Below are 115,343 nucleotides of genomic sequence, written 5' to 3'. Positions count from 1 at the left end.
TCGGCCAGCACGTCGTCATCGGGCGACGGCAGCTCGCCGCGCCGGATCCGCCGCTCGATGGCCGTTCCCTCTTCGATGATCAACGCGTAGGCCGACACGTGATCGACACCGGCGTCGAGGACCGCGTCCAATGAGGCCTGCAGGTCGTCCGGCCGCTCCCCTGGCGTGCCGTAGATCAGGTCAAGGTTCAGATGCTCGAACCCGGCCGCCCGTGCTTCGGCCGCCGCGGCGGCTGGACGTCCAGGCGTGTGCTTGCGGTCCAGGATCTGCAACACGTGCGGCGCGACGGACTGCGCACCCAGCGACACCCGGTTGTATCCGGCCCGCAGAATCCCAGCGAAGAACTTCGGTGAAGTGGACTCCGGGTTCGCCTCGGTTGTGATCTCCGCCGCAGAAGTCACGCCGAACGAGCCGCGGACCGCGTCCAGCACCGACGCCAAACCGTCGGCTCCCAGCAACGACGGCGTGCCGCCGCCGACAAAGACCGTGCTCGCTGGCGGAGCGGATCCCAGCACTGCGGCGCCCATCTCCAGCTCGCGCCGCAGGCCTTCCAGCCAGGACTCCGGCGAAGCGGAAGTTCCCAGCTCACCGGCGGTATAGGTGTTGAAATCGCAGTACCCGCAGCGGGTCGCGCAGAAGGGCACGTGCACGTACACACCGAAGGGTTTGCCGCCCAGCCCGGCAAGCGCCTCGGGCGGCAGGGAGCCGTCAGCCGGGGCGGGTTCACCAGGGGGAAGCGTGGAAGCCACGCTCTCAATTCTCGCACCGCCGCCGCTCGTCAAGCGCGCGTGACCCTCATCCCAGCATGCGGATGGTGGTAGACCACCTGATGGACGCGTGGCACGCTGGGCTTATGTCTGCTGTCGTGCCGGTCATCCTCGTGGCTCGTCGTCACGTGGATTTCCTGCGCGTGAACAGCGACTTGTGCCGGCGTTGACCCGTTCGCCGGATATTTGTTTCTTCCGCCGGCGTCGGATACGCCGGATTCTTCTGCCTCGGTGAGGTCGGGTCGGCGTGTGCGAGCGCCCCGACATCCCGAAGGACGCCACATGGCTCCGCCAACCACCACCCCCAAGCGGGCCAAGCAACGCCGGGGCGAGGGACAATGGGCACTCGGCTACCGCGAACCGCTCAACCCGAACGAGCGCAGCAAGAAAGACGACAACCCGCTCAACGTCCGTGAGCGCATCGAGAACATCTACGCGCACGGCGGGTTCGACTCCATCGACCCGGCCGACCTGCGTGGCCGGTTCCGCTGGTACGGCCTGTACACCCAGCGCAAGCCCGGGATCGACGGCGGTCGCACCGCCACGCTCGAACCCGAGGAGCTTGACGACGAGTTCTTCATGCTCCGCATCCGGATCGACGGCGGAGCAGTCACCACACAGCAGCTCGCGGTGATCGGCGAGATCTCCCAGACCTACGCGCGCGACACCGCCGACATCACCGACCGGCAGAACATCCAGTACCACTGGATCCGCGTCGAGGACATGCCGGTCATCTGGGAGAAGCTCGAAGGCGCCGGGATGACCACGATGGAGGCCTGCGGCGACAGCCCGCGCGTCATCCTCGGCTCCCCGGTCGCCGGCATCGCGAAAGACGAGATCATCGACGGCACCCCGGCCATCGACGCGATCAAGAACACCTACGTCGGCGACAAGGCGTTCTCGAACCTGCCGCGCAAGTTCAAAACCGCGATCTCCGGCCTGCAGGACGTCGCACACGAGATCCACGACGTGGCGTTCGTCGGGGTGGTGCACCCGGAACACGGTCCTGGTTTCGACGTGTGGGTCGGCGGCGGCCTTTCCACGAACCCGATGCTGGGCAAGCGGCTCGGCGCGTGGGTGCCGCTCGACGAGGTCCCCAAGGTCTGGGAAGCCGTGATCAGCGTCTTCCGGGACTACGGTTACCGGCGGCTGCGCCACCGGGCCCGGATCAAGTTCCTGGTCGCCGACTGGGGCCCGGAGAAGTTCCGCGAGACCATGGAAGAGAAGTACCTCGGCTACAAGCTGATCGACGGCCCGGCACCGGAAACCCTCGACTACCAGCTCGACCACATCGGGGTACACGAGCAGAAGGACGGCAAGTTCTACGTCGGCGCCGCACCCATCGCGGGCCGTGTGTCCGGCTCGATCCTTGTCGAGGTCGCCAAGGCCGCCGAGCGCGCGGGATCCAACCGGGTCCGGTTCACCCCGCAGCAGAAACTCCTGGTCCTGGACGTTGCAGAGAGCGAAGTTCCAGCGCTGCGGGCGGAACTGACCAAGCTGGGCCTGCACACCGACCCGTCGCCGTGGCGGCGCGGCGTGATGGCGTGCACCGGGATCGAGTTCTGCAAACTGGCCATTGTCGAGACGAAAGCCCGTGCGGCTGAACTTGTTTCAGCGTTGGAGCAGCGGCTGGCCGACGTTCAGGCAGGCGTCGAGCACCCGGTGACCGTGCACATCAACGGCTGCCCGAACTCGTGCGCCCGGATCCAGACCGCGGACATCGGGCTCAAGGGCCAGATCGTCACCGACGCGGACGGCAAGCAGGTCGAGGGCTTCCAGGTGCACCTTGGTGGCGGGCTTGGCCTCGACGCCGGGTTCGGCCGGAAACTGCGTGGCCACAAGGTGACCGCGTCGGAGCTGTCCGACTACGTCGAGCGGGTCGTGCGCAACTACCTCAAGGAGCGCTCCGCGGGCGAGCGGTTCGCTCAGTGGGTCCAGCGTGCTGACGAGGCTGATCTCAAATGAGTGAGAGGGCTGCTCCGTTTTATTGCCCCTACTGCGGTGACGAAGACCTTCGCCCGCAGGAGGAGCCGCACGCGGCGTGGCTGTGCAACGGCTGCCGCCGCGTGTTCGTCGTGAAGTTCGTGGGGATCTCAGTGGGGCAGGTGTCCGAGTGACAACAGCGACCAACGAGCTGAAAGACCTCGCCGAGCGCGCGTCGGCCGAACTGGCCGACGCCAGCGCGGCCGAGGCACTGGCGTGGACCGCCGAGACGTTCGGCGACAACTGGATTCTGGCGTCCAACATGCAGGACGCGGTGCTGATCGACCTCGCGGTCAAGGCGAAGCCGAACTTCGACGTGCTGTTCCTGCAGACCGGCTACCACTTCCCGGAGACCATCGGTCTGCGGGACGCGGTCGGCGCCACCTACTCGGGGTTGAACATCATCAACGCCGAGCCGGACAAGACCGTCGCGCAGCAGGACGCCGAGGAGGGCCCGAACCTGTTCGAGCGGGAACCCAACCACTGCTGCGATTTGCGCAAGGTCGTTCCGCTGCGCCGGACGCTGGCCAACTACGACGCGTGGGTCACCGGTGTGCGTCGCGTCGACGCGCCGACGCGGGCGAACACCCCGATCGTCCAGTGGGACGAGCGCAACGGGCTGGTGAAGATCAACCCGATCGCGCCGTGGTCCGACGAGGAGTTCCGGGCGTACATCGACAAGAACGGGATTCTGGAGAACCTGTTGGTGGCCGAGGGATATCTGTCCATCGGCTGCGCACCCTGCACGGCGAAAGTCGCGCTCGGCGCCGATCCCCGCAGCGGCCGCTGGGCGGGTCAAAACAAGATCGAGTGCGGACTGCACGGTTAGAAGGGGGCATCTGTGACGCTCGCGCTGGATCGTAAAACAGCAAACCTGGACGCCTTGGAATCCGAGGCGATCCACATCTTCCGCGAAGTGGCAGGCGAGTTCGACCGGCCGGTGATCCTGTTCTCCGGCGGCAAGGACTCGACCCTGCTGCTGCACCTGGCGATCAAGGCCTTCTGGCCCGCGCCGGTGCCGTTCGCGTTGTTGCATGTGGACACCGGGCACAACTTCCCTGAGGTGATCGAGTTCCGCGACCGGGTCGTGGCCAAGTACGGGCTGCGTCTTGTGGTCGCGCACGTGCAGGACTGGATCGACGACGGCAGGCTGACCGAGCGCCCGGACGGCACCCGTAACCCGCTGCAGACGATGCCGTTGCTCGACACCATCACCGAGCACAAGTTCGACGCAGTCTTCGGTGGCGGACGCCGTGACGAGGAGCGGGCCAGGGCCAAGGAGCGGATCTTCAGTCTGCGCAACGCGTTCGGCCAGTGGGAGCCGAAGCGGCAGCGTCCCGAACTGTGGAACCTGTACAACGGCAGGCACCGGCCGGGCGAGCATGTCCGGGTGTTCCCGCTGTCGAACTGGACCGAGCTGGACGTCTGGAACTACATCGCTCGCGAGAAGATCGACCTGCCGGACATCTACTACGCCCACGAGCGTGAGGTCTACCTGCGCGACGGCATGTGGCTGGCCGAAGGCCCGTGGGGCGGTCCCCGCGAGGGAGAAACGTTGGAGCGTCGGACGATCCGCTACCGCACGGTCGGCGACGGCTCGTGCACCGGCGCCGTCGACTCAGACGCGTCCACCATCGAGGAAGTCATCGCCGAGGTTGCCGCCTCAAGGCTGACCGAGCGTGGCGCGACGCGCGCCGACGACCGGCTTTCCGAAGCAGCGATGGAAGATCGCAAGCGGGAGGGTTACTTCTAAATGAGCGATCTTCTCAGGCTCGCGACCGCTGGCAGCGTGGACGACGGTAAGTCCACTTTGGTCGGACGGTTGCTGTACGACACCAAGTCGGTGCTGGCCGACCAGCTCGATGCGGTGCATCGGGCCAGTGCGGACCGTGGACTCTCCACACCGGACCTGTCGTTGTTGGTTGACGGTTTGCGGTCCGAACGCGAACAAGGCATCACGATCGACGTGGCATACCGGTATTTCGCCACGCCCAAGCGGTCCTTCGTGCTCGCCGACACTCCGGGGCACGTGCAGTACACCCGCAACACCGTCACCGGCGCCTCGACCGCGCAGCTCGGGATTCTGCTTGTGGACGCTCGTAAAGGCGTCATCGAACAGACCCGCAGGCACGCGGCGGTCCTGGCGTTGCTGGGTGTGCCGAGGTTGGTACTGGCAGTCAACAAAATCGACCTCGTCGGCTACGACGAGTCGAACTTCAAGCTGACCGCCAAAGAGTTCACCACGCACGCCAATGCCTTGGGGTACGCGGATTCCGACGTGCTGACCATTCCGGTGTCGGCGCTTGTCGGTGACAACGTTGTGGATCGCTCGGCCAACACGCCCTGGTACACCGGGCCGACATTGTTGGAGCACTTGGAAAGCGTGCCGGTCGAGCCGGACCCGCACCACGTCCCGTTCCGTTTCCCTGTCCAGTATGTGATTCGCCCACGGACTCCGGAACATCCGGACTATCGCGGCTATGCCGGACAGATCGCCGCGGGCACGATCACGCCGGGCGAGGAGATCGTTGTCCTGCCATCAGGTTCCCGCGCACTGGTCGAGCGGATCGACACTCCGGACGGCGAACTGGCCGAGGCGACCGCCGGTCAGTCGGTCACTCTGGTGCTGTCTCATGATTTGGATGTTTCGCGCGGGGACTTGATTTCCGTCGCCAACAATGCCCCGAACGTCGTCGACGAGTTCGAAGCGACGCTGTGTTGGTTGGCGGACAAGGCTTTGCGGCCGAACGCCAGGGTTCTGGTCAAGCACGGCACCAAGACCACACAGGCGTTCGTCACCGAGCTTTCGTCACGGTTCGACGAGCAAAAGCTGTCCAGTGTGGAACTGCCGGAAACGTTGCAGTTGAATGAGATCGGTCAAGTACGGATCCGCACCGCGGAACCACTGCCGATCGACGACTACTCCGTCAATCGCCGGACCGGAGCCTTCCTGGTCATCGACGCGAGCGACGGAACGACGTTGGCCGCAGGCTTGGTCGGAGCACCCCTCCGAATGACACAGACCGTCCGAGGCAGTGTTCGTAACAGCGTGAACCCCGGACCCTGACTCCCATTTCTCGCGCCTGAGAGGAAACACCCGTGAGCACGACACGCACGCTTCGCTTACTGGCCGCCGCGACCGCGGCACTAGCCCTGGCAGCGGGGTGTTCACGGGCTGACAGCGGTAACACGTCGGCTGCGCAAGCGCAGCCTCAGGCGCAGGGACCAGCCGAGGTCCGGCTCGGCTACTTCCCCAACGTCACGCACGCGCCCGCGATCATCGGGCAGAAGAAGGACTTCTACGCCAAGGAGCTCGGCTCGACCAAGCTCGCGGTCACCACGTTCAACGCCGGTCCCGAGGAGATCAACGCGCTGCTGGGCAAGTCCCTGGACATCGGGTTCATCGGATCCGGTCCGGCGATCAACGGCTTCACCAAGTCCAACGGGACGATCCAGCTGATCTCCGGTGCGGTGTCCGGTGGCGCGCAACTGGTCACCAAGCCGGACATCACGTCCATCGATCAGCTCGCTGGCAAGAACATCGCCACGCCGTCACTGGGCAACACCCAGGACGTGGCGCTCAAGAAGCTGATCAAGGACAAGAACCTGGCGAACGTCAAGATCACCAACCTGGACAACCCGAAGACGTTCGACGCGTTCCGCACCGGCAGCGTCGACGGCGCGTGGCTGCCCGAGCCGTGGTCCTCGCGGCTGGTGCTCGACGCGGGCGCCAAGGTGCTGCTCGACGAGAAGACCTTGTGGCCCGGCGGCCGGTTCCCGACCACGGTGATCATCGTGCGCCAGGAGTTCCTGCAGCAGTACCCGCAGACCGTGCAGGCGATCCTGCGTGGCCACATCGCCGCGATCGACTGGGCGAAGGCCAACGACGCCGACGCGAAGAAGGTCGTCAACGACGCGCTGAAGGAGCTGACCGGCAACTCGCTGAGCCAGCCCGTGCTCGACAGCTCGTTCAAGGCGATCGAGCTGACCACCGACCCCATCTCGTCGACCTTCCCGCAGCTGGCGAAGGACTCGGTGACGGCGGGAATCGTGAAGTCCGCGGTCGAGCTGAAGGGCTTCGCGGATCTGACGGCGCTCAACGAGGCACTCAAGGCGACCGGCAAACCGGCGGTGGACGCCGCCGGACTGGACAAGAAGTAGGAGATGGCCATGACCGCCACACTCGAGCACGTGCAGTCCGGTACCGCGGTCTCCCTTTCCGGGGTCGGCAAGGTCTTCGGCCAGGGCAGCGGGGCGGTCGTCGCGCTGGACGGCGTGGATTTGAGGGTCGCGCCCGGCGAGTTCGTGTGCCTGCTCGGCGCGTCCGGCTGCGGTAAGTCCACGCTGCTCAACCTGGTCGCCGGGCTGGACGCGCCGAGCGCGGGCGAGATCGAGCTGAACACGTCCCGGCCGGCGGTGATGTTCCAGGAAGCCGCGCTGATGCCGTGGCTGACCGCGGCCCGCAACATCGATCTGCCGTTGCGGCTAGCCGGTTTCGGCAAAGCCGACCGGCAGGCCAAGGTCGCCGAACTGCTGGACCTGGTGCGCCTGAGCGGTGCCGGGCACAAGCGTCCGCACGAGCTGTCCGGCGGTATGCGTCAGCGTGTGGCGCTTGCGCGTTCACTGGCAGCGACGCAGCGGGTCCGTGGCGCGGATGAGCCTGCGTTGCTGCTGATGGACGAGCCGTTCGCCGCGCTCGACGCGATCACGCGGGATGTGTTGCAGGGCGAGCTTTTGCGGGTGTACGAGCGAACGTCGACCGCGGTGCTGTTCGTGACGCATGACGTGCGCGAGGCCGTGCGCCTCGGGCAGCGCGTGGTGCTGTTGTCGTCGCGGCCCGGTCGTGTCGTTCAGGAATGGTCCACTCAGGACAGTGGGTCCGAGGCGCTTGTCGAGGAGATCACCGGCCGCCTGCGAGAGGTGATCAGTACCCATGCCAAGTCCTGACCTCCAGGACCTCGCCAAGGTCGAGGCTGGCCTCGACGCACTGGACACGCCGACGACCAGCCGGGCTCAGCCTGGCTGGCGCCGATTCGTGCGCTCGGTCTGGCCACCGGTGGTGGCACTGGTTGTGCTGGTTGTGGTCTGGCAGATCCTGTGGGCCGCGGCGTTCTGGCCGGAGTTCAAGCTGCCCGCGCCCCTCGCGGTCTGGGACGAGTTCGTGGAAATGGTCGAAACCGGCCGGATCTTCGAGGTGCTGTGGACATCGATCCACCGTGCCGTGCTTGGTTTCCTTGCCGCGGTGGTGATCGCCACGCCACTGGGTCTGCTGGTGGCCAAGGTCAGCGTGGTCCGCCGGGCGATCGGCCCGCTGCTGAGCGGACTGCAGTCGCTGCCTTCGGTCGCGTGGGTGCCCGCGGCGATCCTGTGGTTCGGCCTGAACGACGGCACGATCTACTTCGTGGTGCTGCTCGGCTCGGTCCCGTCGATCGCCAACGGCCTTGTCTCCGGGATCGACCAGATCCCGCCGATCCTGCCGCGCGTCGGCAAAACCCTTGGCGCCGGTCGGCTGGCTTCGGCACGGCACATCCTGTTGCCTGCCGCGTTGCCCGGCTACATCGCAGGACTCAAGCAGGGCTGGGCGTTCTCGTGGCGGTCGCTGATGGCCGCCGAGTTGATCGCGCAGAGCCCGGACCTCGGCTTCGGCCTCGGCGCGTATTTGAACGAAGGCTCGAACTTCAACGACATGCCGACCGTGATGGCGGCGATCTTCCTGATCCTGTTGGTGGGCATCGGCATCGACTTGCTGGTGTTCCGCCCGATCGAACGGGCCGTGCTGCGGGCCCGTGGCTTGACCGGAGCTTTGACGTGATCCCTCTCATCGCAGTGGCCCATGGCAGCCGCGACCCTCGTTCCGCCGCGACGATCACTTCGCTGGTCTCGGTGGTGCGCTCGTTGCGTCCCGGCCTGGACGCCCGTGTGTCCTTCATGGACCTTTCGGCCCCGCGACTCGGCGATGTCCTCGCCGGGTTGCGTGGTCCAGTTGTCGTCGTGCCGTTGCTGCTTGGGCGTGCGTACCACGCTCGCATCGACGTCCCGGCTTTGGTTCACGAGGCGTGCCAACGCAATCCCCGCTTGTCGGTTTCGGTCACCGATGTCCTCGGCCCGTCGCCTCGGCTGGAGTCCGCCGCGCTGCGTCGATTGACTGCCGCCGGGGCCACGTTCGACGCCCCGTCGCTTGGCGTGATCCTGGCTGGGGCAGGTTCTTCGGACGCACGGGCCAATGCCCGGGTTGCCGCTATCGCGCACCGCTGGTCGCTGCAAGCCGGATGGGCCGGGGCCATCGAGGCGTTCGCCGCGGCGGCTTCTCCAACCGTGCCCGAAGCTGTTGCCGCGCTGCGGAAGCAAGGGGCTTCGCGGATCGCTGTGGCTTCGTGGTTCCTGGCTCCGGGTCTGCTGCCCGACCGGGTCTACGACTCCGTCCTTGAGCTGGATCCCGATGCGTTGATCGCCGACCCGTTGGGCGCGGACCCGGACGTCGCCGAGCTCATCCTGCACCGCTATGACGAGGCCCTGCAGGAGACTGACCTGGAGCGCACCGGCTGATCAAGGCGCGGACCTCGGCTGCGAGGGCGTCCGGGGCCTCGTAGACCGGCGTGTGGCCGGTTCGAACGAGCCTCAGGTGTGCGTCAGGGATGCCGTCGGCCAATTGTTTGGCGTGCTCGACGGGACGTGCGGTGTCGAGCACGCCGTGCACCACCGTGACCGGGCAGCGGATCTCGGCAAGCTCCGGCGTGAAATCCAACTCGCCCTGGCTGCGCAATGCCGCCAATACGGCCGCCATTGGCACCGCCGCCGCGTAGGTGAGCAGTTCGGATCGGTCGACCGGATCCACCGGACTGGCAAAGGAGCGGTCGATCAGCTCGGCGTGCAGATCCGGCCCCCAGTTGTCCCGCACGCGGGCCACGATGCGATCGATGTCGCCGTGGCCACGCGTGTGCGCGCCGGTGTTGACCAACATCAGGCCCCGCACCCGCGCTGGATGCTTGATCGCGAGATACAACGCGATGGCACCGCCGGTCGAATGGCCAAGGACCAGCCCCGGCTCCGGGTATCGCCGCACGATCCGCTCAGCGACAACCGGAATGTCCATCTGCCCAGGCTCAGTCAGCCAGGACACGCCCGTCACTGCGACCTCGAGCCGATCAGCCAGCCGGTCGAACACACGCGGCGCGCACAGGGTGCCGGGAATCGCAAGCACCTGCATGCGGTACCCAGCTCAGGCTTTGGGGACCCAGTTGGGTTTGCGCTTCTGCGCGAAGGCCGTGATGCCTTCCTGGCCTTCCTCGCTGGCGAAGAACTCGGCCGAGAGCTTCAGCATCGTGCCGAAGTCGCTGGGTTCGGAGCGCAGCAACGCCTTGGTCGCGGCCAGTGCGACCGGACCACCGAGGCACAGCATGTCCGTGTAGCGCTTGACCTCCGCGTCCAGGTCCTCGGCGGCAACCGCGGAGTTGATCAGGCCGATGGTCGCGGCACGGGTCGCGTCGAACGTCTCGCCGGTCAGGAACAGTTCGTGCGCGGCGCGAGGAAGCAGCCGGGGCAACACGGTCACGGAGATCACGGCAGGCACGACGCCGATACGGACCTCGGTGAACGCGAAAGTTGCTGTCTTCGCGGCAACCGCGATGTCCGCCGCCGCCACGATGCCGACGCCGCCTGCCCTTGCCGGTCCGGCCAGTTTGGCAACCACGGGCTTGGGGCTGCTGCGGATCTGTTCCAGGATCTCCGGGAATTCGTTGACGCCCTGGTCACCAGCGGAGGCGCCGCCTGCTTCCTTGAGGTCCATGCCCGCGCAGAACACCGATCCGGTGTGGTCGAGCACGATCACGCGGACGCTGTCGTCGTCGATCGCCGTCGACAGGTGCCCGCGCAACTCGGCCCGCAACTGACGGGACAGGGCGTTGCGGTTGTGCGGTGAGTCGAGCGTGATCGTCGCGACGCCACGGTCGACCGCGATGTGGACCAGTTCGTCAGCCATGCACGCAATCTTGCCGGTGAGGGCCACCCCGCGCCGGGTGGCCCTCACCACACAGGGAACTGATCAGCCGATGGTCGTGCTGGTCAGGACAGGGCTTGGGTTGGGGTAGGCAACCGTGGCCGCGTCGACCGGGAGGCCGAACGCCGTGATCACGGTGGTGAAGGTCAGCCCGGGTGCGTCGTAGCTGGTGCCGCCGAGCTTGCTCTCGATCGTGCCGGACGCGCCGGCGGTCAGGTTGATCGTCACGGTCGGCAGTTCGAACGCCGCGCCGCCCCTGAGCGGACCGGTGATCTTGAGCACGACGTCACTGCCTTCGAGAGCGACCGTCGGCGGGGTCGCGCCGAGGCCCGAGCCGCCGCTGACGCTGGCGGACGCGAAGGTGGAGTTGGCGGGAACCGGCATCTTCAGTGCGATGTTCTTGATTTCCCTGATCTGGTAGCCGCCGCCTTCCGCGGGCACCGTGTTGGGTGCGGGGTCGATGGTCACCGCGACAGCACTGCCGGCCGCGGCGCTCGCTGGTGCGCTGGAGTCGACGTCCTGGTTGAGGACGAGTTCCGCGGTCTGGCCGAAGGCCGAGGCGCGGACCTGGTAGTTGATCGTGGTCGCCGCTGACGCGGTCGTACCGATCGCGAGCAGTGGGGTGATGACGAACGCGGCCACCGTGGCCAGCCGCAGGGGAGCCAGCTTCATCGATGCCTCCTGTGTGGTGTAATCCCTCTAGGGCATTTCGTACCCGAGAGTAATTCACGTTTCAACGCTCAGCGTTTCCCAGAGTATTCACAGAGCTACCCAGGGTGGAAGGCTTCGCCCGGATGGTGGTCAAGATGCCACAACATGCGCGGCGGCTGTTGGTCCGAACCGACAACGCCCGAACGGGTGACGGTGAGCCCTCTTCTCCCCCATCGCCGACAGGCCCAGCCGCGCTACGATGAAGCGCTGTTCTCCTTGCCAGACAACGAAGATCGGCCAGGCGCGCAGGGGGGCGGGGGAATGGGCGATCCGCGACCGGAGGTCGGTGACCGGTGGCCGCTCGTCGGCAGAGACCGGCAGTTGTCGGCCCTGACAACGATGATTGCTGGTGGCGAGAAGGCGCCCACGGGTGCCTCCCCACTCACCTCGGCAGCCGGTGGCGGCGTTGTCCTCGTTGGCGCGGCCGGGGTCGGGAAGACCAGGCTGGCGCGGGAAGTGCTGGCGCGCCTGGCGTCCGAAGGGTGCCGGACCGAGTGGGTTTCAGCGACCCGATCCATGGCTGCCATCCCGTTCGGCGCGGTCTCCCCTCTGTTGCCTCCGTTGAACAACGACAGTCGGTTGAGCGTGTTGCACGCGGTGGCCGCGCATTTCACCGACTCCCCCGTCATCGCTGTGGACGACGCCCATTTGCTCGACGATGCCTCGGCCGCGGTCGTGCATCACTTGGCACTGTCCGGGCAGGGGAACCATGCCCTGACGCCGTGAACGCGCTCTGGAAAGACGGGCTGACCAGCCGTGTCGGCTTGGCCGAACTACCTGCGGACGCCGTCGACCAACTGCTTGACCACGCGTTCGGCGATCGGCTCGCCCCAGTCAGCCGTCGCCAGTTGCACCGGGTCAGCGCGGGAAACCCGTTGCTGCTCAGGGAAATCCTGCTTGCGGGGTTGGACACGGGCGAACTCCGACACCGGCATGGCGCCTGGCGGTGGACCGGCGAAGTCCGGGCGACCACACGATTAGCGGAGGTCGTGGCTGCCAGGTTGGGCTCGGTGCCGGACACCGTGTACGCGGCCCTGGAAGTGGTCGCGGGTGGTGAACCTGTCCCCCTTGCCTTGCTGGAACGGCTCGTCGGCGCCGAAGCAGTGGCCACGGCCGGACGAAAAGGCCTCGTCACAACGGAAAGCACCGGTCGCCGACTCGTCGCACAGTTGTCACATCCGTTGTATGGCGAGGTCATCCGGTCAACCATGGCTGCGTCGCGGGCGCGTTCTGTTGCGGGCCAGTTGGCCGATGCGATGACGTCCACTGCGATGCGGCGGCGGGACGACGCGTTGCGGGTCGGGACTTTCCAGTCGCAGTCCGGGCGGACCGGTGACCCGGCGATTCTCCTTGAAGCCGCCAAACAGGCCAAGGATCGCTTCGATCATGAACTTGCCGAACGCCTGGCCCGCTGGGCGCACGACTCCGGTGCGGGGTGGGCAGCCGAGCAGTTGCTCGCCGAAGTGTTGCTGGATCACGGTCGCTACGAGGAACTGACCGTGCCCGGATCGCCCGGCGCGGGCGCCGTGGCGAAAGCCCGCGGTGAACTGGACGTCGCCGCGGCTTCGTTCCGGGAAGTCCTCGCGTTGATGCCGAACTACGACACCTTCCGGCTCGCCGCGACCTGCCTGGCCGAACTGGCCGGTGCCCGCGCGCTGGCGGGAGATCACCGGCAGGCACGACGATTGCTGGATCGCGCCGACGCACACACCAGCAGGCTGTTCCAGCCGTGGATCGAGCTCAACCGCGCTTGGGCGTACGCCGCGAGCGGCGAGATCTCCAGGGCCGCCGCGCACGCGCGAGACACCGCGGAGGCGGCTCGCGGCAACGGCCTGCCCACGACCGAGGCGTTGGCGTTGTACGACGTCGCCAGGCTCGGCGAACCGCGTACCGTCTACATCAGACTGTCCGAACTGGCCACGGAACTCACCTGCGACGTCGGCACGGCCCTCGCGGACGCGGCGTGCGCGCTCGTGGACAACGACCATGTCAGGCTCACGCGTGCAGCGGACGGTTTCGAGCGCCTCGGGATGTTGTTGCACGCGGCGGAAGCCCTGGTTACGGCCGCGCGCATGGCGCACGAAGCCGGGGCGCACACGCGAGCAACGGCCGCCACGTCACGCGCGAACAACCTGATGCGCCTGTTACCCAAGGCCCGTACGCCCATGTTGGCGACCACGGGCCTGCCCGCGATGCTCACGCCGCGCGAACGTGAAGTCGCTTTACTGGCCGCGCAAGGACAGTCCAGCCGTTGGATCGCCGCCCGGTTGCACCTGTCGGTCCGGACCGTCGACAACTACTTGGGCCGTGCATACGCCAAGCTCGGGGTGACCAGCCGGACCGAACTGGGACCGTTACTCAGTCCGCAAGCACCAGAGTGAGCCGGTCGGCGTTGCCGAGGATGTCGACGAACTGCTCGTAGTTGTCCGGGTCGGCCTTGCGCAGCGTCTCCGGCGACTGCCAGACCAGGGTGTGCTCGCCCTTTGGCAGGTCGTAGAGGACGTCAGCGAGCGCGTCCAGGTTGTGTCCGAAGTAGTCAGGGAAGCTCATGGTCTTGGCCAGCGCGTCGAGCATCGCGGACTTGGTGCGGATCTTGCTGCCGTCCAGCACGTAACGCATCGTCACTTCCCCGGGTCCACCAGTACGAACGACTCGTAGTGGTTCTCGGTGTAGTAGAGCTCACGGTGCTGGCCGTTGACCAACCGGCGGGCACCGCGGTCCTTACTGCCAGGCGTCGGCACGGTGTATTCGCGGTAGTAGTCCTTGGCCTTGGCTGGCAGGCGTTTCTCCCGGTTCTCGAACACCACACCGTCCCGAGTGGACGGGAACGGGCCGCCCTTCTCGATCAGCCGCCAGGTCGTGCCCGCTTCGGGCGGCAGCGTGGACAGAGCCTTGACCTGCAGGCCTGAGTCCTGACCGGGAAGCGACGGCGCGGGCGCCGACTCCGTGCTGGCGTCGCGGATCAGCCACCCGGCCACCACCAGGATGACCAGTCCGATCAGGGCGAACGTGATGCGTTTGCGCGACCCCATGGCGCCCAACCCTAATCGCAGTCCACTTCTTCACCGCGAGACGGGCTGACTTTGCTCGCGCCGAAGTCGACGACGCGGTCGATCAGCCACGCGAGGCCAGCGCACACCGGCAGCAAGACCGCGATGACGATCGCGAACTGGAACGGGAACGCCAGTTGCGTGATCCACAACTCGACGCCGTTCCACCAATCGGACAACCACGACACAGCGTCGAGGCTACGCCGTGTCCGAGCCCACAGGCGCACGAATGGGGTAATGGGTATGTTGCTTGGCATGTTCGCCGTGTATGCAGCGTCGCCTCAGCCGGACAACCCACTCGCCGCGTTGACGATCGGTGACCGTCCTTCGCCGGACGTCCCGGACGGCTGGGTGCGCGTGTCGGTCAAGGCAGCGAGCCTGAACATGCACGATCTGTGGACGCTGCGCGGGGTGGGTATCAAGCCCGAGCAGTTCCCGATGATCCTCGGCTGCGACGGCGCTGGCGTGCTCGACGACGGCACCGAGGTGGTGATCCACTCGGTGATCACCTCGCCTGGCTGGACCGGTGACGAGACCCTCGACCCGAAGCGGACCCTGCTGACCGAGAAGCATCAGGGCACGTTCGCCGAGTCCGTGGTCGTCCCGGCGGGCAACGTCCTGCCGAAGCCCGCGGGGCTGTCGTTCTCCGAGGCCGCCTGCATGGGCACGGCGTGGCTGACGGCGTATCGGATGCTGTTCGTGAAGTCGGGGCTGCGGCCCGGGCAGACGATCCTGGTGCAGGGCGCGTCCGGTGGTGTGGCGACTGCGTTGATCCAGCTTGGCCGGGCGGCGGGCTTCCGCGTCTGGGCGACTGGTCGTTCGGAGGAGAAGCGTGCGCTTGCTGCCTCTTTGGGCGCTCATGACACGTTCGAGTCCGGCGCGCGGTTGCCGGAGCGGGTGGACGGCGTGTTCGAGACCGTGGGTAAGGCGACCTGGTCGCACTCGATGAAGTCGCTCAAGCCGGGCGGTGTCATCGTGGTTTCCGGCTCGACCAGCGGCCCGGACGCGAACGCGGAGCTGCAGCGGTTGTTCTTCCTGCAGCTTTCGGTGATCGGCTCGACCATGGGCACCCGGGACGAACTGGCTGACCTGCTGAAGTACTGCGACGTGACCGGCGTACGGCCGAAGATCGGCGCGGAGTTGCCGTTGGAGCGCGCCGAAGAGGGCTTCAAGGCGATGCTCGAAGGTGACACGGCCGGGAAGATCGTTTTCACGCGTTGACGGGTAGGTCGTGAGTGGTTACGCCGGTTCTAACCGGCAAAAACACTCACGACCCTCTAGCTGGGAATGTGTTCATCCGGCCGCCGGGCCTTCGCGGGTCTATGTTCGGTGAATGTCTGACCTACAGAGCAGTGGGTTGGGTGGTGGGTCGGGGATCTTCCGACGCAAGCCCATTGAGCAGATCGAGGACGTCAAGAGCCAGGACGGGCTGACCAAGACCCTTGGTCTGTGGCAGCTCACAGCGATCGGGGTCGGCGGCATCATCGGGGCTGGCATTTTCAGCCTCGCCGGCAGCGTCGCCCACGGTGATCCATCGAAAGGCGTCGCGGGCGTCGGGCCCGCGGTGCTCATCTCGTTCCTGATCGCCGGGATCGCGAGCGCGGCGGCGGCGTTCTCGTACGCGGAGTTCGCCGGGCTCATCCCGAAAGCCGGGTCGGCCTACACGTACGGCTACGCGGTGCTCGGCGAGATCGTCGGCTGGTTCATCGGCTGGGACCTGCTGCTCGAATACACCGCGATCGTCGCGGTGGTCGCGATCGGCATATCCGGATACTTCAACTTCCTCGTCGACCAGATCGGCATCAACCTGCCGCAGTGGATGCTCGGCGCGCCAGGCACCGAACCCGCCGACGTCGCGCCGGGCACGTACAAGATCAACCTGATCGCGGTGGTCCTGTGCCTGCTGATCGCGTTCCTGCTGACGCGGGGGATCAGGGCGGCGGCGAGGTTCGAGACGATCGTGGTCGCGATCAAGGTCGCGGTCGTGCTCGTGGTGATCGTGGTCGGGTTCTTCTACATCAGGACTGGCAACCTCACTCCGTTCGCGCCGGCAGGATTCACCGGCGCGATGAGCGGCGCGGCCTTGGTGTTCTTCGCGGTGTTCGGCTACGACGCGATGTCCACCGCGGCCGAGGAGTCCAAGGACGCGCAGCGGCACATGCCGAAGGCGATCATCTACTCGCTGGCCATCTCGATGCTCCTGTACGTCCTTGCCTGCCTTGTGCTGACCGGAATGCAGGACTACACCCTGATCGACCCGGAGAGCGGGTTCTCCACGGCGTTCGCCAGCGTCGGTCTCGGCGGGCTCGGCACTGTCATCGCGGCTGGCGCGATCATCGGCATCCTGACCGTCATGTTCACGTTCATGCTGGGCGTCACGCGTGTCTGGTTCGCGATGAGCCGCGACGGGCTGCTGCCCGCGTGGTTCGCCAAGACGCACCCGGTACGCAAGGTTCCGGTTCGGGTGGCGTGGCTGGCTGGCATCATCTCGGCGGTCCTCGCCGGGTTGCTGCCGATCATCGAGGTCGCCGAGCTGACCAATATCGGCATCCTGCTTGCTTTCGTCGTGGTGTGCGTGGCGGTGATCGTGCTGCGTTACCGCAGGCCAGACCTGCCGCGGACGTTCAAGACACCCGGTATGCCGGTGGTGCCAGCGATCGGCGTGGTCTTCTCGCTCTGGCTGATCACGTACCTGCAGTGGGAAACGTGGCTGCGGTTCGCCGGGTGGTTCGTCGCGGGCATGCTGATCTACTTCCTGTACAGCAAGCGCAAGTCGAATCTGAATAGGTCCGAATAGCGGAGTATCCACCTCTCCCGGACTGGGTATCCCCTTCGGGAGAGGTGGTGGCCTGTGAAAACTCGCTGGATACGGCCGGTGGCGCTGATGCTGGCAGGCATCCTCGTCGTCACGGCGGTGCTGCAGATCGCCGGTCTGTTGCCGAAGTTCGGTACGTCCACAATAGACAGATCACAGCCGGCGGTGCTGCAGGCTGTCCGGGACTTGAGCCAGTACCACGCCGCGGCAGGCGACTACCAGGTCGTTGTCGATATCGAGAAGGACGTGGCGTGGGTGCCGTCGTCCATCGCCGGTGAGCGGACGCTGTTCGTGGCGGCCGGGTCGATCGACGCGTTCATCGACTTCGGCAAACTCGCTGACGGCAACATCATCGTGTCCGAGGACCGGACCTCCGTCGAGTTGAGACTGCCGCAGCCGCAACTGGCCAAGCCGAACCTCGACAACACGCGCAGTTACGTGTTCAGCCAGGAACGCGGCCTGCTTGACACCCTCGGCGCGCTGGTCGAACCTCCGCAGCAGCAACAGTTCTACGTCGCCGCCGAACAGAAGATCACCGAAGCCGCCCAGCGCTCAGGCCTGACCGAACGCGCGCGCAACAACACCAGGGCGATGCTGACCGGGATGATGACAGCGCTCGGCTACCGCGTCACATTCCAGGAGACAGCCCCGCACGAGTGAGGACCCAGTCCGCGACGACCTCGTCCAGTACCGCCATCGGCAGCGGGCCACCGCCGAGCACGACATCGTGGAAACCCTTGATGTCAAAGGCGGATCCCATAGTCTCTACGGCTTTCGCCCGCACTCGCTGGATTTCCATGCGCCCGACCATGTACGACAACGCCTGCCCTGGGTACTCGATGTACCGGTCGACCTCGGCCTGAATCTCCACATCGGACATTACGGTGTTGTCGCGCAAGTAATCGACGGTCTGCTGCCGTGACCAGCCCATCGCGTGCAGGCCCGTGTCCACCACGAGCCGCGCGGCCCGCATGGAGTCTTCCGCAACCATGCCGAGCCGCGCCAAGTCGTCGGAGTACAGGCCCATTTCGTCGGCCAGTCGTTCCGCGTACAACGCCCAACCTTCGCTGTAGGCGGTAATGAACGCGAGCCGCCGCAGCAAGGGGAGATTGTCGATCTGCTGGGCAGACGCGGTCTGGAAATGGTGCCCTGGCACGGCTTCGTGGAACGCGATGGCTTCGGCGATAGTCCGGTCTCGGTCGGTCGCCTTGTATGTGTTAATCCAATAGGTGCCCTCACGAGATCCGTCGAGCGCGGGATCCGTGTAGTAGGCGGCAGCCACGTTGGGCGCCTCGGCGTCCGGGACAGGCTCCACCGCGCATCGCTTGTCCGGCAAGCGCGTGAACCATTGCGGCGCAACGTGTTCGGCACGCTCGATGGTTGTCCGCGCGTGCGTAAGGATCTCCTCGGCGCTTCCCCACTTCAGCGACGGGTCGGTGCGCAGGCGCTCCTGCACTTCCGCAGCTGTGGACAGCCCGAACACGCGGCTGCCAATCGTCGCGTACTCCTCGGCGAGGGCCTCGATCAACTGCAGGCCTGTGCGGTGCAGCTCCTCCGGCGTGCGCGCGGTGGTCGTGTGCACACGGACCATCGCGTCGTACGCCGCATCGCCGTCGGGCAACCAACACAAACCCGGCTTGTCGTCCGATCTGCCGTGCGGCGCGATCTCCTTGTCCAGCACCTCCCGGTACTGCACGAACGCCGGACGCGCTGCCTCAGCCAGCAGGCGGTCACGTTGTGCTGCCGCGCCCGATGTCAGCGACGGTTGCGTGAACGCATCAGGTGTGTGGCTGAGGTACCGGTCGATGTGCGTGATCGCGGTCCGCGCCATCCTCGCCACCGGGAACCGTTCAGCCGCCACCGCGGCCCGGTTGCGATCCGCGATCTGGGCGAGGTAGCGCGGAATCGCCGAAAGCCGCTCCAGATAAGCACTTTCGGCCTGTTCTGACGTGGGCACGACCCGGGGAGCGAACGTCACGAGCTGGATCGTCGGCGCGCTGATGAAGCTCGCCAGGACATGGTCCACCAGCCCCGCGTTGACCCTGTCGACCAGCGACGCGGCCAAGTGCAGCACCACACTGCGCGTCACGCCCGGTTCGGCCAGCTCAGCCTCGGCGGCGATCCGCACCGCACGATCCCGCAGGTCACTGTCCGCCTCCGGGCTGAAATCCCGCAGTTCGTGGTCGTGTCCGGGGATGCCGGTCATGCTTGCTCGCAACGGATCCTCTGTGCCGATCAGATCGAGCAGCCGATCGGCGAGGGCGTCGATCATGTCTCCGCCTTCGACCACTCGGTCACGATCTCGTCAAGCACGTCCATCGGGACCGGACCGGCGCCGAGCACGACATCGTGGAATCCCTTGATGTCGAAGGCGGATCCCATGGTCTCCTCGGCCTTGGCCCGCACTCGCTGGATTTCCAGGCGGCCGATCATGTACGACAGGGCCTGGCCGGGCATGCCGATGTAGCGATCCGTTTCACTCTGGATCTCCACCTCGGACATCACTGTGTTGTCCCGCAAGTAATCCACGGTCTTCTGACGTGACCAACCGAACGCGTGCAGGCCCGTGTCCACGACGAGCCGTGCGGCGCGGACCGAGTCCATCGCGAGCATGCCGAGTCGCGCGACATCGTCGGAGTACAGGCCCATCTCGTCGCCAAGGCGCTCGCAGTAAAGGCCCCAGCCCTCTGCGTACGCGTTGATCGCCGAGCACCGGCGCAGCATCGGCATGCTGCGCTCCTGCGCGATCGTGACCTGGAAGTGGTGCCCTGGCACGGCTTCGTGGAACGCGGTGGCTTCGGCGATGGTCCGGTCGCGCTCGGTCGCTTTGTACGTGTTCGCGTAGTAGATGCCTGGCCTGCTGCCATCCAGCGCGGGCGGCAGGTAGTACGCGGACGTCTCGTGTTGCTCGCTGGCGGCCGGAGTCTTCTCCAACAGGCAGGCTTGCGAGGGCAGTAACCCGAACCATTCCGGAGCCGCCGCTTCGGCACGGTCCATCGCCGCGCGCGCTCCAGCCAGCAACTCCTCCGCGCTGCCCCACTTCAGCGACGGATCGGTGCGCAGCCGTTCGTGCACCTCGGCGACCGTTTTCACGCCGAAGACGCGGCCGCCGATATCCGCGTACTCCTCGGCCAAGGCTTCGATCAACGCCAGGCCGGTCTGGTGCATCTCCTCAGGCGTGCGGTGGGTTGTGGTGTGCACGCGCGCCAACGACGCGTACGTCGCCTCGCCGCCGGGCAGCCAGCCCAACCCGGGTTTGTCGTCCGGGCGACCGTGCGGCGCGACGTCCTCGGCAAGCGCCGTCCGGTACTTGGCGAACGCGGGTCGTACGAAATCGTCGATCAGACGGTCGCGCTCAGCCGTGTTGGTGACGGGCACCTGCCGCAGCGGGTCCGTTGCCGGGTTGGCGAGGTAGTTCTCCAGGTGGTCCAGGGCGTACGCGGCACGCGACGCGACTGGCGTGCGGCCGTGCGCGATCCCGGTCCGGTGCCGGTCCGCGGCCTTGGCCAGGTAGTCCGGGATCATCTCCAGGCGGGTGAAGTAGCTCCGCTCGGCCTCGGCGCCCTGCGGCGCGACCATCGGCAGCATCCCGAGCAGCCGGGCGATCGGGCTGACCATCAGGTCGGCGACCTCGGTCTCGACCAGTTTGGCGTCGATCCGCGCGACGATCGCCTGCGCCTGGTCGATCACCACCGCCCTGGTGATCCAGTCGTCGGACTTGTCCTCACGGGCCCGGCGCGCGGCGTCGAGCGCACGCGTGCGCAGGATCGCCTGCCCGGCCTCGTCGAGGTCGCTCAGCTTGCTGTCGACGCCAGGCAGGCCCTGGATCATCTCGCCGAGCGGGTCCTCCTCGATCAGCAACTCGAGCACCTCGTCGGCGATCTTCTCGATCTGGGTCACAACTCCCCCATCACCACGTCTGCCAGCACGTTCATCGGAACCGGACCTGCACCCAGCACCACATCGTGGAACGCGCGCAGGTCGAAATCGGGACTGGTCTCTGCCAATGCCCGGATGCGGTCGAGTTCAAACCTGCCACACAGGTACGACAATCCCTGTCCGGGCAGCTCGATGTAGCGATCCGTCTCCTGCTGGATCTCGACCTCGTTCATCGCGGTGTGCTCACGCAAGTAGGCGACGACCTGGGCGCGAGTCCAGCCGAACGCGTGCAGCCCGGTGTCGACGACCAGGCGCGCGGCCCGGACCGACTCCAGCACCAGCATCCCGATCCTGGCCTCGTCGTCCGAGTAGAGACCGAGCTCGTCGGCCAGCCGTTCGCAGTACAGGCTCCAGCCTTCGAGGTAGGAGTTGATCCACGCCACCTTGCGCAGCCGGGGCACCCCGGTCATTTCCTTGGCCAGGGTGATTTGGAAGTGATGGCCGGGAACGCCCTCGTGGAAAGCGTTTGCCTCGGCGATGCACCGGTCCCGTTGCTGCCAGCGATACGTGTTGGCGTAGTACACGGCCTTTTCGGGTGAGTACGACGCGACGGACTGACCGGGCGCCCGTTCAGCTGGCGTGGGTTCGACAGTGCACGGCACGGCTGGCAGACGCCCGAAGTACCGCGGCGCTATCTCCATCGCACGCGCTATGGCCGCGCGCGGGATCGCCAGGACCTCGTCCTCGCTGCGGTAACGCATCGACGGGTCGTTGCGGATCTGGTCACGGATATGGGCCGCCGGTGCCTTACCGTTCTGCGCGAACTCCTCGTCCAGCCGTGCCATGGCGTCCAAACCCATCTGGTGCACCTGCTCGGGCGTGTACGCAGTGGTTGTGTGCATCTGCGCCAACCGCGCGTATGTGGCTTCGCCGTCAGGCAACCAGCACAAGCCCGGTTGTTCCTCGGGCCTACCGGGCAGGCTGTCCAGAACATCCCGGTATGCCACGAAAGCACGCAGGATCTCCGGATCGTCGGTGCGCAATTCGGCTGGGTTGGCCAGGAAAGCGTCAATCCGCCCGACCGCGGCCTTGGCCCGGTAGGCGACGGGAAGCCGTCCCGCGGCGACACCAGCCTGATGCCGTTTCGCCGATTCGGCCAGGAATCGCGGCAAGGCGGCGATCCTGGCCGGATCCTCGGCGACCCGGCCGGTGAAGATCTTGGCGATCGGCGAGATCAGGAAGTCCCACATGGTGTGCTCGACCAGTCTCGACTCGACTCTGGTGATCACCGCTTCGGCCTGCTGGAGCAGGACACCTCTGGTGACGCTTGGCTCCAGCGCGCTGGCCCGCTCAGCGATGTCGCGCGCCCGGTCGGCCAGCTGGAACTGGGCGTCCTCACTGGGATCCGGCAGTGGGAGGGTGATGTCGGCGTCGTCGAGGAACTCGTTGATCGGATCTTCGTCGGCGATGACGCTCAGCAGCTCGTCGGCAAGTCGGTCGATCACGAGACCCATTCTTGTCAATGCGGTAGACAGAACGCATGCGGATTAGAGCCGGTGGTGCGGCCGACATCGACGCGATCATGGCCATGGGTGACGAGGCCGTGCGGTGGATGGTGTCGCGAGGCAACACCCAGCAGTGGGGCACCGACCTCTGGTCGGAGACACCGACCCGGCTCGCGAGCGTGACCTGCATGATCAAGGAAGCCGACGTGTGGATGGCCGAGCTGGACGGCGAGCCAGTGGGCGTGATGATCACCAGCGACAAGCCGGTCCCGCAGGTCAAGCCGATCGACGAGCCCGAGGTCTACGTGTGGCTGCTGCTGACCTCACGACGGCATGCTGGCAAGAAGATCGGCACGCAGCTGCTGGAGAAGGCGGTGTCGATCGCGCGCGAGAAAGGCGTGTCACTGCTGCGCGTCGACTGCTTCGGGGGCGGCAACGGCGATCTTGTCCGGTACTACGAACGGCACGGGTTCGAGAAGTCGTACACCTTCAAGGCTATTTTTGACTGGCCGGGTCAAGTGCTGTCGCAACGGATTTGATCGCGGCCCGCATCTGCGTGTCCAGCAACGCGATCACCTCGGCCACGGTGCCTTGCGGCGCGTAGGCATAGGTTTGGCCCGCGTACAACGACATCGCCTCGGGGTCGCCTTCTTTGGCCGCGGCAGCGCGGATCGGCTTGGTCATGCTATTGACCTGTGGATACGCGGCTGGCGCCAAGGCGCTGTTGGCTTCAACGAACCGGTTGATCAACGCGCGGGCCGGGCGGCCGCTGAAAGCCCTGGTGAACGTGGTCTCCCTGGTGCCCTGCAGCTCTTGCCGGTGCAGCGGCTGGGTTCCAGCCTCCGGACACTGCAGGAACGCGGTCCCGAGCTGCGCGGCGACAGCTCCGGCCGTCAGCACCGCGGCGACGTCGGCGCCGTGCACCAATCCGCCCGCGGCGATCAATGGAAGATCCACCGTCGCGCTGACCATTCGCAGTGCGGCAAGCAAACCGTAGGTCGGCGCCCCGTTCGGTGAGCCGTCGTCAACGAAGATCCCGCGATGCGCGCCCGCCTCGAAACCCTGGACGCACAACGCATCCGGGTCAAGTTCGGCCGCCCGGCGGGCTTCCTCCGGACTGGTCACCGTGATGACGATCTTGCTGCCGACCGCGCGCAGCTCCTCAACGTCGTACTCCGACGGCACGCCGAACGTGAACGAGACGGTGTCGACGGGGTTGTTGACCAGGACGTTGATCTTCGCGGGGTAGTCGTCGTCGGTCCACGTGCAATCGCCAGGCGCACTGCCGTAAACCAGCTCAAGGATCTCCTGGTACTCGCTCAGATCCGCTGTGGACTCTTCACCGGGAACGAAAACGTTGACACCGAACGGGTTTGTCGTGAGCTCTTTGGTCAGGGCGATCTGCCCGGCCAGAGCTTCCGGCGTGAGGTAACCGGCCGCGAGGAAGCCGAAAGCTCCCGCGTTCGCCGCTCCGGCGACGAGTTCCGGCGTTGACGGGCCACCTGCCATCGGCGCGACGATCAGCTTGGGGAACATCAGCAGAGAATAGAACTCGGAAGTGGCTCTCGCCCGTGGGCTGAGGCGAGAGCCACTCCCGATGCACCTCAAGGCAGGGTGTCGAGGTGCGGTGCGACAGTGTTCGCGAACTGGTAGCCGTTCGAGGCGTCCCAGTTGATGGACCAGGTCATCGCGCCACGGATGCCCGGCCAGGTAGTGCTCGGCTTGAAGGTGCCGCAGTTGGTACCGCGAGCCAAGCAGCTCAGGGCGTTGTTGACGTTGGACGGCGATTGGTACCCGCCACCGGCGCCGGACGGTGACGCGGGCAGGCCCAGTCCGACCTGGTCAGGACGCAGGCCGCCCTGCAACTGGATGCACGAGAGCGCGGTCAGGAAGTTGACCGTGCCCTGGCCGTAGACCTGCTGGTCGCAGCCGAGCATCGTGCCCGAGTTGTAGTACTGCATGTTGACGATGGTCAAGATGTCCTTGATGTTCAGCGCCAACTGGAAGTAGCCGCCCTGGGTGGACTGCATGTCGATGGTCTGCGGAGCCATCGTGATGACCTTGCCGCCGCCCGCGTGGATGCTGCGCAACGCGGTCGCCATCGGACCCGGGTGGATGCCGTTCTCCAGGTCGATGTCGATGCCGTCGAAACCGTACGAACTGATCAAGCCCCTGATGTCGTTGGCGAAGTTGGTCGCGGCCGTGCTGTCGCCGACGACAACCGTGCCCTTCTCACCACCGACCGAGATGATCACCTTCTGACCGCGTGCCTGGACAGTCCTGATGTCCTGGCGGAACTGCGCGTCGGTGTACCCGCCGAGTTGCGAGGACAACCCGGAGTCGAGGTTGAACGTGACACCGCCCGCGCGGCCAGGAACCGTGTCGGCAAAGGAAACCGCGATGATGTCGTAGGTCGTCGGCACATCGGCGAGCCTCAGGGCACGGGCCCCGTTGTAGAAGTTCTGCCAGTAACCGGTCAGCACGTGCTTGGGCAGAGGACCCGGGTCGGGGCCGCCGACGGGCGGGGTCGTCACGGAAACCGCTGTGGTCCTTGGCGATTCGCCAACCGCGTTCACGGCACTGACCTGGTAGCTGTAGGACGTGTTCGCCGTCAGGCCGGTGTCCGTGTGCGAGCTTCCTGTGGGCGAAGCAACCAACTGGTTGTTGCGGTACACGCGGTAGCTCGTCGCGTTGGACGGACCGCTCCAGGACAGGTTCACACTTGTCGAGCTCGCCGCGCTGGCGCTCAAACCTGTTGGCGCGACAGGGATCGTGGGTGTGCCGCCGGGCCCGTCGAGTGAGACGTCGTCGACGTAGTAGGTCGGTTGGCCGTACCAGCCATGGGTGTAGATCGTGACGCTCGTGGTCGACGCCGGGGTCGTGAAGTCGAGGCTCAGCTGGGCCCAGCCGGTCGACGGCGACCAGGTGTTGCGGTCGGGCAGGCCGTTTCCGCTGACACCAAGGTAGGTGTAGCTGCCGTTGACCCACGCGGTGAGCTTGTACGCGGTGTTGGGCTGGACCGCGATCTGTTGCGAGCACTTCGCGTAGTCCTGGCCTGCGGGCGTTGCGCCCAAGGCCTTCGTTCCGGATCTGACTGGGCTGCTCACGACGGTCGCACCACCTGTGCACGACCAGCCGGATAACGTGCCCGTCTCGAAGCCCGGGTTGCTGACTATGTTCGCGGCGAAGGCCTGTCCGGCCGGAACCAAAACAAGAGCGGAAATGGCGACCGTGACGCAGCTGGCGGCTGCGAGCAGCCGCCTGGTCTTGCTGACCATGTTCTTTTCTCCACACCCGCGCCCGGTTTGTGGTCTACACCACTAAAATGGACTAGACCAATAGGTGCTGTCAACCCCTAGTTCACCCGCGCGGGCACAGTCACCGCCGTTGGCTGGGCTGTCCTGCGATCATGAACTCGTGAGCTTCGTACTGGATGACGCGATCCGGATCGCCCGCGCGGCGCACGCGGGTCAGGTCGACAAGGGCGGCAAGCCGTACATCGACCACCCGTTGCGCGTGCTGGCCCGGGTGAAGGGGGCGCACGCGCAAATGGCTGCGGTGCTGCACGATGTCGTCGAGGACACCTCGGTTACGGCTTCGGACCTTCGTTCCGCCGGATGTCCCGAAGATGTCGTTGTCGCCGTGATCGCGTTGAGCAAGGTCCCAGGCGAGACCATGCCTTCGTATTTGCGGCGCGTCGCGGCTGATCCTATTGCCGTGCAAGTGAAACGCGCGGATATCGCGGACAACACGGACCCGCAGCGGCTGGCGATGCTCGAGCCGGAAACGCAAGATCGCCTCCGCGCGAAGTACGCGGAGGCGATCCGGTTACTGGACGAACTGACGAGCTAGCCGCGCTCGGCCTGCGCAGTTCGGCGAACCCTGTCACCCTGTTGACGGCACGCACGTGACATCAGCAGGAAGCGAACCCGTGAACGGTCCTGATCTACCCACGCCCAGCGAATTGTTCGATGTCGATGCCTGCCGGTACCGCTGGCCTACCGGCGCGGAAAAAGTGGAGCTCTATCACGGAGTACCGGTCTTCCAAGGGCAGTTCGACGAACGCGACGTGGCTATCGCCCAAGGTGCTTACCCTGGCAGGCAGATCGTGCTCAACGAGAGCGGCGGGATTGAGATCCATCCCGCCGCCGTCCCACCGCGGTCGATCTTCGACACGATCATGGAACAGCTCGCTCAACGCCGACCGGAAACCGACCAGCGCGGGTGACTTAGTTCGTGCCTATGGGCATGTCGTCTACTTCACCCTAAGGCCGATTCCACCACTTGCCCAGGAGTTCAGCGACGACTATCCGCGCCGGGAAAGGGTGCCGGACTTCGAACACATCCTCCCCTTTCACCTCAGCAACTTGGACATAGTTTCTGGACTCGTCCAGTTCGAAGACAGTGAGCCATGCATCGAGCGGATCGATGATCCAATAGTTCAGAACGCCCATCTTCCGATAGGCGTCTTTCTTGACATTGGCGTCGATCACAGCCGTGCTCGGCGGTAGCACCTCCACCGCCAGCAGAGGCGCTACCGGCAACAACTTCTCCGTGAGGTCACCATATCTCGCAACGAGAACATCCGGCTGCACCTCAGTATGGATCGCCGACCGCACAGCGAACGGTGCCGTCAGCACCTCCAGGTCGATCGGGCAGACAGCGTCCAAGAGCGCACCGAGCCGCAAGACCACCTTCTGATGTCGCGTTCCTGGCGCGGGGCTCACAAACAGCACTCCGTCCACCAGCTCGTAGCGGCGGCCGTCATCGGGCATCCGCTCCAAGTCCTCGACCGTGAGCGGTCCCGACCCACCTGGAAACTCGACCATCACAGCTGTCATGGTCCCTCCGTTTCTTCATGCTGCCAAGTGCAGCAGAGGGCCATGCACACTTGATGGGACCGGGAATGGGATTTCCATTCCCGGAATTCCCGCTACTTCTTGCCCTTGGGCTTGTCGCCTGCCTCGTCGGTGGACAAAGCCGCGACGAAGGCCTCCTGCGGCACCTCGACCCGGCCGACCATCTTCATCCGCTTCTTGCCTTCCTTCTGCTTTTCCAGCAGTTTGCGCTTACGGGTGATGTCACCGCCGTAGCACTTGGCAAGAACGTCCTTACGCATCGCCCGAATCGTTTCGCGGGCGATAACGCGCGAACCGATGGCGGCCTGGATCGGCACCTCGAACTGCTGGCGGGGAATGAGCTCACGCAGTTTCGTGGCCATCCGCGTGCCATACGCATAGGCGGCATCCCGGTGCACGATCGCGCTGAACGCGTCCACCGGTTCGCCCTGCAGCAGGATGTCGACCTTGACCAGGTTCGCGGTCTGCTCGCCCGCTTCCTCATAGTCCAGCGACGCGTATCCACGTGTGCGGGACTTCAGGGAGTCGAAGAAGTCGAAGATGATCTCCGCCAGCGGCATTGTGTAGCGCAGCTCGACGCGGTCCTCCGACAGGTAGTCCATCCCGCCGAGCTGGCCGCGGCGCGCCTGGCAGAGCTCCATCACCGTGCCGATGAACTCGCTCGGGCAGATCACCGTCGTTTTCACGATCGGCTCGTAGACCTCCATGATCTTGCCGTCGACCCAGTCGGACGGGTTGGTCACGGTTGTCTCGAAGCCGTCGTCGGTCACCACGCGGTAGACCACGTTCGGCGCTGTGGAAATCAGCTCCAGCCCGAACTCGCGCTCCAGCCGGTCGCGGGTGATCTCCAGATGCAGCAGGCCGAGGAAGCCGCAGCGGAAGCCGAAGCCCAGTGCCGCCGAGGTTTCCGGTTCGTACGTCAGCGCCGCGTCGTTCAGGCGCAGCTTGTCGAGCGCTTCACGCAGGTCCGGGTAGTCCGAGCCGTCCAGCGGGTAGAGGCCCGAGTAGACCATCGGCCGCGGCTCTCGATAACCGGCCAGCGGCTCGGTCGCGCCCTTGCGTTCCGAGGTCACCGTGTCGCCGACCTTGGACTGGCGGACGTCCTTCACACCGGTGATCAGGTAGCCCACCTCGCCGACGCCGAGGCCGACGCTTGGCTTGGGCTCGGGCGAGATGATGCCGACCTCGAGCAGTTCGTGCACCGCTCCGGTGGACATCATCCGGATCCGCTCGCGCGGGGTGATCCGGCCGTCCACGACCCGGATGTAGGTCACGACGCCGCGGTATGTGTCGTAGACCGAGTCGAAGATCATCGCCCGGGCCGGGGCGTCGTCGCGGCCGACCGGTGCCGGGACCTTCCGGACGACCTCGTCGAGCAGCTCACGCACGCCGACACCGGTCTTCGCGGAGACCTTCAGCACGTCCTCCGGCTCGCAGCCGATGATGTGCGCGAGCTCACGTGAATACTTCTCCGGGTCGGCCGCCGGCAGGTCGATCTTGTTCAGCACCGGGATGATCGCCAGGTTGTTCTCCAGCGCCAGGTACAGGTTCGCCAGTGTCTGCGCCTCGATCCCCTGTGCGGCGTCGACCAGCAGGATCGCGCCTTCACACGCTTCGAGCGCGCGGGAGACCTCGTAGGTGAAGTCGACGTGCCCGGGGGTGTCGATCATGTGCAGGACGATTTCCTCGTCGTCGACCACCCATGGCAGGCGCACGTTCTGTGCCTTGATCGTGATGCCGCGTTCGCGCTCGATGTCCATCCGGTCCAGGTACTGAGCCCGCATGGCGCGTTCCTCGACCACGCCGGTGAGCTGCAGCATCCGGTCGGCCAGGGTGGACTTGCCGTGGTCGATGTGCGCGATGATGCAGAAGTTCCGGATGCGCTCCGGCGGCGTGAACGTCGTATCGGCGAACGTGGCCACTGATTCCCTCGCTGTTTGCATGCCTGACCGCTCAATAGTCCCATGACCAGTACGCTCGCCGCGTGCGTGATCCCGGCGAGGACCCCAAACCTGCCCACGGCTATGTCCGGCAGGTGCATGTGATCGAGCCCGGCTCGAGGTTGGACTACTCCCCCGACCTTGACGGCCTCGCTGATCCCGGTGAGATCGTCTGGGCCTGGGTCCCTTACGAAGAGGACCCGGACAGGGGTAAGGATAGGCCGTTGTTGGTCATCGGACGAAACGGTCACCGTCTGCTGGCCATGATGCTGTCCAGCAAGGACCGGTCAGGCCAGCGTGGCTGGGTCGGCTTGGGCGGCGGTGGGTGGGACCGGGACGGCCGTGAGTCGTTCGTCCTGCTGAGCCGGATGTACGAACTCGACGAGGACGACATCCGCCGGGAGGGCGCCGTGCTGGAGCCGGACAGGTTCCAGCGCGTGGCTGAAGCGATCGCCGCACGGATAAGGGGCTGACATGCTGGCCGGATACCTCGCACTGCTTGTGGCAATAGCGGCCGGGGTCATCACGGCCATCTTTGCCCTGTTCAACGCCACGTGGGCGTCGCTGGTGTTGATCTTCATACTGCTGGCGTCGTTCGGCCTGTTCCTGCTGCGTCCCAAGACCACGGCGCAGCTGCAGCAGGACGCGTGGATCAACCGGAAGCTGCATCCCGGGCTGTGGCAGATGGTCGACGAGGTGGCGCAGGTCGCTGAGACCCGGTCGCCCGACGAGATCCGGCTCGGGCCCGAGATGCGCGCCACGCTGAGCGAACAGGGCGGTTTCCGTTCCCTGGTGGTGGGTTTGCCGCTGCTCGGCGGATTGTCGACGAGCGAGCTGCGTGCGGTCACCGGCCACGAGCTCGCGCATTTCGAGACCGTGTCGCCGTTGGAAGCACGGCTGCCGCGTGTTGTCCTGTTCCCCTACCGGTTGATCACGAAATCGCAGAGCCGGGCGCGGGCGGAACATGCCGAGGAGGTGGCGGTCGCCGCGGCTGGGGAAGAGGTCGCGAAGGCGGCGTTGATGAAACTTCCCGCACTGGCGAGCGTGTGGCACGACTTCCGCCTTTCCTCCGCACGCGTGTCCTACCAGTACCGAACGCCCGACCTTGTGCAGCGGTTCAACGCTTTCCTGTCCACTCCGCAAGGCACGGAAGCGCTGGCCAAGGCCGGTGTCGCGGAGTGGGCCGAGCACGGCGGACCGGCGTGGGAACTGCTCAGCGAACCGGACAAATCACTGCCGTATTTGCAGCGTCAGCTGTTCGAGGAGCTCGGTGTGGCACGGGACGAGAAAACCGTCTGACACATTTCCTTGTGGACAACCACTAGCCCCAAGGTGCAGACTTCCGCGGCCAGGTCGGGGGATCTGAGCAATCAAGGGGTGGACATCAGTGGGGGTTCGGCTACGCGCCGGGTTATCCGTCGTGCTGTTGATCGGATTCTTCGTCCTGATCACAGGTCTGATCGTGGGCTTCGCGGGCCTGGCGATCTACGCGCTGGCGACGGGACGGCTCGCGGGCATCAAGCTCGTCATCGTCGTCGGGATCGTGATCTTCGCGATCGGTGGCGCGCTGTACAAGGTGCTCAAGCACCGACCACAACCGCATGGGGCGTCGATCACGCGCGAGGAACAGCCTGAGCTGTGGCGCATGATCGACGAACTCGCGGTCATGGCGAACACACGCGGGCCTGACGAGGTCAGGCTCGTGCCCGAGGTCAACGCCGCGGTATGGGAAGACAGCAAGCTTCTCGGGCTACGGCCGGGGCGTCGGTACATGGAAATCGGTCTGCCGTTGCTTGCTGGGCTGACCACGAGCGAGCTGCGTGCCGTGTTGGGACACGAGCTCGGGCACTACAGCCACGGGCACACCAAGTACGCCGCCGTGACGTACCGCGCGTCGGCGACCATGGCACATACGGTCAACGAGCTGGACGGTCCGATCGGCTGGCTCATGCGGCTGTACATGAAGCTGTACTTCCTCGTCGCACGGTCGGCCAACCGTGCGCAGGAGTTGCAGGCGGACGCTCTGGCCGTACGCGCGGCAGGCAAATCGGCCGCCCGCTCGGCGCTGGGCAAGATTCCGGCGCTGGACGTGGCATGGGCGCACTACAACCGTTCGTACGTCGGGCTGGTTGGGCAAGCGGGCCGTACGCCGGATTTGTTGCTGGGTTTCAATTCGTACCTCACCAACGACAAGCGCCGGGAAGACCTGGCTGCGTTGCAAGGCGAGATGCTGGACGCCGAGCCCGCGTCCAAGTACGACAGCCACCCGCCGATCCGGGTCCGGATCGCCACGATCGACAAGATGACCGAGCCGGACCAGCAAGCCGACAACCGGCCATCGTGGACAGTGTTGCGTCACCCCGAGGACACCGTCCCGCGGCTGGAAGGCCAGTTGCTGACCCGCGACTTCGGCCCTCGGGCGTCGTGGCAGGAGATCGTCCAGCTGGCGGGCGCCGCGATCGACAAGAACAACGCCGAGGCCCTGGTCAAGCTCGCCACGGTATCCGGAGTGACCCGTACCGGCAGCCTCGACGAGGTGCTGACCGCCATCGATCAGGGCAAAGCCGTCGCGCTCGCGTCGCCGGCGCTCGACGAGGACATGCACCCGCACGACAAGCAGAAGGCCGCGGTCGAAGTGCTGACTCAGCTGGTCAGCGACACCATCAGCCTGGCGCTGATCAGCTCGCAGCGCGCCGCGTACGAGCTGGACTGGTCGGGGCCGATGCGGCTGCGGCTGGCAGGCGGCGAGCTGCTGGACGTGTCGGAGGTGGTCGAGCCCGCGGTCGCCGACCCCACCCGGATGCCCGCGCTGCGGGAGTGGCTGGCCAGGATGAACGTGGACACCGGGCAGCCGAGTCCTAAGTGGAACTACGACCCGTCGGCCAGGTGATCGATCGACGAACGTGGCGATGCGCGCCTGGCTCGCTGTACTGGCGCTGGTCGGGTATTTCGTGTTGCTTGGCGCGATCGTGTGCGCCTGTGTGTGGATGATCGTCGAGCAACGGGGAACCTGGGCGATCCTGCTCGGCATCGTCTTGATCTGTGCGTTGCTCACCGGCAACCTCGGCTTTTCCGGACGCGCTCGCTACCAGGCGCACGGCGCGTACATGACCAGGACGAGCCAGCCGGAGCTCTGGCGAGTCGTCGACGAGCTGGCCGCGACGGCGCGGACGCGGACACCCGACGAGATCGTGATCGTGGCCCACGCCAACGCGATGGTGTGGGAAGACACCCGGCTGCTCGGGCTGCGGCAAGGTTTCCGGCACCTGGCGATCGGTCTTCCGTTGGTCGCCGGGATGTCGGTGAACGAGCTACGGGCCGTGATCGGTCACGAACTCGGCCACTTCAGCCACGGGCACACCAAGATGGCCGCGTTGACCTATCGAGCCACGAATGGTCATGCGGGCAACCGCGGAGGACACCAGTGGCAGCGCGGTCGGCTGGCTGCTGCGCGGTTACTCACGGCTGTACATGGCATTCGCGGGTTCGGTGAACCGGGCACAGGAGCTGGAAGCCGACGCGGCGGCCGTGCGGGCAGCGGGCAAAGCCGCCGCCCTATCCGGGTTCCGCGAGGTCCCCGCGCTGGTCAAGGCGTGGCAGGAGTACACCGAGACGTACTTCGAGCTGCTGCCGTACGCCGATCGGACTCCGGAGCTGCTCAAGGGTTTCCGTGACTACCTGGCGGATCCCGTGCGCGCCACCGAGTTCGTCACGGACCAGGCGCTGCTGTTGGACGCCGATCCGGAGAAAACCGTGCCACGGTTGGAGATCCCTCCGGTGCCAGAGGATCTCGGGCCGCGGGCGGACTGGGCACAGATCGTCGAGATCGCCGGTGCGGCCGTCGCGGCCGAGCAGGCAGCGGTGCTCGGAGTGCACAGTGGCACGGCCGCCGACGCGATCAACGCGGTGAGCGCGGACCACGACCGTGACACCCTGATCGCCCTGGTCGAGAACGCCATGGTGCACGTGCTCATGCGCGACGGCCTGGCCAAGCACGAGCTGAACTGGTCAGGCCCTTGGCATGTGCGCATGATCAACGGCGAGCTGTTCGACGTCACCGAGCTCGTCGCCGACGTGGTCGACGATCCCACTGGGCTGCCCGAGGCCCGTGAGTGGTTCACGTCGCTTCACGCCAGCCTGGTGATGTCGACGGTCACCTCCAACGCGGTCGCGTCGCCACCGGAATAAATCCCTTTGAGCGGGGCGACATCCGCATAGTCCCGGCCAAGCGCGACCCAGACATGCCGTGGGCCGATCGGGATGGCGTTGGTGGGGTCGTAGCCCCACCAACCGCCGGTCCACGCCTCGATCCAGGCGTGGCTTTCGCCGCGTACGGTCTCCTTCGGCTCGCCGTCCGGCTTGGTGTGCAGGTAGCCGGAGACGTACCGGGCAGGGATTCCCATGGCACGCAACAACACCAGGGTGACGTGGGCGAAGTCCTGGCAGACGCCTTCCTTGGCCCGGTACGAGTCGACCGCCGACGAGTGCACGCCGGTGGTACCTGGCTGGTACTTCAGCTGCTCGTGCACCCATTGGGACGCTTCGAGAACCGCTTCGGCCGGGGTCTTGCCCTTGCGCAGGGTCCTTGCCACAGCGGCGAGTTCACGGTCGCGTGGCGTGTACGCCGTGGCTTCGAGCAGTTCGGTGTACCGGTCGACGAGGTTGTCCTCGCGTAAATCCGCCCAGGTCCCGGTGCGGATCGGCTCGACCTGGCCGCTGGTTTCGACCACTGAGGAGCCGACGACCTTCAGCTGGGTGTGCGGCGCGTGCAGGTCGAAGGAGGTGACGACCGTGCCCCAATAGTCGACATATCGGTATTGCCGAGTGGCTGGGGTGGTCTCGACGCGGCTGACCACAACGCTTTGCTTGCGGTCCGCGCGTGGCGTGACGCGGACTTCGTTGTATGACTGGGTAACCGCGGACCGGTAGCGGTACCCCGTCGTGTGAACAACCCTGACACGCCAGCTCATTTCCGCTCCTTGCTGGCCGCCGCCGTGAGTCGCTGAGGCACTGTGTTGAATGGCTCGCTCGCAAGCTCGCTCACGAAGACACCTCCGCGTTGGTCCACGCGACCCAAGGCGCGGTGTGGAAGTACTGCTGCGACACGGCTTCACCCACGTCCCGGACGGTAGCCTGCAGCCCGCGCAACAGCTTCGGCAGGTCGTTCAGCAAATCCGCGGGCCGGAGGAACTCCAGGTCGCTACGGGCCTTCCCGAGCAGCCGCAACGCTTCCGCCCTCGCACCCACCCGAACGTCAGGCTGATGGTCAAGCTGCTCGAGGCACGCTTCAGCTTGCCGCAACGAGTAGAACACCGACCGAGGAAACAGCCTATCCAGCAACATGAACTGCACGACCCGTGCCGCGTCCAACGCGCCACGGTAGGTCCGTAGGTACGTGTCATGCGCGCCCGCTGAGCGCAGCACGGTCACCCAACCCGGGGAAGACGCTTTGTCACCCACACGGGACATCAGCAGCCGCACGATCATGTCCACGCGTTCCACCGAACGGCCGAGCACGAGGAACCGCCAGCCGTCGTCGCGGCTCATCGTGGAGTCCGCGAGCCCCGCGAACATGGCCGCGCGGTCCTCGACGAACGAGAAGAACGCGTGCGGGCCCACCTGACGCGCGTAGCGTTGCCGCTCCGGCACGGCGTTCCACATGGCGTTCAGGCACTCCCACATTTCGGTTGAGACCACCTCGCGGGCGCCGCGGGTGTTCTCCCGTGCGCTGGTCAACGACGAGACGATCGAGCCCGCGTGGTCCTCGGAGTAGGCGACCAGTTCGGTCAGTGACCACACATCGAGGGTGTTGCCGTTTGGCGGGTCGATGCCAAGGACTGCCAGCAGTTGACGGCTGGTGGCGTCCGGGTTGACCGTGGCGTCTTCAAGCAACTGGTGCACCGAGACGTCGAGGATTCGAGCCGTGTCGTCGGCTCGTTCGACGTAGCGTCCGATCCAGTACAGCGACTCGGCGTTGCGTGCGAGCATCGTGCCTCCTGCCTGTCACTGTTTCTAGGACTGTTGCTGCTGTTGTTGCTGCTGCTGGTTATTGGACAACTCCGGGCCCTGGTCCACAGCCGTCGAGCTCATCCCGGCCATCTCGGCCAGCCCAGGCTCGGCCAGCTCGCGCTCCACAGTGGACGACCGGGCGGCCAGCACCCAGGTGTCCTTGGACCCGCCACCCTGCGACGAGTTGACGATGAGACTGCCCTCCGGCAGCGCGACCCTCGTCAACCCACCGGGCAGCACGAAGATGAAGTTGCCGTCGTTGACCGCGAACGGCCGCAGGTCGACGTGCCGGGGAGCCAGCTTGTCGCCAACCTTCGTCGGCACGGTCGACAACTGCACGACCGGCTGCGCGATCCAGCCCCGCGGGTTGCCCCTGATCTTGCGCCGCAACCGGTTGAGCTCAGGGCCGGTGGCCTCGGCGCCGAACACGATGCCGTAACCGCCGGAGCCCTCCACCGGCTTGATCACCAACTCGTCCAGATTGGCCAGGACGTGCTCACGTTCTTCAGGCAGCCAGCACCGGAACGTGTCCACGTTGGGCAGCAACGGTTTCTCGTTGAGGTAGTACTGCACGATCTCCGGCAGGTACGTGTAGACGAGCTTGTCGTCCGCGACGCCATTGCCCACCGCGTTCGCGATCACGACGTTGCCCGCGCGGGCCGCGTTCACCAGCCCCGCGACGCCCAGCACCGAGTCGGGCAGGAACTGCACCGGGTCGAGGAAGTCGTCGTCGATGCGGCGGTAGATGACGTCGACCTGGCGTTCGCCCTCGGTGGTCCGGATGTAGACGGTGTTGTCGCGGCAGAACAGGTCGCGTCCCTCGACCAGCTCGACGCCCATCTGGCGGGCCAGCAGCGAATGCTCGAAGTACGCGGAGTTGTGCACGCCCGGCGTGAGGACAACGACGTTGGGGTCCGCGACGTTCGGCGCCGCCGAAGCCCGCAGCGCGCGCAGCAGGTGCCCCGCGTAGTCACCGACCGCCCGCACGCGGTGGCGCGCGAACAGGTCCGGGAACACGCGCGCCATCGTGCGACGGTTCTCCATGACGTAGGACACCCCGGATGGGCACCGCAGGTTGTCCTCAAGCACCCGGAACACGCCTTGCTCGTCCCGCACGAGGTCGATCCCGGCGACGTGGATGCGTACACCGTTGGGCGGCGAAATCCCGGCGGCCTCACGGTGGAAATGCGCGCAGGAGGCGATCAGCCTGCGCGGCAGCACGCCGTCCCGGATGATCTGCGCGTCGCCGTAGATGTCCGCGAGGAACATCTCCAGCGCCCGGACTCGCTGCACGATGCCGCGTTCCAACTTGGACCACTCCGACGCGGTGATCACGCGGGGAATGAGGTCCAGCGGGAACGGCCGCTCCTGCCCGGACAACGAGAACGTGATGCCCTGGTCCACGAACGCACGGCCGAGCGCTTCGGCACGAGCTGCAAGATCGGAGACCTCGGAGGGGGCAAGCGAGTCGTAGAGGGTTCGGTACGCCGACCGGACCGAAGCTTCCTCGGCGAACATCTCGTCGTACGCGCCCGCGTGCGGACGGCCGGGGTCGAGATAGCCGTCGAACAGCGCGCCTGGTGCGTGCCCATTGGTCGACGGGTCGGTCTTGGCCCGTGAGGTGGTTGCGCGACGGCTCATGGTCGACATCTTCACCCAGCGAAACGCCATCGCGCACTACTCTGTCCGGCCAATGTCCCTGCCTGTTACGTACCGGAAACCTCCGATGAACGTCACGAAACAGCGATCAAGACAACCCCAGTGAGCACAACGAGTGCCCCGGCAAGCCGTTGAACGGGATTCGGTTCGCGCAGCCACCGCCACGCGATGAAGCTGCCGAACACAATCGACAACTCCCGAGCAGGCGCGACCATGCTCACAGGAGCGATCCGCATCGCGTACAGGACAGCGATGTAAGCAGCCGGAGACAAGACAGCGATGACGAGCACATCGACTTTGTGCTCCCGCCACAAAGGACCGATACGTCCACTGTTGCGCGCGGCATAGGGCGCCATAAGCAAGCTCTGAATCACCGCACCCGTAGCGGAGTAAATCAACGGCGGCACGGTCTGAACAGAGAGCGCGTCCCACAACGTGTAGCTCGCGATCGTCACCCCGGTGAGCCCGCCGTAGAAAAGACTCGGCCCAACCGACACATGCTTCTTGCCCAACCCGACGACAAACACGCCCGCCACAACCACCGCAGCACCCACAAGCGCCAAATGCCCCGGCCGCTCATTTAGGAACGCGACCGCCGCGACCACGGAAAGCAACGGACCGCTCCCCCGCGCCACCGGGTACACAACCGACATGTCGCCCGCCGCGTATCCCTTCTGCAACGCGAGTCCGTAGGCAACGTGCAGTACGGCGCTGACGCCGGACGCAAGCAGCCAATGCCACTGTGGCGGTTCCCCAAGCAGAGCGATGCCCGCGACCGGCAGCCAGATGACAGCTGACGCGGATTGGTAAAGCCAGACGAACAGCGGACCACCCGTGCCCGCCCGCTTCGCGGAAAAATTCCACCCCGCGTGGGCAATCGCGGCGAACAGGACAAGACCTACGGCGACAAGATCCACAGGTCCCCACCCTGCTACAAGCTGCGAGAACGTCGTTACCCGTTTTCCCAGGGGGTGGATTCGCCGACAAAGGTGACGGGTTGTTACTCTCTACGGCAGCCGTGCCGTGTGGCATTCCGCCCTGGAGGAAACCCGCGACCAGCGGGGCCGACAAGTCGCGGTACGGCAATCCGGATAGCGATACTGAGGAGTACAAGCGTGGCCAACATCAAGTCCCAGATCAAGCGCATCAAGACGAACGAAGCCGCTCGCCTGCGCAACAAGTCCGTGAAGTCCTCGGTGAAGACGGCGATCCGGAAGTTCCGCGAGGCCGCCGACGCCGGCGACAAGGACAAGGCCATCGAGCTGCTGCAGGTCGCCAGCCGCCAGCTGGACAAGGCCGCGGGTAAGGGCGTCATCCACGCCAACCAGGCCGCCAACCGCAAGTCGGCAATGGCCAAGCGCGCGAACAGCCTCTGACAAGAGCCTGCAGAAAGGGGCCCGCACCTGCGAAGGTACGGGCCCCTTTCGCATGTCCGGCCGAACCGTCCTACCCGCCCGCGCGCCTCTGCCTGCGGTGGCCATGGTGTTGCCATCCGGCCACATGGCCCAGCGAGACCTACAAGCTCCCGGCCCCTCGCATGTCATGCCCCTGGAACCATCACCATCTCGCCATCCACAGCCGCCACCGTTTCCCGCCCCAACCTGCGATTTCTGTCAGACCCACCCAGTACTTTGGGCCATCGGGGGGTGCTCATTTCAGGCGCCGATTTGTGTCGGTGGGATGCCGTAGGCTGCCCGGGCCGGGTCTAAGCGCCTAGGTGGATGGGCCTCTGTCGGAGCCCCTCCAGACCAGGTCGCAGGCAGAGCAAGTCCGCGCGAGACCAGCCACTTCCACGTAGAGCGAGTCCAAGGGAAACCGCCGGAACCAGCGAGTCCGCCGCAGAGCAAGCCCGCGCGAAACCCTCCGAACCAGCCACTCCAGACAAAGCAGGCCCGCGGAAACCCCTCGAAAACCAGCGTGGAATGGCGCGGAAGCCGTCCGGATCAGGCGCGGCGGTGGGCTCGGGCGATCTTGATGATCGCCAGCTCCAAGGCGTAGCCCGCGTCGGCCGCCGCGCCCTTCACGTCCGCATTCAGTTTGGCGACGATCTGCATCGCGTCCGCAAGGCCCGCTGGGTGCCAGCCGCGGGTCTGGCCCATTGCCTTCCGGATCTTCCAGGGCGGCATGCCCAGCTCACCGGCACTTTTGAACGGGTCGACCCGGCCGAGTGGCGCGATGCGGGCGACAGTGCGGACCGCGTCATACAGGGCGTCAGCGACCAGCACGTGCGGCACGCCGAGCTGCATCGCCCACCTCAGCGCTTCCAGCGCTCCCGGCAGGTCTCCGACGACGGCCTTCTCCGCGACCGCGAAGCCGTTCACCTCCGCCCGGCCGTTGTGATAGCGGCGGACGGCTGTCTCGTCGACCTTGCCGTCGGTGTCGGCGACCAGCTGCGCGGCTGCCGAGGCGAGTTCTCGCAGGTCTGAGCCGACGGTTTCGATTAGGGCAGCGACTGCGGCTGCGTCGGTTTTGCCTCCGGCGACGCGGATTTCGTGCCGGACGAACTCTTCACGCTCCGAGGCCTTCGTCATCTTCGGGCACTCGGTTACCTTCGCGCCCGCTTTCTTCAAGGCCGCGGGCAGGGCCTTGGCGACCTTGCTGCGTCCGCCTCCTGAATGCAAGACCACGAGCACGACGCCATCTGCCGGGTTCTTGCCGTACGCGATGATCGCGTCGGCGATCTCCTGTGCTGCCTCGTGCGCCGCCTCCAGCACCACCACGCGAGCCTCGGCGAACAGTGATGGACTGACCAACTCGGTGAGCTGCGGGGTTGTGAGATCAGCCACCCGGACCCTGGTCAGGTCCGCGGTTGGGTCGGCGAGGCGCGCGGATTCCAGCGCGGCCCGGACCGCGCGGTCTACCAGTAGCTCTTCCTCACCCAGCACCAGTTGCAGCGGCTCGGGCGTCACGGCCGGGGCGTTCACATCACGCATACTGCCACGCCTCGCCCTCCCGGATAGTGGGCGCCATGGGTGGCATTGAGTAACCGGCGTGCCGTAACGTGTCCTGCTGACAGACCCACAACTGAACATTGCTCATCCAGAGGGGCAGAGGGATCGGCCCGAAGAAGCCCCGGCAACCGGCGTTCACCGTTCAGGTGACGAACACGGTGCCAATTCCGACCGGCGAAAGCCGGAAAGATGAGGAGATACCTCGCGATGACGACCACAGTCGGTGCGCCGACCACCTTCGACCTCGGACCTGCCAAGGCACTGTCGTGCCGGGAGTGCGGCCACGAGATCCCACTCGCCCCGGAATTCGCCTGCGCCGAGTGTTTCGGCCCGCTCGAAGTCAAGTACTCGTTCGGCGACATCCGGCGGGAAGACATCGAAGCGGGACCGAAGAACATCTGGCGCTACCGTGACCTGCTCCCGGTTCCGTCCGATGTGGACAACTACCCGAACACCGAACCCGGGCTGACCAGGCTGGTGAAGGCGGACCGCCTCGCCGCGGCGCTCGGCGTGAAAAGCCTGTGGGTCAAGGACGACACCGGAAACCCCACGCACTCCTTCAAAGACCGCGTCGTGGCCGTCGCACTGGCTGCCGCGCGTCAGCTCGGCTTCCGCGTGCTGGCCTGCCCGTCGACCGGCAACCTCGCCAACGCCACGGCCGCCGCGGCTGCCCGTGCCGGCTGGGAATCCGTTGTGCTGATCCCGTCTTCCCTTGAGAAGGCGAAGATTCTGACCACCGCGGTTTACGACGGCGCGCTGATCGCCGTTGAGGGCAACTACGACGACGTGAACCGGCTGGCCACCGAACTGGCCGCGGAGCACGAGGACTGGGCGTTCGTCAACGTCAACGTCCGGCCGTACTACGCCGAGGGCTCCAAGACCCTGGCTTACGAGATCGCCGAGCAACTCGGCTGGCGGCTGCCTCAGCAGGTGGTCGTGCCGATCGCCTCCGGTGCGCAGTTGACCAAGGTGGACAAGGGTTTCCGTGAGCTCGGCACGCTCGGGCTCGTCGAAGAGACGCCATACCGTGTCTTCGGCGCGCAGGCGACCGGCTGCTCGCCGGTTTCCGCCGCGTACAAGGCAGGTCGCGACGTCGTCCAGCCCGTACGCCCGGACACCATCGCGCGCTCGCTGGCCATCGGCGCCCCCGCCGACGGCCCGTACGTGCTGGATGTCGTCAACCGCACCAACGGCGCAATCGAAGACGTCAGCGACGAGGAAGTCGTCGAAGGCATCCGGCTGCTGGCCCGTACCGAAGGCATTTTCACCGAGACCGCGGGCGGCGTGACCGTCGCGACGGCGAAGAAGCTGATCGAGACGGGCAAGCTCGACCCGGAGGCCGAGACGGTCCTGCTGATCACCGGTGACGGCCTGAAGACCCTCGACGCCATCGAGAGCAAGGTCGGGCCGCGCGCGACGGTCCCGCCGTCGGCCGACGCGGTCCACAAAGCGCTCGGCTTCTGACGTTTGCCGAGGTCTCCGCCGCTCAGTCGGCGGAGACCTCGTACATGCCGATGCCAAGCGCTGGCACGTAAGGGTTCTCGCCGGGCTGCGCCACTGTGGAGAACACCACCAAGCGACCGTTTTCCCTTACGGCAGTGGGTTTCCAGACACCGGACTGGTGCCAGTCAGTGCCGTCGATGGTGCTCACCAGTTGCTGCGCGGGGTTCCAAGGACCATCCGGGTTTTCGCCTCGCGAGTGCCAGAGACCGTCGTCGGGCGTGAACTTCGAGTCGAGCGGGTGCCGGGAGATGATCAGGTCGAACCCATGATCACCGGCGATCACGTGAGCATCGAACTGCCTGGCTTCGGGCGCGCCGATCCGGCGCCATCCGCTGACACCGTCCGGGCTTTCGACCAGGCCGGTCATCGCGAGCGCGCCTGTGGCCAGGCCTGCCGTGTAGCGAAGGAGCCAGCGCCCATCGCAGAAGAGGACGTTCGGTTCGAGGACCGTGCCTCGTTCCCACGGCTCGCTCGCGGTGAACACCGGTTCCGGTCGACGAACCCAATCGTCGCCCATCAATTGCAGATAGCCGATCTGGTACGGCCCATACAAGCTGTCGAAACTCGACGAGCTCGCGTAGTAGATCCGCTCGACGACGGCGCCGCTGGCATCGCGCCCACGTGCATACGCCGGACAGTGGTAGCCGGTGGCATCCCACCCGTCGGGCGTTGGGGCGTCTGCCAACTGAACGGCCAGACCTGGATCGTCCTGCGCGGTCATGATCCGCCAACCGTCGTTCGCCACTGTCGACTCGGCGGTGAATAACTTGATCACGCGGTCTTGGCCGTGCGTCCCGCCCAGCACCATCCACCAACGATCACCACGCCAGGTCACGCTCGGATCGGCGACCGTGTCCAGGTTACGCAGGCCGGACAGCCCTTTGCGGGCGTTCCCGCCGAAGACGAGCTGCTGCACCGCCACCACCCCTTAATTCGACAACCAAATATCTCACCAACTAAGCTATACCACGATCGAACGAAGGAGTCGCGGTGGCCGATCCCGACCTGGTAACCCGGCTGCTGGCTGTCCAGCAGCAAGCTGCCGCACTCGGCACGACGCTCGGCGACGCGATCGCGGCTCGTCTCGGGATCGCCAGCACCGATTTGAAGTGCCTTTTCCTGCTCATCCAGCGGCCGCAGACGCCTCGCGAGCTGGCCAAGGAGCTACGGATGTCGCCGAGCGCGATCACGTCCGTCGTCGACCGGCTCGAGAAGGCAGGCTTCGCCCACCGGGAACAGTCGAAGACTGACCGGCGCCAGGTCGTTGTCACCGCCGTGCCCGAACGGGCACAGTTGGCCACTGATCTCTACACCCCACTGTTCGACCGGATGTCGGAGATCCTCACCCAGTACGACCTGGAACAACTGGCCACACTGCACCACTTCGCCGAGCAGTCGGTGACGGTGTTGCGCGATGAGATCGAGCGCCTCGACCGGTGACCGCGCACTGTCCTTTGTGATACTTCCTTTCGCCGTGGAAAGACTGGGGTACTGGCTGAAGTCCTCAGCCGTGGTGATCGCGATGATCAACTGCGTGCTGTTGGGCGAGCAGCTGGCCCCGCCAAGCGACCCGTTCTGGCCGGTGATCATCGCAAGCGCCGGAGTGATCCTCGTCCTGCTGTACTTCGGCTATCGGCTGGAAGCGCCAGTACCACCGATCAGGAAACAGATCCGTACACATCCAGGAGTGCGTGATTACGCCCCGATCCCTGGCGAGGGCTGGCTACCGCACGAGGTGTGGCGGGAGTTCCCCGACCCAGTTCCTGAGGTCCCTGCTGTCCAAGTCTCCTTCTACCACGACATCCCGGCAGGCGACGTGCCTCCTGACGCGACACTGCGCCGCCTGTGGCTGGTCCGCGCGCAGATCGCCGCAGAGTTCAACGTTTACCGCGCATTCTCGCGTCATGACACACGCAGTCCTTTCCCGACCATCAAGTTGGGGTCGTGTGGATCATCGGCGCCGCCATGCTTTCCTTCAGCGAAGGCAAAGAAGCCATGGGCCCACGACTTGCCGGTCTCTTCGTAGTTTTGACGCTCTCTGTCCCGATCTTCGTGGGCGTCAAGGCTTTCATCGCGCAGCAGAGGACTATCCGCCGTCGCACCAAGGCTTTACGCGCTGAGGAACAGCGACTGATGGAACTCGACAGCCAACGTCCTGGCGGTCCGCTAGGCGGTGAACGTGTCACCAGGATCCCGCGCCCGGGCTTCTCTGGTCCTTCCTATACCCCACCTCCTGTGTTGACGTGAAGCCAGGGCGCGGTTCGCGCCCTGGCCGCGTTACTTCGGCGGCCCACGTGGATCTCTTCTGCGGACAACGGTCAAGTCGCCGACCACAGCGACATCACCGTCCTGGTCTGTCCGCAACACCATCGCTCCCCCAGCGACAAGTCGCCGGAGCGTGCCCGGATTCGGGTGGCCGTAACGGTTTGCCGCGCCCACGCTGATCATGGCGACGCGGGGGCGGACAGCATCGATGAACTCCGGGACGATGTACCGGCTGCCGTGATGCGGCACCTTGAGGACATCGGCGCGCAGGTCGACCCTGGTGTCCAGCAAGTCGGCCTGTGCGGCCAGTTCGACGTCACCGGTCAGCAGGACCCGGCCGCTTCCTGTGGTCGCCCGCAGCACCAGCGACCCGTTGTTGATCTCCGTTCCGGTTGCCTCACCTTCCTGTGTGGTGTCGGCGTAACGCGGGCCGAGCACCTCGATGGTCAAACCTGGCCAGTTCAAACGTTGCCCCGCGGTCAGCCAGAGCACGGGCACCTGGGATCGTTCAGCCTCCGACTGCACCTGGCGCCATGCCCACGCAGGCAATCTGCCCGAGCCGACGGCAACCGCACCGATGGCGTTCCCGCCCAGCACCGCAGGCAGTCCACCGACGTGGTCGGCATGCAGGTGCGTCAGGATCACCAAGGGAATCCGTGACACCCCCAGCCTGTTCAAGCACCCGGCGATGGCTCCGGGATCTGGACCTGTGTCGACGAGCACGGCGCGCCCTGGTTCGTCGGTCGCCAGGACGACCGCGTCACCCTGACCGACATCACACGCCACCGACGACCACCCGGACGGCGGCCATCCGGGCGCGACAACCCGGATCGGGACCAACACGACCGCGAATCCGACGACCATGGCAGCAGCCAGGACACGCAAACGCCTGTGCCGCAACAACAGAACGCCCACGGTCAGGACAACGGCCAGCAGCATCCCTCCCCACCATCCGGTAGGCCAGTCCAGTACCGCACCGGGGATCGCGGCGGCGTGCCGCCCGACCTGGATCATCCAGTACAGCTCCGGCCCAGCGAGCCAGACGAAGAACTCGGCAAGCCACGGAAACAGCCCAGCGGCAAGCGCGGCCAGCAAACCCAACACAGTCGCCGGAGCCACGACCGCTGAGGCCAACAAGTTCGCGCCAACGGCAACCAAGCTGATCTGCCCACTCATCCCGGCCACTACCGGTGCTGTGGCCAAGTGCGCAGCAGCCGGTACCGCCACTGCTTCCGCGAGCATCCGCGGCACGCCACGGTCAGCCATCGACCGCGACCATCTCGTCGCGAGCAGAACCAACGCACCCGTTGCCAACACGGACAACGCGAACCCAATGCTCGTCGCCATCATCGGGTCGTGCAGCACCAGCACGATGACCGACGTGGCCAGCGCAGGCAACGCGGCCCGCTCACGCCCAATCACCAACGCCAGCAACCCCACGCCACCCATGACTGCGGCACGTAGGACACTCGGCTCCGGCCCAGCGAGCACAACGAAGCCAACCAGCGTCAATCCGGCGCCTGTCGCGCAAAGCCTCGGCCCAAGCCTCATGAGCCGTAGCAACAGCAGCGTCGCCACGCCCACAATCGCCAGGTTCGCCCCGCTCACAGCCAGCAGATGCGCCATCCCGGCCGCACGGAACTCTTCGACCACGCGTTGCGGCAGCATTGTCGTGTCGCCGACTACCAGCGCAGGCAACAATCCCGCTGATTCAGGCGATAGGACTCCGGCTGCTTGCCGCAACCCGGCGCGCATTTCCTCGGCGACTCGCTGCCACACCGGCGCAGGTGTCACGTCAGTAGGCGGTCCTCGCACTCGCAGCACGGCTACCGCCGAGTCTCCGGGCGCGAGAGTCCCGTCGGCGCGGAGTTGCTGTCCTGGCAGGAGGCTTGACCAACCTGCCATGGGGACAAGGAGCACTACTGCTCCCGTCGACGGAATGCTTTGGCCGTCCACTTTGGCCTCTTTGACTTCAGCGGATGCAGACGCCAATCGCGCGCCCGCTTGTTGCCCGCCGAATCCCGCGGAGAATATGGGCTGTGGGCGGTCCGACAGGACGACCGTCAGGTGCGCTGCTTCTCCTCGGTCCGCGTAGAACCTGAGCGGGTCCTGCTCCCAGTCCTTGAGCCGCCATGAGGTCGGCACGATGGAGACCGCACCGCAGACCAACAATGACCAGCCCATCCCGCGTCTCAACCATCGGCCACGTCCATCACCGCGCAGACCCAGTGCGGGCCAGCGCTTCCAGAGGACGAGGGCTCCTGCACTACCGGCCAACACACCGATTACCACCGTGCACCACCAGCTGACAAGCAGGCCGAGGAGGGCTGCGAGCCAGACGGCAATGGCTGCGGGAACCAGCCGCCAGTCCCGCATCTTCAGCGGGTCGAGCATGCTGCGGTTCAGCAACGACATTCGCCTCCTTTCACGAAACGCGATCCTGAGCTTCTGGCGGGCGCCGTATCCCCGGTACGGCTTGTCGCGCTCCGGTTTGGACCTTCCGGCACGGTGACTTCACCGCTGCGACGGGTTGAGTTGGCTGTTCCAGCGCCCTGACCTCGCCGTTCTGGCTTGGTGAAGGCCCACACCGGCGCGGCGGAAGGCCGCACCAGCGCAGGAACTTCGCTCGATGAGAGCCGCCCCTGGCATGCCGAATACGACATCGACAAGCAGCTCAAGGAACGGCAAGTCAGACGCGCAGCGGAGATCAAGTGCAAGAGGCGCCTAACCAGCGGCCGCGACTTCCAGCACGGTGAGGTCACCGCTCCGGCAGGCCGAGACGTCTGTCCCAGCACCATGACTTCCTCCTTCCGGCATGGCCAACAGCCCACACCACCGCAGCGGAAGGCCGCACCAGCGCAGCGGCTGCCCTTGGCTCGCCAAGTGCGGGATCGGCGAGGGTCTTGAGGAGCTGTTGCTGCCAAGGCGTGCTGCGGCGATCAAGTGCCGGAGGCGCTTAAGAAGCGGCGCGCTTCTTAAGCGCGGTGAGATCGCCGCTGCAGTACAGTGGCGAACCGCGCCAGCTCCGCGAGACGCTCGGGCCGACACCAACACCGACATCCTGTCGTTCCGGCACGGCGAGATTAGGCACGTGACTTCACGGGTTCGGGAGCGTGAGATGCCTTGCCCCGCCGTGTGACTTCGTCATTCCGCACCGGGGGTGCCCCGCCCAGCTTCGGCTTTCGGCTTGGCTTATCGGGTTTGAGTCATGGCGAGGAACGAAGTTTTGTTGCCTCTAGCAAGGTCTTAAGCGCATGTCGAGCTCCAAGGTTGTGTGTGGGTGGGTAAATAGCTGCCCAGCAACGGCTCTGGCCTCCATGCAGGCCGTAAAGGGCGAATGAGCGCGTGGCGACGGCCGGGTCATGAGGGATTGTTCTGGGGTAGGTCTGTCTATCCCGTGCGAGAAGGGAAGGACTTCATTTCGAGACCACGCAGGGATTCGGCGGACGTAGGGACAGCAGGGAGCGAGGGGGCTTGGGGTGTCAGGGTGGGAGGCGGAGGTTCGAGATCATGAGGAAGCCGCTGACCACCGCGGTGAGCCAGAAGGTTTCGACTGGGGAGAAGGGCCAGTTTTCTGGTGTGGGCAGGAAGGGGATTGTCATCGTACTGTCACCAGGTCCTTGAGTTTGGTGTATCGGCTCTCGCCGATGCCGTCTATTTGGCGGAGTTGTTCCACTGCTTTGAAGGGGCCGCGTTGTGCGCGCCAGTCGATGATGCGCTGGGCTGTCACCGCGCCGACTCCGGGGAGGGTGTCGAGTTGCGCAGATGTTGCCGTGTTGAGGTCGATTTTCGCTGGTTTGGATTGGGGTATGGGTAGCTGCGCCTCCAGGGGCGGTGGGATTCCTACGTATATCTGTTCACCGTCCGCTAGGCGACGGGCCATGTTCAGGGCTAGAGCGTCTACATCGGACGCTCCGCCTGCTGCTTGGATCGCGTCGGCTACGCGGGAGCCCTCGGGTAAGGTGATGAGTCCTGGTTTGGGGACTCTGCCTACGACACTGATCACCATGCTGCCCGTTGACGCAGGCGCGTCGGTGCTCACCACCGCAGCGGGCAACAGCGGCGGCACTTCCGTTTCTGGTTGTGCCACAAGGATTCCTATGGCCGCACAGGCGGCTATGACGACAGCTGCTGTCGCGACGACGGGCAGCCGGAGGTTCTTCAGGCGGTCGCGGGCTACTGGTTGCGGTGGCGGGGATGGCGGGGTTTCGTCTATCCATTCCGTTACAGGGGAAGGGGTTTCGGTCGCGTGCGCCGTCCACAGCTGCTTTAGGCGGGACTTCGCGTCCGCTGGTTTTTGTTTTTGGCGGTTTTCGAACATGCTTCGAGCGTAGGGGGGTGATTGGGTTTTTGCCTTCTTGAGGGTGGTTTCGCTGTGGACAAGTTGGGGTTGTGGACAAGTTCGGGTTCGGGGTTGGGTTTTTTGTTGGGGTGTCGGTGGTTTGTGGTAGGGGGTTCAGTCCGGGAGGACGACCACACCGAGCACGCCTGGGCCTGTGTGCGCGCCAATGACCGCACCGAGCTCAGACACCACGCACCCAGACGACCGGGGCAAGCGCTCCTCAAGGCGGGTGGCCAGCTCGGCAGCCCGGTCTGGCGCGGCAAGATGGTGCACGGCAAGGGAAACCGGTCCACTGCCAGCTGAATCGGCAGCGAGATCCACCAACCGAGCCATCGCGCGACTGGCCGTCCGGACCTTCTCCAACGGCATGATCCGCCCGTCGGCAACATGCAACACGGGCTTGACCGCCAGCGCGGTCCCGACCAACGCGGCCGCTGCCCCGATCCGCCCGCCTCGCCGCAAATACTCAAGCGTCTCAACCATGAAATAAGTCTTGGCACGAGCCGCGGTCGTCACCGCCTCGGCCTCGACGTCGAGCCCTTTGGCACCGTCAGCGGCCGCAGCCGCGGCACGAAGCGCCGCGAAGCCAAGCCCCATGCCCGTTGTCCGGGAATCCACGACCCGTACCTTGTCCGGGCCGACCTCCTCAGCCGCGAGTCGCGCCGAGTCCCATGTCCCCGACAGATGCCGGGACAGGTGCACGGACACCACACCGGACGCCCCAGCGTCCAGCAGCTCCCGGTAGACAGTCGCGAACTCGTGCGGCGAAGGCCGCGACGTCGTCACGACCTGACGCTGGGACAACGCGCTCGCCAGCTGCATCGGGCCGATGTCGATACCGTCAAGCCCGGTTCGGTCGTCCATGACGACATGCAGGGGTATCACGCGCACCGAGTGCCGGGCCGCGAAGCCTTCGGGCAGGTGCGCCGTGGAGTCGGTGACTACGACGACGGACATGATCGCCGAGCCTACGTCTGTTTCGCGCCGGTGGAGACGACCAACTCGGCCAAAGCGCGTCCGACGGCTTTGTGGGCGTCCCAGCCCCAGTGCATTCCGTCGGCGTTGCCGTGCCCGCCGAGCACGTGGTCCCTGGTCAACGAGGCCAAGTCGAGTACGGGCACCCCGATCGATGATGCCCATCGGGAAATTGCCATAGCACCGGGGACACGCCCGGTGTGCACGCCACCGTAGGACGGCGCGCGATGCTCAGGGGGCAACACGCCGACTGCGGGCAACGTCGGCCGCAACGCCCGGATCGAAGTCAAGATCAAATCAAGGTAGCGAACCGTCAATCCGGGCGGCAAAGCGACCGGCCGACCACCCATGACCTGCGACAACCACGGCTGAGCCGCCAGATACCGGTCCCTGGCCCATCGCCGCAGGCCATCCGGGCGCACATACCGCAGGCCTTGACGTAGATAGGTCGGCAACGGCGAGGGCAACGTGTCCATGCTGCCGACACCGAGCACAAGCACGTCAGCCTTGGGCAGCAACGTCCACACCCGGGGATCGCCGACCAAGGACCAATAGGCGTCACGCGCGGTCCAGCCGAACCCGGCGACCAGCTCAGCCGTCCCGCCCAGCTCCGCGGCCGCGACGTTGGGCCACAGCCGTGCGTCGTCGGCGGGCATCGGCCCATCGGGGCCGTGAAAGCTCAGCGAGTCGCCGAAGACCAGCAGCGTGGTCATCCCGTGATGCCGGCGTTGTACGCGATCAGCCGCCAGGCCAGCCCAGTCGACTCCCGCCTGGCCAGCACGGTCCAATGGCAGTTGCCGATGCCACCGAGCATCGGCCAGCACTCCACGGGCAACGCCAGGAGCTTGCCGGTCAGGGCCGTGATCAAGCCGCCATGCGTACCGAGGATGACGGTCTCCTCGTCGCCCTCGTCCAGGTCAGCGACGACCTCGGCGGCACGAGCGGCAACCTCGATCCGGGACTCGCCACCGGGCGGTGCCCAGGTCGCGTCCTGCTGCCACACCGCCCGTGATCCTGGGGACTTCTCATCGACCTCAGCGCCGGTGAAACCCTGCCACTCACCGAGATTGGTCTCACGCAAACGCTTGTCGATCCGCAGCGGAACCCCCGTCGCGTTGACGAACACCGTCGCGGTGTCGGTCGCACGGCGAAGGTCCGATGCCACAACCAGATCCGGGGAGAACCGGGCAAGCGCGGGCACCGCGAACCGGGCCTGGTTCCAGCCGACCTCGGTCAACGCCGAATCCAGATGTCCCTGCATCCGGCTTTCGGCGTTGTAGTCCGTCTCCCCGTGCCGCCACAGCACGAGGCGGCGAAGCGTCACGTTTCCTGCTCTGGCGTCGGGTCGAACTCGATTCGCGGGCAGTCCTTCCAGAGCCGCTCCAGCGAGTAGAACGAGCGTTCCTCGGTGTGCTGGACGTGCACCACCACGTCGACGAAGTCGAGCAGCACCCAGCGGCCCTCGCGGGCGCCTTCGCGGCGGACCGGTTTGGTGCCGGCCTCGCGCATCTTCTCCTCGACGTTGTCCACGATCGCGCCGACCTGGCGCTCGTTGGGCGCGGAGGCGATCACGAAGCAGTCGGTGATCACCAGCTGGTTCGACACGTCGAGAACGACGATGTCACTGGCCAGTTTGTCAGCAGCCGCGTTGGCCGCCACCAGCGCCAACCTGCGTGCGTCGGGCGTAGCAGGCACATCTCTCCTTGTCGGGCCATCAGCAATTGAGGTATGAGGGTACCTGGGCCAGGCCGTCGAGGCGCATGACTATTCCGACTGACAGCCGATGATCCGCTCGGAGTACAGGTTGCGCTTCTGGATGTACTGCACCACACCGTCCGGAACCAGGTACCAGACCGGCTCGCCAAGGCTGACGCGGTCGCGGCACGCGGTCGACGAGATCGCCATCGCGGGCACCTCGACCAGGCTGACCGAACCGTCCGGCAGATGATGGTCGTCCAGCGTGTACCCAGGCCTGGTCACGCCGATGAAATGGGCGAGTCCGAACAGTTTCTCGGCGTCGCGCCACGACAGGATCTGCCCGAGCGCGTCCGCGCCCGTGATGAAGAACAGCTCCGCGTCCGGACGCTTGGCCCGCAGGTCCTGCAACGTGTCCACGGTGTACGTCGGCCCGCCGCGGTCGATGTCCACCCGGCTGACCGAGAACCGGGGGTTGGACGCGGTCGCGATCACCGTCATGAGGTATCGGTCCTCGGCCGGGCTGACCTCGCGGCTGCCCTTCTGCCACGGCTGACCGGTCGGCACGAAGATGACCTCGTCGAGGCCGAACCGTGCCTGGACCTCGCTGGCCGCGACGAGGTGACCGTGGTGCACCGGGTCGAAGGTGCCGCCCATGATCCCGATTCGACATTTCGCCGACATAGCTCGGCAGAGTACGCGGCATCAAGACTCCAAGAGGGGCCATTACCTGCCTTTTTCACCTCTTGAGGGGGCCTTTCCGCTGTTCATCGAGGCAAGATGGAGGGTTATGAGGAGTTGGACACCCATGCACGGCCAGCCGTATCAGCCGACGCCGTACCGGCCTCACCGGATTCCGCCGAAAGCGTCCATGGTTATTGCCGCTGACCTGCGAGAACGGATGAGCCAGCGTCGCACGGTCCGTGCGTTCGCCGGCGACGAAGTACCGGAACAAGTGATCCTCGACGCGATCGCGGTGGCGGCGACCGCGCCTTCCGGCGCACATCAGCAACCGTGGACTTATGTACTGGTGACCAACCCCAAAACGAGGGCTGCCATCCGGTGCGCGGCCGAAGAAGAGGAACGCCGTTCGTACGCGGGACGGCTTGGCGAGGAGTGGTTGTCCGCACTCGAACCCCTCGGCACGGACGAGCAGAAGCCGCACCTGACCGACGCGCCGTATCTGATCGTGGTGTTCGAGCAGCGGTTCTACCTCGACGAGAGCGGCGAGAGCCACAAGCACTATTACGTCGACGAATCGGTCGGCATCTCTGTCGGCATGCTGCTGACCGCTCTACACCTTTCGGGGTTGTGCGCGCTGGTGCACACGCCGAGCCCGATGAAGTTCCTGTCCGAGGTGCTTGGCCGGCCGCGTAACGAGAAGGCGTTCGCGGTGATCGCGGCCGGCTATCCGGCGCAGGACGCGGTGGTCCCGGATCTGGTGCGTAAATCGCTGGATCAGGTGATCGTCCGGGCGTGAGCGGCTCACGCCCGGACGGGCACCGGGTCAGTCAACCGGTGCGACGAGTTCGTTCTCGGCGGCGCTGAACACCTTGATGGCCTCGACCGGGCACGACTCGGCCGCGTCGATCACGGCCTCATCCTGGTCGACCACATCGGCCAGCGCGTGCGAACCGTCGGCTTCGAGCTCGAAGTGGTCCGGTGCGATACCGACGCACATCCCCGACGAGATGCACAAAGGGCGCTCCACCTCGATGCGCCACTGTGTGTCGCTCACTCACGTACCTCCGACCAGGTAACTGGCAGCTCTTGCAGGCCACGGACTAGACGGCCATGTTTCCACGGCGCATCCTGCGCGTCCACGGCCAGCGAGAGGTCGGGGAACCGTCTGATCAACGTGCCGAGCGCGACCTGGAGTTCCATCCTGGCCAGTTGCGCACCGATACAGTGGTGCACGCCGTGCCCGAACGCGATGTGCCCGATAGGTTCGCGATCCAGCTTGAGTTCCTGGCCGTCGTCGAACCGCCGAGGATCCCGGTTCGCGGCGACGACGTCGGCGAACACGCCTTCGCCCGCGCGTACCGTCGTGCCGCCCACCTCGACGTTCTCGGTGGCGATCCGCACGAAGCCGCCACTCGCGCTGAGCGGGGTGTGCCGCAGCAACTCCTCGACCGCGGCGTTCACCGTGTCCGGATTCGCCCGCAGCTTGGCCAGCTCCTCGGGGTGGTCGAACAAGCTGAAGACGAAGTTGCCGAACTGGTTGGCCGTCGTCTCGTGCCCGCCGACCAGGAGTGCGGCGGCCAGTTGGACGACCTCGTCCGGGTCGAGCCGGTCATCGTTGTCCTGTGCCTGCATCAGCGCGGTGAGCAGGTCGTCCTTGGGGTTTTCCCGGCGTTGGCGGAGCAGACCGGCCATGTAGTCGGTCAGGTTGCGGGTCGCCTGCTCGATCTCCTCAGGCGTGAAGGCGCTGATCGCCAGTGACGCGTCGGTCCAGGCACGGAACTTCTCTCGGTCCTCGTAGGGAACGCCGAGCATCTCGCAGATCACGGTGATCGGCAGCGGCCAGGACACCGAGGACATCAGGTCGGCGGGTGCGCCCTTGGCGATCATCTCGTCGAACAGGGTGTTGACGATCTGGTGCACGCGTGGCCGGAGCGTCTCGACCCGTTTGGAGGTGAACGCCTTCGTGGCAAGTCTGCGGAGCCGCGTGTGGTCCGGCGGATCCATGTCAAGCAGGGTTTTGTCCTCGCGGATCACCGGGAACGACCGTGGCACGTCCTTGCCGAACGCGGCCGCCCGGCTGAACCGGGTGTCACCGAGCACGAGCTTGACGTCCTCGTAGCGACGGGCGAGCCAGGCGTCGCCACCGTACGGCAGGCGGACCCGGACCAACGGCTCGCTGTCCGCGAGCCCGGCTCGCTCAGCCGACGGGTTGAGCGCTACGTAGTCATCGGTGCCGCCGCCAGGGAACGGGTAGTTGATCGGATGGTCTGTTGTGGTCATCGACCAGGCCCCCTTTGCCTTGTAAGCGTCTGCTTACAATTTCGAAGGTACTCGTCCGATAACTAGGGGTCAACGAATCGTCGCCCTACGCGTCCGGAATATCCCTCACTCCTTCGAGCAATGTCCGGACAGCGGGCAACACGCACGCCATCACCTCGTCGGCGCCCGCACTGGCCAGCGGATCAGCCCTGGCGATCGAGCGGATCACGTCGATCCCGATGATCCAGGCGAGCACCAGATGAGCCCGCAACGCACTGTCCGGCTGATCAGTCAGCCCAGCCAGCGCCCTGACGTAGTCCTGGCCCAACTGCTCGTTGATGTCCTTGGCCACCGTGTCCTCGCCACTGGAGCGCAGCATGATCTGCACCGTGTGGTCGCCCTGCTGGTCCTTGTCGAGCACCCCGCGCAGCATCCGGGCGAAAACCTGGTCGCGAGGGTACTCAGCGAGACGTTCCTTGCCCGAGCGAGCGACCACCGCCGCGAACAACGCCTCCTTGCTGCCGAAGTAACGGAACAGCAGCGCTTGGTTGACGCCGGCGCGAGCGGCGATGTCACGGACAGTCGTCCGATCATACCCACGGTCGGCGAACAAATCCCTTGCCGCGTCAAGCAAAGCCACCTTGCTCGCGGCCGAATCCCGCTTGCGTTGTTCGCTCACTTCCGCTCCTGACATCGTACGAACGGTCCGTTCGCACGGACTTGTCGTGGCGTAATACGGTGCACTCGCCGCACATACGGTAGAGGTGGAACAGTGAACGAACTACGCGAAGACGCCGAGCGCCATCTCCGCGCGCTCGCCGGCGACGACGCTCGGCTGCGAGACGACCAGTGGACCGCGATCGAGGCACTCGTGGCTGGGCGCAGACGTGCGCTCGTCGTGCAGCGTACGGGTTGGGGAAAGTCGGCTGTCTACTTTGTGGCCACCGCGTTGCTGCGGGCGCGCGGCGCGGGGCCGACGGTGATTGTCTCACCACTGTTGGCGTTGATGCGTAACCAAGTCGAGGCCGCCGCGCGTGCGGGCGTGCACGCGGCGACGATCAACTCGTCCAACTCGGACCAATGGCACGAGGTCCAGGACTCGGTGAACGCGGGCTCCGTGGACGTGTTGCTGGTGAGCCCGGAACGGTTGAACAACCCGGACTTCCGCGACAATGTGCTGCCTTCGCTGACGGCTTCGGCGGGAATGCTTGTTGTGGACGAAGCACACTGCATTTCGGACTGGGGCCACGACTTCCGGCCGGACTACCGGCGGCTGCGCACGTTGCTGACCGAGCTGCCCGCGGGTGTTCCGGTACTGGCGACCACAGCGACCGCGAACGACCGTGTCGTGCGGGATGTGGCCCAGCAGCTGGGACTTGGACCCTCCACAAAGGATACTCTGGTTCTACGTGGCGCCCTGGACCGAGAGAGTCTAAGATTGGCAGTGGTGAGACTGCCGGACGCCGCGACGCGACTGGCATGGTTGGGCGAACAGATCCCAAAGTTGCCCGGCTCAGGGATCATCTACACATTGACTGTCGCGGCGGCCGAGGAAGTGGCGTCCTTCTTGCGCGAGCGGGGACTCGAAGCTAGGGCGTACTCGGGGAAAACCGAACAAGCCGAACGGTTGCGGGCTGAGGAAGACCTGCTGGCCAACCGGGTGAAGGCGTTGGTGGCGACGTCCGCGCTCGGGATGGGCTTCGACAAGCCGGACCTTGGGTTTGTGGTGCATTTGGGGGCACCGCAGTCGCCGATCGCGTACTACCAGCAGATCGGCCGGGCGGGCCGTGGGGTGGACAAGGCCGAGGTACTCCTATTGCCAGGGGCGGAGGACAGGGACATCTGGGCGTACTTCGCCTCGCTGGCTTTCCCACCGGAGGCGGTGGTGCGGCAGGTGCTCGACGCGTTGGGGACCGCGGACGGGCCGATGTCGTTGCCAGCCTTGGAACCGCGCGTGGACCTGTCCCGCTCGCGGCTCGAGGTTGTGCTCAAAGTGCTCGATGTGGACGGTGTCGTACGTCGGGAGCGCGGCGGCTGGGTGCTTCTCGACAGCGACTGGACGTACGACGCGGAGCGCTATGCGCACGTGGCCGAGGCAAGGGTGGCCGAGCAGCAGGCGATGCTCGACTACCAAGCCACGGCAGGCTGCCGGATGGAGTTCCTGCTCCGGCAACTGGACGATCCACACGCGACCGCGTGCGGCCGGTGTGACAACTGCACAGGACATGTTTGGGACACAACGGTTTCCCAGAGTGGCGCGGCCGAAGCGCGGGATCGGCTGCGTCGCCCGGGAGTGGAGGTGATGCCACGACGGCAATGGCCGCCGGGGATGAAGGCGCTCGGCGTTCCCTTGTCGGGCAAGATCGCGAAGGAGGAGCAGGCCGCGCCGGGGCGGGCGGTTGGCCGGTTGACCGACATCGGCTGGGGTAATCGGCTGCGAGCGATGCTGGCAGCGGACGCTCCCGACGGTCCGGTTCCGGACGACATGTTCGACGCGTGCGTGAAGGTGCTGGCGAACTGGAAGTGGGACAGCCGACCGGTTGCTGTGGCGACCATTTCGTCAAGCAGGCGGCCGAAACTCATCCGCAGCGTGGGTGAGCGGCTGGCCTCGATCGGACGGCTGGAGTTCCTCGGCGAGGTGGAGATCGCCGCCGGTGCTGACCGCCGGGGCAACAGTGCCCAACGACTGGCCGGTCTCTGGCAGGCGATGCAGGTTCCTGCTTCGCTGGCCGAGGGAGTCCGCCGGGTCGGTGGACCTGTACTGCTGGTGGACGACCAGATCGACAGCGGGTGGACGATGGCGGTCGCAGCGAAGTTGTTGTCCGACGCGGGTTCTGGGCCAGTTCTGCCGTTCGCGCTTGCGACAACGACGTAGGGACGAGGAACGAAGGACAGGCTGGGTTGCCGTTCGAGATGGCGGCAGTGTCCAGGGCTAGGCGGGCTGTGGTTCGAGCTAGCAACAGCGCCCAACGCAAGGCAAAGCCGCGGTTCACACCGACAAGAGGAACCAAGGCCCACGCCGCGATGGCGTTCGCCATGGCCAGCGCAACCTTGGCCTGGGCGGTACTGCCGTGTACGCGCTGCCGCCGTTTGCGCTGACAACAAACCGAGGCCTACGCGGCTGCCCGCTCACGCTGGCCACCGCCGTGCAGCCTTGGGATCTCATCAACAAAGAGACGTGATGCGTCGGGCTTCGGTGAGCACCTCGACTTCGAACTCTCAGCCGACGTACCTGTGTACTCGACTCTGAAGTGGTAGTAATCGTCAAGGGCGACCAGTTCTTGCGCGAGCTCAATACCTTCGTGCCCGAAGGTCATGTGGGCCCACGTGGTCAGGTCTCGGGGTGACATCAGACCTTCCAGGGTCCGGGTTGCCATGATCCGCAATGCCGATTCCTGCGCGGCCGCTGTTTCCCGTGGGTGGTAGGGCAGGTCCAGTTCGGACATGACCGATTCGAGCAACTCCTCGATCTCGTAGCTGTCGACGCGAACCGACTTGATCGAGACCGCGGCGAGCATGCCCACCGCGGGTCCGTCCACGCCTGCGACCAACAGATCGCAGGCGGCGTGGATGATTCCGGCCGCGTTTGCTCCGCCTGCTTGCCATAGGGCAACGGCGTCACGCATCGCTGACAACGCGGCTTCCGAACTCATGGGCACATGGTGGACGGCGCCGCAAGGGCGTGTCACGAGGTTTTGTGATCACTCCCGGTAGCTGGACACGGACCGTCAATACTGTTGGAGATCTACTAATCATGCGTTTCGTGTGGTTAGGTCCATCGCATGTCGGAGCAGGTGGCACAGCCGGTTGGGCACAAGTTGCCGGTTCGCAAGCTCGTCGCGGCGTCGATCGGAAACGCCATTGAGTGGTACGACTGGACTGTCTACGCGACGTTCAGCACGTACATCGCGAGTGCGCTGTTCGCACCGGACAGCAAGGCGCTGATCACGACGTTCGCCACGTATGCGCTGGCGTTCTTCTTCCGGCCGCTTGGTGGGTTCCTGCTTGGGCGGTTCGCGGATGTGCGCGGGCGTAAACCCGCGATGATCCTGACCATCGTGCTGATGGCTGGTGGATCGCTGGCGATCGGTGTGCTGCCGACGTTCGCGGCGGTGGGTTGGCTGGCGCCGATTCTGTTGCTACTCGCGCGGATCGCCCAGGGCATCTCGTTGGGTGGTGAGGTGTCGAACGCCTCGGCTTACCTTGGCGAGATCGCGCCTTCGGCTCGGCGTGGCCGCTACTCCGCGTTCTTCTACATCTCCACCGGTGGCGCGGTGTTGATCGCGTCGCTGCTCGGGTACTTCCTGGTTCGGATCCTCGACAAGCAGGACATGGCCAGTTACGGGTGGCGGATCCCGTTCATCATCGGCGGTGTACTGGGCATCGTGGGGTTGTGGTTGCGGCGCACAATCGACGAGACCGAGCACTTCGAGAAGAGCAAGGACAAAGCCCGGCACGTCAAGAACCCGTTGCTGGTGACGTTGAAGGACCACCCGAAGGCGGTTGGCCAGCTCATCGGCATCACGATGCTGTCCACGCTCTGCTACTACACGTTCTTCAGCACCCTGACGCCGTTCGCGATCAACGCCAAGAAGGCGTCGGCTGACGACGTCTTCTTGGCGTTGTCGATCGGCACGGCGTTGTTCATCGCCCTGCAATATCCCATGGGTGTGCTGTCGGATCGCTACGGCCGCAAACCACAAATGCTGGGGTGGGCTTCGGCGACAGCCATCCTGATCGTGCCACTGTCTACTTTGATCACACCGAGTATCGGCAATCTGATCGTGGTGTTCTGCGTCGGCCTTGGCTTGTACACGGCGGTGACGTCGATCGCACCGGCGATCATGAGCGAGCTGTTCCCGACCGAGGTGCGGGCGCTCGGTATCGGGGCCTGGTACAACCTCACGGTCGCGACCTTCGGCGGCACGGCGCCGTTGGTGAACACCGCCTTGTCGGAGGCGGGCGTGTCCTACATCTTCTTCTGGTACGTCGCGGCGGGCGCGGTCATCGCGTTCTTCGTCATCCGCACGTTGCCTGAAACCAAGGGCATGGACCTGAAGTAGCTACTCGCCGTGCGTGCCGAACATCGCACGCTTCAGCGGCGGGAGCACCGAGCACATCCGAAGTACGGTCTTGAACATCACGCGACCGGTCTTGGCTTCGGACACTGACTGGTGAGCGTTCCGCAGTGAGAAGCGGACGGCTTTGAATCCGTACACGAGCATCTGCTGCTCATAGTCACCGATCGCGTCCAGCACGGACCGCTTGCCTTCTGCCACCTCAACCAGGTTGCGGTACAACAACTGTGCGTCACGCAACGCGGTGTTCGCACCGATACCCCCGAATGGCGTCATGCTGTGGATCGCGTCGCCCATCAGCGTGACGTTCGTCGTGGCCCACTGTTTCGGCGGCACGGAAGTCCGGATCGGCAACAGCGACACGGCCTCACCCGGCGAGTCGGCCACCAAGGCCCGCAGACCCGGATGCCAGTCCGCAATCAACCCGCTGACCATGTCACGCAACCCGTCACCATCCATCGAGGACACTCCTGGCGGGAACCGGCCGGAGTTGGCCGCGAACGCCCACATCACATAGCTCTGTGTGTTGTCGAACAGGACCTCGTTGTGCGCGAACGTTTCGTCGTTCACTCCCCCGCCGAGCTCGTGCGGCGCTACGAACATGCAGCACCCTTTGGGCGGCATGATCGTGTTCGGGCCTTCGACCAGTCGTGGCAGCAGCGACCGACGAGCCTCGTCGGTCAGCGGTAGTTTGCCTGCGATCGCGGTGATCCCGGTATCGATCCGCTCCGCATGCGGCAGATATTGCCTACGCACGCGGGAGTTTCCACCGTCCGCGCCGATCAGGACATCGCCTGTCGCTGTCGTGCCGTCGGCAAAGTGACAGGTCACCGTGCCGTCCGGGTTCTGTTCGTAGCGCACGAATTCCTTGTCGTAGTGCAGTACGTCCGCAAGCCCGGCGGACAGCACTTGGTGCAGCGTGATCCGGCTGGCCGAATGATGCGCTGACGCCGCGTCCGGGCCGGAGGTCAACGAGTCCTCGATCAGCAGCAACTCCGTCAACTGCTCGGTCAGGAACCGGTAGTCACCCGACTTCCCGCATGTCTCAACGAATCGCTGCCATAAGTCAGGCGGCAAGCATTCGTGCAAGGCCGCGGAACCGTGCGGGTTGATGTGGACGCGATAGCCCTGCAGGCGCTCGATCCTGGTGCGACTTCGCTCGTACACCTGCACGTCCACGCCCGCCTGGCGCAGTCCTTGCGCCAAGCACAGCCCGCCGGTCCCACCACCGGCAACCAGCACCTTCATATCTCCTCCTCAGGTCGACGCACCCATAATCAACCCAATGGATGATTGTGTCAACTCTTAAGATGATTGAGTCATCCGTTACTCTGATCGCGTGTCAGAGACCCCTCGGCGCCCACGGCGTGCCCCAGCCGAGAAACAGCGCGACCCGGAGCGGACGAAGCGCAAGATCCTCGACGCGGCCAAAATCGAGTTCGGCGCGAAAGGGTTCGCCGCGGCGCGAGTCAGCGACATCGCCGACCGCGCGGGCGTGAACAAACAGCTGATCTCGTACTACTTCGGCGGCAAGGAAGGCCTCTATCAGGAACTGGCCGTTCAGTGGCAGCAGACAGGCAGCCAGATGTCCTCGACGGACCAGCCGTTGACCGACGTCATCCGTCAGTTCACGCTCAACACCGCGGAAGACCGCGACTGGGGCCGGGTGATGGTCTGGGCGAACATGTCGGGCGAGAACCCAGGCTCGGTTCAGGAAGCCGAGTTCATGCGCGGCCAAGTCGAGCAGATGCGCGAACGCCAGCAGCGCGGCGAGATCCCTGGCGACCTGGACCCCGCATACCTGCTGCTCGCGCTGATCAACGCGGCGAGCGCGAGCCTGACGGTGCCGTTGTTGGTCCGCACGATCACCGGCGAGGACGAGGCCTCAACCAAGTTCATCGAGAAGTACGCGGATGAACTCGCGAAGCTCGTGGGCCATCTGACAAGACTCAGAACGACCGAATAGGCACCAGGTCGTCGGCGTGCACAACTTCGCGGCGTTGCTCGGCGGGCAGTTCGTGGCTGGAGTGACCGATCAGCGCGGGCAGTTCGACGGCGTCGAAGGCGACGACGCCCCGCGCGACCACGTCGCCGGACAAGTTGACGAGTTCGACGACATCACCCGCGTCGAACTCGCCGTCAACGGCCGTGATGCCCGCGCTGAGCAAAGAACGGCGGCGGTGAACAACTGCGGCCACGGCACCGTCGTCCAGCCACAGACGGCCAGCCGCACCGGCGGCGTGCCCAAGCCAGAACCGTCGCGCCGACAGCCTCGTACCGGTGGCCGCGAACGCCGTCCCCACTTCGGCCGTGGTCAGCGCTTGCGGTACGTCAGTCGCGGCGGCGAGCAGAACAGGAATACCTGAGGACGAGGCAAGACGAGCTGCAGCGAGCTTGGTCGCCATGCCGCCGGTACCGAGGCCGGATTCCCCTTGGGTTCCGGCTTTCACGCCGTCCACATCGGAGTCACCGGCGACCTCGTCGATCCGCCGAGCGGCGACCTTCCGCGGGTCGCCGTCGTACAAGGCGTCTACATCAGACAACAGGAAGAGCGCGTCGGCACCGATCAGATGAGCCACCAGTGCGGCGAGGCGATCGTTGTCGCCGAAGCGGATTTCCTCGGTGGCAACGGTGTCGTTCTCGTTCACGACCGGAACCGTGTCCAGCGCGAGCAGTTTGGAGAACGTGCGCTGCGCGTTGCGGTAGTGCGAACGCCGCACAACGTCGTCGGCCGTGAGCAGAACTTGACCGACTGTCAACGAATAGCGCGCGAACGACGACGCGTACGCGTGCGCGAGCGCTAACTGGCCGACCGACGCGGCGGCCTGCTGCGTCGCGAGGTCACGCGGGCGCCGCGGGATTCCTAGCGGTGCGAGGCCAGCCGCGATGGCACCCGACGAAACCAATACGACCTGGCTGCCGGTTGCGCGGCGGGCGGCCAGCGCGTCGACCAAGTAGTCGAGACGCGCAGGATCCAGGCCGCCTTCCGCTGTGGTCAGCGAGGACGAACCGACTTTGACGACGATCCGGCTCGCTTCGACCAGTGCCTTGCGCGTCGGCGAAATCACTCGTCCTCATCCTCAACCGGCAGGCCGCGGCGCAACCGCCTGGCCATCTTGCGTTCCGCTGCACCCACGCGCTCGTTGGGTTCGAGCCGCACGTCGGTACCGCGCCCGGTCAGCACGGCAGCGACACCAGGAGTCGTTGGCTCCCAGTCAAAGGTCCATGACCCGATCGTGACGGCACAACCGGGCTGTGCGCCCTTGGCCGCCAACGCGTCCTCGACGCCGAGCCTGTTGAGGCGGTCGGCGAGGTATCCGACGGCTTCGTCGTTGTTGAAGTCCGTCTGCAGGACCCACCGCTCCGGGCGTTCGCCGGTGACGATGAAGCCCGTGTCGTCCTCCGGGTCCGGAATGATCTCGAAACCCTTGTCGTCCACGGCTTTCGGCCGCAGCACGACCCGGGTGACCTCGGCGACGGGCTGCGCGGCACGGTACTGGTCGACCACCTCGGCCAGCGCGAAAGCCAGCTCCCGCAAGCCTTCCCGGGTGGCGGTGGACACCTCGAACACCGGCCAGCCGCGCTGCTCGAAGTCCGGCTTGACCATCTCGGCGAGGTCGCGCGCGTCCGGGATGTCGATCTTGTTCAGCACCACGACCCGTGGCCGCTCCGCCAGATCCCCGCCAAGAGCCGGGGTGTACAGCGCCAGTTCGTTCTCCAGCGCGTCCACATCGGATACCGGATCACGGTCGGGTTCGTACGTCGCGCAGTCCACGACGTGCACGAGCACCGCGCACCGCTCGATGTGCCGCAGGAAGTCCAGGCCGAGGCCCTTGCCCTGGCTGGCGCCAGGGATCAGGCCGGGCACGTCGGCCATGGTGAAGACGTGGTCGCCGCTGGTGATCACGCCGAGGTTCGGCACGAGCGTGGTGAACGGGTAGTCGGCGATCTTCGGCCGCGCCGCGGACAGAACGGCGATCAGCGACGACTTGCCCGCTGACGGAAAACCCACGAGGCCAACGTCCGCCACCGAGCGCAGCTCGAGCACAAGGTCGCGCCGCTCCCCCGGCTCGCCGAGCAGGGCGAACCCAGGGGCCTTACGAGCCTTGGACGCGAGAGCGGCGTTGCCGAGCCCGCCACGGCCACCCGAGGCAGCCACGAACTGTGTCCCAACGCCGACCAGGTCGGCGAGCACTTCGCCGTCCTCGGTCATCACGACCGTGCCGTCCGGAACCTTCAACTCGAGCGGCGCGCCGTTGGCGCCGTCGCGGTTCGCGCCCTGCCCCGGTTTGCCGTTGCCGCCGCTGGCGTGCGTCCGGAAGTGGAAGTCGAGCAGCGTGTGCACACCGGAGTCGACAACGAGTATGACGTCGCCACCGTTGCCGCCGTTACCGCCGTCGGGGCCGCCGAGGGGCTTGTACTTCTCGCGGTGCACGGAGGCAACGCCGTTACCGCCGTCACCGGCGGCGACGTGGATCACCACACGGTCGACGAATCGGGACACAGCGGCTTTCCTCTCTAGAAACGCACCAAGGGGCGGGCCCTACAGCAGGCCCGCCCCTGGAAATGCTAGGTGTCTTAGGCCGAAGCCTCGACCGGAACGATGTTCACGGTCTTGCGGCCGCGCTTCGCACCGAACTCGACCGCACCGGCGGCCAGCGCGAACAGCGTGTCGTCCTTGCCGCGGCCGACGTTCACACCGGGGTGGAACTTGGTGCCGCGCTGGCGGATCAGGATCTCACCGGCCTTCACCACCTGGCCGCCGAACCGCTTGACTCCAAGGTACTGCGGGTTGGAGTCACGGCCGTTGCGGGAGCTTGATGCGCCCTTTTTGTGTGCCATGGCTGGTCAGGTCCTTACTTGGTGATGCCGGTGACCTCGACGCGGGTCAGCTTCTGACGGTGACCCTGGCGCTTGTGGTATCCGGTCTTGTTCTTGAACTTGTGGATGCGGATCTTGGGGCCCTTGGTCTGAGCCACGACCTTGCCGGTCACCGAAACCTTGGCCAGCGCGTCGGCATCGGTGGTGACGTCGGTGCCATCGACAACGAGCACTGCCGGGAAGCTGAGCTCGGTGCCCGGCTCGCCCTCGAGCTTCTCGACCTCGACGACGTCGCCCACGGCGACCTTGTACTGCTTGCCGCCGGTCTTGACGATCGCGTACGCGGACACGGAAGTCTCCTGCTTGCTACTCGTTGATGATGGTTGGGCCACGCGCGCCCTGATCTGCAGGATCGGGCTGCACACGACGTGACCCGCTGGAAGGCGGGCCACGTACTAGGTTACAACATGCTTCTGCGGCCCCTAGCGGGGGCCTTGCTTACTGCTCCTGGACCGCGTTGACCGGCGGTCCAGCCGGTCGGGAGGCCGAGCGCCTGCGCTGCCGCCGTGGCGGTGGCGCGAGCACCAAGTCGTCGTCCACGCCCTGCGGCACCTCGGAAGACGCAGCCGGGACGTGCCCGTTGGTGCCTGCCGCGTGCTCCACCACAGGCTCCGGAGCCGTCTCTTGCACCGGCTCCTCAGCCACAGCTCCCTCAGGCGCTGCTTCGACAGGCTCATCGGCAGCCGTCTCAACTTCGGCAGCCACCTTGTCTGCCTCGACCGCGGCGTCCTGAGCGGCCTCGACCGCTTCCGCGGCAGCGTCGGCAGCGACTTCAGCGGCAACCTCAGCGTGCGTCTCGGCGGACTCAGCGGCTTCGGCAGCCTCCGCCGCCTCAGCGGCCTCGGCACGGGCACGCTCGGCCTTGGCCCGGCGCTCGGCGCGGGTCGGGCGCTCACGTGTGCGCTCGGTGGACTTCTCCTCCGCGGGCTTGCCCGACTTCGGCGCCTGATTCTGGTGCTGGTGGCCGCCGTTGGCACCACCATTTGCGCCAGCGGAGCCGTTCGCCTTCAGGATCGGCTCGGTCGAGACGATCACGCCACGGCCGCGGCAGTGCTCACAGGTGGTGCTGAAGGCCTCGAGCAGCCCGGTGCCGACGCGCTTGCGTGTCATCTGCACAAGACCCAGCGAGGTGACCTCGGCGACCTGGTGACGGGTGCGGTCACGGCCAAGGCACTCGGTCAGCCTGCGCAGCACCAGATCCCGGTTGGATTCCAGGACCATGTCGATGAAGTCGATCACGATGATCCCGCCGATGTCGCGCAGCCGCAGCTGGCGGACGATCTCCTCGGCCGACTCCAGGTTGTTGCGGGTGACCGTCTCCTCGAGGTTGCCACCCGATCCGGTGAACTTGCCGGTGTTCACGTCGATCACGGTCATCGCCTCGGTGCGGTCGATGACCAGGTAGCCGCCGGACGGCAGCCACACCTTGCGGTCAAGCGCCTTGAGCAGCTGCTCGTCGATCCGGAACTCGGTGAACACGTCCGTCGGGCCGACGTGCCGCTGCAGGCGTTCCTGCAGGTCCGGCGCGACGTGCCGGACGTAGGCGTCGATCGTGTCCCACGCGTCGTCACCCTGCACGACCAGCGCGGAGAAGTCCTCGGTGAACAGGTCGCGGACGACCTTGACCAGCAGGTCCGGCTCTTCGTAGAGCAGCGTCGGCGCGCTGGCCTTCTTGACCTCGTCGCTGCCGTGCGCCTTGTCCTTGATGACCTGCCACTGCGCCTGCAGCCTGCGCACGTCGCGGGCCAGCTCGTCCTCGCTGATGCCCTCGGAGGCGGTCCGGATGATCACACCGGCGTCCTCGGGCACGATCCGCTTGAGGATGTCCTTGAGCCTGCGGCGCTCGTTCTCCGGCAACTTGCGGCTGATCCCGGTGGCGCCGCCACCCGGCACGTAGACCAGGAAACGGCCGGGCAGGCTGATCTGGGTGGTCAGCCGGGCGCCCTTGTGCCCGACCGGGTCCTTGGTGACCTGCACGAGCACGCTGTCGCCAGTGGACAGGGCCTGCTCGATCCGGCGGGCCTTGCCTTCAAGGCCCGCGGCGTCCCAGTCGACCTCACCGGCGTACAGCACGGCGTTGCGGCCACGGCCGATGTCGACGAACGCGGCTTCCATGCTCGGCAGCACGTTCTGCACGCGGCCGAGGTAGACATTTCCGACAAGCGAGCCAGTACCGGACGAAGTGACGAAGTGCTCGACGAGCACGCCGTCCTCAAGCACGCCGATCTGGGTGCGCTCGGCCCGCTCACGCACGACCATCTTGCGGTCGACCGACTCGCGCCGGGTGAGGAACTCAGCCTCGGACAGGATCGGCGCGCGACGGCGACCGGCCTCCCTGCCGTCCCTGCGGCGCTGACGCTTGGCCTCAAGCCGGGTGGAGCCACGCACACTGCGAACCTCGTCACGATCCGGCTTGTCCGTTTTTGCCTTTTCTTCCCGCGCTTCGCGGACGTGCACGACGGTGTTGGGCGGGTCGTCCTCGCTGACGGCGGCCTCGTCGTCGGCCGAGCCCTTGCGGCGGCGACGACGGCGCCGACGGCGGTTCGTGCCGTCCTCCGCAGCGTCCTCGCTGTCCTCGGCCTCGCCCTCGGCAGCCTCAGGCTCCTCGACCGCGGCAGCCGGGGCTTCCTCCTCATCCTGATCGTCCGCGGCGTCCTCGGCCTGGCCGCCCTTGCCGCGGCCGCGCCCACGACGGCCGCGACGACGACGGCGGCGCGTCGAGGCGTCCTCGTCGTCCCCGGCCTCGGCGTCTTCCGCCTCCTCAGGCTCGGCGGCCTCAGGCTCCTCGACCGGCTCCGGCTTGACCGGGCGCGCCTTCTGCGCCTCGGGCGGCAGGAACAGCGGCGACGCCGACGCGAACAACGGTTTCGGCGGAACCCTCACCTCGGCGGCAGGCTCCGGCTCGGCCCCCTCGACCTGGGCTTCGTCGTCGACCTGGGCCTCGTCGTACTGGGGCTCGTCCTCGTCCTGGGGCGCGAGCGCGTCGACCACCCGCTGCGCCACCTCACGGCTGACGCTGGACTGCGCGCTGCGGACCTTCTCATCAAGGTCCGCCAGTGCCGCCATCACCTCGCGGCTGCTCGCGCCGAGCAGCTTCGCGAGAGCGTGCACCCTGATCTTCGGCGGCAGGTCGATCAGGTCCTGCTCGCCCGTCTGGTCACCAGCGGGCGTTGTCGTGTCCGACATGTAGCTCCTCCGCCCCCGGGCGCGTCCATGCTCGGACGCGGCCGCACAGGGGCCTCTCCTGTTCGGTCCGCGGCGCGTGGCCGCGGACGTTGTGTGCCGGTCTCTTCGCCGCCTTCCCCTGACGAGAGCCGGTTCGTTCGTCTTGCCTGTTCCGCCGCGCGAACGGCGGGAATCCTCGCCTCACGCCACCCCACGGGTGGCACAGGTCAGCTGTGGACGTCGTCCCGTGACGGCTCCGGGCCCCGGTCGGGGGCCAGCGGGTCGGCGATACCGCCGCCATCGTCGAGCCGTCCCTGGGCCATCCGGGTCGCCTTCGCGGGCACCGGCGGTTCCAGAGCGGCGACGATACGGAGCGCGCTCAGTACGTCGTCCGGCCGTACGGCAGGTGTCGTCTGCCGTACAACTACCTCAAGTATCCCATATGGTTGCCCGCCCGCCGACACTTCACGGGTCTGCGCACGTACAACCGCAGGTCGGACGTTGATTGTCCGCATGCCGTTCTTGGTGAGACGCTCCACTTCGGCCACCTCGACCGCCATGAACGCCTCGACCGCGGCCGCCAGCTCGGCGTGCGTGACCCCGGGCACCTCGATCTGCCAGCGGCTGGCGTCGACCCGGTCGGCCAGTGAGCCGCTGCCCGCCTGAACCACCTCGAGCAGGTCGAGGCCGGGCGGCATGGCCTTGTCCAGCTCAGCCAGCAGTTTCGCCGGCTCGACCACCTCGATGAGCTGGATCTCGACGTACTCGGCCTCGCTGGCCGCGCCGGTCGGCGCCGCGCCGATCCAGGAGATCTTCGGATGCGGGTTGAAGCCCTGTGAGAACGCCATGGGTACGTGTGCCCGCCGAAGGGCACGCTCGAAAGCCCGCGCGATGTCGCGATGTGACGTGAAACGCAGTCGCCCACGTTTGGCGTAACGCAGCCTGAGCTTCTGCACCCCAGGTGGCGACGGATTGGGCTGGTCTTGACGGCTCAGCGTTACTCCTTCTGGTGGTCTGTGGCGGCTCGGCTGGTGCGCACCCGCGTTCGGCTGGCACCGTACCGGCAGGCGCAATAACGCGGTTGAACTTGTCTGGCCGACGCGGCGTGGCTACCGTCCCGCAAGGTGGACAGCCGGTACCCCCGAGCCGGCCGACCCAGTGATGGAGGTCTGTTGTCGTGCCTCTGCTCCGCCGCGTGAGGGCGGCAGCGGTGCTCACGGCAGTGCTCACGACAACGTGCGCGCTGCCCGCTGCAGCCGACCCCACCGACGACGGGTGCAAACCCGCGTCGAGTGGCAACACGTCGCGCTACATCGTCGTGTTCGACCGTGGCACATCCACGGCCAAGGCGCAGTCCGAGATCGCCGATGCCTGTGGCGTGACCACGGTCTACTACCCGGAGATCGAAGTGGCGGTCGCCACATCGAACGACCCGAGGTTCACCGACCAAATGGGCGCCGACCGCGCCTTCAGCGCCCAACGCACGACGCCCCGCAAGCGCAAGACGGAAGAGACAAGCACCGGAGTACGCCGGTCAACGAACGTCTCGACGGCGGACCGCACGGGCGAGCAGTGGGACATGGCGATGATCAACGCACCCGCCGCCCACGAGATCACAACCGGCAACAGTGACGTCGTCGTCGGCGTACTCGACTCCGGCATCGACGCGACCCACCCGGACCTGAAGGCCGCAGTCGACCCAACGGTGTCCGCGGGCTGCCTCACCGGACGCCCGGACACCACGCCCGCGGCATGGGCGCCCAAAAACTCACCTCACGGCACACACGTCGCCGGCACGATCGCCGCGGCTGACGACGGCAAGGGCGTTACCGGCGTGGCTCCGGGCGTACGGCTCGCGTCGGTGCGTGTGGTTGACGACGATGGACGGATCTTCCCGGAGTACGCGGTGTGCGGCTTCATGTGGGCCGCGCAGAAGCACATGACCATCACCAACAGTAGCTTCTTCGTCGACCCGTGGTTGTTCACGTGCACCAAGGGCGGCGGTCAAAGCGTCGCCCAGGAAGCCTTGACGCGCGCGGTCAGGTACGCGTACTCGCAGCGTGTGGTGAACGTCGCGGCTGCGACGAACGAAAACGTCGATATGGCTGATCCGCCGGACCCGAGTTGCCGCGTGATGCCCGCTGGGTTGCGTGACGTGCTCGCGGTGTCTTCGGTGGGGATGGACAAGCTCAAGGCTGGTTACAGCGCTTACGGACTTGGCGTGGTTGACGTTACGGCGCCTGGCGGGGAACGGTTGCGGGGTAAGGGAGATCCTGACCGTGGTTGCGTTCTTTCCACTGTGCCAGGTGGTTACGCGCGGTACTGCGGTACTTCCATGGCCGCGCCTCATGTTTCGGGCGTGCTCGCGTTGCTGGCTTCTAGTCATCCGGGGGCTTCGCCTGCGGCTTTGACGCGGATGCTGAACAACCAGTCGCAGACCGTGCCGTGCCCGGCGGACTATGACCTCAATGGGACCGGTACGCAGGACGCTTATTGCGCGGGTTATGCGCCGTACAACGGGTTTTACGGGCATGGTCTGGTGGATGCGTTGGCTGCGGTCACGAACTAGCTGGTCACCAGCTGGCGATCCTTCGGTCGGCCAAAACTGTCAGCCCCCTGCGGTAACGTGAAAATCGGGGGTTCCCCGGAGGGAATTGTCGTTGTGATGGCGCATGTCCGGGGGTAGGCGGCCGCGGACAACAGAGCGGGGCGGACCCGGTCTGGATCCGCCCCGCTCAGCCACGTCCGATCAGACCGGAGTCAGCGGCAGGAGTTTCTTGCCAGTCGGGCCAACCTCGATCGCGGTGCCCATCGTCGGGCAGACACCGCAGTCGAAGCACGGGGTCCAGCGGCAGTCGTCAAGTTCCTGCTCGTCCAGCGCGTCCTGCCAGTCGTCCCACAGCCACTGCCGGTCAAGGCCGGAATCCAAGTGGTCCCAAGGCAGCACCTCGGCCTCACCGCGTTCACGCGTGGTGAACCAGTCCAGACTGACGCCCAGCGGCTCCAACTCGGCCTGCGCGGCGGAGACCCAGCGGTCGAACGAGAAGTGCTCGCCCCAGCCGTCGAACCGGCCGCCGTCGCGCCAGACGTGCTCGATGACCTTGCCGACCCTGCGGTCGCCGCGCGACAGCAAGCCTTCGATCAGGCTCGGTTTGCCGTCGTGGTACCGCATTCCGATGTTCCGGGCCAGGCCGCGGTCCGCGTTGATCTCCGCGCGCAGCTTGCGCAGCCGACTGTCCACTGTGTCCGGATCGGTTTGCGCGGCCCACTGGAACGGCGTGTGCGGCTTGGGGACGAACCCGCCGATTGAGATCGTGCACCGGATGTCGTTGCGCCCAGCGGCTTTACGGCCCGCCCTGATGACTTCCTTTGCCATGTGGGCGATCTGCAGCACGTCTTCGTCGGTCTCCGTTGGCAGGCCGCACATGAAGTACAGCTTCACCTGCCGCCAGCCGTTGGCGAACGCCGTCGACACCGTCCTGATGAGGTCCTCTTCGGACACCATCTTGTTGATCACGCGCCGGATCCGCTCACTGCCGCCTTCCGGCGCGAACGTCAGGCCGGAGCGCCTTCCGTTGCGGGACAGCTCGTTCGCGAGGTCCACGTTGAACGCGTCGACCCGCGTGCTCGGCAGTGACAGGCCGGTCTGCGTGCCTTCATACCGGTCCGCGAGGCCCTTGGTGATCTGCGCGATCTCCGAGTGATCAGCGCTGGACAGCGACAGCAGGCCGACTTCCTCGAAGCCGCTCGCCTCCAGTCCCCGGTTGACCATCTCACCGATGCCCTCGATCGTGCGCTCACGGACCGGTCGGGTGATCATGCCCGCCTGACAGAAGCGGCAGCCACGGGTGCAGCCGCGGAAGATCTCCACGCTCATCCGCTCGTGCACGCTTTCAGCCAGCGGCACCAGCGGCTGCTTCGGGTACGGCCACGCGTCGAGGTCCATCGTCGTGCGCTTGGACACCCGCTCGGGCACGCGTTCGCGGTTGGGGCGTGTGTACGCGAGCTCGCCTTCGGGCGTGTAGTCGACGTCGTAGAACCGCGGGATGTAGATGTTGCCGCGCTCGGCCATCCTGGTCAGCAGCTCGATGCGGCCGCCGGGGCGCCCTTCGGCTTTCCACGTGCGGATGATCTCGGTGATGTCCAGGACGGCTTCCTCGCCGTCACCGAGCACCACGGCGTCGAGGAACTCAGCCATCGGCTCCGGGTTGAACGCCGAGTGCCCGCCCGCGAGCACCACCGGGTGGTCCTCGGTGCGGTCCTCGGCGCGCAACGGGATGCCAGCGAGGTCCAGCGCGGTCAGCAGGTTCGTGTAGCCGAGCTCGGTCGCGAAACTCACGCCCAGCATGTCGAACGCACCCACCGGACGGTGCCCGTCGACGGTGAACTGCGGCACGTCGTGTTCCCGCATGAGCTTCTCGAGGTCCGGCCAGACCGCGTACGTACGCTCGGCCAGCACGTCCGGCTGCTCGTTGAGGATCTCGTAGAGGATCATCACGCCCTGGTTGGGCAGGCCGACCTCGTAGGCGTCGGGATACATCAGCGCCCAGCGGACCGTGGTGGAATCCCAGTCCTTCACCGTCGCGTTGAGCTCACCGCCGACGTACTGCACCGGCTTGGCCACCTTGGGCAGCAGCGACTCCAGCTTCGGGAAAACGGACTCAACACTCACAGCGAACCAGGGTAGCGGCCTTGCGGCGGTCCGGTCAGAAGCCCTCACCCCCGAGCCGGGATCACATGTGTCCCCGGTCACACCTTCGGCTAGCTGAGCAGCAGGCTGCCAAGTCGTCGCCCCGCCACAGCCAGGCCGACGATGGCCATCACCACGAAGTACGACAAGTGCCCCAGCATCGCCCATTCCATGACACCCGCGGTGAGCCCGCGCATCAACTCGACGGCGTGGTACAGCGGCGAGATCCGAACGATCCACTGCAGACCCTCGGGGTAGACGCTGAGCGGATAGAAAGTCGCGGAGAACAGGAACATCGGCAGCAGCGCCAACTGGACGAGGTCGAAGTCCTGCCACGACCGCATGAACGTCGTGCACGCCATACCAACCGCAGCGAACGCCAGCGACACGAGCAACACGACCGGCAAGGCAAGGATCGTCCACGGCGACGACACCAACCCGAGGACAGAGATGACGGTCAAGAAGCCGGTCGCGTAGATCCCGCCACGGATCAACGCCCACGAGATCTCACCGATCGCCACATCAAAGGGGCCAAGCGGAGTGGACAGCATGCCGTCGTACACCTTGGCGTACTTCAATTTGAAGAAGAGGTTGAAGGTGGCGTCGTACACGGCGCCGTTCATCGCGGACGCCGCCAACAGCGCGGGGGCGACGTACGCCGCGTAGCTCATCGGTTGCCCGCCAGGCCCGACGACCTGACCAACTAGACCGCCGAAACCGACACCCATCGCGAACAGGTAGAAGAACGACTCGAAGAAACCGGAGAAAATGGTCATCCAGGCACGCCGGTTGACCAGGAACGACCGCTCCACGACCGTCCGCGCGCGACGCGCGTACAACCCCGGCGGTACAACGCGCCACACCAGCCCGACACTCACCGCTAGACCCCCAACCTGCGACGGAAGTTCCGGACCGCCAGCAGCACGCCGATGCTCGTCAGCGCCGCCAGGTACGCCACGTGCCCAACGACCGGCCAGAACTCGAGCTGCCAGAACGCCGCGGCGCGAGTCAGCTCGGTGCCGTGCCACAAGGGCGTGATCCACGCGACCGGCCGGACGGCAGCAGGCAGCTCGGAGACGGGAAAGAAGGTCCCGGCCAGCAAAGTCATCGGCAGCACGATGAACCGGAACACCGGGTTGAACGCGGTTCCCTCGCCTTGGACGGTCGCGGCGAACGCGACCAGTGGCGCCGCGAACGCCATCCCGGCCAACACGGCGAACACCAGCGACAGGACGATCCCAAGCCCGGTGACCACACCGAGCGCGGCCCCGACGATCGCGAACACGATCCCGGAGAACAACAGCCGGAAGAAGATCCACAGCAGCTGGCCGGTGGCGACCTGCGCCGGGGTGATCGGCGTCGCGGCCATCCCCCAATACACGCGGCTCCACTTGAACCCGGACAGGATCGGGAACGTCGACTCGCCCGCCGCGTTCTGGATAGCCGCGGCCGCCAGCATCGCGGGCATCAGGTAGACCGCGTAGCTCTGCCCGCCGGTGAGCCCGCTCGGCTGGATCTGCGAACCCAACCCGAACCCCATCGCCACCAGGAAAAAGATCGGGTTGAGCACGGTCGTGACGACGGTCGCGCGCCAGTTGCGGCGATACCAGATCCACATGGACTCGACCACCAGCAACCGGGCCTGCCACGGATGCAGCATCAGTCCACCAACGTCCGGCCGGTGAGTTTGAGGAACACGTCCTCCAAGGTGGAGCGCCGGACCAGGCTGGACACCGGCGTCACTCCCCTGTTGTGCACGGCGGCCAGCGATGCCTCGCCGTCAGTCGTGTAGACGAGGATGCGGTCGGGCAGCACCTCGACCCACTCACCCAGGTCCTCGACCGGCCCGGGATCCTGCTGGCCGGGCGGGAAGCGTAGTTCGAGGACTTCCTTGGTCGAGTACCGGTCGATCAGCTCGGCTGGGCTGCCCTCCGCGGCGATTGTGCCCTTGTCCATCACCACCAGCCGGTCGCACAGCTGCTCGGCCTCGTCCATGTAATGCGTGGTGACGATCAGCGTGACGCCTTGGTGCTTGAGCCGGAACAGCCTGTCCCACAACAGATGCCGGGCCTGCGGGTCCAACCCGGTGGTCGGTTCGTCGAGCAGGAGCAGGTCCGGGTCGTTGACCAGCGACCGCGCGATGGTCAGGCGCCGTTTCATGCCGCCGGACAACGGATCCACCTCGTCGTTGGCCCGGTCGGACAGCTGGGCGAACTCAAGCAGTTCGTCGGCCTTCTCCCGGACATGCTTGCGGGACAACCCGAAATACCGTCCGTACACCTGGAGGTTCTGCCGCACGGTCAGCTCGTTGTCGAGGTTGTCCTGCTGCGGCACCACACCAAGGCGAGCCCGGATCTTCGGTCCGTCAACCTCCGGGTCCATGCCGAGCACGCTGAGCGTGCCGCCCGAGCGCGGCGACACGCACGCGATCATCCGCATGGTGGACGATTTGCCAGCACCGTTGGGCCCGAGGAAGCCGAAGGCCTCACCCTTGCGCACCTCGATGTCGATGCCGGCGACCGCCTCGAAGTCCGCGAACCGTTTGGTCAGCCCCACAGCCTTGACCAGAGGATCAACACCCACTCAGGCACCTTAACGGCACCCACCGACAACCCTCGGATGGTTTTCCCGGCCGAGCACTGTCCACCATGGTGTTCCCTGGTGCGGCGGAACCGTCCCGGCACAAACCGTCACACACCCCGAGAATCGTCCTGCCACAGGACGCCGACATACCTACGTAGGACGGATTTCCATGTCATGGCCGCGCCGATGACTCGACTGTGCCATGCTTTCACATCTCTTGACACACTTTCGGCGATCATTCATCACGAAATTGGGGGGAGTCGCGTTTCTATGTTCGATATCAAAAGAACACCGCGTTGATGACAATTTCCGCCGTCGGCGGACTCGCACTCGCGGGAGCTGGTACCGCCGCCGCGGCAGCGCCAAGGCATTGCGTTGCCGACATCGCGACCTGTTTCAGCTCGGAAGCACAGGTGGACGCGTTCCGCCCCGCGGGCACGGCCGCCTGGACGGAACTGGTCCGGCTCTACGACGGTTACAACTACTCCGGCGACACCTACAGCCTGGGCAGTTCGGAGATCTCATCGTGCACGGCGTCCACGGGCAACGTCGACGCGCAGGCCGCCAACCTCGGGGAGTTCCGCAACCGGACGTCCTCGTTCGTGACCAGGGAACGGTGCGACGCGAAGCTGTTCGACCACACCGGCTTCGGCGGCGGGTCGACCGGCTACCTGGACCACTCGACCGATCTGCGCACGATCGGTTTCAACAACAAAGCCGAATCACTGCTGTCCAGCTGAATCCGGGCCACCATGTGAGCACGCGCGACATCACAGGTGCCGCATGACCTGCGCCAGACCGCGAACTCCCAGATCGAAATCGCGCAGCTCTAATGTATAGCCCCCACCCATTCCCAGGGGGCACCCCGCCACGCCAGTCTATCAGTGATAGAGGGGGTTTGGGGGTCTCTAACGGGTGGAGTGCGTGCGAACGGACCGTTCGCACGCACTCGTGGTGGCCTCAGAGGTTCGGGAACCAGAGGTCGATCTCGCGCTTGGCCGAGTCGGCCGAGTCCGAGCCGTGCACGAGGTTGTACTGCACCTCGGTGCCGTAGTCACCGCGGATGCTGCCGGGCACGGCCTTCTCCACCGGGTCGGTGCCGCCGGCCAGCTGGCGGAACGCGGGGATCGCGCGAACGCCCTCGACGACGATCGCGACGACCGGGCCGCCGGTGATGAACTCGACGAGCGAGCCGAAGAACGGCCGCTCCGCGTGCTCGGCGTAGTGCTGCTCGGCCAGCTCCTTGCTGACGTGCTTGAGCTCGAGCGCGACGAGGGTCAGGCCCTTGCGCTCGATCCGGGAGATGACCTCTCCGACCAGGCCGCGGCTCACACCGTCGGGCTTGACCAGAACAAGGGTGCGCTCGCTCACAGCGGTCCGTACTCCTTCGTGCGGGTTTGTTTGATGGCAGCAGACTAACTTGCGTGTTCCGGCTGCAATGTCTTGGTCCATAGCGACGTGCCACGGCCGTCACGTAGCCACACGGTCAACTCACCGCTGCGGCCGTCCACGGACACCTCACCGAAGTGCTGGTAACCGAGCAACGGTGACGTGTTCGCGGCCGGTGGGGCGTGTACGAACTCCGCAACCGGACCGAACGTGGGGTCGAGCGTGTTGGGACCGAACGCGCCAGCGTGCAGTGGTCCGGACACGAACTCCCAGAACGGGTCGAAGTCACCGACGGCCGCGCGCTCCGGCGAGTAATGGTGCGCGGCTGTGTAGTGCACGTCAGCCGTCAGCCATACGACGTTGCGCACGCGTCGTTGCGACAACGTGCGCAGCACCCACGCAAGTTCGTGCTCACGGCCGCCGGGCTTGCCGGGAAGGCCGTTGGCGACGCCTTCGATGTCGGCGCCGTCCGGGACGATCAGGCCGATCGGCAGGTCCGCGGCCACGATCTTCCAGGTGGCGCGGCTGCGGCTGAGCGAGTCGACCAGCCACCGAGCCTGACGGGCACCCAGGATCTGACCGACGCCGTCACGAGGAGCAGTGTTCGCGTCCTTGTAGGTCCGCATGTCCAAGACGAACAGCTCGACACGGCGGCCGAAGCTGAAGCTGCGGTACACGCGTCCGTCGACCGCACGCGCTTTGTCGACCGGCTGCCACTCGTGGAAAGCCTGGAAAGCCCGCTGCGCCAACACATCCACGCGCTTCTCGGTGTACTGCGGCAGATCCAGGATCTCGCCCGGGTACCAGTTGTTGACGACCTCGTGGTCATCCCACTGGACGATGCTGGGCACCGAAGCCGCCAACGCCCGTACGTTGGAGTCGAGCATGTTGTACGCGAACTGGCCGCGATACTCAGCGAGCGTCTCGGCGACCTTGCTCTTCTCCGGAGTGACGATGTTGCGCCACACCTGCCCGTCGGGCAGCGTGACCTTCTCCACCAACGGGTTGTCCGCGTACACGGTGTCCCCGCTGTGCAGGAAGAAATCCGGCTTACGGGCGGCAACCGCGGCAAACCCAGGCATACCGCCGATATCGGGGTTGATGCCCCATCCCTGGCCCACGACGTCTCCCGACCACGCGAACCGAACATCAGCGTTACCAACCGGAGCTGTACGGAAACTGCCGGTCAACGGCTCACTCGTCGTGCGACCGTCGAGGTCCTCGGCGCGCACGCGGTAGTACGCCTCACATCCCGGCGGCAGCCCGCACACACGGAGTTTGCCCGTGCCGTCAGAAGCGGGAGTCAGAACCGGCCCACGAATGCGACGAGCGTGATGGAACGACGGGTCCGTGGATACCTCGACGAGCATTCGTGATGGGCGGTCTGCCCGTGTCCACACCAGGGCACCGTCAGTCGTGACGTCGCCCGCCTGCACGCCGTGAGTAAGCACAGGGCGATCGCGTCGCAACGCCGCGTTAGCAGTGTTAGCGGGAAGTCCCCCAGCGACAAGGAAACCGGCGCTCAGCGCACCCGCACGCAGAACTGTTCGTCTGTCCATGCGGGCGTTGTATCCCCTGGAAACGAACGGCACGTTAACTGTCCTGCTGACTTGGCAGACGTCCTTCTGCCATCCGTTTGGCCACGTCCCGGCGCAACCAGAACAGGTACGTCCACACCAGACCGAAGATCAGCCCGAGCACACCGAGTTCCGGCAGTGCGAAGAAACCGACGAGCATGACCACCTGCAGGGCGATCACGACGAACATGCTCCACGAGAACCGCAGCAGCCCGCAGGTCAGGATCAGCGCCAGGACGATCCCACCGACGAACAGGCCTTTCCACGACGCGAGCCCGCCTGCCGTGCGGTGCACGACCAGCAGCGCCAACGCGACGACGATCGCCTCGATGATCAGGGCGCCCGCCATGACTCCGCGGAAACCCTTCATCGGGTTAGGGGCAGTCATGCGGGTTCCTTCCCGAACAAAGTCCTTGCCTCGCCTGCGGTGACCACGGATCCGGTGACCACGATCCCGCCACCGGCCAGCGGCTCGTTCGGGTCGCCGACCTCCTCGACGAGGTGCACCGCGGTTTCCAGCGCGGTGTCGAGCCGGGGTTCGACGACGATCCGTTCGTCGCCGAAGATGTCCTGCGCGATGCTGGCCAGTTCGTCCACGTCCATGGCGCGCGGCGAGGTGTTGCGCGTCAGGATGATGTCAGTGACCGCCGGTTCGAGCGCTTCGAGAATCCCCTTGGCGTCCTTGTCCGCCATCATCCCGACCACGGCAATGAGGCGCCGGAACGCGAACTCGTCCTCCAATGCCGCCGCCAACGCGGCTGCGCCATGGGGGTTGTGCGCGGCATCGATGAAAACGCTTGGCGCGGAACGCATCCGCTCCATCCGGCCGGGCACCACAACCGAGGCGAAGCCTTCCCGGACCGCCTCGACGTCGATTTGACGGTCAGCGCCCGCACCGAAGAACGCCTCGACCGCGGCCAGCGCGCGGACCGCGTTGTCGGCCTGGTGTGCGCCGTGCAAGGGAAGGAAGATCTCGTCGTACACGCCGCCAAGGCCTTGCAGCGTCAGCACTTGACCGCCGACCGCGACATCCCGGTTGAGCACCGCGAACTCCGAGCCCTGCCGCGCGACCGTCGCGTCCACTTCGGCCACCCGCTCCAGCAGGACCTGCATCACCTCGGGCCGCTGCTCGGCCAGCAGCGCGATCGACTCGGGCTTGATGATGCCCGCTTTCTCCCGCGCGATCCCGGTGATGTCGGAACCGAGGTAGTCGACGTGGTCGATGGCGACCGGGCCGATCACGGCGATCTCGGCGTCGACCACGTTGGTGGCGTCCCAGCCGCCGCCGAGCCCGACCTCGACCACCGCGGCCTCGACCGGGGCCTCGGCGAACGCCGCGTACGCCATCCCGGCGAGCACCTCGAACTTGCTCATCCGGACGTCGCTCGCGTCGTCCACCATGGACACATACGGCTCGATCTCGCGGTAGGTCCCGACGTAGCGCTCCGGGCTGATCGGCGCGCCGTCCAGTGCGATCCGCTCGGTCACCAGCTGCAGGTGCGGGCTGGTGAACCGGCCGACCCGCAGACCGATCCTGGTCAGCAGGGCATCGATCATGCGGGTGGTCGACGTCTTGCCGTTCGTTCCGGTGACGTGCAGGGTCGGATAGCTGTTCTGCGGGTTGCCGAGCACGTCCATCAGGGCCTTGATGCGATCGAGCGACGGCGCGATCTTGGTTTCCGGCCAGCGGGTGTCCAGCTCCGCTTCGACTTCACGGAGAACCTGCAGCGCGTCGGGATCGGTCACGTCAACCGAGTCTAGTTGCCGCCGTGCGGGCCGAGTTACGGGCGTCAGACCTGGATTCACCGTTGATCTTGGTGGGTTGGTCGTGTCGTGGACGGGCAGATGCCCTCTGACTTGGGATGATTGTTCTTGCGACGGAACAACAAACCTCGAGTGAGAGGGCATCTGTTAGGTGAGAGCACCGCATACGCGTGGCGCGGTGTCGGTGAGGTTCGACGATCCGGGATTGGTGTCGCACGCGGGGCTGGTGGCGGTGATGCGGCTGGCCGAGGATGCGGGGTTGTCGGATCTGGCGGATGAGCTGGTCCGGCTGGGTGGTTCGGTGGGGGCGAACGCGGGCGCGAAGATCAGCTCGATCGTGGCGGGGATGGCCGTGGGCGCGGACTCGATCAGTGATCTGGATGTGCTGGGGCATGGTGGAATGGCGGGGTTGTTCACCGGGATCCGCGCATCGTCCACTGTGGGCACGTTTCTGCGCTGGTTCAGCATGGGTCATGTCGCTCAGCTGGAGAAACTCTCCGCCCGGCTGCTGGCCCGTTTGGCGGAGCTGACGCCGCTGCTGGCGGGGGCCGACCGGTTGGGGTTGCTGGATCTGGACTCGAAAATCAGTCAGGTCTACGGGCGGGGCAAAGACGGGGCCGCGTTCGGCTATACCGGGGTGTTGGGGTCAGATGCCGTGAAGGTGACCTTCACGGCAGAACCGGCAGCTCCGGGGACCGGAAAACCCGGTAGTTCGAGTCGACCGCGTAGACGAGGCAGCCGGGCTGGCCGGCAGCCCATTGCGGGCCGTCGCTGCCCATCGCGAAAGCCGCCGTCGACACCGCGTCGGCCGTGGTCAGGTCCGGTGCGTGGACGGTCATGCTGAGCAGGCCGAACGCTGGCAGCCCGGTCCGTCCGTCCAGGATGTGGTTGCCTCGCTCATAGGCCGCGGACGTGGCGACGGCGCCATTGCGAACCCCGAGGACGACGCTGACCTCGTGCTCGTTGTCCGGGTGCCGGATACCGACCCGCCACGGCTGGCCATCGGTCGGTTCGCCGGCCGTGACCACGTCACCACCGGCGTTGATGCAGAACCTGCGCAGCCCGGCCGCGCGCAGCATGTCCGCGGCACGCTGCACCGACCAGCCCTTGACGATGGCGTTCGGGTCGAGTCTGCGCCCCGGGAGCAGGACCTTGAACACACCATCCGACCGGTTCTCGTACGTTTCGCACAGCGCGAGGACGTGCCGGAGATCGTCGCTGATCTCGTCGGCACCGATCTTGCCGTCACCCAACCGCGTGACCTCGCTGTCAAGGCGGAAGGGGCTGAACCGCAGATCGACCTCGTGCAGCCAGTCGAAGACCAGGTCGGCGTCGCGCTGGGTGCCGTCCCGCAGGTCAACGGAGATCGGCAGGCCCATCACCTGGCGTACCGCGTTGACGGCCATCAGGCGCCCTTGGCGTCAATCGCGGCCTGCAGCGAGGTGATGTACGACTCGCTGGTCATGGTCGCGCCGGACACGGTGTCGATCGCGGCGCTCTGGGTCTGCAGGGTTTCCTGGACAAGGCGCGGTCCGGCCATTCTGGACGGTCCGGAGTTGGGCAGCTGCAGGAATCGCACGTCGGAGATCTGGTCGCCGGTGAACACGACCTGGACCTGGACGACGCCGTGCCGGTTGCGCTCCACGGACCCGTTGACGGTCCGTGGCTGCTCGACGGTCGGGGCGGACGACGTGCCCGGCGCAGCCTGCTGGCTGGACGAGGGTGGCAAGGCGGGCACGGTGTTGGGAGGAGGAAGCGCCACCGACTCCGAGGCTATGGTCGGTTCGTACTGCCAGACGAACACGAATCCGACGGCACTGAGCAGGATGGCGGGAATCGCCCTACGCATTGGTTCTCGGTCCTCTCAACTAGCCAGGCTGAAGCGCTCGGCATGGATCTGTTCACGGGGCACGCCCAGCTCACGCAGCGAGCTCAGGACGGCATTGGTCATCGGAGGCGGGCCGCAGACGAACACGTCACGGTCCCAGACATCGGGCGCCAGTCCGGCCACGTTCTTGGGGCTGAGCAACTGGTTGCCGTGCGCGTCCACCGCGTTCACTGGGCCAGCCAGCAGGTGCAACACCGCGCCGCGGGAGCGCGCCAAGTGGTCCAGTTCCTGCAGCAGCACGGCGTCATCGTGTTTGTTCACACGGTAGAACACGACAACGTGTCCGTGGATTTCCTCAAGCAGCGCACGGATCGGCGTGATACCAACACCTCCTGCGATCAGCAACGCGTTCTGCTTGGTCTGGTGCATCGTGGTGAAGGCGCCGTACGGGCCCTCAGCGAACACACGCGTGCCAGGTTTGATGTGACGCAAGGAAGCACTGCCGTCACCAAGCGCCTTGACGGTGAGCCGCAACGACTTTCCGTCCGGCGCGGCGGACAGTGAGAACGGATTTGCCGCCCACCAACGGCCCTTGGTCAGGAACCGCCAGATGAAGAACTGACCGGCCTTGGCAGGCAACTGGTCGAGGTTGCGGCCTGTGACGTACACCGACACGACCTGATCGGACTCGGGCACGACCGCGGAAACCCGCAGCTGGTGCCGGAAGTTGCGCCACAGCGGCAGAATCACGCGACCCAGCAGCACGGCCGCGAGCGCGCCGCCCCACAGCGTCCACCAGTAGGCGCGGGCGAAAGCGTTGCCCACGAAAGACGAGCCTTCGAAGATCTGGTGCGAGAAACCGAGAACGACCGCGAGATAGGTGTAGAGGTGGATGAAGTGCCAGGTCTCGTACGCCAGTTTGCGCCGGGCGAACCGGGCTGACGCGGCGCCGACGAACATGATCAACGCGAACGCGACAATCGCCTGGAAGATGCCGTCGACTGTGGTCGCCAGCGTGACGAACTCGTCGACCGGCCCGGTGTCCGACAGGGTGGCGTAGCCGAACACGATGAACACCATGTGCCCGAGCAGCAGCCACAGCACGCTGAAGCCGGTCCACCGGTGCAGGCTGGTCAGCCGGTCCATCCCGAGCCGCCGGTCCAGCCAGGACAACCGGGCGATCAGCACGAGCTGGAAGGCCATCAGCAGTGCGCCGTACATCCCCAGCAGGCGGCCGATCGAGATGAGCGGATCAGCCGACGGCCCCGCATCGGCGAACAGGACCGTGACGAGCGCGACATTCGCGCCCAGGACCGTATAGAGGCCGGTCCGCGCGAGAACGCGCGGCCGGGTCAGTGACAGGGTCGTCATGCCACCGAGACTGGATTGCGATCCTGTGTCGACCCTGTCATGAACCTGTCGACTTACTATCGGCGGCCCGGTCGCCTCGCTCGACGTGCGCGAATACCGCACCATTGAGTGTGTGAACAAGAAGAGCCCGGTGCGGTTGCTCGTGGTTGACGACGAACCGCACATCGCCGACCTGGTCGCCACCGTCGCCCGTTACGAAGGCTGGAACGCGGTGACGGCCGGGACGGGTGAGGAAGCGCTGCGTCAGGCAGCCAGCTTCGGCCCCGACATCGTGGTGCTCGACCTGATGCTGCCCGATGTGGACGGGTTCACCGTGCTGGACAGCCTGCGCGCGACCGGCGCGATGGTGCCCGTGGTCTTCCTGACGGCGAAGGACGCGACGGCCGACCGGATCGCGGGCCTGACCCGAGGCGGCGACGACTACCTGGTCAAGCCGTTCTCGGTGGAAGAACTGATGGCCCGCCTGCGCGCGGTCCTGCGCCGAAGCAACGGCCCAGCATGGAAGCGTTCCGTGCTCGAAGTCGGCGACCTGACGATGGACGAGGACACCCGAGAGGTGAAGCGCGCGGGCGTGACGGTGTCGTTGACGCCGACGGAGTTCGAGCTGTTGCGCTACCTGATGCGCCGGTCACCGGCGGTGCTGACGAAAGCACAGATTCTCGATCACGTGTGGGAATACGATTTCGGTGGCCGGTCCAATGTGGTCGAATTGGTCGTGTCACATTTGCGCCGGAAGATCGACGACGGCCACGAGCCGTTGCTGCACACCGTGCGCGGCGTGGGTTACGTCGTGCGGCGGCCAACGGGATGAACCGCTGGCAACGCACCCCGCTTGGCACACGCCTGGCCCTGGCGCTGGGCGTGTTGTCACTGATCGTCTTCGGAATCGTCGGCACAGTGCTTGTGACGAGCACGCGTGACTACCTGTCGCGCCAGCAGGACAACCAACTCCAGCGGATACAGCACGACCAGGCGAACTATCGGGGAAAGTGGAAAGCACCCCCTGACTGGCAGCAGCTGGTGTACCACCCGAACAACGGCACCCTTTCCCAGATAGCCGACGCACCACTGCCTCCGCTGCAGGACCGCGACGAATTCACGCGGTTAGCGGACAACGTGGTGAGGCAGCACGCGGCACAGCTGTACCAAACGATCTTCATTCACGGAGTCGGCCCGGCCCGGCTGCGCGCGACCCCGATCGCCAGCGGCGACATCCTGGTCACCGCCGCTCCCATCACCGACATGAACAGCACGGTTCGTTGGCTGATCATCCTGTCGGTCGGAACGTTCGCGGCAGCACTGGTAGTCCTGGTCGTCGCAGGCCGACTCGTACTCCGAAGAGGCCTGCGCCCGCTCAGCGACATGGCGTCGACCGCGCACGACATCACCTCCCACGACCTGACGGACTCAAGCCACCTGCCAGTCCGCGCACAGGGACAAGGCGGAGGCCCGGAGGTGGAAGAGCTTCGAACGTCATTCAACGTGATGCTCGACCACATCGACTCCTCCCTGGCAGCTCGAACGGCGGCGGAACAACGACTGCGCCGATTCATCGCGGACGCCTCGCACGAACTGCGCACCCCCTTGACCTCGATCCGCGGCTACGCGGACCTTTTCCGGTACGCGGCAGCGAACGAACCAGCGGAACGCGAAGCCCACCTCGCGAAAATCCGCGAAGAGACAGAGCGAATGAGCGTCCTCGTGGACGACCTGCTACTGCTGGCCAGGCTGGACTCGGAAACCCCGCTGCGGCAGGAAGAAGTGGACCTTGTCGAGGTCGCTTCGGCGGCGGCACAAGCATTCGTGGCCGCACACCCGGACTTCCCACTGGACTTCGACGCCCCCAGCCGGGTGCTGATCCAAGGCGACGGGATGCGGCTGCGCCAAGTCCTGGACAACCTGCTCACGAACATCGCCCGCCACACGCCCGCGGGAACCGAGGTCGAACTGAGGGTCAGCGCGGACGCGGTGATGACGGTAAGCGACACAGGGCCAGGAATCCCGCCGGAACACCAAGGCCGGATCTTCGACAGGTTCTACCGAATCGACGACTCCCGAAACCGAAGCATTGGCGGCGGCACCGGCCTCGGCCTCTCGATCGTGCACTCGATTGTGAGCGCACACGGCGGAACGGTGAATTTGTTGAGCTCACCCGGCCGGACAACCTTCATCATCTCGTTGAGCCCGTTGAGGAAAACCGCCACACCCGACCGCCCAACCCAGCGGCCCAAGCCAGAATCCGATGGTGTGCCACAGGAACACACCTCACCCTGGAGCCGATGACGCACCACCTCCGGCAACATCGCAGGGCACCCTGCGCGCCAGAAGGCCGCCCACCCGAAGGTCAATCGGCCACCGGCGCGCCGGATATCATTGTGCGCCAGCCAAGCGTATCGGGCCACGCCGCTAGGCTGCTGTGCCTGGCCTAACGCAACCAGTCCGCCGAGCCTCGGTGGCTGCCATCGGCTTTGCCACCAAGCAACTGGCACCTGGTGGCAGCCGACAGCGAACTCAGGCGGTAGGCAGGGCACTCAGCCGGGCGTTGATCCGGTCGATGTCGGCGAGGGCGGCCTCGCGGCGGACCTTGATCTTGTCGACCACGTCGGCCGGGGCTTTCTCGGTGAACTTCGGGTTGTTCAGTTTGGCCTCGCACTGGGCGAGGTCTTTCTGAGCGACCGCGAGGTCCTTGGTCAGCCGCTTGCGCTCGGCCTCGATGTCCACGGCACCGGACAGGTCCAGTTCGACCACGACGGAGGATCCGCCTGGCAGCGAGACCTCCAGGGAGGCACTGGCGGAGAACCCGTCCTCCGGCTCGGTCAACCGTGCCAACGTGGCCACGGCGCTCTGGTGAGCCGACAGCCCGGCCGCCTCAACGCCCGTCAGCCGGGTGTTGACCTTCTGGCCTGGCTTCAGGCCTTGGTCGTTGCGGAAGCGTCGGATCTCGGTGATCAGCTTCTGCACGCCTTCGATTCGCTGCGCCGCACCGGCATCCGTCGCCGCGCCGCTCGCGGACGGCCACGAGGCGATCACGACGGACTCGCCGCCGGTCAGCGCGGTCCACAGTTCCTCGGTGACGAACGGGATGATCGGGTGCAGCAGCCGCAGCAACGCGTCGAGCACGTGCCCGAGCACCGCGCGGGTGGCTTCTTCGCGCCCTTCGGCGATCTGGACCTTGGCCAGTTCCAGGTACCAGTCGCAGAACTCGTCCCAGGTGAAGTGGTAGAGCGCATCGCACAGCTTGGCGAACTGGAAGTCCTCGAACAGGCCGTCGACCTCGGACACGACGTTGTCCAGGCGGTCCAGGATCCAGCGGTCGGCGTCGGTCAGCTCGTCACGGTCGGGCACCGGCACCGCGGTCGTCGCGCCGTTCATCAGGGCGAACCGGCTGGCGTTCCAGAGCTTGGTGACGAAGCTGCGTGAACCGGACGCCCACTCCTCCGCCAATGCCATGTCACTGCCGGGGTTGGCGCCGCGGGCCAAGGTGAAGCGCAGCGCGTCGGCGCCGTAGCGGTCGAGCCACTCCAACGGGTCGATCACGTTGCCGCGTGACTTGGACATCTTCTTACCGAACTGGTCGCGGATCAGTCCGTGCAGGTACAGCTGGTCGAACGGCTGGACGCCGTCCATCGCGTACAGGCCGAACATCATCATCCGGGCGACCCAGAAGAACAGGATGTCGTAGCCGGTGCACAGCACGCTGGTCGGGTAGAACCGTTTCAGGTCGATGGTGTTGTCCGGCCAGCCCAGCGTGGAGATCGGCCACAGGCCCGAGGAGAACCACGTGTCGAGCACGTCCGGGTCCTGCGTCCAGCCTTCGCCTGATGGCGGCTGCTCGTCCGGTCCGACGCACACGACCTCGTCGTTCGGGCCGTACCAGACCGGGATCCGGTGCCCCCACCACAGCTGGCGGGAGATGGTCCAGTCGTGCATGTTGTCGACCCAGTCAAAGTAGCGCTTGGCCAACTCCGGCGGGTGGACCGTGGTCCGGCCGTCCCGCACGGCGTCACCGGCCGCGCGTGCCAACGGCTCGACCTTGACCCACCACTGCATCGACAGCCGCGGCTCGATGACGGTGTCGCACCGCGAGCAGTGTCCGACCGAGTGCAGGTACGGCCGCTTCTCCGCGACGATCCGGCCCTGCTCACGCAGCGCGGCGACAACGGCGGGCCTGGCCTCGAACCGGTCGAGCCCCTCGAACGGGCCCTTCACGACGACCACGGCGCGCTCGTTCATCATCGTGATCGACGGCAGGTTGTGCCGCTGGCCGATCTCGAAGTCGTTCGGGTCGTGCGCCGGCGTCACCTTCACCGCACCCGTACCGAACTCGGGGTCCACGTGCTCGTCGGCGACCACCGGGATGCGGCGGTCGGTCAGCGGCAGCGGGATCTCCTTGCCGATCAGGTGCCGGTAGCGCTCGTCCTCGGGGTGCACGGCCACCGCGGTGTCGCCGAGCATGGTTTCGGCACGCGTGGTCGCCACGACGATCGACTCGTCGCCGTCGCCATACCGGATCGAGACGAGCTCGCCCTCGTCCTCGGAGTGCTCCACCTCGATGTCCGACAGCGCCGTCTGACACCGCGGGCACCAGTTGATGATCCGTTCCGCGCGGTAGATCAGGCCGTCGTCGTACATCTTCTTGAAGACGGTCTGCACAGCCTTGGACAGGCCCTCGTCCATGGTGAAGCGCTCACGGCTCCAGTCGACGCCGTCGCCGAGCCTGCGCATCTGGCCGAGGATCCGGCCGCCGTACTCGTCCTTCCACTCCCAGACCCGCGCCACGAACTCGTCACGGCCCAGGTCGTGCCGGGACACGCCCTCCTTCTCGGCGAGCGAGCGCTCCACGACGTTCTGTGTCGCGATGCCCGCGTGGTCCATGCCAGGCAGCCAGAGCACCTCGTAACCCTGCATCCGGCGGCGCCGAGACATGGCGTCCATCAGCGTGTGGTCCAGCGCGTGGCCCATGTGCAGACTGCCCGTCACGTTCGGTGGCGGCAGCACAATGGTGAACGGCGGCTTGTCCGACGAGGCGTCTGCTTCGAAGTAGCCGGCCTCTACCCATCGCTGGTACAGCCTTCCCTCTACCTTCTCGGGCGCGAACGCGGCCGGAAGATCGGTAGTTGGCTGGGGAATGGCTGTCTCGGTCACGGTGACAAAGTTTACGAACCGCGCTGGAACGCTTTCACCCGCATTGCCTACTCATACGAACGGGTGACTTCCCTGGCTGCTCGTCAGCCGACGACCACGCATTGTGACTCAGCGCACCCGGGCCACTACGCGTAACCACTGGTTTCACGCACCGTATTCAGGCTAGTCTCGGCAGGTCCGGTGTGGGTACACCACGGGGCTGCCGGGCACACTGTTCTCCGCGAGCACGCGCGAGGGAGACATGCCCGAGGACCCACAACACGACGCCACTTCAACACGTTCGTTTTTCAAGCGCTACCGCGCCAAGGTCGCCATGCTCAGTGTGGGCGTAGCGGTCGTGGCCGGGATTGTCGCTTTCAACGAAGTGACGGGTACGGCTGAGCCGAGAACAGTCGACGTGAAAGCGGCGGCACCACCAGTTCAAGTCGACTTCAATCGGCCGTTCCTCGGGACGCCTGCCGCGGACTGGTCGGACGGCGCGGAGGGCATCGTCGCGCCACCAGCGCAGGCTGTCGGCCCGTTCAACGCGCAACAAGTGAAGGACGCGTACGCGCAGGTTCGCCAGGTATTGATCACCTCCAGGTTGGATCGCGCCGTCCTCGAACAGCACGACGTCGAGCGGTATCTCAAGCTGCTGGCCAAGGACTCACAGCGGAAAATGCGTCCGGTCTTCGCCGACGAACCGCATGAGGCGCACGCGTATGCCACCAGGCTCGCCACGGGGTTCCGGCTGCTGCCCGCCGAGCCCAAGGTGCGCGGCCGGATGTGGGCCGAGCAGGGCAACAAGCCGGGCGAGTTGGTGGTGCACACGAACTACGTATTCGCGTATGCGTTCGACACCAGTGAGCCGGACCGGCTGCGAAATGCGATGGACATCGTCGCCGTCGGCCGATGGGACGTGGACTACTCGGTGCTGGGTGACAAGTACGCAGCGACGAGCCGGGGAGTTTGGGCTTCTCGTTCACACGGGTTCACCTATTCCATGGGTTGCGACGCGCTACAGGCCGGTTATCTCGCGCCCGCCTACAGCCAGCGGCGTGACGGCGAGGGAAGTGATCAGAGCGAGGATCGAACCGCCTATTTCGATCCCAGCGCCGACCTGCCCTCACAGACCACGTGCGGCTGATGCTCGCCACCGGTTACTGATGCGCTGGTGGACTGGCCCGCACGATCAACCGTAGGGCGGAGCGCCGCTCGGCGCATCAGTCTTGAGATAGAGATGGAAGATCTGTCTCCAGGCAGATGTGCCACGAGCCGCGATCCGGGACCGTTGACGGCGTGCAGAAATCAACGACACCGGCGATCCACGCCACCTCACTGTCCAAAGTATACGGAGCCGGATCTCCTGGCGACGTAACGGTTACCGCGCTCGACAACGTGACAGTTGGGTTTCCGCGCGAGCGGTTCACCGCGATCATGGGTCCATCCGGGTCCGGCAAGTCCACGCTCCTGCACTGCCTCGCCGGACTGGACAAGCCGACCAGCGGCCAGGTGTTCATCGGCGATATAGAGACGTCTTCGTTGTCCGACGCGCGGCTCACTGCTTTACGCCGGGACCGGGTCGGGTTCGTGTTCCAGGCATTCAACCTGCTGCCGACGCTGACCGCGTGGGAGAACATCGTGCTGCCGCTGGATTTGGCCGGGCGGCGGCCGGACCAGGCGTTCGCCGACGCGGTGATCGACGGGATCGGGCTGCGGCACCGCCTTGGCCACAAACCCAGCCAGTTGTCCGGTGGTCAGCAGCAGCGGGTCGCGTGTGCCCGCGCGCTGATCACCAAACCTGAGGTGGTCTTCGCCGACGAGCCGACCGGCGCGTTGGACTCCAAGTCCTCGGCGGATGTCCTCGGGTTCTTACGTCGCAGTGTGGACCAACTGGGCCAGACCGTGGTGATGGTGACGCACGAACCGACGGCGGCCGCCTACGCCGACCGCGTTCTGTTCCTCGCCGATGGCCGCGTGGTCGGTGAACTGGCCGACCCGACCGCCGACCGTGTCCTTGACCGGATGAAAGACCTCGAGAAAGTAGTTGTCTGATGCTTCGCGCGATGCTGCGTGATCTGCGCGCGCACAAAGGAAGGGTCGCGATGACACTCGTCGCGATCACGTTGGGTGTGGCTTTTGTCGTGGCCACATGGGTTGTCTCGGATTCAGCCGCGGAAACAATCCGCGGCGAGGATGTCCGCGGCGACGTGAGTGTGTCGGTTCAGATCGCCGACGAGGCGCCCGAGCTGACTGTGGCCGACAAGGACCGCCTCGCCTCGATCCCCGGTGTGGCAACTGCTTCCGGGGTGTCGTTCGGGTACGCGGGCCTGATCCGTGCGGATGGCAAACTCGTCTCGGCGCGCCCCGACAAGGCAGGCACGGGCTGGGACTCCTCAGCTCGGTTCGCCCTGACCTCGGGCCGGGCACCCGGTCCAGGCGAGGTGGCACTGGCAGAAGCACAGGCCAAGGAAGCCAACCGCGCGGTCGGCGACAAGACCCGGATTCTGTTGTCCGACGGGCGATCCGTCGATACGACAGTGTCCGGCCTGTACTGGTATCGGCCGCTCGGCGAACCTGTGCCGGGTGTTGCGTTCGGAGACTCAGCAGTACTGCGCAGCGGCTTCACGCGAGTCGAGCTGACTGCCCGGCAGGGTGCGAACGTGGATGCGATCGCGGCAAGCGCACGTGACCTCGTCGATCCGGACCTGCGCACTGTCGCGACTGGCGCGGACCTGACTGCGCAGGCTGAGGCCAGAGCGGACGAGTCGGCTCAGTCCCAGCGAGAGACCCTGCTGGGTTTCGCCGCCGTGTCTTTGCTGGCAGGGATGTTCGTCATCGCCAACACCTTCGCCATGCTGGTGACACAACGAACGCGGCAATTGGCGCTGCTGCGTGCGATCGGCGGGACCCGTCGGCAGGTGCGCAACGCGGTGCTGGTCGAGGCCGGTGTGCTGGGGTGGATCGGTTCGACGTTAGGCGTTGCGCTCGGGATCGGGCTCGGCTTACTCGGCTTGGTGGCCTCCGACAGCGACGGGATCACGCTTTCGGTGTCGCCCACCAGCATCCTGGTCGGCTACGCGGTCGGCGTACTGGTCACCATGATCGCTGCGTACACCTCGGCACGCCGAGCGGCGGAGGTAGCGCCGGTCGCCGCTCTGCGCAGCGACGGTTCGTTCGCCCCACGGTCTCTCGTCACGCGGACCGTCCTCGGTCTCGTGGCTGTGACGTCCGGTGTCATCGCCATCGCCCTGACACTGCGAAACGATCTGTCGACCACAGAACGCGTGGTGGCAATGGGTGGCGGCATCGCCGTGTGGCTCGGGATCTTGTTCCTCGCGCCCGTGCTCGCCACAGCCGTGCTCCGGCCGGTCGGGCGGTTGCTCAGCCGACACGGTGGCCCGGCGACACGGCTCGGGGTACGCAATTCAGTCCGGGATTCGCGGCGTACCGCGGCGACAACGTCGGCGTTGATGGTCGGGCTCGCGCTGGTGTGCGCGTTCGCCACTTTGGGGTCGTCGATCACGTCGATGCTGAGTTCGTCCATCCAGGCCACGGTTCCGGCGACCGCGACCATCGTCTCGTCGCCGGTGCAGCGTCTCGCGCTCGGCAGCGACGTCCTCGAGAAAGTGCGGTCCGTGCCAGGAGTGACGAACGCGTCCGCCGACCGGTACGCGTTCGTCAAGGTCACGCACAACGGTTCCACATCGCCGACGACGATGTCGGCCATCGAACCGGACGGCCTTGTGAAACCCGAGATCGTCGCGGGGACGGGTGATGTCCGAGCCGGAGCGATCGTCGGCGAGAACGAGGCCGCCATGATCGGCGCCCGATTAGGCGATCAGGTGACGCTCGCGCTCGACCCGGTCACGTCGATCACGACCACGATCATCGGCCTGCACAAGGGAATGGAGGGCAGACCACTGTTCTATGTGGACCTGACCACGGTCCCCGAAAAGTTCCGGGACAGCTCGGTCACCACCGTGTACGCGTCTGGGCCGGATTCCGCGGCCGTCCGTGTGGGCATCGAGCAGGCGTTTCGCGACCGGCCCGATGTGGTTGTCACAGATCGAGATGAGGTGATCAAGGAGGCGATCGAGAGCTTCGAGTTGTTGCTGTCGCTGATGTACGCCTTGTTCGGGGCAGCGATCGTCATCGCGGCGTTCGGGGTGGTCAACACGTTGGCGCTGTCGGTGATGGAACGCACCAGGGAGATCGGGGTGCTACGGGCCGTGGGTGGCAGTCAGCCGTTGGTCCGCCGGGCGATCCGGATGGAGAGCGTGGTGATCTGCGCGTACGGCGGGCTGCTCGGCATCGTGGTCGGCGTCGGGTTCGGCGCGGTCATGCAGCACGCCATGATGGGCCAATCACTATGGGACTTCTCGGTTCCGTACGGAATCATCGGCGCCGCACTCGTCGGCATGATCATCGTCGGCGTCCTGGCAGCCCTGTGGCCCGCGCGTCGAGCATCCCGGACGGACGTGCTGGCGGCCATCGCGACGACCTAGACACGGGCAGCGATAGTCCGTGCGCACACGAGGGATTCGGTGTGAGTGGTGTCCACTTCCACGTCGTAGACAACGCCATGGTGAACGGCGTCGGACTGGGAGGCCGCCATTCCTGTCACTCGGTCTCCGCGTGCGATCTCACGGCCCGCCGCGACCTCGCTGTCACACCTGACTCCGACCCACAAGACATCCAGTCCGTCCAAGGCCTTCTGCCACCGTTGCTGGGAGGCCGTGCCACCGAGAAAGACGTCATCGACGATGATCCGAGCGCCCGCCCGCACCATCGCGGCGACACCCGCCATCCATGCCTCCTCCAGCTGCCGGAACTCCGTACCGACCGACACGTCCCCGTCAGCGGCGAACTGGATGACCGATTTGGTTGCAGGCAACGCATCGACAAGGGTGTCCACGCTGAGTGAAAGCCACGGCTCAGGCAGGACTGCCTGCAGGCAGCGGGCAATCCCGGACTTACCTGAGCTGGAGCCGCCGTTGAGCACGATCACCTGAGTCACGCCACGACAGTAGGAACTATGTGGTGAAGATGCGATCGAGATATGTGTCCACGACGGCCAGCGCCGTCTCAGGCGTGTGATGCCCGATCAGGGTTTGGGTAGCGAGCCCATCGATCAGGCCGAGCAACACGTGGGCCTCATGCTGGGGGTCGAGGTCAGGTCGAGTCGCGCCACCGGTGCGGGCCGTGGTGAGCATGACGGCAAGGAGATCACGCAGTTCGCCATAACCGGTCTGCAGCCGGGCAGCGAAGTGTTCGGCGACAACAGCACGAGCCGTGAAGGCCATACCGACCTGAAGGGCATGCCGGTGCAGGTCGTCGATGGGCAGCAGTTCAGCCGCGATGGCGCGGATGACGGTTCGTGGCGATGAGTCGCCCGCGTCAGCGAGGCGCTGATCGACCAGGGCGGCGCCGAGCTCGGTCACGCGCTGGAAGGCGGCCTGAAGCATCTGGTCTTTGGTCCGGAAGTAGTGCTGGACCCGGCCGAGCGACACGTCCGCCTTGGCTGCCACGTCGCGCAGGCTGATGCCGTCAAGGCCTTGCTCGGCGATCAGCTCGAGCACGGCGTCGACGATCTGGTGCTGCCGCTCGTCGTGGGCCGCGCCGACACCACGAGTTCGCTGGCTGACCACCTTCTCAATATACCCGTATTGCTCTGCCGCTAGCATTTCGATACGGTTGACTTGATTTGACCGAACGACCGCATTGGAGGTTCACCGTGCGATGGGGGAAGCGACTCGTCTCGTCCGTAGCCGCACTGGCCGCGATAACCGCGGCATCGGGCACACCGGCAGCGTCGGAGACACAGCACCAGGCCGTACGTGTCGAAAGTGGATGGTTAAGAGGTAGCGAGACACCGGATTACCATCTGTTCCAAGGAATTCCGTATGCGGCGGCGCCCGTGGGCGAGCTGCGCTGGCGCTCACCACAGCCACCCGTGCCGTGGACTGGCACACGTGATGCCACAAAACCAGGAGCCCGTTGCGCCCAACTGACTCCGCCCCAAGGCAATCAGGAACCCTCGGCCGAGGACTGCCTGTTTCTCAACGTGACGGCACCCCGCCATCCGGGCAAGTACAAGCCTGTGGTCGTCTGGGTACACGGCGGGGGATTCCTTAACGAAGCTGGCAGCGACTACGACGCACGACGCATGGCCGTGAGCGGCGATGTCGTTGTGGTGACAGTGAACTATCGACTCGGGATCTTCGGCCTCTTCACGTATCCGGGATTGACCGGGTCTGGCGGGTTCGCACTGGAAGATCAGCAAGCCGCACTCCGGTGGGTGCGGCGCAACATCTCCCGGTTCGGCGGCGACCCGGGCAATGTCACCCTGGCCGGGGAGTCCGCGGGTGGCAAGAGCGCCTGCGGACACCTGGCGTCGCCATCCGCCGCTGGGCTGTTCCACCGGGTCATCCTGATGAGCGCACCGTGCACGGGAACCGTGCCCGCAGGCGCCATGTTCCCAGGTCTGGACCCGTTCCGGCAGTGGATGCCGACGGCGCAACGTCAATCCGACGGCGTCAAGGTGGCGAAGGACTTGGGGTGCACGGACATCGTTTGCCTGCGTGGATTGACCAAGGAGGAGTTATTGGTCAAGCACAACGAATTCATGTCGCCGACGTATGGCAATGCCGTGCTGCCACAGGATCCTGACGCGGCGATCGCGGCAGGACGTGTTCACAAAGTGCCCGTAATCTCCGGTATCACCAAGGACGAGATGACCTACGCGGCGATGATTTTCTACGACCTCAACGACAACAAGCGCATCACCAGAGAACAATACGATGTGCTCCTGCACACCGCATTCGGGGACGACTCGACCCGAGTCGCCCAGCAGTACCCGGTGGACCACTACGTTTCACCAAGCCAAGCCTGGGTTGCCGTGACGACAGACGTCCTCTTCGCTTGCCCGACAGCACAACGCAACAAGGACTTGGGCGCGTGGTCGTACGAGTTCGCCGAGCCCAGCCCGCCAATGCCGGGCCTGTCATTCCCACCAGGCGCACCCCATGCGTCGGACTTGCCGTACCTGTTCCCCGAGTACGGCAAGCCGTACAACAGCCTGTCCGACCGCATGATCCGTTACTGGACGACGTTCGCCCGCACCGGCAAACCCGCTGGCCACGACGTGTGGCCGCGCTATCCCGCGACCATCTCGCTGACTAGCACACCTGGCTCCCCGGCGCGGGTCGACCTCGCAGCCACGCACAACTGTGGTCTGTGGGCAACGATTCCTCAGGTCCGCAGGTAGGAGGCGCCATTCAGATCGACAACCGTGCCTGACGCCCACTCCGCGTCAGAGGACGCCAGGTAGAGCACCGCGGCCGCGATCTCCTCCGGCCGAGCGACCCTGCCGAACGGACTCTGACGCCGGACATCGTCGGTCACCATGTCGGCGACACGGTCGGTGGCGACAAATCCCGGCGCCACCGACGTGACGGCAATCCCATGTGGTGCAAGGGAAACCGCAAGCGATTGGCCGAGCGAGTGCAGCGCTGCCTTGCTCGCACCGTAAGCAGGCATGTCCGGTTCACCTCGGAACGCACCACGAGAACCGACGTTGATGATCCGGCCTCGGACGTCACGGCCAATCATGTGCTGGGCGACAAGGAAGGACATGTTGGCCGCGCCGAACACGTTGACCGCGAACGTGCGCTGCCACAAGGACCGCCAGTCCGCATAGGACAGATCGTGCACCGAGCCCAGCTCGACCAGGCCCGCGTTGTTCACCAGAACGTCAATGCCGCCAAGGGTTTCAGCGGCGGAGGAAACGGCGCGTTCGATCGCATCAGGGTCAGCGAGGTCCGCGTCCGCGGAGGACAAGGCGACCACCTTGTCACCCTTGTCCCGGAACGCGTCCGCGATCGCCGCGCCGATGCCCCGTGAACCGCCGGTGACCAGCACTCCCCTGGTCACTTGGCGAACACCTGCGACTCGTCCTTGAACGCCTTGAACTCAAGCGCATTGCCAGCCGGATCACGGAAGAACATGGTCCACTGCTCGCCAGGCTCACCCTCGAACCGCAGATACGGCTCGATCACGAACTCCGTCCCCACCGCGCGCAGCCGGTCCGCGAGCACGTGAAACTCCGGAATCGGCAGGATCAAGCCGAAGTGCGGCACAGGCACGTCGTGACCGTCGACCGGGTTACGGCCGCTGTCGCCGCGTGCGCCAGGCACAACGTGGGTGACGACCTGGTGGCCGTAGAAGTTCCAGTCCACCCAAGCCTCAGCGGACCGTCCCTCCTCGAGCTTGAGCACGCCGCCATAGAACTCCCGGGCTTTGACCAGGTCATCAACGGGAATAGCAAGATGAAATCCAGGACGGGTCATACCCGCAACCCTGGCTCGCGAAAAACCTAATGTCAACATTCAGACAATAGATGTGGCGCACGACGCCGCCGGAGAAGAAAGAGGTGGATCCGGCCAGAACCTTGCGGGCGAGCCGAGCGGGAATCGAGGGTCAGGCGAGCCCAGCCGGAACCAAGGGGCCAGCAAGCCGACCGAGAACCGGAGGTCGAGCGAGAACCAGACAACCTGCCCCGGCTCCGAGTGGACTCGCGAAAGCTCAGGTAGTCGCGATGGGTTGGGGCAGTCTCGGCGAACTGAGCTGATCGCTCGGCCCAGCGTGAGCGGGCCGGTCCACTCAGACATCCGCCTCGAACGCGAGAACGCGCCGCACCGAGGAACTCGGCGTGGCGCGTTCTTCTCGCTATGACCGCTCTGGGCGGTTCCCGCGTCAGCCGGTGAACAGCTGGGCGACCTTGATGATCAGTTCGTACAGGCCGTAGAGGAGCGGAACGCCCACCCAGAGCCACGCCAGGATCGTCAGCGGCGTCCGGTTGACCTCGCCGCCGGTCTTCCCGGTCGTCGCGTTGTCTGTCACCACGTCGTCTGTCACTGGGCCACCTTCTCCCCGGTCTTCTCGTGGAACTTCGCGTTCACCGGCCGGACCAGTTCGTTGGCGATGAAGCCGACCACGAGCAGGCCGATCACGATGTAGAGCGACGTCGTGTAGAGCGCCGGCCCGCTCTTGCCCGCTGCTTTCTGCGCGTCGGCGATGGCGTTGATGATCAACGGACCGAGCACACCCGCTACCGACCACGCGGTGAGCAGGCGGCCGTGGATCGCGCCTACCTGGTAGGAACCGAACAGGTCTTTCAGGTATGCCGGAACTGTCGCGAATCCCGCTCCGTAGAAGGAAAGGATCAGCATCGCGCAGATGATGAACAGGATCTTCGACTCGTTGGTGAACAGCGCGATCACCAGGTACAGCAACGCGCCAACACCCAGGTAGAACCGGTACATGTTCTTGCGGCCGACGAGGTCCGATGTGGACGACCAGACGATCCGGCCGAGCATGTTCGCCAGCGACAGCAAGGCGACGAACCCTGCCGCGGCCGATGCGCTCACCGGCACCGGTGTTTCCCGGAAGAAGTCGGTGATCATCGGCGATGCTTTCTCCAGGATGCCGATGCCCGCCGTCACGTTGAAGCACAAGACGACCCACAGGCACCAGAACTGCGGCGTCTTGATCGCGTTGCGCGCCGACACGTTCGCCGTGGTGATCAGTGCGTGTGCCTTGTCCTTCGCTGGGCTCCAGCCTGCTGGTTTCCAGTTGTCGGCGGGGACCCGGACCAGCAGTACGCCCAATGTCATGAACACCGCGTACGCGAGGCCGTGCACCAGGAATGTCGTCGCGATCGCGCTGTCGGCGACCGAGATCACCTTCCCGGCTTTGTCGTAGACCACGCCGAAGGCTTGCAGCATCTCCGCTGACCATGGCGAGGCGATCAGCGCTCCGCCGCCGAAGCCCATGATCGCGATACCGGTCGCCATGCCCGGGCGGTCAGGGAACCACTTGATCAGTGTGGACACTGGCGAGATGTAGCCAATGCCGAGCCCGATCCCGCCGAGACCGCCGTACCCCAGTACGACCAGCCAGTACTGCTTGGTCAGCACTCCGAGTGCGGCGACGAGGAAACCACCGCAGAAGCAGCACAGCGACACGAACATCGCCCACCGCGGCCCGTTGCGTTCCACCTTCGTGCCGAACAGCGCCGCGGACAGGCCGAGCATGACTATGCCCAGCTGGAACGGCAAAGCGCTCTGCGCACCGCTCAATGAGAGATACTTTTCCAGCGGAGGCTTGAACACGCTCCAGGCATAGGCCTGACCGATCGCCAGATGAACCGACAGGGCGGCGGGTGGCACAAGCCAGCGGCTCCAGCCCTCCGGCGCGACGATACGGGAGCGGTCCAGGAAACCGAGGGCCATTAGGTGACCTCCCCACGGTGGGTTGTTGAGTAGGCAAACTAATGGTCTGCGTGGAGCGCAGCAAGGAGGAGCACCATGGGGCGGGTAACCGTGCGCCGATCGGTAGTCAAGTTGTCGCCCAACGGTCGACGGCGGCGGCCGGACGTGCTAGCCGCCGAGGAACCCTTGGAGCTGCGGGTCAACGGCAAATCCCTTGCTGTCACAATGCGAACTCCGGGTCATGACGTTGAGCTGGCCCATGGGTTTTTGCTCACCGAAGGCGTCATCGGCGACAAAGAGGACATGTCCACCGCGCGCTACTGCGACAGCGTCGACGATCAAGGACGCAACACCTACAACGTCCTCGATCTCGCGCTCGCGGCGGGCGTGCCACCGCCCGACACGGGGGTGGAGAGAAACTTTTACACCACGTCGTCATGTGGGGTATGCGGAAAGGCCGCTCTGGACGCCGTACGCCTGAAAACCCGCCACTCCCCTGCCGGTGACCCCATCAAGGTCTCTCCGACCGTCCTAACTGGTCTCCCGGACGCCCTGCGCGAGGCGCAACGCGTCTTCGACTCGACCGGCGGACTGCACGGGGCCGGACTGTTCCGGGCCGACGGGACGATGCTCGTGGTTCGCGAGGACGTCGGCAGGCACAACGCGGTCGACAAGGTCATGGGCTGGGCGCTGCTGAACGACCACATCCCGCTGAATGGGACAGTCCTGATGGTGTCGGGCCGGGCGTCGTTCGAGCTCGTGCAGAAGGCGGCCATGGCCGGGGTGCCGATGCTGGCCGCTGTGTCGGCGCCGTCGTCGTTGGCTGTCGAACTGGCCGACGAGAGCGGGATGACGCTGGTCGGCTTTCTGCGCGGCGACTCGATGAACGTCTACACCGGCATCGAGCGACTGGAGGATTACCCGGAGTGACGCCCTACCTGGGCTGATCGGAAACGTCTAGACCCTTTCCCCCGATGGTGGCTACAGAACGCAACTCAAGCCCCCTTGGATACGTCTGAGTGGTAGAGCATGAGGGTGAAAGCAGGGGGAAAGGGACAAGGGTGGCAGCAGAGCCGGCGGAACCTGGCAAGCGGCGGATCAACCGCCGCTCGGTGCTCATGGCGGGCACGGCCGGGCTAGCCACGACCGGTCTCGTCCTGGCCACGGGCGCTCTCCCGGTGACCAATCTGATCGGCGACGTGCTGGACGCCTCTGCGCCGCCCGTGGGGCCCGGCGAAGTGGTCATCAAGTACGAGCGGGTCTACTCCCAGCGCCGCAGGCGTGAAGTCGACATGGTCACGATCCTGCCGAACCGCGTCCGCCCCCAGCACCTGCCCGTTTGCCTGCTGCTGCACGGCCTGCACGGCAACGCCCGCCGGGCGGCGCCGACGGGCCTGGCGCGCCACCTGATCGACATGTCCGCGGACGGCACGATTCCGCCATTCGCCTTCGTCGCCCTGGATGGCGGCGACAACTACTGGCACGAGAACCAGCGCGGCGACAACTCCATGGCGATGCTGCTGGACGAAGTACCCCGCTGGATGCGTGAACGCGGCCTCGGCGACGCCCAAGGCGTGCCGTTCGCCTGCGCGGGCATCTCCATGGGTGGCTTCGGCGCCCTGCTGTACGGACGCCGACGTAACGAGGCCGGTCACCCGGCGCAGGCGATCGCGGCCATCTCCCCTGGGCTGTTGACGTCCTGGCGTGAGATGAGCACCCGTAAGGCCTTCAAGGACACCGCGGAATGGGCTTCGCTCGACCCGCTGCGCCACGTGGAGAAGCTCGGGTCAACGCCGACCGGGATCTGGTGCGGCACCGAGGACCACTTCATCGAGGGTGCCCGCAAGTTCATCAAGCTGGCCAAGCCGGAGGTCGCGTACACCGGCCCTGGCGGGCACGGCGACCCGTTCTATGGGCGGATTGTCCCTGACGTGCTGGCGTTCCTCGGCAAACACGCCCCCGGCAACGACTGAACGCCCCCACCCTCGCGGAGGTGGAGGCGTCCAAGTGCCGATGTGACCGAGGTTGGCCGCTCAGGCCGACTTCTCGCGCCGTTCCCGGCGGGTTGGCTGCCGGGCCACGATGGTCGGGTTCACGTTCTCCCTGACCGTCTGCTCAGTGATCACGACCTTGGCGACGTCGGTGCGGCTCGGGATGTCGTACATCACCGGCTGCAGGACCTCTTCCATGATCGCGCGCAGGCCACGAGCACCGGTTCCCCGCAGGATCGCCTGGTCGGCGATGGCCTCGAGCGCGGTCTCGGTGAACTCGAGCTCGACGCCGTCCATCTCGAAGAGCTTCTGGTACTGCTTCACCAGCGCGTTGCGCGGCTGGGTGAGGATGGTGACCAGTGAGCGCTTGTCGAGGTTCGTCACGCTGGCGACGATCGGCAGGCGGCCGATGAACTCGGGGATCAAGCCGAACTTGATCAGGTCCTCGGGCATCGTGTCGGAGAACACATCGCTCTTGTCGATCTCCGCGGCGGTGCGGATCTCCGCGCCGAAGCCGAGCCCGCGCTTGCCGACCCGGTCCTGGATGATCTTCTCGAGCCCGGCGAACGCACCAGCGACGATGAACAGCACGTTCGTCGTGTCGATCTGGATGAACTCCTGGTGCGGGTGCTTGCGGCCACCCTGCGGCGGAACGCTTGCCGTGGTGCCCTCGAGGATCTTCAGCAGCGCCTGCTGCACGCCCTCGCCGGAGACGTCCCTGGTGATCGAGGGGTTCTCGGACTTGCGGGCGATCTTGTCGACCTCGTCGATGTAGATGATGCCGGTCTCGGCGCGCTTGACGTCGTAGTCCGCCGCCTGGATCAGCTTCAGCAGGATGTTCTCGACGTCCTCGCCGACGTAGCCAGCCTCGGTCAACGCCGTGGCGTCCGCGATCGCGAACGGGACGTTGAGCAGCTTGGCCAGCGTCTGCGCCAGGTATGTCTTTCCGCAGCCGGTCGGGCCGAGCATCAGGATGTTCGACTTCGCGAGCTCGACGGTCTCCTCACGGGATTCCCGTCCTTCGCGGACCCGATCGCCCGACTGGATGCGCTTGTAGTGGTTGTACACCGCTACGGCGAGGCTGCGTTTCGCGTCGTCCTGCCCGATCACGTACTGGTCGAGGAAGTCGTGGATCTCGGCGGGCTTGGGCAGCTCGTCGAGCTTGACGTCACCGGCCTCGGCCAGCTCTTCCTCGATGATCTCGTTGCACAGGTCGATGCACTCGTCGCAGATGTACACGCCGGGGCCGGCGATGAGCTTCTTCACCTGCTTCTGGCTCTTTCCGCAGAAGGAGCACTTGAGCAGGTCTCCGCCGTCACCGATACGTGCCATGACCGCTGACCTTGTCCCCTCCGGCGTACCGGCCGGTACGCCTGGCTGTGTCTCGAGCGTTTCGCCCGTTCGGGTGTTCCGACTTCAACACCAGTCGGGGTGTCTCCTCCGGCGGCGGGTTCTCCCCGCGCACCCCTCGACTGTACGTGCCAAGTGCCGCAAAGCGGGAGAACCTGACCCGTCCGTTGCCGAATAACGGCGACAACCCTCGTCACCGACCGTATGTCATTACGGCCCCGCGTGTCGGATGAAGCGCGGATTTGGCATGGACGGGTCAGGTTTCTTGACTAATTGACTGCCGAAAGCTTGCGGTACGGCAGAACTTCGTCAATGATCCCGTAGTTCTTGGCGTCCTCGGCGGTGAGGATCTTGTCGCGCTCGATGTCAGCACGGATGTCATCGGCGTCTTTGCGGGTGTGGTGCGCCAGCGTGATCTCCATCTGGCGACGCAGCCGCTGGATCTCGTTGGCCTGGATCTCCAGGTCGGAGACCTGGCCGTAGACGCCTTCCAGCGACGGCTGGTGGATCAGGATCCGGGCGTTGGGCAGCGCCATCCGCTTGCCGGGAGTACCGGCGGCGAGCAGCACGGCCGCGGCGGACGCCGCCTGGCCGAGGCAGGTGGTGCGCACATCGGGGCGCACGTACTGCATCGTGTCGTAGATCGCCATGAGCGAGGTGAATGAACCACCTGGCGAGTTGATGTACATCTCGATGTCCCGGTCGGGGTCGACCGACTCGAGGTACAGCAGCTGCGCCATCACGTCGTTGGCGGACGCGTCATCGATCTGCACGCCGAGGAAGATGATCCGCTCTTCGAAGAGCTTGTTGTACGGGTTGGACTCCTTGACCCCGTAGCTGGTGCGCTCCACGAATGAAGGCAACACATACCGGGACTGTGGGAGCTGGAAGTCACTCACTGCTACTCCTCGTTATCTTTCAGTCGCCGGTCAGTTGCGCCCGGACGAACCACGGGTGGCAACCTGGTCGACGAAGCCGTACTCGCGGGCTTCCTCGGCCGTGAACCAGCGGTCCCGGTCGGCGTCCGCAGTGATCTTCTCGATCGTCTGTCCGGTCTGGTCGGCCGTGATCTGCGCCATCTCACGCTTCCACTTGCCGAACACCTCAGCGCGGATGGCGATGTCGGAGGCGGTACCACCGACACCGGCCGACGGCTGGTGCATCATGATGCGCGCGTGCGGCAGCGCGTAGCGCTTGCCCGGCGTGCCGGAGGACAGCAGGAACTGGCCCATGGAAGCGGCCAGGCCCATCGCCCAGGTCTGCACGTCCGGCTCGATCAGCTGCATGGTGTCGTAGATCGCCATGCCCGCGGTCACCGAGCCACCCGGTGAGTTGATGTAGAAGACGATGTCGCGCTTGGGGTCCTCGGCCTCCAGCAGCAGCAGCTGCGCCGTGATCCGGTTGGCGATCTCGTCATCGACCTCGGAGCCGAGGAAGACGATCCGCTCGCGGAGCAGCCGCTCGTACACCGAGTCGTTCAAGGTCAGCCCGGCGGTGCCGGACCGCATGTGGGGCATGTGGTGTTGCGTCACGTCTGCCTGCCTTCTGGTGAAAAACTCGAGCTCATCTCTCGCACATCCGACATTAACGAAGGCGGGCGGCGCCGACGTCCCGACACCGCCCACGTTCGCTCAGAGCGTCACTACTTGGCCTCGGCCGGCTCCGCGTCGACAACCTCAGGGGTTGCTTCCTCGGCGGGGGTGACCGGCCCGAACAGCGCGTCGAAGTCGATCGCGTTGCCGCTGGCGTCGGTCACCGTGGCCTGGCGCACAATCGAAGCAAGCGCCTTGCCGCGGCGCACGTCGGCGAAGATCGCGCCGAGCTGGCCGGACTGCTGGGCGCGCTGGACGTACTCGTCCGGGCTGACGCCGAAGCGCTGGGCTTGGTAGATGATCCGTTCGGTGAGCTCCTGGTCGGAGACGGTGAGGTTCTCCGCGTCAGCGACCGAGTCGAGCACCAGCTGGGTCTTCACGGCCTTCTCGGACTCGGTGCGCATGTCGGCGTCGAACTGCTCACGCGTCTGGCCCTGCGACTCGAGGAACTCGTTGAACTTCGTGTCGTCGTGGTCGAACGCGTGCACGGCGTCGTGCGCACGCATCTCGACCTCGGCGCCGACCACGGTCTCCGGCAGCGGCACCTCGGTGGTCTCCAGCAGAGCCTCGAGGACCTTGTCGCGGGCCTGAACGCCCTGCTGCATCTTCTTGGCCATGGAGACGCGCTCGCGCAGGTTGTCGCGCAGCTCGTCGATGGTGTCGAACTCGGAGGCCATCTGGGCGAAGTCGTCGTCGGCCTCAGGAAGCTCCCGGACCTTGACCGACTGGACGGTGACCGAGATCTCGGCGTCCTTGTCGGCGAACTCGCCAGCGACGAGCTTGGAGACGAAGGTCTTCGTCTCGCCCGCGTTCGAGCCGATGATGGCCTCGTCGATGCCTTCGATCAGCTCACCGGAGCCGACCTGGTACGACAGGCCGGTGGTCGCGGCGTCCGGGACCTCCTGGCCGTCGACGGTGGCCGACAGGTCGATGGAGACGAAGTCGCCGTCCTCAGCGGGCCGGTTGGCGCCAACGAGGGTGCCGAACCGGGCGCGCAGCTCGTCGAGCTGCTTGTCGACCTCGTCGTCGTTGATCTCGATGTCGTCGACGGTGACGGCGAGCTCGCCGAAAGCCGGGACGGTGATCTCCGGGCGGACGTCGACCTCGGCGGTGAAAGCCAGGTGGTCGCCGTCCTCGATCTTGGTCACCTCGATGTCGGGGCGGCCGAGGGTACGGACCTCACCGGAGTTGACGGCTTCCATGTACTTGGCCGGGATGGCTTCGTTGACGACCTCGTCCAGCACAACACCGCGACCGAGCCGGTTCTCCAGCACCTTCGCGGGCGCCTTGCCCGGACGGAAACCAGGGATGCGCACCTGCTGGGCAAGCTTGCGGTATGCGCGGTCGAAGTTGGGCTTGAGCTCGTCGAACGGCACCTCGACGTTGATCCGGACCCTTGTCGGGCTCAGGTGCTCGACGGTGCTCTTCAACGTAAGACTCCTCGTGCGAAATGGCATGTGGGAACACCCTCGCCGAAGTAACCAGGCGCGGGGTTACCAGGGAAGTCTAGGCGAGGTGCACACGGGTGCTCGCCCTGGGCCATCCAACAGCCCACAGCAGTCACCAAAACCAGCCTACTGCCCCTCAACCACCAGCCCACCCCGCCACAATCCCACCGGCCACACCCACCCCACCCTGGCCAAACCAGTCTTGCCGACCAATCGCGTCCTTGCTGGTCAAAACGCAACGCCCATTGGTCAGAAGGCAAAGCCCACGCTGGTCAAAAAGCAAAGTGCCCAGCGCTGGAAGGCGAGAAGCACGCACCGTGGGGTTTGGGGGGCTCGGCCCCCCCAAAATTATGACGAGACGACCAGGCGAAGCGCGTAAGCGCTGAGCATGGTCGTCTCAGAGTCGAGTCGGGATGACAGGATTTGAACCTGCGACCCTCCGCTCCCAAAGCGGATGCGCTACCAAGCTGCGCTACATCCCGGTGCCGTGTCCGTGATCTTTCCGGACCCTGCGCACATAGCTTAACGGGACCCGCTACTCTTATTCCGCACCCACCCCCCGGTGGGCGCAAGCGGGTGTAGCTCAATGGCAGAGCCCCAGCCTTCCAAGCTGGTCATGCGGGTTCGATTCCCGTCACCCGCTCCACCTCTTCCCCGCTGGTCAGGGCCTCGCGGTCCGTCTCAGTAGGACGATCCTTCTTCCTTCCAGAGGGCTTCGTGCCCCTCGCGTGCCCCTTCTTCTTGGTCTTCTTGCTCGCCTTGGCCTTGGTCCGGCTCACCATCTGATCGATTCCGGCGGCGATCTCTTGGCCGCGCTCCTCACGTGCGTGGAGGTAGATCAGCGCCGCGCGGGTGCTCCCGTGGCCCATCCGGTCCATCAGCTCGCGGAGGGTCGCGCCCGTCTCAGCCGCCAACGTGTTGCCCGTGTGCCTCAAGTCGTGCAGGTGTAGATCCGGGATGCCCGCCGCCCGCCTCGCCTTGTCCCAGATGCCGTGGAAGTTGTTGCGCTTCGGCCGGGCACCCTTCGGACCGAGGAAGACCCACGCCGTCTCATCCGGCTTAACGAAGACGTCGAGATGCGTCCGGATCTCCGACAGCAGGAACGCCGGTAGCCGAATAGGGCGCTTCCCGGCAGCCGACTTCGGATCATCCTCGAACATCGGTCCCTTGTCCGGCTGGACCGACTGACGATCCACTTTCACAGTGCAGGCGTTCAGGTTGAAGTCCTGCCGCTGGAGTCCGATCATTTCGGCGAACCGCAGACTGCCGAACGCCGCCAGGAGCACCACCAGGCGATACCGGGGCTGGATCTTGTCCGCCGCCGTCAACACCTGCTCAATCGTCGCTATTGGACGTTCCGGGCTGTCCTCCTTGCCTGCTTTCTTGATGGTGCAAGGGTTCGACTTAATCAGCTTGTCGTCATCAAGCGCCGTGTTCATGACCGCCTTGAGAAAGCGGTAAGCCTTGGCAACGGTCACCTCACCGACTCCTGATTCCAGCAACGCCTTGCGCCACTTGCGAACTGTCCTTGCCGAAAGATCAGCAAGCAGGACATCGCCGATGTGCGGGTCGATGTGGTTACGAAGAAGCCCTTCGTACAGCTCAATTGTCCGGACCGCTAGGCCGGGACGTTCCGCGATCCATTCCTTGGCATACACACCAAGTGGGATCTTGCCCGCGTCCGGATTCGTCCAGTCGCCTCGCTCAAGATCCGTCTCGACGGAGTTGAGCCACTTCTCCGCATCCTTCTCACGCTCGAACGTCGTGGGAGCAGGCCGCAGTTGCCCGTCAGGCCCTGGGTAGCGCGCCTGCCATCGCCCCGACGGCAATTGCCGGACTCGACCGAACCGACGCCGCTTATCACTCACGACGCCCTCCGGTAATGACGACGAGCGGCAACAGCGTCGAACGCCTCGACTCGTCCCGCGTCGATGAACGTGTCCACATCAGTCCTCTTGAGACGAACATGCCTTCCGAGTCGATGAAACGGGATTCGCCGCTCGGAGATCAGTCGCCGGACGAAGCGGACGGTCGTGTTCATGTAGTCCGCCGCCTCTTGAACAGTGAAGTGCTCCTTCATGTCTCCCCCTCAGGCCGCCGTTGCCGAAAGATTCGCCGCGAGTAGGGCGGAGTCGTATTCGGCCCGCCATCGGATGCGTTCGGCTATGGCGTGCATGAGCAAGTGGTCTCGCGGAGGGGCGTTCTGGTCGCTGGGATCGACCTTGCGCCAGATGAGCCGGGACGTGTCCGTTACCGGCTTGACGATCCCCACCGCCGCGAGCATTTCCGCGACGAACGCCTTCCGGTCCTCCTTGTGGTCAGCGAGCGTCTTACCGGACCACTTGCGCGACACCAGGACGCGACGGCCAGGCAGGCCGAGCGTCGTTCGCCGATGAGCTTTTCCCTTGCAGTGACCGGGAACCGTCTTGCTGGTAGCGCCTTTCGGGTTGATGCCGTACAGCAGCCAGACGGCACATTTCGGCGAGCACGGTGTCACGGCCAGTTCGGCATGGAGCCGGTCGTGGTGAGCCGCTTGCCGATCGCTTGTCGCTTCCACGACTTCCCCGACTGACTTCGTGAGGTACTTGGTCAGGTAGCCGATGTGCCGCCCAGCTTCCTCGGTTCCGCCGAGAAGACCCTTGGAGTGCACTTGGACGCCATACCGGACGACATGCGCAGGTTCGTCGACCTCTTGAACTGCTTCATCCCACGCAGCCAATGGAACTCGGCTCGTCGGGTCCACAAAGGCCGCCAGGTGAATGTCCCAGACAGGCAACGGTTCGCCGTCCTGGTAGACGCGTTCGTCATGGTTCGGCCACCACACCTGGTGGTACGTAGCGGCTGTGACGAGTTTCAGCAGCTCATGAGGTATGGAACCGCGGATTGCCGCATGCAGATGCGGAGCGGCCCGTTTCTGTGGTTCGACGGTGGCGAAGTACTGGACGTCCCAGCCGACGACCCGCCGGAGGTTCTGCCACCATCGGTCCACAAGCGACGAGAAATGCACTGCATCCCGCGCAGCACGCCGATAGTCGTAAGTGTTCGGGTCGACCGGTGCGCCGTCCTACCGCACGCGCCCATAACTGTCGAGCGTGAGCGTGACGAACATCGAAGGCCGGTACTTGCCCGCAAACTCACGCCCGACGGTCCGCTTGTCGACCTTCCGCCGAGGCAGGTCCGGCGCATCCTGCCGCCGCTTGGTTGACCGCTTGACGGTCTTCTTGGCAGGGGCATCCGGTGAGGGCAGTCGGCCGCGCATGCCGAGTTGCCGAAGTTCTTCGTCGGTCTTGGCGATCTCCTCCTTCAGCTCGTCCGCCTCGTCCAGATCACCGGCACTCACGGCCAGCCGGTGAGCCTCGAACAGGTCCGCCCGCAGCTCCAACAACGCTGTCTGGTCCGCCGTTGGCTCGTCGGGAGTGAAGTCGGGTTCGTCGACCAAGTGCCAGCCTTCCCGACACTGGGTGATTCGAAGCGCCCGCGCTTTCTTCGCACAAGGCCCACAGACCGATTCCACAGTGGAGCCGCACGGGACCGCGACGTATTGAAGTTCCCCAGTGTCCTGGTCGCCGACTTCCATTGTGAACGGCCGGATACAGACGCCGTGTTGTTCAGCCGTCGCCTTGACCACGTCGGCCGCGAGCGGGATGCGCATCCGTTCTGCTCGTGTCTCGGTCACGCCGCCACCCCCTCAAGCAGCGCAGCCCACGACCGCAACCGCGACCAGGACAACTCGATCCGGCGGCCGTACCCGAGGCCAGGAACATCAGGACCGTTAAACAGGCCGCCGAAGACTTTGACCGTGGTGTTGTCGGTGAGGTCACCGCGGATTTCCAGGTGAAGTTGCTCGTCATCGGGCCAATGAGGCCGCCATACCGTCGCAGTGACGTTGTCCAACGTGTCCGCCCACGCGAGGAGTTCCGCCGCCAACTCAGGCAGTGACCGGCCCGGCAGCTGCACTGTCGCACTCGGCCCGCACCGCAAGGCCTGGACGGTCACTTGCACTGGTTCGTTGAGCTCGAACCCGCCGAGGTGTTCGGCCACCGAGGTCAATACGTGCGTGGTGTTCATGCCGCCTCACCACCCGCGAACGGCAGCACCTCAAACGACCAACCATTGACGTAGGCGCGCAGATCCCACAAGTCGTCATCGGTCGCGTAGAACGCCCGTGCCCGCACCGGTTCGCGTTTGCCGTCCTCCTTGGCCCACGCCACACCCGGAGTCAGCTCGGAAATCTCGTGAGCTTCCGCGCCACGTTCGCGAACACCGTCACCGAGCACCATGTCAACCTGCGTCGGCTCGTCGAGCCGCATCGCGATCCGGGTGGTGAACAGGTTGCGGAACGGCACGATCTCCTTACGCGGGTCCTGCACCAGAGCCAACGTCGCGAACCCCGGTGCCCGCCCCTGTGAGGTGATCGTCTGGATAGCTGACTGCGCACGTTCTTTGAGTTTCTTGTCCGTCTGGTAGGCGATCACGTCCGCCAACTCGTCCACGATCAGCAACGTGAACGGCTCACCGCTCTCCCGCGTCCACAACCGCCGCAAACCTCGGTAGTTCCCGGCCCGCCGACGCACATCGTTGGCAAGTTCTTCCAACAGGGCCACGGCATCCGGGCCGTTGTCGTAGACAACCTTGTGGAACACCTCCGGACACTGCCCAAGCTCCATCCCACCCTTGGGATCAATCCCGTACAGCCGGACCATGCCCGTTTTGATCAACGGCGCCAGCGCCCACACCACCGACCACAACAACGAACCCTTACCCGCGCCCTGAACCCCGACAACAAGAATCTGGTTACCCAGCAGGCGAATCCGCCACGGCTTATCCGTCTCGGTCCGACCAACGGTGATCCGCTTTAAATCCGCCGACACCGTCAGGTCAGGAAGCGGGACCGGGCGTGTGAGGGGATCAGAGTGGATCAGGTCCAGCTCGATCCGGCCCGGCTTGACCACCCGCACACGACACGAGTTCGCATGGAACGAATGCGCCAAACCGGAAGCCCGTTCGGCCCACTGCTCCGGAGCCTGACCTTTGATCATCTTGACGCGGACTTTGTCGCGCCAACCCTCAGACCGCACCCGCTTGAGCTTCGGCCGATACTCCCGCCCCTTGGCCGTCCCCGTCAGGTTCGACAAACGCATAACAGTGCGCCAGTCCCAGGCATAAATCGTCAGCCGTCGCATCTCGGTCCGCAACCAGCGGCACCAGCGGGTGTAGGAGTCGACCGAACGCCACCACCAGACGAACAAAGCCATGACCACGACAGAGACGAGCGCACCGGTCCTGTAGTGGCCTGCCCACCAGTCCAGCCACAACGCGACCGCGAGGAGCGTCATCAAGGCCGGGTAATACCAGCAGAGCCGAATCACCTTGGCGGCAAACCAAACCAACACCCACGCCAAGGCAATTGGCGAGACTACGAGCTTGACCCAGCCGGGAAGCATGGTCCACCACGGCAACCGAGGCCGAGCAACTTCCAGGGGTGCCGGATCAACCCAACGTGAATCACGCATCACCAACCACCCCGCTCGATCACAGGAGTGGTGATGTCACCGAACGCCAACGCCAACGCACCCAAGCACGTCGAGCATTCGGTGTCGCCGGGCAACAGCCGGGCGAACTTCTTGCACTTCTCACACCGCGTTCGGGTGACCCCACTTGCGGACACCACCGGTGTGGGTTCTACGCTTTCCACTGTCTACTCCAGGTGGGTAGGCAGCACAGAAGCGGAACAGGTTGGTAGCCAGGAGTCCGCTTCTGTGCCTACGGGAATCGTTGTCCTGCAACAGGACGTGCGCCATCGCCACACGACCCGTCGTGCGTTTTACGAATGTCTAATGTGGATTCAGGAAGCTAAGGCCGCGCGACCTCCACGGGTTGCGGAGAGGCCGTCATTTCCGCTCCCAAAGTCCCTTGGCGAACGTGCTCCACATCTGCGCCTGCGAACCCAGCTCGTCGTAGAGCTCTGACAGCTGCTCAACCACGGCCGCATGGCACCGCAGCCGCACGGCTTCTTCTCTCGCCACAGCGGCACTTGCCTCGTCGGCACCGGTGAGTGTGTCGGCAAGGACCGTGAACCATGAGGCCTGAGACCGCAGCGAACTCACTACTTCGCCCGGCGGCTTGTCCGGCTGCTGAGTCCCGGTGGCCATGTCACGCCGCCTTAGCGTCGCCAGCGGACTTCGTTGCGCGCGCAGGCGCGGCATCCACCGCCCTCATGCCCGTGGCCCGGACCGTCCACGTGATCCACTTCGCTTGCCCGGACGTCTCGGCACGTGGCTGGACCGAAAGTCCTTCCAGCACAACAGGCCTGAACGGTATGCCAGGCACAGCGGCAGGCGGGACCGGTTGAACCTTGGCCGCGAACAGCACAGTGAACGACTTGTCCCGGTCCTTCTCAGCGGACGGATCGGCGAACGTGCCCTTGAACAATGGCAGCCCAGTGGCCTCGTCGATCCTGGGCCGGACGGGACGGTTGCGCGCACGGTCCTCTTGAGACTGGTACTCGGTCAGCGGCTGGATCTCGCCGACGAGAAACACACCCTGGGGAAACATCACGTCATGGTCGATAGCGAACGACATTCCTTGTGGCACAGCCATAATCGATAACCTCAGCTCTGGGAATCGGGGCGCAGACTGCGCACAGCGGCCCAGCCTTCCCCGGAGTCAGGGACGTAGCTCCGCGTGCGGTTCTGTTCCTCGCACCAGGCAGCGAAATCCGCCGCAGCGTTGGCCAGGGCACGCGCGAAGTGAGCGGCGTCGGCCAACCCACCCACACGAGCCGGGACCTGAATGGTGAACCCGGCCTGATCGTTTCCGGCGATCAGCTGGCGCACACCCGGGATGGGCTCGTGCACCTGCGCGAGATCATCCTTTGTCGGCTGGACGACGACGAAAAAGGTCATGGCGCCTCCGGTTCCTTGGCGGCACCCGGTCGGGTGCGTGTTCGTCAAGGAAACCGGCGATCAGCCACTACACCCCGGACAAACTGTCCGGGTACCCCTCAGCGACCCGCCTGAACAGCGGAAACGACGGCGTCCAGAATCGCGGCCCACGGCAGTTCCTTGCCCGGGGCCGAGCGTGGCTTGTGCAACGGCCAGATGTCCTCACCCATCACCAGCCGCACGCCCGCCCTGGTCAGGGCCGCAATGTGGTCATCCCAGGCAGGCTGGTTCGCGTGCGCCGCGTTGACCCGAGGGAACACCACAACCGGAACCTCACCAAGCCCGATCGCTTCGCACACCTGCGTGAGGGCTTGGTTGTCCGCGAGCCCGAGAGCCATCTTGGCAACCGTGTTGGACGTCGCGGGTACCACGGCGTAGCAGTCGATCTTCGGGTGTGGACTGTCTTCCCAGGGCATCCGAGGTTTGTGCCGCACCGGCAGCCCGGTCAGCTGCTCGATCTTGTCGACCTCGCCCATGGCGTCCAGCCAGGTCCACGCCGTCGGAGTCAGCGTCACCGCAACCCGCAGGCCGCGCTCAATCGCCGGTTCGATCAGCTTCGAAGTGATCTCTTCCAACCCACCGGCCGCACTCCCGACCAGACCAACTACAGGAGCGTTCATCAGCTCTCACTCACCGCACGACAGCGCTCCGCCAACGCGAGCAGCAACGAGGACTTCTTGCCGCCCGTGACCGGTGCCCGCCGGTACATGGTCCGCACGACCTCACGCGCGGTTGCACTGTGTCGCAACAGTTGTGGCGATTTCTGTTCCGCGGAGAGCAACACCTGGAGCGCCTGGTCATCCTTCGCAAGCAGGCTCAACGCCCGCGCCAAGTCGATCAGGTGCGTAACCTGCCGCTCAATCGGCAGCCCATCCGTGTCCACCTGCGCCCCATGGTCAACCACGTAAGAGATGTCGCCCAGATCGAGCGACGCCGACAGCTGATGCAGCTGCACGTTGCCCGGGCCGAACCCGGTCTGCCAGTAGTTCGCGTCTCGCCCAAGTGCATTCGCAGCCTGCTCCGCCTTGCCCAGGAGCTCGTTTGCCGTCGCGCGCTCTTGGTGCCGCGCCGCAGCCACCGCCGCGCGCAGGTGCAACATCCCGTAGAGGCTCAGCGCGCCCGGGTCACCGTCGCGCATCCTCGGTTCCAGGTACTTCGCCGCCGCGTCCCCCAGCTCAAGCGCATCCTCAAACCGGCCCGTCGCCAGCAACGCATGCGTGCCCGACCGTGCCGCCGAGGCCAACACCAACGGATCATCAGCAGCGTCCGCCGCGTGCATCGCTCGTTCCGCCGCGATCCAGGCCAAGTCGGCTTCACCGATCTTGCTCAACGTCGTGGCCGCCAGGTGATGAATCCGCGCTGACACCGTCGCCGCCAGCCGGTTGTAGGCCTCGTCGACGTTGTTGGACTCCATCTGCTGCGCCGTCTTGATCAACCTGGGCAAGACCGCGACCACACGCCCGATCTGCCCGGCCTGGTAATCCATCCACGCCGCTTCAGTCCACTGCGCAACCGGCTTCGGGTCCACATACTCCGGCGAGATCGACGGCCCGAACAACGTCTTCGACAGCCGATGCGGAGTCATCAACGCATCACGAATGGCCGGAACGTCGTCGTTCTTCTGCTCGTCTTCGAGGAGCACCGGCTCACCGAGCAGGTCACCTAGGGACACCCGCAGTGCCCGCGCGACCTCCACCAGCACATCCAACCGGTTGATGTCCCGCTCACCACGCTCGATCTTGCTCAACCAGTCCTCAGACCGCCCCACAAGACCCGCCAACGTCGACTGCGCCAACCCACGACGCCGCCGGTAGAACGCAATACGTTCCCCGACCGTCAGCGGATCACCAGCCCCACGCACACACCCGAGGCTAGCAGCCAGCCAACGTCAAGTTGGGTGTTGGAAACCCGCTCCGCGAGAGATCAGCTTGTCCACAACGCGTCAATTACGCGCTCTGAAGGATCGTAAGAGCACCAGAAACATAAAGATCAAGTAACCCTCTGGTTGCAAAACCGCAGTGTCCGGTGATTGCAGCCGGACAATCCACTAGTTCGATGACGAGCTGTAAGTGATCATTGAAGTCACCTCTTACCGAATTTCGAATCGACGGCCATATGGAACAGCCAAAATTGGCAACTAAATCAGCGCGTCCCAGCGACTAGCCCGCCTGCATCCGCGTGTACTTTAGCGCGAACTCTTCAACCTCATCGGCACTCATTCGATTTATGACAGCAACCACATCATGAGACCAGCGAACGATGTTCATATGCACATCCTTCCAACAATATCTTTCATCATCCCGCAGCCCTCGAAGCCTCGTGACAGCTTGAAATGTGTAACTGGTAAGACCCAGTTCCGGCTTCACCTTTGCCAGAACATCTTTCATCCGCAACGGATGAGTGATATTAGGATCCATTCTCTTATGAATAATGATCGCCTCTACATCATCGTCACCGCTAACCCCGACAACAATATCCGCCGCACTCATTTTTTTCACCGACTGAAGATTGACCGAATACAGCGTCAAAAGTCGATCCGCGTCAGCCCCCGAAGCCGCAACTTCCTCTTCTGCGCGTTTCAGTTGCAACAAGAAGTCGTGCACCGCACGCCCCCGCGAGGCCGATCCATCACTACTAGCCCCGCGTAGATATTTGATAGGATCGATCGGCGCCCTCACCCCCAACGGCAGTATCCGCCATGAAATCTCGTCCGAAATATCCTTCTGAAATAAGATGAGCGTTATTCATGAGGGTTACCAGCCGAGTCGATAGAACTCGAGCGATGTGATGATCCGGATGATGTTGGGGAGCTCGGAAAGGCGTCCTCGATAGCCGGTCGCAATCATCTTCCAGTTCTTGATATGCGCGATACATCGCTCGACGGCGGATCGAAGTGAGGAGATGAATTTATTGTTCACCTTGTCGCCAGCCGAGAGCTCGCCGCCCTTTGGCTTTTTGCGAGGCGTAATCGTGTGAGTGCCCTGATAGGCAGGGTCACCGATGACTGAGGTCTCGGCCAGAAGATCTTCCCAGTCACACTCGGCGAACGCTTTCCGGTCATGCATCGAGCCAGGCAGAGGGGCGGATATTCCCAGCAGGCCTCCCTCCGTATCGGCGGCGACCTGGATGTTCAGCCCCGCGCGGCGCCGCTTGCCGGAGAAGTTGTCTTCGTGACCAGCACGGTTGCCGGTCGGGACATCGGTTCCGTCGACCAGGACGAGCCGGCCGCGGATGGCCTCCTTGAGGTTTGGAATGTGCAGGCACAGGGCCTGCCCAATCAATGGGAGAATGCCTCGATAGATCCGCGATACGGTCGACTGACTGACGCCGAACAGATCGCCCACGGCCGCCTGGTTCAGATTCTGTCGGACGTACACCAAAGTGATCACGACAGCGCGATACAGTCCCACGGTCGGAGGCCACGCTTGGTTCTCATGGCATTGGATGATCTGCCAGATGCGCGCGACAAGCTCCTGGATCTGGTCAGCAGCAAGCCCTGTAGTAGACTGATAACGCAACGACCCCGCCTGTAAGTTGTCTTCTGTGAGAGGAAAACGATCTTACTTGCCTGGGGTCGTTGTCCTATTTTGAGGTGATCAAGTCGCCAGAATAACGCTCGATATTGGCGACATCCCTGAAATTATGAATCGATGTCTGCAACAACGAGTACAGGATTACACCAAAGTCTCCCTCGTTATAGAAATGCACTACATTGTTGCGATATAGCACGAGCAGGCCCAAGTTAAGTTCAACCGCTACGCCATCCACTTCCAAAGGCCAGATCTCACATTCCAGCGCCTTTGAGCATGCGTCGGAGATGGTCAGCGTTTTATACGGCTCATGTCTACGCTTTCTATAATAAATAGAATGGCCTGACTTTGAGACTATCGCCTTGAGCAACAACTCCCACGCGTTTACCACCAAGACCACCACGACCTCATCGCGATAGGCAAAGCGGGGCTTATTGTAGATCTCAATCGCACCAAGCATGGCTGAAATCGCGTTGCTTACAAGCTTTCGATACGAGCCTCGATAGTTCATGATCGCCACCTAGCAACTAGCCAACCGCCAAGAACCATTTCTCAGGTGTTCGCTTAGCCGAGCACGAGCGTTGCCAGCGTTACCAAATGAAGACTCTTTCGAAACCATATGGTTTCCATCACCAATGGCTCCAGTTTGATCAGCGGCGTTGACGGTCGAACCTTCGATCAACCAAATACTCGCTTGTGCGCCTATAAATTGGTAGTTCAGGCGCCATCTTTAGCCGGTACCGGGGATCCGGGGTGAGGGATATGACACCACTCAGTTGCCGAATTCAGCTCTAGCCTTGATCATTCACGTGGGTGACGTGTCCGCCTGTGCCGGTTCGGATGTTGATCTTGAGTTGGTTGCTGTGTGGTGATGGTCAGGGTTCGAGCCCGGCCGCCGGTGTTGGCTGGGCGCCGGG

At 65.5% G+C, this 115,343-nt stretch carries 113 protein-coding genes, 2 tRNA genes, 1 pseudogene and 1 riboswitch (1 of these 117 running past the window's edge); of the genes and pseudogenes, 40 read left to right on the top strand and 76 right to left on the bottom strand.

The annotated features are described in order from the left end of the window. On the bottom strand, nt 1-749 hold the 5' portion of the coding sequence (gene hemW / locus LWC34_RS53670; RefSeq protein WP_233734363.1) for a radical SAM family heme chaperone HemW. The gene continues 469 nt to the left of window position 1, outside the view; the window shows 749 of its 1,218 coding nt (coding positions 1-749); it begins with the start codon at nt 747-749; the stop codon falls past the left edge of the window. 300 nt (nt 750-1,049) lie between these two features. On the opposite strand from hemW, the gene LWC34_RS53665 reads away from it, so the two are divergent. From LWC34_RS53665 to LWC34_RS53625, 9 genes are read left to right on the top strand one after another with little or no spacing between them, the layout of a single operon-like run. After that, complete coding sequence (locus LWC34_RS53665; RefSeq protein WP_233734362.1) at nt 1,050-2,732, top strand: nitrite/sulfite reductase; 1,683 nt, start codon at nt 1,050-1,052, stop codon at nt 2,730-2,732. Continuing rightward, nucleotides 2,729-2,884, top strand: a complete 156-nt coding sequence (locus LWC34_RS53660; RefSeq protein ID WP_233734361.1) for an Insertion element protein — start codon at nt 2,729-2,731, stop codon at nt 2,882-2,884. Before LWC34_RS53665 ends, LWC34_RS53660 begins: the two co-directional genes overlap by 4 nt. Further along, on the top strand, nt 2,881-3,579 hold the full coding sequence (locus LWC34_RS53655) for a phosphoadenylyl-sulfate reductase (protein WP_233734359.1): 699 nt from the start codon (nt 2,881-2,883) through the stop codon (nt 3,577-3,579). Before LWC34_RS53660 ends, LWC34_RS53655 begins: the two co-directional genes overlap by 4 nt. A gap of 12 nt (nt 3,580-3,591) precedes the next feature. Then, nucleotides 3,592-4,503, top strand: coding sequence for a sulfate adenylyltransferase subunit CysD (gene cysD / locus LWC34_RS53650; protein WP_233734358.1), 912 nt, complete (start codon nt 3,592-3,594; stop codon nt 4,501-4,503). Further along, a complete protein-coding gene (locus LWC34_RS53645) occupies nt 4,504-5,817 on the top strand; it encodes a sulfate adenylyltransferase subunit 1 (RefSeq protein ID WP_233734357.1) in 1,314 nt (437 codons plus the stop codon). Nucleotides 5,818-5,849: 32 nt separating this feature from the next. Beyond that, nucleotides 5,850-6,911, top strand: coding sequence for an ABC transporter substrate-binding protein (locus tag LWC34_RS53640; protein WP_233734356.1), 1,062 nt, complete (start codon nt 5,850-5,852; stop codon nt 6,909-6,911). Nucleotides 6,912-6,920: 9 nt separating this feature from the next. After that, on the top strand, nt 6,921-7,697 hold the full coding sequence (locus LWC34_RS53635) for an ABC transporter ATP-binding protein (protein ID WP_233734355.1): 777 nt from the start codon (nt 6,921-6,923) through the stop codon (nt 7,695-7,697). Next, nucleotides 7,684-8,562, top strand: coding sequence for an ABC transporter permease (locus tag LWC34_RS53630; RefSeq protein ID WP_233734354.1), 879 nt, complete (start codon nt 7,684-7,686; stop codon nt 8,560-8,562). Before LWC34_RS53635 ends, LWC34_RS53630 begins: the two co-directional genes overlap by 14 nt. Beyond that, nucleotides 8,559-9,296, top strand: coding sequence for a sirohydrochlorin chelatase (locus tag LWC34_RS53625; protein ID WP_233734353.1), 738 nt, complete (start codon nt 8,559-8,561; stop codon nt 9,294-9,296). The genes LWC34_RS53630 and LWC34_RS53625 overlap by 4 nt, the downstream gene beginning before the upstream one ends. Here LWC34_RS53625 and LWC34_RS53620 read toward each other — a convergent pair. The 3 genes from LWC34_RS53620 to LWC34_RS53610 form a co-directional block, all read right to left on the bottom strand. Then, a complete protein-coding gene (locus LWC34_RS53620; RefSeq protein WP_233734352.1) occupies nt 9,238-9,957 on the bottom strand; it encodes an alpha/beta fold hydrolase in 720 nt (239 codons plus the stop codon). The genes LWC34_RS53625 and LWC34_RS53620 overlap by 59 nt on opposite strands. 12 nt (nt 9,958-9,969) lie before the next feature. Next, nucleotides 9,970-10,728: an enoyl-CoA hydratase-related protein gene (locus LWC34_RS53615; protein ID WP_233734351.1), complete on the bottom strand. Its 759-nt coding sequence runs from the start codon at nt 10,726-10,728 to the stop codon at nt 9,970-9,972. Nucleotides 10,729-10,791: 63 nt separating this feature from the next. Further along, nucleotides 10,792-11,418 (bottom strand): cyclase, encoded by a 627-nt coding sequence (locus tag LWC34_RS53610; RefSeq protein WP_233734350.1) that lies wholly within the window; start codon nt 11,416-11,418, stop codon nt 10,792-10,794. Nucleotides 11,419-11,718: 300 nt separating this feature from the next. On the opposite strand from LWC34_RS53610, the gene LWC34_RS53605 reads away from it, so the two are divergent. Beyond that, nucleotides 11,719-12,183, top strand: coding sequence for an ATP-binding protein (locus LWC34_RS53605; RefSeq protein ID WP_233734348.1), 465 nt, complete (start codon nt 11,719-11,721; stop codon nt 12,181-12,183). Further along, nucleotides 12,180-13,838 carry a helix-turn-helix transcriptional regulator gene (locus LWC34_RS58585; RefSeq protein WP_233734346.1) on the top strand — a complete coding sequence of 553 codons (1,659 nt, stop codon included), beginning with the start codon at nt 12,180-12,182 and terminating at the stop codon, nt 13,836-13,838. The genes LWC34_RS53605 and LWC34_RS58585 overlap by 4 nt, the downstream gene beginning before the upstream one ends. Here LWC34_RS58585 and LWC34_RS53595 read toward each other — a convergent pair. The 3 genes from LWC34_RS53595 to LWC34_RS53585 are packed head-to-tail and all read right to left on the bottom strand — an operon-like array spanning nt 13,816 to nt 14,695. Then, nucleotides 13,816-14,076, bottom strand: a complete 261-nt coding sequence (locus LWC34_RS53595; protein ID WP_233734345.1) for a barstar family protein — start codon at nt 14,074-14,076, stop codon at nt 13,816-13,818. The genes LWC34_RS58585 and LWC34_RS53595 overlap by 23 nt on opposite strands. A gap of 2 nt (nt 14,077-14,078) precedes the next feature. Then, complete coding sequence (locus LWC34_RS53590; protein ID WP_233734344.1) at nt 14,079-14,489, bottom strand: guanyl-specific ribonuclease; 411 nt, start codon at nt 14,487-14,489, stop codon at nt 14,079-14,081. A gap of 11 nt (nt 14,490-14,500) precedes the next feature. Further along, the gene (locus tag LWC34_RS53585) at nt 14,501-14,695 is read right to left on the bottom strand and encodes a hypothetical protein (RefSeq protein ID WP_233734343.1); all 195 of its coding nucleotides are present in this window, start codon (nt 14,693-14,695) and stop codon (nt 14,501-14,503) included. Between the two features lie 67 nt (nt 14,696-14,762). Here LWC34_RS53585 and LWC34_RS53580 point away from each other — a divergent pair, with 67 nt between their 5' ends. The 3 genes from LWC34_RS53580 (at nt 14,763) to LWC34_RS53570 (ending at nt 17,982) form a co-directional block, all read left to right on the top strand. Further along, nucleotides 14,763-15,728, top strand: a complete 966-nt coding sequence (locus tag LWC34_RS53580) for a zinc-binding dehydrogenase (RefSeq protein WP_233734342.1) — start codon at nt 14,763-14,765, stop codon at nt 15,726-15,728. 112 nt (nt 15,729-15,840) lie between these two features. After that, nucleotides 15,841-17,304, top strand: coding sequence for an amino acid permease (locus LWC34_RS53575; protein WP_233734341.1), 1,464 nt, complete (start codon nt 15,841-15,843; stop codon nt 17,302-17,304). A gap of 54 nt (nt 17,305-17,358) precedes the next feature. After that, on the top strand, nt 17,359-17,982 hold the full coding sequence (locus tag LWC34_RS53570; protein WP_372496849.1) for a DUF4230 domain-containing protein: 624 nt from the start codon (nt 17,359-17,361) through the stop codon (nt 17,980-17,982). Here LWC34_RS53570 and LWC34_RS53565 read toward each other — a convergent pair. The 3 genes from LWC34_RS53565 to LWC34_RS53555 are packed head-to-tail and all read right to left on the bottom strand — an operon-like array spanning nt 17,951 to nt 22,706. Then, the gene (locus LWC34_RS53565; RefSeq protein WP_233734340.1) at nt 17,951-19,594 is read right to left on the bottom strand and encodes a DUF885 domain-containing protein; all 1,644 of its coding nucleotides are present in this window, start codon (nt 19,592-19,594) and stop codon (nt 17,951-17,953) included. The two genes, LWC34_RS53570 and LWC34_RS53565, sit on opposite strands and share 32 nt — an antisense overlap. Next, nucleotides 19,591-21,222, bottom strand: coding sequence for a DUF885 domain-containing protein (locus LWC34_RS53560; protein WP_233734339.1), 1,632 nt, complete (start codon nt 21,220-21,222; stop codon nt 19,591-19,593). Before LWC34_RS53560 ends, LWC34_RS53565 begins: the two co-directional genes overlap by 4 nt. Continuing rightward, entirely contained in the window at nt 21,219-22,706 is a 1,488-nt protein-coding gene (locus LWC34_RS53555; protein ID WP_372496848.1) for a DUF885 domain-containing protein, read from the bottom strand. Before LWC34_RS53555 ends, LWC34_RS53560 begins: the two co-directional genes overlap by 4 nt. 35 nt (nt 22,707-22,741) lie before the next feature. On the opposite strand from LWC34_RS53555, the gene LWC34_RS53550 reads away from it, so the two are divergent. Next, nucleotides 22,742-23,245 carry a GNAT family N-acetyltransferase gene (locus LWC34_RS53550; RefSeq protein ID WP_233734337.1) on the top strand — a complete coding sequence of 168 codons (504 nt, stop codon included), beginning with the start codon at nt 22,742-22,744 and terminating at the stop codon, nt 23,243-23,245. On the opposite strand, the gene LWC34_RS53545 is transcribed toward LWC34_RS53550, so the two are convergent. Both LWC34_RS53545 and LWC34_RS53540 read right to left on the bottom strand, forming a co-directional pair. After that, nucleotides 23,202-24,242 (bottom strand): NAD(P)H-dependent flavin oxidoreductase, encoded by a 1,041-nt coding sequence (locus tag LWC34_RS53545; RefSeq protein ID WP_233734336.1) that lies wholly within the window; start codon nt 24,240-24,242, stop codon nt 23,202-23,204. The two genes, LWC34_RS53550 and LWC34_RS53545, sit on opposite strands and share 44 nt — an antisense overlap. A gap of 68 nt (nt 24,243-24,310) precedes the next feature. Continuing rightward, complete coding sequence (locus tag LWC34_RS53540) at nt 24,311-25,984, bottom strand: chitinase (RefSeq protein ID WP_233734334.1); 1,674 nt, start codon at nt 25,982-25,984, stop codon at nt 24,311-24,313. Between the two features lie 139 nt (nt 25,985-26,123). On the opposite strand from LWC34_RS53540, the gene LWC34_RS53535 reads away from it, so the two are divergent. After that, entirely contained in the window at nt 26,124-26,558 is a 435-nt protein-coding gene (locus tag LWC34_RS53535; protein ID WP_233734332.1) for an HD domain-containing protein, read from the top strand. 79 nt (nt 26,559-26,637) lie between these two features. Then, nucleotides 26,638-26,934 carry a hypothetical protein gene (locus tag LWC34_RS53530; RefSeq protein ID WP_233734330.1) on the top strand — a complete coding sequence of 99 codons (297 nt, stop codon included), beginning with the start codon at nt 26,638-26,640 and terminating at the stop codon, nt 26,932-26,934. Nucleotides 26,935-26,971: 37 nt separating this feature from the next. On the opposite strand, the gene LWC34_RS53525 is transcribed toward LWC34_RS53530, so the two are convergent. Together LWC34_RS53525 and lepA are read right to left on the bottom strand one after the other, a co-directional pair. Beyond that, nucleotides 26,972-27,547, bottom strand: coding sequence for a Uma2 family endonuclease (locus LWC34_RS53525; protein ID WP_233734328.1), 576 nt, complete (start codon nt 27,545-27,547; stop codon nt 26,972-26,974). 92 nt (nt 27,548-27,639) lie between these two features. Further along, a complete protein-coding gene (gene lepA / locus LWC34_RS53520) occupies nt 27,640-29,487 on the bottom strand; it encodes a translation elongation factor 4 (RefSeq protein ID WP_233734326.1) in 1,848 nt (615 codons plus the stop codon). 62 nt (nt 29,488-29,549) lie between these two features. On the opposite strand from lepA, the gene LWC34_RS53515 reads away from it, so the two are divergent. The 4 genes from LWC34_RS53515 to LWC34_RS53500 all read left to right on the top strand — a co-directional run bounded on the left by LWC34_RS53515 (nt 29,550) and on the right by LWC34_RS53500 (nt 33,179). Then, nucleotides 29,550-29,978: a type II toxin-antitoxin system PemK/MazF family toxin gene (locus tag LWC34_RS53515; protein ID WP_233734324.1), complete on the top strand. Its 429-nt coding sequence runs from the start codon at nt 29,550-29,552 to the stop codon at nt 29,976-29,978. 1 nt (nt 29,979) lies between these two features. Continuing rightward, nucleotides 29,980-30,804, top strand: a complete 825-nt coding sequence (locus tag LWC34_RS53510; RefSeq protein WP_233734322.1) for a M48 family metallopeptidase — start codon at nt 29,980-29,982, stop codon at nt 30,802-30,804. A gap of 88 nt (nt 30,805-30,892) precedes the next feature. Then, nucleotides 30,893-32,395, top strand: a complete 1,503-nt coding sequence (locus LWC34_RS53505) for a M48 family metallopeptidase (protein ID WP_233734320.1) — start codon at nt 30,893-30,895, stop codon at nt 32,393-32,395. A 19-nt stretch (nt 32,396-32,414) separates the two neighbouring features. Next, nucleotides 32,415-33,179 carry a M48 family metallopeptidase gene (locus LWC34_RS53500; protein WP_233734318.1) on the top strand — a complete coding sequence of 255 codons (765 nt, stop codon included), beginning with the start codon at nt 32,415-32,417 and terminating at the stop codon, nt 33,177-33,179. Between the two features lie 453 nt (nt 33,180-33,632). Here LWC34_RS53500 and LWC34_RS53495 read toward each other — a convergent pair whose 3' ends face one another. The 4 genes from LWC34_RS53495 to LWC34_RS53480 form a co-directional block, all read right to left on the bottom strand. Further along, nucleotides 33,633-34,475, bottom strand: coding sequence for a transglutaminase family protein (locus LWC34_RS53495; RefSeq protein ID WP_233734316.1), 843 nt, complete (start codon nt 34,473-34,475; stop codon nt 33,633-33,635). A 70-nt stretch (nt 34,476-34,545) separates the two neighbouring features. Then, nucleotides 34,546-35,493 carry an alpha-E domain-containing protein gene (locus LWC34_RS53490; RefSeq protein WP_233734314.1) on the bottom strand — a complete coding sequence of 316 codons (948 nt, stop codon included), beginning with the start codon at nt 35,491-35,493 and terminating at the stop codon, nt 34,546-34,548. Between the two features lie 24 nt (nt 35,494-35,517). Further along, on the bottom strand, nt 35,518-37,155 hold the full coding sequence (locus LWC34_RS53485) for a circularly permuted type 2 ATP-grasp protein (RefSeq protein ID WP_233734312.1): 1,638 nt from the start codon (nt 37,153-37,155) through the stop codon (nt 35,518-35,520). A 92-nt stretch (nt 37,156-37,247) separates the two neighbouring features. After that, complete coding sequence (locus LWC34_RS53480; RefSeq protein ID WP_233734310.1) at nt 37,248-38,090, bottom strand: EamA family transporter; 843 nt, start codon at nt 38,088-38,090, stop codon at nt 37,248-37,250. Between the two features lie 198 nt (nt 38,091-38,288). Here LWC34_RS53480 and rpsT point away from each other — a divergent pair, with 198 nt between their 5' ends. Beyond that, nucleotides 38,289-38,549, top strand: a complete 261-nt coding sequence (gene rpsT / locus LWC34_RS53475; protein WP_037269325.1) for a 30S ribosomal protein S20 — start codon at nt 38,289-38,291, stop codon at nt 38,547-38,549. A gap of 567 nt (nt 38,550-39,116) precedes the next feature. Here the strand turns inward: rpsT and holA are convergent. Beyond that, complete coding sequence (holA, locus tag LWC34_RS53470; RefSeq protein ID WP_372496875.1) at nt 39,117-40,097, bottom strand: DNA polymerase III subunit delta; 981 nt, start codon at nt 40,095-40,097, stop codon at nt 39,117-39,119. Between the two features lie 108 nt (nt 40,098-40,205). After that, nucleotides 40,206-40,320, top strand: a riboswitch (SAM riboswitch). A gap of 11 nt (nt 40,321-40,331) precedes the next feature. Here holA and thrC point away from each other — a divergent pair. Continuing rightward, the gene (gene thrC, locus LWC34_RS53465; RefSeq protein ID WP_233734306.1) at nt 40,332-41,588 is read left to right on the top strand and encodes a threonine synthase; all 1,257 of its coding nucleotides are present in this window, start codon (nt 40,332-40,334) and stop codon (nt 41,586-41,588) included. A 22-nt stretch (nt 41,589-41,610) separates the two neighbouring features. Here the strand turns inward: thrC and LWC34_RS53460 are convergent, their stop codons facing one another. Then, nucleotides 41,611-42,543, bottom strand: coding sequence for a hypothetical protein (locus LWC34_RS53460; RefSeq protein ID WP_233734304.1), 933 nt, complete (start codon nt 42,541-42,543; stop codon nt 41,611-41,613). A 74-nt stretch (nt 42,544-42,617) separates the two neighbouring features. Between LWC34_RS53460 and LWC34_RS53455 the strand changes: the two genes are divergently transcribed. Then, complete coding sequence (locus tag LWC34_RS53455) at nt 42,618-43,067, top strand: MarR family transcriptional regulator (RefSeq protein WP_233734302.1); 450 nt, start codon at nt 42,618-42,620, stop codon at nt 43,065-43,067. Next, nucleotides 43,042-43,653, top strand: a complete 612-nt coding sequence (locus LWC34_RS53450; protein ID WP_233734300.1) for a hypothetical protein — start codon at nt 43,042-43,044, stop codon at nt 43,651-43,653. Before LWC34_RS53455 ends, LWC34_RS53450 begins: the two co-directional genes overlap by 26 nt. 251 nt (nt 43,654-43,904) lie before the next feature. Here LWC34_RS53450 and LWC34_RS53445 read toward each other — a convergent pair whose 3' ends face one another. From LWC34_RS53445 to nadD, 7 genes are all read right to left on the bottom strand, one after another. Then, nucleotides 43,905-46,307, bottom strand: a complete 2,403-nt coding sequence (locus tag LWC34_RS53445) for a DNA internalization-related competence protein ComEC/Rec2 (protein ID WP_233734299.1) — start codon at nt 46,305-46,307, stop codon at nt 43,905-43,907. A gap of 1,183 nt (nt 46,308-47,490) precedes the next feature. Continuing rightward, nucleotides 47,491-48,213: a ComEA family DNA-binding protein gene (locus tag LWC34_RS53440; RefSeq protein ID WP_233734297.1), complete on the bottom strand. Its 723-nt coding sequence runs from the start codon at nt 48,211-48,213 to the stop codon at nt 47,491-47,493. Nucleotides 48,214-48,348: 135 nt separating this feature from the next. Beyond that, entirely contained in the window at nt 48,349-49,191 is an 843-nt protein-coding gene (locus LWC34_RS53435) for a DegV family protein (RefSeq protein ID WP_233734295.1), read from the bottom strand. Between the two features lie 11 nt (nt 49,192-49,202). Next, nucleotides 49,203-49,922 (bottom strand): diglucosylglycerate octanoyltransferase, encoded by a 720-nt coding sequence (octT, locus tag LWC34_RS53430; protein WP_233734293.1) that lies wholly within the window; start codon nt 49,920-49,922, stop codon nt 49,203-49,205. Next, a complete protein-coding gene (locus LWC34_RS53425) occupies nt 49,919-50,533 on the bottom strand; it encodes a histidine phosphatase family protein (RefSeq protein WP_233734291.1) in 615 nt (204 codons plus the stop codon). The genes octT and LWC34_RS53425 overlap by 4 nt, the downstream gene beginning before the upstream one ends. Beyond that, the gene (gene rsfS / locus LWC34_RS53420; RefSeq protein WP_233734289.1) at nt 50,530-50,904 is read right to left on the bottom strand and encodes a ribosome silencing factor; all 375 of its coding nucleotides are present in this window, start codon (nt 50,902-50,904) and stop codon (nt 50,530-50,532) included. The genes LWC34_RS53425 and rsfS overlap by 4 nt, the downstream gene beginning before the upstream one ends. Nucleotides 50,905-50,973: 69 nt before the next feature. Continuing rightward, nucleotides 50,974-51,588 (bottom strand): nicotinate-nucleotide adenylyltransferase, encoded by a 615-nt coding sequence (gene nadD, locus LWC34_RS53415; RefSeq protein ID WP_233734288.1) that lies wholly within the window; start codon nt 51,586-51,588, stop codon nt 50,974-50,976. 106 nt (nt 51,589-51,694) lie between these two features. On the opposite strand from nadD, the gene LWC34_RS53410 reads away from it, so the two are divergent. After that, nucleotides 51,695-52,384, top strand: a complete 690-nt coding sequence (locus LWC34_RS53410) for a nitroreductase family protein (protein WP_233734287.1) — start codon at nt 51,695-51,697, stop codon at nt 52,382-52,384. A gap of 27 nt (nt 52,385-52,411) precedes the next feature. On the opposite strand, the gene LWC34_RS53405 is transcribed toward LWC34_RS53410, so the two are convergent. From LWC34_RS53405 to LWC34_RS53395, 3 genes are all read right to left on the bottom strand, one after another. Continuing rightward, nucleotides 52,412-52,642: a ferredoxin gene (locus tag LWC34_RS53405; protein ID WP_233734286.1), complete on the bottom strand. Its 231-nt coding sequence runs from the start codon at nt 52,640-52,642 to the stop codon at nt 52,412-52,414. Next, entirely contained in the window at nt 52,639-53,868 is a 1,230-nt protein-coding gene (locus LWC34_RS53400) for a cytochrome P450 (protein ID WP_233734285.1), read from the bottom strand. The genes LWC34_RS53405 and LWC34_RS53400 overlap by 4 nt, the downstream gene beginning before the upstream one ends. Before the next feature lie 85 nt (nt 53,869-53,953). Then, on the bottom strand, nt 53,954-54,526 hold the full coding sequence (locus tag LWC34_RS53395; protein ID WP_233734284.1) for a TetR/AcrR family transcriptional regulator: 573 nt from the start codon (nt 54,524-54,526) through the stop codon (nt 53,954-53,956). 93 nt (nt 54,527-54,619) lie between these two features. On the opposite strand from LWC34_RS53395, the gene LWC34_RS53390 reads away from it, so the two are divergent. Next, nucleotides 54,620-56,722, top strand: a complete 2,103-nt coding sequence (locus tag LWC34_RS53390) for a RecQ family ATP-dependent DNA helicase (protein WP_233734283.1) — start codon at nt 54,620-54,622, stop codon at nt 56,720-56,722. Between the two features lie 238 nt (nt 56,723-56,960). Here LWC34_RS53390 and LWC34_RS53385 read toward each other — a convergent pair whose 3' ends face one another. Then, complete coding sequence (locus LWC34_RS53385) at nt 56,961-57,500, bottom strand: hypothetical protein (protein WP_233734282.1); 540 nt, start codon at nt 57,498-57,500, stop codon at nt 56,961-56,963. Nucleotides 57,501-57,629: 129 nt separating this feature from the next. Here LWC34_RS53385 and LWC34_RS53380 point away from each other — a divergent pair, with 129 nt between their 5' ends. Beyond that, nucleotides 57,630-58,910: an MFS transporter gene (locus LWC34_RS53380; protein ID WP_233734280.1), complete on the top strand. Its 1,281-nt coding sequence runs from the start codon at nt 57,630-57,632 to the stop codon at nt 58,908-58,910. Here the strand turns inward: LWC34_RS53380 and LWC34_RS53375 are convergent, their stop codons facing one another. Continuing rightward, nucleotides 58,911-60,173, bottom strand: a complete 1,263-nt coding sequence (locus tag LWC34_RS53375; protein ID WP_233734279.1) for an FAD-dependent oxidoreductase — start codon at nt 60,171-60,173, stop codon at nt 58,911-58,913. A 91-nt stretch (nt 60,174-60,264) separates the two neighbouring features. On the opposite strand from LWC34_RS53375, the gene LWC34_RS58580 reads away from it, so the two are divergent. After that, on the top strand, nt 60,265-60,891 hold the full coding sequence (locus LWC34_RS58580; protein WP_233734278.1) for a TetR/AcrR family transcriptional regulator: 627 nt from the start codon (nt 60,265-60,267) through the stop codon (nt 60,889-60,891). Here the strand turns inward: LWC34_RS58580 and proB are convergent. From proB to LWC34_RS53340, 6 genes are all read right to left on the bottom strand, one after another. Next, a complete protein-coding gene (gene proB, locus LWC34_RS53365) occupies nt 60,875-61,990 on the bottom strand; it encodes a glutamate 5-kinase (protein WP_233735002.1) in 1,116 nt (371 codons plus the stop codon). The two genes, LWC34_RS58580 and proB, sit on opposite strands and share 17 nt — an antisense overlap. Beyond that, on the bottom strand, nt 61,990-63,429 hold the full coding sequence (gene obgE / locus LWC34_RS53360; protein WP_233734277.1) for a GTPase ObgE: 1,440 nt from the start codon (nt 63,427-63,429) through the stop codon (nt 61,990-61,992). The genes proB and obgE overlap by 1 nt, the downstream gene beginning before the upstream one ends. A gap of 74 nt (nt 63,430-63,503) precedes the next feature. Beyond that, nucleotides 63,504-63,767: a 50S ribosomal protein L27 gene (gene rpmA, locus LWC34_RS53355; RefSeq protein ID WP_233734276.1), complete on the bottom strand. Its 264-nt coding sequence runs from the start codon at nt 63,765-63,767 to the stop codon at nt 63,504-63,506. Nucleotides 63,768-63,781: 14 nt separating this feature from the next. Then, nucleotides 63,782-64,096: a 50S ribosomal protein L21 gene (gene rplU, locus LWC34_RS53350; protein WP_054289454.1), complete on the bottom strand. Its 315-nt coding sequence runs from the start codon at nt 64,094-64,096 to the stop codon at nt 63,782-63,784. 148 nt (nt 64,097-64,244) lie between these two features. Further along, the gene (locus LWC34_RS53345; RefSeq protein WP_233734275.1) at nt 64,245-66,992 is read right to left on the bottom strand and encodes a translation initiation factor IF-2 N-terminal domain-containing protein; all 2,748 of its coding nucleotides are present in this window, start codon (nt 66,990-66,992) and stop codon (nt 64,245-64,247) included. A 206-nt stretch (nt 66,993-67,198) separates the two neighbouring features. Next, the gene (locus LWC34_RS53340) at nt 67,199-67,927 is read right to left on the bottom strand and encodes a TIGR03936 family radical SAM-associated protein (protein WP_233734274.1); all 729 of its coding nucleotides are present in this window, start codon (nt 67,925-67,927) and stop codon (nt 67,199-67,201) included. A 221-nt stretch (nt 67,928-68,148) separates the two neighbouring features. On the opposite strand from LWC34_RS53340, the gene LWC34_RS53335 reads away from it, so the two are divergent. Next, nucleotides 68,149-69,540, top strand: a complete 1,392-nt coding sequence (locus tag LWC34_RS53335) for a S8 family peptidase (protein WP_233734273.1) — start codon at nt 68,149-68,151, stop codon at nt 69,538-69,540. A 180-nt stretch (nt 69,541-69,720) separates the two neighbouring features. Here the strand turns inward: LWC34_RS53335 and LWC34_RS53330 are convergent, their stop codons facing one another. The 4 genes from LWC34_RS53330 to LWC34_RS53315 all read right to left on the bottom strand — a co-directional run bounded on the left by LWC34_RS53330 (nt 69,721) and on the right by LWC34_RS53315 (nt 74,244). Continuing rightward, complete coding sequence (locus LWC34_RS53330; protein ID WP_233734272.1) at nt 69,721-71,643, bottom strand: TIGR03960 family B12-binding radical SAM protein; 1,923 nt, start codon at nt 71,641-71,643, stop codon at nt 69,721-69,723. An 89-nt stretch (nt 71,644-71,732) separates the two neighbouring features. Next, nucleotides 71,733-72,539 carry an ABC transporter permease gene (locus LWC34_RS53325; RefSeq protein ID WP_233734271.1) on the bottom strand — a complete coding sequence of 269 codons (807 nt, stop codon included), beginning with the start codon at nt 72,537-72,539 and terminating at the stop codon, nt 71,733-71,735. Nucleotides 72,540-72,541: 2 nt separating this feature from the next. Beyond that, a complete protein-coding gene (locus LWC34_RS53320) occupies nt 72,542-73,321 on the bottom strand; it encodes an ABC transporter permease (protein WP_233734270.1) in 780 nt (259 codons plus the stop codon). Next, nucleotides 73,321-74,244, bottom strand: coding sequence for an ABC transporter ATP-binding protein (locus LWC34_RS53315; protein WP_233734268.1), 924 nt, complete (start codon nt 74,242-74,244; stop codon nt 73,321-73,323). The genes LWC34_RS53320 and LWC34_RS53315 overlap by 1 nt, the downstream gene beginning before the upstream one ends. A 299-nt stretch (nt 74,245-74,543) precedes the next feature. On the opposite strand from LWC34_RS53315, the gene LWC34_RS53310 reads away from it, so the two are divergent. Next, complete coding sequence (locus LWC34_RS53310) at nt 74,544-74,984, top strand: hypothetical protein (protein ID WP_233734266.1); 441 nt, start codon at nt 74,544-74,546, stop codon at nt 74,982-74,984. A gap of 220 nt (nt 74,985-75,204) precedes the next feature. On the opposite strand, the gene ndk is transcribed toward LWC34_RS53310, so the two are convergent. From ndk to LWC34_RS53270, 8 genes are all read right to left on the bottom strand, one after another. Beyond that, nucleotides 75,205-75,615 (bottom strand): nucleoside-diphosphate kinase, encoded by a 411-nt coding sequence (gene ndk, locus LWC34_RS53305; RefSeq protein ID WP_233734264.1) that lies wholly within the window; start codon nt 75,613-75,615, stop codon nt 75,205-75,207. 44 nt (nt 75,616-75,659) lie between these two features. Then, complete coding sequence (locus LWC34_RS53300; protein WP_233734262.1) at nt 75,660-77,192, bottom strand: alkaline phosphatase D family protein; 1,533 nt, start codon at nt 77,190-77,192, stop codon at nt 75,660-75,662. Nucleotides 77,193-77,226: 34 nt separating this feature from the next. Then, the gene (locus tag LWC34_RS53295; protein WP_233734260.1) at nt 77,227-77,598 is read right to left on the bottom strand and encodes a DUF4233 domain-containing protein; all 372 of its coding nucleotides are present in this window, start codon (nt 77,596-77,598) and stop codon (nt 77,227-77,229) included. Beyond that, on the bottom strand, nt 77,595-78,956 hold the full coding sequence (gene folC / locus LWC34_RS53290; RefSeq protein ID WP_233734258.1) for a bifunctional tetrahydrofolate synthase/dihydrofolate synthase: 1,362 nt from the start codon (nt 78,954-78,956) through the stop codon (nt 77,595-77,597). The genes LWC34_RS53295 and folC overlap by 4 nt, the downstream gene beginning before the upstream one ends. Nucleotides 78,957-79,121: 165 nt before the next feature. After that, a complete protein-coding gene (locus tag LWC34_RS53285; protein WP_233734256.1) occupies nt 79,122-79,421 on the bottom strand; it encodes a hypothetical protein in 300 nt (99 codons plus the stop codon). A gap of 221 nt (nt 79,422-79,642) precedes the next feature. Next, nucleotides 79,643-80,380 carry an FAD:protein FMN transferase gene (locus LWC34_RS53280; RefSeq protein ID WP_233734254.1) on the bottom strand — a complete coding sequence of 246 codons (738 nt, stop codon included), beginning with the start codon at nt 80,378-80,380 and terminating at the stop codon, nt 79,643-79,645. Beyond that, the gene (locus LWC34_RS53275) at nt 80,380-80,823 is read right to left on the bottom strand and encodes an FMN-binding protein (RefSeq protein WP_233734252.1); all 444 of its coding nucleotides are present in this window, start codon (nt 80,821-80,823) and stop codon (nt 80,380-80,382) included. Before LWC34_RS53275 ends, LWC34_RS53280 begins: the two co-directional genes overlap by 1 nt. 15 nt (nt 80,824-80,838) lie before the next feature. Next, nucleotides 80,839-82,173 (bottom strand): ferredoxin reductase family protein, encoded by a 1,335-nt coding sequence (locus LWC34_RS53270; RefSeq protein ID WP_233734250.1) that lies wholly within the window; start codon nt 82,171-82,173, stop codon nt 80,839-80,841. A gap of 112 nt (nt 82,174-82,285) precedes the next feature. On the opposite strand from LWC34_RS53270, the gene LWC34_RS53265 reads away from it, so the two are divergent. Both LWC34_RS53265 and LWC34_RS53260 read left to right on the top strand, forming a co-directional pair. Further along, entirely contained in the window at nt 82,286-82,984 is a 699-nt protein-coding gene (locus LWC34_RS53265; protein WP_233734248.1) for a response regulator transcription factor, read from the top strand. After that, nucleotides 82,981-84,456 carry a sensor histidine kinase gene (locus LWC34_RS53260; RefSeq protein ID WP_233734246.1) on the top strand — a complete coding sequence of 492 codons (1,476 nt, stop codon included), beginning with the start codon at nt 82,981-82,983 and terminating at the stop codon, nt 84,454-84,456. Before LWC34_RS53265 ends, LWC34_RS53260 begins: the two co-directional genes overlap by 4 nt. 228 nt (nt 84,457-84,684) lie before the next feature. Here the strand turns inward: LWC34_RS53260 and LWC34_RS53255 are convergent, their stop codons facing one another. Beyond that, on the bottom strand, nt 84,685-87,318 hold the full coding sequence (locus LWC34_RS53255; RefSeq protein WP_233734245.1) for a valine--tRNA ligase: 2,634 nt from the start codon (nt 87,316-87,318) through the stop codon (nt 84,685-84,687). 241 nt (nt 87,319-87,559) lie between these two features. Here LWC34_RS53255 and LWC34_RS53250 point away from each other — a divergent pair, with 241 nt between their 5' ends. The 3 genes from LWC34_RS53250 to LWC34_RS53240 all read left to right on the top strand — a co-directional run bounded on the left by LWC34_RS53250 (nt 87,560) and on the right by LWC34_RS53240 (nt 91,805). After that, entirely contained in the window at nt 87,560-88,444 is an 885-nt protein-coding gene (locus LWC34_RS53250) for a hypothetical protein (protein WP_233734243.1), read from the top strand. A 152-nt stretch (nt 88,445-88,596) separates the two neighbouring features. After that, nucleotides 88,597-89,352: an ABC transporter ATP-binding protein gene (locus LWC34_RS53245; RefSeq protein ID WP_233734241.1), complete on the top strand. Its 756-nt coding sequence runs from the start codon at nt 88,597-88,599 to the stop codon at nt 89,350-89,352. Beyond that, nucleotides 89,352-91,805, top strand: coding sequence for an ABC transporter permease (locus tag LWC34_RS53240; protein ID WP_233734240.1), 2,454 nt, complete (start codon nt 89,352-89,354; stop codon nt 91,803-91,805). The genes LWC34_RS53245 and LWC34_RS53240 overlap by 1 nt, the downstream gene beginning before the upstream one ends. Here LWC34_RS53240 and cpt read toward each other — a convergent pair. Beyond that, nucleotides 91,802-92,317, bottom strand: a complete 516-nt coding sequence (gene cpt, locus LWC34_RS53235; protein WP_233734239.1) for a chloramphenicol phosphotransferase CPT — start codon at nt 92,315-92,317, stop codon at nt 91,802-91,804. The two genes, LWC34_RS53240 and cpt, sit on opposite strands and share 4 nt — an antisense overlap. Nucleotides 92,318-92,333: 16 nt before the next feature. Further along, nucleotides 92,334-92,948, bottom strand: a complete 615-nt coding sequence (locus LWC34_RS53230; protein WP_233734238.1) for a TetR/AcrR family transcriptional regulator — start codon at nt 92,946-92,948, stop codon at nt 92,334-92,336. Between the two features lie 86 nt (nt 92,949-93,034). On the opposite strand from LWC34_RS53230, the gene LWC34_RS53225 reads away from it, so the two are divergent. Next, the gene (locus tag LWC34_RS53225; RefSeq protein ID WP_233734237.1) at nt 93,035-94,567 is read left to right on the top strand and encodes a carboxylesterase/lipase family protein; all 1,533 of its coding nucleotides are present in this window, start codon (nt 93,035-93,037) and stop codon (nt 94,565-94,567) included. Here the strand turns inward: LWC34_RS53225 and LWC34_RS53220 are convergent. The 4 genes from LWC34_RS53220 to LWC34_RS53205 form a co-directional block, all read right to left on the bottom strand. Continuing rightward, the gene (locus LWC34_RS53220; RefSeq protein WP_233734236.1) at nt 94,552-95,232 is read right to left on the bottom strand and encodes an SDR family NAD(P)-dependent oxidoreductase; all 681 of its coding nucleotides are present in this window, start codon (nt 95,230-95,232) and stop codon (nt 94,552-94,554) included. The genes LWC34_RS53225 and LWC34_RS53220 overlap by 16 nt on opposite strands. Further along, a complete protein-coding gene (locus LWC34_RS53215) occupies nt 95,229-95,648 on the bottom strand; it encodes a VOC family protein (RefSeq protein ID WP_233734235.1) in 420 nt (139 codons plus the stop codon). The genes LWC34_RS53220 and LWC34_RS53215 overlap by 4 nt, the downstream gene beginning before the upstream one ends. 406 nt (nt 95,649-96,054) lie before the next feature. Beyond that, complete coding sequence (locus tag LWC34_RS53210; RefSeq protein WP_233735056.1) at nt 96,055-96,216, bottom strand: MFS transporter small subunit; 162 nt, start codon at nt 96,214-96,216, stop codon at nt 96,055-96,057. Further along, nucleotides 96,213-97,592 (bottom strand): OFA family MFS transporter, encoded by a 1,380-nt coding sequence (locus LWC34_RS53205; protein ID WP_233734234.1) that lies wholly within the window; start codon nt 97,590-97,592, stop codon nt 96,213-96,215. The genes LWC34_RS53210 and LWC34_RS53205 overlap by 4 nt, the downstream gene beginning before the upstream one ends. A 75-nt stretch (nt 97,593-97,667) precedes the next feature. Between LWC34_RS53205 and fdhD the strand changes: the two genes are divergently transcribed. Beyond that, nucleotides 97,668-98,501, top strand: coding sequence for a formate dehydrogenase accessory sulfurtransferase FdhD (fdhD, locus tag LWC34_RS53200; protein WP_233734233.1), 834 nt, complete (start codon nt 97,668-97,670; stop codon nt 98,499-98,501). Nucleotides 98,502-98,632: 131 nt separating this feature from the next. Beyond that, nucleotides 98,633-99,544, top strand: coding sequence for an alpha/beta hydrolase (locus LWC34_RS53195; RefSeq protein WP_308200305.1), 912 nt, complete (start codon nt 98,633-98,635; stop codon nt 99,542-99,544). Nucleotides 99,545-99,604: 60 nt separating this feature from the next. On the opposite strand, the gene clpX is transcribed toward LWC34_RS53195, so the two are convergent. From clpX to LWC34_RS53170, 5 genes are all read right to left on the bottom strand, one after another. Further along, the gene (gene clpX / locus LWC34_RS53190) at nt 99,605-100,894 is read right to left on the bottom strand and encodes an ATP-dependent Clp protease ATP-binding subunit ClpX (RefSeq protein ID WP_233734232.1); all 1,290 of its coding nucleotides are present in this window, start codon (nt 100,892-100,894) and stop codon (nt 99,605-99,607) included. A gap of 287 nt (nt 100,895-101,181) precedes the next feature. Continuing rightward, complete coding sequence (locus tag LWC34_RS53185) at nt 101,182-101,811, bottom strand: ATP-dependent Clp protease proteolytic subunit (RefSeq protein WP_233734230.1); 630 nt, start codon at nt 101,809-101,811, stop codon at nt 101,182-101,184. A 30-nt stretch (nt 101,812-101,841) separates the two neighbouring features. Next, nucleotides 101,842-102,444 carry an ATP-dependent Clp protease proteolytic subunit gene (locus LWC34_RS53180; RefSeq protein ID WP_308200304.1) on the bottom strand — a complete coding sequence of 201 codons (603 nt, stop codon included), beginning with the start codon at nt 102,442-102,444 and terminating at the stop codon, nt 101,842-101,844. Nucleotides 102,445-102,554: 110 nt separating this feature from the next. Then, nucleotides 102,555-103,934: a trigger factor gene (gene tig / locus LWC34_RS53175; RefSeq protein WP_233734226.1), complete on the bottom strand. Its 1,380-nt coding sequence runs from the start codon at nt 103,932-103,934 to the stop codon at nt 102,555-102,557. Nucleotides 103,935-104,360: 426 nt separating this feature from the next. After that, nucleotides 104,361-104,434, bottom strand: a tRNA-Pro gene (locus tag LWC34_RS53170). Nucleotides 104,435-104,524: 90 nt separating this feature from the next. Between LWC34_RS53170 and LWC34_RS53165 the strand changes: the two genes are divergently transcribed. Next, nucleotides 104,525-104,598, top strand: a tRNA-Gly gene (locus LWC34_RS53165). Here the strand turns inward: LWC34_RS53165 and LWC34_RS53160 are convergent. From LWC34_RS53160 to LWC34_RS53095, 14 genes and pseudogenes are all read right to left on the bottom strand, one after another. Beyond that, a complete protein-coding gene (locus tag LWC34_RS53160) occupies nt 104,567-105,820 on the bottom strand; it encodes a tyrosine-type recombinase/integrase (protein ID WP_233734225.1) in 1,254 nt (417 codons plus the stop codon). The genes LWC34_RS53165 and LWC34_RS53160 overlap by 32 nt on opposite strands. Next, nucleotides 105,817-106,032, bottom strand: a complete 216-nt coding sequence (locus LWC34_RS53155; RefSeq protein WP_233734224.1) for a helix-turn-helix domain-containing protein — start codon at nt 106,030-106,032, stop codon at nt 105,817-105,819. Before LWC34_RS53155 ends, LWC34_RS53160 begins: the two co-directional genes overlap by 4 nt. Before the next feature lie 9 nt (nt 106,033-106,041). Next, nucleotides 106,042-107,604, bottom strand: a pseudogene (locus tag LWC34_RS53150) (replication initiator). A gap of 20 nt (nt 107,605-107,624) precedes the next feature. Beyond that, nucleotides 107,625-108,020: a hypothetical protein gene (locus LWC34_RS53145; RefSeq protein WP_233734223.1), complete on the bottom strand. Its 396-nt coding sequence runs from the start codon at nt 108,018-108,020 to the stop codon at nt 107,625-107,627. Next, the gene (locus LWC34_RS53140; RefSeq protein WP_233734222.1) at nt 108,017-109,465 is read right to left on the bottom strand and encodes an FtsK/SpoIIIE domain-containing protein; all 1,449 of its coding nucleotides are present in this window, start codon (nt 109,463-109,465) and stop codon (nt 108,017-108,019) included. The genes LWC34_RS53145 and LWC34_RS53140 overlap by 4 nt, the downstream gene beginning before the upstream one ends. After that, nucleotides 109,465-109,647 (bottom strand): hypothetical protein, encoded by a 183-nt coding sequence (locus tag LWC34_RS53135; protein WP_233734221.1) that lies wholly within the window; start codon nt 109,645-109,647, stop codon nt 109,465-109,467. Before LWC34_RS53135 ends, LWC34_RS53140 begins: the two co-directional genes overlap by 1 nt. 196 nt (nt 109,648-109,843) lie before the next feature. Continuing rightward, nucleotides 109,844-110,104, bottom strand: coding sequence for a hypothetical protein (locus LWC34_RS53130; RefSeq protein WP_233734220.1), 261 nt, complete (start codon nt 110,102-110,104; stop codon nt 109,844-109,846). Between the two features lies 1 nt (nt 110,105). Further along, the gene (locus LWC34_RS53125; protein WP_233734219.1) at nt 110,106-110,552 is read right to left on the bottom strand and encodes a hypothetical protein; all 447 of its coding nucleotides are present in this window, start codon (nt 110,550-110,552) and stop codon (nt 110,106-110,108) included. Nucleotides 110,553-110,563: 11 nt separating this feature from the next. Continuing rightward, nucleotides 110,564-110,857: a hypothetical protein gene (locus LWC34_RS53120; RefSeq protein ID WP_233734218.1), complete on the bottom strand. Its 294-nt coding sequence runs from the start codon at nt 110,855-110,857 to the stop codon at nt 110,564-110,566. Between the two features lie 98 nt (nt 110,858-110,955). After that, on the bottom strand, nt 110,956-111,516 hold the full coding sequence (locus tag LWC34_RS53115) for a flavoprotein (protein ID WP_233734217.1): 561 nt from the start codon (nt 111,514-111,516) through the stop codon (nt 110,956-110,958). Beyond that, nucleotides 111,516-112,757 (bottom strand): helix-turn-helix domain-containing protein, encoded by a 1,242-nt coding sequence (locus LWC34_RS53110; RefSeq protein WP_233734215.1) that lies wholly within the window; start codon nt 112,755-112,757, stop codon nt 111,516-111,518. Before LWC34_RS53110 ends, LWC34_RS53115 begins: the two co-directional genes overlap by 1 nt. A 298-nt stretch (nt 112,758-113,055) precedes the next feature. Beyond that, entirely contained in the window at nt 113,056-113,499 is a 444-nt protein-coding gene (locus tag LWC34_RS53105; protein WP_372496845.1) for a hypothetical protein, read from the bottom strand. 150 nt (nt 113,500-113,649) lie between these two features. After that, complete coding sequence (locus tag LWC34_RS53100) at nt 113,650-114,414, bottom strand: transposase family protein (protein WP_233724674.1); 765 nt, start codon at nt 114,412-114,414, stop codon at nt 113,650-113,652. Between the two features lie 64 nt (nt 114,415-114,478). Beyond that, nucleotides 114,479-114,937, bottom strand: a complete 459-nt coding sequence (locus LWC34_RS53095) for a DUF3644 domain-containing protein (RefSeq protein WP_233734211.1) — start codon at nt 114,935-114,937, stop codon at nt 114,479-114,481. Between the last annotated feature and the right edge of the window lie 406 nt (nt 114,938-115,343).

Origin of the sequence: Kibdelosporangium philippinense, assembly GCF_021390435.2 — a bacterium.
Classification (GTDB): Bacteria; Actinomycetota; Actinomycetes; order Mycobacteriales; family Pseudonocardiaceae; genus Kibdelosporangium; species Kibdelosporangium philippinense.
The sequence above is the reverse complement of the archived record's forward strand: the minus strand, read 5'-3'. Positions and strand labels throughout refer to the sequence as shown.

Coding starts and splice junctions, on each gene's coding strand:
- LWC34_RS53145 (WP_233734223.1), bottom strand. CDS start 108,020: ATGAACACCACGCACGTATTGACCTCGGTGGCCGAACACCTCGGCGGG.
- LWC34_RS53385 (WP_233734282.1), bottom strand. CDS start 57,500: ATGAGTTCGGAAGCCGCGTTGTCAGCGATGCGTGACGCCGTTGCCCTA.
- LWC34_RS53440 (WP_233734297.1), bottom strand. CDS start 48,213: ATGTTCGAAAACCGCCAAAAACAAAAACCAGCGGACGCGAAGTCCCGC.
- LWC34_RS53435 (WP_233734295.1), bottom strand. CDS start 49,191: ATGTCCGTCGTCGTAGTCACCGACTCCACGGCGCACCTGCCCGAAGGC.
- LWC34_RS53310 (WP_233734266.1), top strand. CDS start 74,544: ATGACAATTTCCGCCGTCGGCGGACTCGCACTCGCGGGAGCTGGTACC.
- LWC34_RS53610 (WP_233734350.1), bottom strand. CDS start 11,418: ATGAAGCTGGCTCCCCTGCGGCTGGCCACGGTGGCCGCGTTCGTCATC.
- LWC34_RS53565 (WP_233734340.1), bottom strand. CDS start 19,594: ATGATCGACGCCCTCGCCGATCGGCTGCTCGATCTGATCGGCACAGAG.
- LWC34_RS53275 (WP_233734252.1), bottom strand. CDS start 80,823: ATGCGTAGGGCGATTCCCGCCATCCTGCTCAGTGCCGTCGGATTCGTG.
- LWC34_RS53485 (WP_233734312.1), bottom strand. CDS start 37,155: ATGAGCCGTCGCGCAACCACCTCACGGGCCAAGACCGACCCGTCGACC.
- LWC34_RS53605 (WP_233734348.1), top strand. CDS start 11,719: ATGGGCGATCCGCGACCGGAGGTCGGTGACCGGTGGCCGCTCGTCGGC.
- clpX (WP_233734232.1), bottom strand. CDS start 100,894: ATGGCACGTATCGGTGACGGCGGAGACCTGCTCAAGTGCTCCTTCTGC.
- LWC34_RS53280 (WP_233734254.1), bottom strand. CDS start 80,380: ATGGCCGTCAACGCGGTACGCCAGGTGATGGGCCTGCCGATCTCCGTT.
- LWC34_RS53270 (WP_233734250.1), bottom strand. CDS start 82,173: ATGACGACCCTGTCACTGACCCGGCCGCGCGTTCTCGCGCGGACCGGC.
- LWC34_RS53540 (WP_233734334.1), bottom strand. CDS start 25,984: ATGGTCAGCAAGACCAGGCGGCTGCTCGCAGCCGCCAGCTGCGTCACG.
- LWC34_RS53645 (WP_233734357.1), top strand. CDS start 4,504: ATGAGCGATCTTCTCAGGCTCGCGACCGCTGGCAGCGTGGACGACGGT.
- LWC34_RS53295 (WP_233734260.1), bottom strand. CDS start 77,598: ATGACTGCCCCTAACCCGATGAAGGGTTTCCGCGGAGTCATGGCGGGC.
- LWC34_RS53580 (WP_233734342.1), top strand. CDS start 14,763: ATGTTCGCCGTGTATGCAGCGTCGCCTCAGCCGGACAACCCACTCGCC.
- LWC34_RS53665 (WP_233734362.1), top strand. CDS start 1,050: ATGGCTCCGCCAACCACCACCCCCAAGCGGGCCAAGCAACGCCGGGGC.
- LWC34_RS53490 (WP_233734314.1), bottom strand. CDS start 35,493: ATGCTCGCACGCAACGCCGAGTCGCTGTACTGGATCGGACGCTACGTC.
- LWC34_RS53155 (WP_233734224.1), bottom strand. CDS start 106,032: ATGAAGGAGCACTTCACTGTTCAAGAGGCGGCGGACTACATGAACACG.
- LWC34_RS53125 (WP_233734219.1), bottom strand. CDS start 110,552: ATGGCTGTGCCACAAGGAATGTCGTTCGCTATCGACCATGACGTGATG.
- thrC (WP_233734306.1), top strand. CDS start 40,332: ATGACGACCACAGTCGGTGCGCCGACCACCTTCGACCTCGGACCTGCC.
- octT (WP_233734293.1), bottom strand. CDS start 49,922: ATGACCACGCTGCTGGTCTTCGGCGACTCGCTGAGCTTTCACGGCCCC.
- LWC34_RS53095 (WP_233734211.1), bottom strand. CDS start 114,937: ATGAACTATCGAGGCTCGTATCGAAAGCTTGTAAGCAACGCGATTTCA.
- LWC34_RS53510 (WP_233734322.1), top strand. CDS start 29,980: ATGCTGGCCGGATACCTCGCACTGCTTGTGGCAATAGCGGCCGGGGTC.
- LWC34_RS53250 (WP_233734243.1), top strand. CDS start 87,560: ATGCCCGAGGACCCACAACACGACGCCACTTCAACACGTTCGTTTTTC.
- LWC34_RS53595 (WP_233734345.1), bottom strand. CDS start 14,076: ATGCGTTACGTGCTGGACGGCAGCAAGATCCGCACCAAGTCCGCGATG.
- fdhD (WP_233734233.1), top strand. CDS start 97,668: ATGGGGCGGGTAACCGTGCGCCGATCGGTAGTCAAGTTGTCGCCCAAC.
- LWC34_RS53205 (WP_233734234.1), bottom strand. CDS start 97,592: ATGGCCCTCGGTTTCCTGGACCGCTCCCGTATCGTCGCGCCGGAGGGC.
- LWC34_RS53410 (WP_233734287.1), top strand. CDS start 51,695: ATGAGGAGTTGGACACCCATGCACGGCCAGCCGTATCAGCCGACGCCG.
- LWC34_RS53550 (WP_233734337.1), top strand. CDS start 22,742: ATGCGGATTAGAGCCGGTGGTGCGGCCGACATCGACGCGATCATGGCC.
- LWC34_RS53130 (WP_233734220.1), bottom strand. CDS start 110,104: ATGGCCACCGGGACTCAGCAGCCGGACAAGCCGCCGGGCGAAGTAGTG.
- nadD (WP_233734288.1), bottom strand. CDS start 51,588: ATGTCGGCGAAATGTCGAATCGGGATCATGGGCGGCACCTTCGACCCG.
- LWC34_RS53400 (WP_233734285.1), bottom strand. CDS start 53,868: ATGACCACAACAGACCATCCGATCAACTACCCGTTCCCTGGCGGCGGC.
- LWC34_RS53115 (WP_233734217.1), bottom strand. CDS start 111,516: ATGAACGCTCCTGTAGTTGGTCTGGTCGGGAGTGCGGCCGGTGGGTTG.
- LWC34_RS53620 (WP_233734352.1), bottom strand. CDS start 9,957: ATGCAGGTGCTTGCGATTCCCGGCACCCTGTGCGCGCCGCGTGTGTTC.
- rpmA (WP_233734276.1), bottom strand. CDS start 63,767: ATGGCACACAAAAAGGGCGCATCAAGCTCCCGCAACGGCCGTGACTCC.
- LWC34_RS53660 (WP_233734361.1), top strand. CDS start 2,729: ATGAGTGAGAGGGCTGCTCCGTTTTATTGCCCCTACTGCGGTGACGAA.
- LWC34_RS53320 (WP_233734270.1), bottom strand. CDS start 73,321: ATGCTGCATCCGTGGCAGGCCCGGTTGCTGGTGGTCGAGTCCATGTGG.
- LWC34_RS53525 (WP_233734328.1), bottom strand. CDS start 27,547: ATGACAGCTGTGATGGTCGAGTTTCCAGGTGGGTCGGGACCGCTCACG.
- LWC34_RS53140 (WP_233734222.1), bottom strand. CDS start 109,465: ATGCGTGATTCACGTTGGGTTGATCCGGCACCCCTGGAAGTTGCTCGG.
- LWC34_RS53630 (WP_233734354.1), top strand. CDS start 7,684: ATGCCAAGTCCTGACCTCCAGGACCTCGCCAAGGTCGAGGCTGGCCTC.
- LWC34_RS53375 (WP_233734279.1), bottom strand. CDS start 60,173: ATGAAGGTGCTGGTTGCCGGTGGTGGGACCGGCGGGCTGTGCTTGGCG.
- LWC34_RS53300 (WP_233734262.1), bottom strand. CDS start 77,192: ATGGACAGACGAACAGTTCTGCGTGCGGGTGCGCTGAGCGCCGGTTTC.
- LWC34_RS53615 (WP_233734351.1), bottom strand. CDS start 10,728: ATGGCTGACGAACTGGTCCACATCGCGGTCGACCGTGGCGTCGCGACG.
- LWC34_RS53500 (WP_233734318.1), top strand. CDS start 32,415: ATGCGCGCCTGGCTCGCTGTACTGGCGCTGGTCGGGTATTTCGTGTTG.
- LWC34_RS53380 (WP_233734280.1), top strand. CDS start 57,630: ATGTCGGAGCAGGTGGCACAGCCGGTTGGGCACAAGTTGCCGGTTCGC.
- LWC34_RS53240 (WP_233734240.1), top strand. CDS start 89,352: ATGCTTCGCGCGATGCTGCGTGATCTGCGCGCGCACAAAGGAAGGGTC.
- LWC34_RS53120 (WP_233734218.1), bottom strand. CDS start 110,857: ATGACCTTTTTCGTCGTCGTCCAGCCGACAAAGGATGATCTCGCGCAG.
- LWC34_RS53215 (WP_233734235.1), bottom strand. CDS start 95,648: ATGACCCGTCCTGGATTTCATCTTGCTATTCCCGTTGATGACCTGGTC.
- LWC34_RS53575 (WP_233734341.1), top strand. CDS start 15,841: ATGTCTGACCTACAGAGCAGTGGGTTGGGTGGTGGGTCGGGGATCTTC.
- LWC34_RS53635 (WP_233734355.1), top strand. CDS start 6,921: ATGACCGCCACACTCGAGCACGTGCAGTCCGGTACCGCGGTCTCCCTT.
- LWC34_RS53450 (WP_233734300.1), top strand. CDS start 43,042: ATGAGATCGAGCGCCTCGACCGGTGACCGCGCACTGTCCTTTGTGATA.
- LWC34_RS53345 (WP_233734275.1), bottom strand. CDS start 66,992: ATGTCGGACACGACAACGCCCGCTGGTGACCAGACGGGCGAGCAGGAC.
- LWC34_RS53445 (WP_233734299.1), bottom strand. CDS start 46,307: ATGTCGTTGCTGAACCGCAGCATGCTCGACCCGCTGAAGATGCGGGAC.
- LWC34_RS53545 (WP_233734336.1), bottom strand. CDS start 24,242: ATGTTCCCCAAGCTGATCGTCGCGCCGATGGCAGGTGGCCCGTCAACG.
- LWC34_RS53495 (WP_233734316.1), bottom strand. CDS start 34,475: ATGAGCTGGCGTGTCAGGGTTGTTCACACGACGGGGTACCGCTACCGG.
- LWC34_RS53260 (WP_233734246.1), top strand. CDS start 82,981: ATGAACCGCTGGCAACGCACCCCGCTTGGCACACGCCTGGCCCTGGCG.
- LWC34_RS53590 (WP_233734344.1), bottom strand. CDS start 14,489: ATGGGGTCGCGCAAACGCATCACGTTCGCCCTGATCGGACTGGTCATC.